This is a genomic window from Vreelandella subterranea, assembly GCF_900111305.1.
GTDB lineage: Bacteria > Pseudomonadota > Gammaproteobacteria > Pseudomonadales > Halomonadaceae > Vreelandella > Vreelandella subterranea.
Map to the genome: position 1 here is coordinate 170,049 of NZ_FOGS01000004.1, position 115,343 is coordinate 285,391.

The window sequence follows — 115,343 nt, forward strand, 5'->3', positions numbered from 1 at the left end:
CTGTTAAGGCCGCTTGACGAGACCAGTGGCATGCCGTCGCTGCCGATGATTGAACTGGCCCTCCATCGCGCACCGCATCGCCCCTCGGAACCCGCACGTCGGCTGGGCGAACTGATTCGGGAGCAATTGGCCGCACCGGTTGATGCCTGGGCGCCCTGACGGCAAGCGTTGACGGTGACAAGTCGGCTTTATCAGCGAAGTTGCCCAGAACTCGCTAAACTAAGCGCAACTAAGCGAATTCTGGGCGGTTGTAGAGGAGTACAGCATGCACGAGTTAGACCACTATATTTACCCGCACCGGGTACTCCACTGGCTGGTTGCGGTGGCGGCGCTACTCTCGCTGGCGAGCGGTTTGACGCTCGGCTTTTTAGGCTTTGAACGGACGGTAGAGCTGGTCGGTACGGGGGTTACAAACCTGCTTTACACCAGTCATAAAACGCTGGGCGTGACCATACTGCTGCTGATGACATTGCGTATCGTCACCCGGATCGCATTCGTGGTGCCCGATCACGACCCGCCCTTGAACGGCTTCGAACGTATTGTCAGCACCAGCGTGCATCATCTGCTCTACGCGGCCTTGATCGTGATGCCGCTATTGGGCTGGGCGGCAACGGCCAGCGGCGGTTTCCCGGTAGAGTTCTTTCATTGGCATCTGCCAGGGCTGATTGGCGAACGTCCGGCGCTTTCCGAGCGGCTCTTTGCCTGGCATGGTTGGCTCGGCTGGGCCATTGTGGTGCTGGTAACCCTGCATGTGTTGGGCGCGCTTTACCACTGGCGCATCAAACGCGACAACGTGATGACGCGGATGAGCCTGTTTGACTAACGCCTTACGGCTTTGCTGAATAATAGCGTATAGCACGGTCGGCTCGGCTGGCTTTGACGTCGTACATTTTTTCATCGGCTTCGCAGACCAGGTTCTTCAAACAATCGTGATCACCTTGGCTGATGCTCAGGCCAATGCTGACGTCAATGCTGACCAGCTCACCACAAGGGAGTTTGATGGGCTCGCGTATGGCGGCATTGAGGCGTTGGCGAATGTCGTTGAGGACGGTGACGTCGTCAACGCCTTCAATCAATAAAATGAACTCGTCCCCGCCAAAACGGGCGCAGCGGTCATGCGCACGGGCCAGGTGTTCGATACGCCTGGCGACCTGCTGAAGCACAAAATCCCCGGCTTCATGCCCATATTGATCGTTAATGGGCTTGAAACGATCCAGGTCGAGCATGAATAGCGCCACGGGTTGCCCGATATGCTGAGCGCGTTGGAGGGCTTTTTCGGCGCAGTCGGTGAGGCCTTTACGGTTCAATAGCCCGGTCAGCATGTCGCGAGTGGCGAGACGTTCGAGCGCTTTTGTGCGGTCGGCCACTTTTTGTTCCAGTACTGCTTCCTGGCGTTTCAGCGTCATCAGCATTTCGTTCTGAGCGCGTTCTTTTTGTCGCTTCAGCTTGTTGAAGCGGGCGGCCAGGGCAAACGATAACAAGAGCATTTCCATTGCCGAGCCAATCTGAATGCCGTGCAAGGTAATAAAATTGGCCGGCAAAATACCGAGATTGCGCAGCGCAAACACGCAGGCGCCAACCAGAAACAATGACCATGCCAAGACAAATATCCGCGCGCTGGGTACGCGCTGCGTGATGCAGTAAATCCCGCATATCAGGATCGTCAGCGCGGCCATGAACCCGGTCACGTCCATCAGGCGCAGGGCCGGTTGAATAGGTAGCAACACCGTCGCCACGAGCGCGAGCAGGCAGTAGACGCGGAAATAACTCAACAGTCGGTGCCAGCGGGGCGTGAATTTTTCTGTTTCAAGAAAGCTTTGGGCAAAAAACGTACCCATGGTCGAGGCGAAGATGAAACCAATAGCGACCAAGCGTGAGGTGTTTTCGCCCAGGGCGCTCCAGAACATCAGGGTGCCGATGCCATTGAAGGTTAAAATCGCGACGGTAAAGCCCAGCGTAAATAGCGAATAATATAAAAATACGCGCTCCTTGAGACCGAAAAATAACAACAGGTTATAAAGACCAAGGCCCAGCAATATGCCGAAATAGGTCGCGAGCCAGAAGTTATGCCGGTCATTCTGCTGGTAAAACGCCTGCTCGGAGAGCAGGTTATAGTTCAGCATCTTGCTGCCCGCCGCATTGACCCTGGCGTACAGGGTGACCGTTTCGCCCGGCGCCAGACTTAACGGAAATACCGCCTGGCGATGGGCAAGCTCGCGCTGCTCCTTGGGCACGGCGCTACCGCTTACTTTCTGTTCATTATAATGCTCGCGCATCACATAAAGCGTCACGCGGTCCAGAAAGGGATATTCAAATTCAACGATCCAGCGCTGGGAACGTGCCGTCGGGTTCTCGACCTGGGTGCGCAGCCATACCTCGTCGGAGGTATAGCCAAAATTCAGGTCGCTTTTGTGCTGAGCCTGGATGAACGATGGGTCGCGCTCAAGCAGCTCGTTAAGTGTGAGAGGCGCATCGCTATGCCAGAACTGGGTGTGGTCGGTAAGCGAATAGCGAGACTGATCGACCGAGGTGGTCAGCGAGGCGGCAGCTGGCTGCCAGCAGGCTATCCAGCCTAGCAGCAGCAAAAGTAAGCCCAAACAAACCTGGCGGTGTAACAAACATGCATGCATAGGAGGTCGCTTTGGTTATGTTTTTCTGACCCCGTGCTGTTGTCCCTTAGCGCGGCTACCGATATCGGGGCATTGGCTTGGTTATCACAAAGGAAGCTTAAGATACTCTGGCAGCTGCGTCGTTTTGATGACACGTATTGCGTCAACGATAATTCAGCCTTTCACCCTGGGACTGCCGACCTTTGATGGGCTAGTGCCATTGTAGAAGGGTTATGCCACCGCGTAGGAAAAATGGATGATCTAGGTCAAGGTGACTTGCGAAAGTCGTTCGGTGAGCCGCTGAACCAAGGTGCCGCTATGTCGCCAGTAATGCCAATAGAGCGGGACGCTGAGTGCTTGTCCTGGCGCAATGCTGACCAGTTGGCCGCTGTCGATCAGCGCATGGGTCTGTAATTGGGGCATCATGCCATAGCCAATGCCAGCCGCAGCCAGGCGAATAAACCCCTCCGACGAGGGGCATAGGTGGTAGGGAAAGCGGCCATGGTAGCCGCACTGGGCGAGAAACTGGTGCTGCAACTGATCATGGGGGCCGAAGACGATGGCCGGGGCCTTTTGAAAAGCGTCATCGCTGGGTCCTTCCGGGAAGTGCCGCGCCGCATAGTCAGGTGAGGCGAGCGGATGGTAGTGCATTTCGCCCAGCGCCAGACTGCGTGCCCCGGCAATCGGCTGCGGTGTGGCGCACAGGCAGGCCGCGACATCGCCATCGCGCAAACGTTTGAGGCCGACGTCCTGATCCTCGATAACAAGATCCAGCAAAAGCCCCTCAGCCTGGCAGATGTCGGCAATCGCCTCGGCCCACCAGGTCACGACGCTATCCGCGTTAATCGCAATGCGCAGACGAGGAGCGGGATCATCCAGCGTGGGCAATGAGCCGCGCAGGTCGCGTTCTAACAGCTGGACCTGCTGGTAATGGGTTAACAGCCGCTGGCCTGCCGGGGTCGGCGCCAGGTGTGGGTGGCGGATCAACACGGGCTGCCCTAACCGCACTTCCAGGGCTTTCAAACGTTGGGAGACGGCCGACTGCGATAGCCCCAGCACGTCCCCTGCGCGCTCAAAACCGCCGCATTCCACCACGGTTGCCAGGGCATGGAGCAGTTTGTAATCGAGCATAGTGGCGTCCAGATTGAGCACAATGCTTGAAATTAACCAATAAACCGTGGCAAAACAAATGCGGTGTAAAGCTAATTTAGGGCGCTAACGTAAATAGCGCACGCCTTGCATGGCGATCGTCGATAGCAGGAAAAATCCAGCGGCCAGGGTGACAATGGTCGGGCCGGTCGGGGTATCGAAGAGGTAAGCCGCTTTAAGCCCCGAGGTGACTGCCAATGCCGCAATGCCCGCCGCCACCAGCGCCATCATTTCAGGGGTTCGGCAGAAGGGCCGCGCCGTTGCGGCGGGAATGATCAACAACGCGGCAATCAGCAACACGCCGACGACCTTGAGGGCGACCGCTACCACCACCGCCAGGGACAGCGTGAGCACCAGCTGCTCCCGGCGGGGCTGAATGCCGCTGGCATGGGCGAGCTCATCGCTGAGCGTGGCGGTCAGCAGTGCCGACCAGCGCCAGCCGAGTAACGTCAGCACCATCAGCGTGCCGCCCCCGATAACCCATAGATCGTCTTTGCCAACGGCCAGAATATCGCCGAACAAGTAGGCGCTGAGGTCGATACGCACACCTGAGATAAACGAAACGGCAACCAATCCAATCGCCAGGGCCGAATGGGCCATGACCCCCAACAGGGTATCCATGGCGTAGCCCCGCCCGCTCAGCAAGGTGACGCAGCTCGCCATGGTGAGGGCGACCATTAATACCCCGGCAAACATGGATAGGTTGAACACCAACGCCAGCGCAACGCCAAGAATGGCAGCGTGAGCCGTCGCATCGCCGAAGTACGCCATCCGCCGCCAGACCACGAAGCAACCGAGGGGCGCGGCGGCCAACGCAACGAAAAGGCCCGCCAGGGTCGCGCGCCACATGAAATCATCCAGCATCGGCCACCTCCTCGTGGTGGTGGCGATACAGGGCTAACATTTGGGCTGTCTGCTCGCCGAATAACGCCTGATAGTCTGGGGAGGAGGCAACCCGCTCAGGTTTGCCCTCGCAGCAGATCCGGCCGTTCAGGCACAGCACATGATCGGCGGTACGCATCACCACATGAAGGTCATGGCTAACCATCAAGATCGCGCAGCGATAGGACTGGCGTACCTCTTCTATCTTTTGGTAGAAGTCAGCGATGCCCCGATGGTCAAGCCCCTGCGTGGCTTCGTCGAGAATCAGGATATCGGGCCTGTTGATGAGCGCACGGGCCAGCAACACGCGTTGCAACTGCCCGCCGGACAGCTGGCTCATCGCCGCATTGTGTAACGTCTCGACGCCCGCGTTCGATAACGCTTGATGCACATCCTCACGGCGATGGCGGCGGGGCAGGTTCATGAAGCGCGAGACGGTGATGGGTAGCGTTGGGTCCAGATGCAGCCGCTGGGGCACGTAGCCGATGCGCAGGTCCGCGTCGATTTCCACACGGCCTGACGTTGGCTTGATGGCGCCCACCAACGCTTTGACCAGCGTGGATTTTCCCGACCCGTTGGGGCCGATCAGCGTGACGATCTCTTCACGGTGCAGCGCCAGGTGGATATCTTCAAGGATCGGTTTTCCCCCGATGCGCACGTTGAGCTGGCAGGCACGCAAAAGGGGAGCGCTAGGGGTAATAGGTTGAGGCATCGGCAGGCAAACTCTGGCTTACGCATTTATTGTTATGTTATAACATATTTGGCAAGGAGCGCCTAGCGTTAAGCGTGGACGAAAGCGCCTGCCCAGAGGACGACGCTTATTTACCTGCTGTAGATCATTAGGAGAGAGCAATGAAGCATCGCTGTGCACATTACGCCTTACCGCTATTGGTGGGCCTTCCCTTGACGGCCTTGGCCGATGTTCCCCGTGTGGCGGTGGACATCCCGCCGGTGCATTCGTTGGTCGCCAAGGTGATGGGTGATCGTGGATCGCCCGAGCTTTTCATTCAGCCCGGTGCATCGCCCCACGGCTATTCGTTGCGGCCCTCGGAAGCAGACGCCCTGGATAAGGCCGATCTGGTCGTATGGGTAAGCAATGATCTCACGCCATGGTTATCAGGCCCGGTGGAGAATCTGGCCAGCGATGCCAGGCACCTGGAGCTGATGCGCGTACCCGACATCAACACCTTTGCCTATCGCGAAGGCGCGACGTTCGATGTCGCTGACCACGACCACGACCACGACCACGACCACGACCACGACCATGGTCATGACCACCATCACGACGGACAAGACCCGCATGGCTGGATGGACCCCGATAACGCGCGGCGCTGGCTCGACGTCATTGCCCGGCAGCTTGGTGAACTGGATCCGGAAAACGCCGATTACTACCGTAAAAACGCGGCAAGCAGTCAACAACAACTCGAAGCGCTCGAGCAAGCCATCGCCGAGCGCCTGGCCAACAGCGATAGCACGCGCTTTATCGTGTTTCACGACGCCTATCAGTATTTTGAGAAGGCCTTTAATCTGTCGGCAGCGGGGGCTATTTCCATCGGCGATGCCTCCTCACCCAGCCCCGCCCGCATTGAGGCCATTCAAACGCTGGTCAACGACGAGGGCATTCAGTGCGTCTTCAGCGAGCCGCAGTTTAACCCGCAAATTGTCGAGTCGGTCTTTGGCGATACCGATGCCTATATCGGCGTCATGGACCCCCTTGGCGTTGATCTAACGCCTGGCCCCGAGCTTTACGACGCGCTGCTCAACCAGATGGCGGATGAAATTCAGCATTGCACAAACGCCATGTGACTGACTGGAAAGGTTGGCGCGTCACTGCGCCACGGCGATATTGTGCTCCCCGTTCGGGTGCTTCATGACCTGCATGGGGAGCCCGTAAATCGCTTCCAGGGTGCTGTCGCACATCATGTCATTGGGGGAACCGCAGGCCAGCAGGCGGCCGCTGTGCAGCGCCATCAGCTCATCGCAGTAGCGCGAGGCCATGTTGATATCGTGCAGCACGATAATCACCCCGAGGTTTAGCTCGTCGCACAGCTTGCGAATCAGCGCCAGGACTTCGATCTGGTGGGCGATATCCAGCGCCGCGAGCGGTTCATCCAGCAGCAGAAAACGGCTGCCTTGCGCCAGTAGCATCGCCAGCCAGACCCGCTGGCGCTCGCCGCCAGAGAGTGTGTCGACCAGGCGGTCGGCGAAGTCCTCGGTGTGGGTGAGGGCAATGGCGCGATCAATGGCGTCCTTGTCTTTCTGGGTGTGGCGCCCCAGCAGGCCGTGCCATGGGTAGCGGCCAAAAGCCACCAGCTCGCGCCCGGTCAGGCTCTCGGCGCTGGGCAGGTGTTGAGGCAGGTAGGCGACTTGGCGCGCGAACTCGCGGTTGCCCCAATCACTCAGCGGGCGCTGATCAAAGTAGATCTCTCCCTGGCTGGTGGGCTGCTGCTGGGCCATGAGCTTTATCAAGGTCGACTTGCCCGAGCCATTGTGGCCAATCAGGCCGTAAATCTTGCCTTCCCGAAACGAATGCTCAATGGGCGTTAAGATCTGCTTGCCATTGATTTCGAAGGTGGCACCTTTGACCTCGAACATGAATCGCTCCTAGCATTGAATTGAGAGTCATGATCCTATTCTAGTGCTAATGGTTCTCATTTTTAAACAAAAAATGAAAAGAATCCACATCCAGCATTAAGAGCACACTTATCAAGCGACTCGCTACCCGCTCTAGGTGAGTTAGCTGTCTGGCAGGAGAGTATCGCCAGTACCGTCATGGTTATCGTCTTCGATGAGATGGCTGACAAGATTGTCGGCAAAACGCCGGGCGGCAGGCAGTCCTCCCCAGGACCAATAGTTGACGGGAATAATCGTATAGTTTCCTTGTTTCACACTTGGCAAATGTCGCCACTGGCCATCCGAGAGGAGTTGTCTCACACCGCCGTCCGGACCGTAGGGGCTGTCGAGGAATACCAGCTTGGCATCGATATCAAACAGAGGCGTTGCGCTGACGGTTGTCATTCCCCACTGGCCTAAATCACCTTGCCAAGCGTTCTCGAGGCCAAGGCGATTTAACATCATGCCTTCAACGCTTCCTTCGCCGTACACGCGGGCATGGCGCTCATCCATCAGGCGCACGAGTAAAATAGGTGATTCGGTATGATTAAGCGTTTGCTTTAGCGCAGCGAAGTGCTCGCTGGATTGCTGGATATAATGTTCTGCCGCGTCAGGATCTTCCACCAAATCGCCAAGCTGACGCGTCAGTTCCTCGATTGTTTCCCAGTCGTTATGGTTGCCGTTGCTATCGGCATACCTATAAAGCCGGTACTCCTTAACCTCCGCAATTTTTCTGAGCCTGGGGAGTAAACTGACATGAGCAGGCGGTGAAATCAGAATATGCTGTGGTGGGTCGCTTGCAAGCAACTCAAGGTTAGGGAGGTGGCGATAGCCGAGGTTGGTGGCATGGGGTAGAACCCCCTCTTGCCGTGAGTACGTTTCGTATCCTTCAAGGCCCGACAGGAACTTAGGCGGGTGGCCAATCGCATTGAGGGTCTCTGCGATGGCGAAATCAAACGTTGCCAATGGCGCTACGCTGTTTTTCTCGCTGGCCATGGATGCGTTGCTCATCCATAGGATGAGCAACGCGATCGATAAGGCCATGCTTTTATGACGTACAGAGCGATCTAACGTCTTTTTTTGATATGCCAAAATCATGCCTGTGTTTTGCGGATAAAGAAGTGCCATCGTCACCACTGATAAGAGGCCGTGCCGACTAAACTGCGTGGTTCGCCGTAGAAACACGCATAGGTGCAGGACTCGATATAGGTTTCATCGGTCAGGTTGGTCGCATTTAACGAGAGCAACCACGGGCCCGTCTCGTAGCTGACCATGGCATCAACCAGAGTAAAATCAGGTACCTCTCCCTCTAGGTAGGCGTTAGGACGCGTTGTGCCCACATAGCGTACACCGGCACCCAGTTTCAGCCCCGGCAGGCCGAAATCGCTGAAGCGATAGTCACCCCATAGCGAGAATTGGTTGTAGGGAGCTTGACCGGTTCGTTCCCCGACTTTTTCGGGCGTCGCTGGGCTGCTTTTGGTGGTGCGGGCATCGGTGTAGGCATACGCTGCAACCAGGTTGGCGTTGTGGCCGACCTCCGTCTTAGCCTCCAACTCGACGCCTCTAGAGCGCACCTCGCCTATTTGTGTCTGGTAAGTGGTGTCGACTGGGTCTGCGACCAGCATGTTTTCCTGGGTCAGTTCGTAAGCGGTAGCGGTTAACATGGTGTCCCAGCCTTCTGGCTGAAAACGAAGCCCCAGCTCATACTGCTCGCCGCGGGTGGGTTCAAACTGATTGCCGTTGCGATCGGTGCCAGTTTCGACCTCGAAGGATTGACTGAAGCTGGCGAAGGGCGCCAAGCCGTTATCGGCCAGATACACGAATCCAACACGACCAGTGAAGGCTTCATCGTCCTGTTGCTGCTCTTGGGAAGGGTCGAAATACCGAGAAGACTCGGTATCCGTCCAATCCTGACGCCCGCCCAGCATGACCACCCATTTATCAGCGATCTTCATCTGGTTCTGAAGGTACAGGCCCACCTGCTCCTTACGGCTCACATTGGAATAGTCATTGGGGACGCTTTCACCCCATTGGCCGCTGCCATAGGCGGGGTCATAAAGATCCAGGGCAGGGATGCTCTGCTGGTAACGTTCTGTTTCGTGGCGCTGGCGGACGTAGTCAAGGCCGACCAGGGAGGTGTGGGTCGTTGCGCCGGCCTCCCAGTCATACTGCAAGGAGGTGTCAGAGGAGAGTGCCCTGGAAGCATCGCGCCGGTCATGGGCGGTTCTGGAAAAAAGTTGCCCAGCAGAGCTCTGAGATTGCTGAACAATACCGACGTTGTCGAAGTTTCTATCGGAGTAGAAACGGCGAAAGTTATGACGAAGCTTCAATTGATTGGAAAAATCGTGCTCGAACAAATAGCCAAGGGAGTAGCTTTCGTTATCGTAGTCATCGAAGCCGGGTTCGCCAACGAACCGCTCCTGAGGAATCTTGCCGTTCGGATTGGGGAGAATGGTGCCGCTGGCCGGTAGCCCGTAGATATACGTCGTCTCGTCCCGCTGATACTCGCTGAGCAGGGTCAGCGAGGTAGCTTCGTTCGGCTGCCATTTAAAGGCTGGCGCGATGTAGGTGCGATCATCCGGCACATGGTCGACAAAGGTGTTGCTTTCGCGGCGGAGCATGGTTAAGCGGTAGGAAAACTCACCGTCTTCATCCAGGGCGTCTGAAAAGTCCGCAGAGACCTGGCGCCGATCAAAACTGCCTACCTGAAGATTAACCTCGCGTAGGGGCTCGCTGGTGGGGCGCTTACTGATCGCATTGATCAAGCCCCCGGGAGACGCCACACCATAGAGAATTGATGAGGGCCCTTTGAGCACCTCCAGCCGCTCCAGGCCATAGAGCTCCTGCTGGGCATCGAAGACATTGGCTTGATATTTGCTGCCATCCCGGTAGCTGTTATACACACTGAAGCCGCGGATCATCATGCTGTCGTGGGTTGTATCAGCCCCGCCTCCGCCATAAGCACTCGACACGCCCGCTGTATAGCCCAGCGCTTGACTCACGTTACGCGCGCCATAGTTGCGAAACTCCTGGCTGCCAACGACGGAGATGGATTGCGGTGTTTCAATGATTGGCGTATCGGTTTTGGTGCCCGTTGCGCTGCGGGTGGCGGCAATGCCTAGAACAGGCCCTGTGGCTTCTTCATAAAGACGACTTTCCGTGACCTGCAGTGTCGGTAATGAGGTTGAAGATTCGCTGCCTGACGATGCGCTCTGGTCAGCATTTTGGGCAAGTAACGCTGTTGAAGCGCTGCAGGCCGCCATAGCAATAGCCGCCATTAGCCACCGCTTGCGGAAAGTGGGTTGGTTCATGAATGATCTCCAAGCATTAATTTTTTAATTTATACGAATGTTAATTATTATTGTTTGTATTATGTTTATATAAGCCGCGAAGTCAATGGCGTGCGAGCCTGAAGAGGGAAAATCGGTGGCGCGGTGACTTCTTGGTTACTGAGAGAAGTGGAAAACGTCGGCTGTCGTCGTCCTATCCATTAAAAAGCCCCGCATATGAGAGCGGGGCGAAAGCGAACATCGTTACATTGAGTCAGTAAGACATCGACCAGTTCAGCGTGTAAGTGCGTCCACGTCCCTGGTAGTCGTAGAGGTATTCGGGGCCGTAGTAGGGGGAGTAGAAGCCGCTGGCACGTTGCCCCCACGGCGTCGAATACTGCTCATCGGTCAGGTTCTCGATACCCAGGCTGACCTTGCCGAAGTCGGTCTGGTGGCTACCGATGAGATCCAGGGTGGTATTCCCCTCGATTTCGTCGCCCTGATAGTCTTCATAGTCCCATGAGCGGTTGGCTTGCAGGCGTAGTGTGCGGTCGAGATCCGACCATTGTGCATGCAATGTGGCGGTATGCTGCGAGGGGTAAGGCGATACGGTGATGCCTCGTTTTTTCCATTTGCCGTCGATTTTCTGTTCGGATTTCAGGGCATGGAGGGTACCGCCCACTTGCCAGTGATCGCCCAGGTAGCGCGTGGCGGAAGCCTCTAGCCCGTAGTCGCGGCGTTTGTCATCTCTTTGGACGGTATTGAGTTGATCGTCCAGTTCGATGGTGGAGTTAGACCATGAATAATAAGCCGCTGCCTGGGTCTGCCACTGGTTACCCTGATAGCGCCATCCCAGCTCGACTTGGCGAGTCTTTATACCATCAAGTGTCTGATCGCTGGCATCCTGTCCAGGCCTTCCGTAATACTTGGACGGGTCAGGCAGGTCGAATCCTTCGCTGTAGCTGGTCCAGGTTTGATGGCCGTTTTGGAAATCGTAAAGCGCACTGGCATTGAAGAGCGTGACGTCATAATCGCTTTCTCCTCCCTTGGCCAAGGCTTGTCCGGATGGCTGAAAGTCATCGACATCGACATTCATGTGCTGCTGACGAATGCCGGCTCCCAATGTCCAGTGCTCGGTCGCCTGCCAGTCACCTTGAGCAAATGCCGACAACCCATCGATCTGGAAACTTGGATAGCGAGGCTCTACCCGGCTCTCTTTATGGACGAGACCGCCTGTTGCATCCGTGGTCGAGTCGTCAAAATACATCTGGCTGGCATCGAATTCCTCACGGTCGACATCCAGACCATAATCCAGGCTGACGGTATCGCTGATGTCCGATGACATCAGCGTCTTGAGCCCGCTGAGGGTGGTGTTCTGCTTGGAGGTGGTGAAGTAATAGCTGCCATCATCATCCGGGTAGGGGAATGGATGGAAGCTTGATTCCTCTTCACGATGATAGGCTTGAAGGTACAAATCCTGCCCAAAGAAATCCGCATGATGGTAGTTGGCGTTGAGCATGCGGCGGTCGGTTTTCGGCTCTCGGTCGGCCGAGAAACCATCGCGGATTTCAGCCTCTCTCAAGTTGGGCGTCGATGAGGTCAGATTAGGAAAATAGACCCCTTTATCGTCTTCATAGCCGGATTCATACAACTGGGCCTTGAGGTCCAGCGTCTGGTTTTCGGTCAGTTGGAAACTCAGGTTACCGAGAATATCGAGGGAGCGGTTACCCTGAAGATCCGACTGGGCCAGGTCAGGGAAGATTTCATCGCCATTGGCGTCATAGTGTCGGCCGTTGTCCTCATAGGCCACGCCAATGCGACCAGTGACGAATTCGTTACCCCCACTGGCGGATTGGGCGACACGATAATCGAGATCATCGCTGTTGTTGAAGCCCGTCGTCGTGCCGACCTCGCTCTCCCAATTCGGCCCGCCTTCGTCACCCGTCTTGGTGATGATATTGATGATACCGCCGGTCGCGCCGCCGCCATAGAGGCTGCTGGCGCCGGAAAGGACCTCGACGCGCTCGATGTTGAACGGATCGATGGAATCAAATTGCCGTGACAGGCTACGCGAATTGTTCATCGAGACACCATCGATGAGCACTTGGACGGTACGCCCGCGCATGTTCTGACCGGCGTTGGTACGTCCCTGCGGGCCGAAGTCGAGACCGGGCACCAGTTTGCCCAGGGCGGTCTTGAGGTCGGCGCCGGTACTGGTTTGTTCTCGCAGCTGCTCGCCCTCGACCACTTGGGCAGCACTGGGTACCTGATCGATCTGGGTCGGGGTGCGGGAGCCAACCACCACCATGGTGTCCTGGTTTTCCTGGGCGTATAGCCCGGTTGCCATCGATCCAGCAGTTACCATCAGGCCGAATGTCAGCGGTTTTTTCACTGCGGTTCCCCTTGCTGAGGCTGCTTGGTATTGGGATGCGCGGCACAGGATAGTGAAGATGATGGTTAAACTCAATAAGAGTGATTTGCATTTCTTTGGGTGGGTTGCCGTCCGCTTTGGGTGGGCATTCTGTTGAGCGTTCCATGAGATGCTTAGGGCTTTCTGGCGATTCTCAAGGCGGGAGGCGCCTATGTGCCGCTGGATCCGGAGTATCCTACGGAGCGGCTGGCCTTCATCGCCGAAGATAGTGGCATCGAGCTGCTGCTGACTCAGCAACACTTGCGCGCGTCATTGCCGGTAGCGGATGGTCTCAGCGTTGTCGAGTTGGATCGGCTGGACATTGCCCATCACGCTTCTACCAATCCAGCGGTGGCGATCCACGGCGAGCACCTCGCTTATGTGATTTACACCTCAGGCTCCACCGGGTGGCCTAAGGGCGCTGCCATCCGCCAGGATGCCTTGACCAACTGCATGGTCTGGATGCAGGAGACCTACCAGCTCACCGATACCGATGCCGTACTGCATAAGGCCCCGTTCGGTTTTGACGTCTCGGTGTGGGAGATTTTCTGGCCGCTAAGTGTCGGGGCCCGTTTGGTGATTGCCCAACCGGGCGACCATCGGGATCCAGAACGCATCATCGAGTTGATCCAGCGGCACGGCGTTACCACGCTCAATTTTGTGCCCTCAATGCTCAAGGCCTTCCTGGCCTATCCCGATGTGAAGACCAAGACGCGGCTCAAGCATATTATGTGTGGTGGTGAGGCCGTTCCAGCCACGCTGCAGCAGGACGTGGCTGAGTGTCTCGAAGGTGCCAATCTGCATGATCTTTATGGTCCTACTGAAACCACTATTCATGTCACTCACTGGTGGTGCCGTGATGACGCGCACCGTCAGATCCCCATTGGGCGACCCATTAGCGGGACCCGTACCTACGTCTTGGATGGCGAACTCAACCTGGTACCCCAGGGCGTCGCGGGAGAGCTCTATATCGGAGGGGTAAGCCTGGCCCGTGGCTATCTCAATCGCAGTGATTTAACGTCGGAGCGTTTTATCGCTGATCCGTTCAGAGAGGGAGAACGCCTCTACCGCACCGGCGATCTGGTGCGCTGGCGGGAGGATGGCCAGCTTGAGTACCTAGGCCGCATTGATCACCAAGTGAAGGTCCGCGGCCTGCGTATCGAACTTGGCGAGATCGAGGCCGAACTACTCACTCTGCCAGAGATTCGCGAAGCGGTAGTGGTTGCCCAAGAAGCTCCCGTTGGTTCTAGGTTAGTCGCTTATGTGGTTCCCCAAGCCGATAGTGAACTCGACACTAGTTCACTACATGAAGCGCTGGGTCAAAAGCTACCGGAGTATATGGTGCCGGGCGTCGTGGTCACCCTCGAGGCACTGCCGCTAAATGCCAATGGCAAGGTAGACCGCAAGGCGCTGCCTGAGCCGTATCTAGAGGAAGTTCGCGAATATGTAACACCCTCGACACCGGAAGCTCGACAGCTCGCCGAGATATGGCAAGAAGTGCTGGGTGTTGAACGGGTCGGCGAGACCGACAACTTCTTCGAACTGGGTGGAGACTCCCTGCTCAGCCTGAAAGTATTGAGCCGAGTGCGCGCCCTAAAAGAGACTACGCTTGATTTCAAATTGCGTGACCTGATGCAGAAGCCGACCATTTCAGGCTTGTTGGGGCTGGGAGAATCATCGGATGCCTTGCTGGATGGTGTGGTTATGCTCAATGGTGAGAGTCAGGGTCAGTCACCACTGTTCTGCGTGCATGCTGGTATGGGCACTCTTTACGACTATCAGCCGCTGGCACGGCGTCTACAGGGAGTATGCTCGGTATATGGGCTGCCGTGTCGGATGCTAACCGATCCTCAGCATTGTGATACGTCGTTGGAAGCGATGGCTCATGACTATGCAGCCACTATCCGTAGCTTGCAGCCTCACGGGCCTTACCGGATATTGGGCTGGTCTCTAGGTGGTACCTTGGCAGCAATGGTTGCGGCACGGCTTGAAAAGCAAGGCCAGGAGGTAAGCCTGTTGGCGCTGGTGGATCCCTATATCCCTGGTAGAGGCCAGAAGAGCGAAGATGATTGGTGGCAGGACTTCGCCGCTTTTGTGTCAGTGATCTTACCGGGCATCTCGTCTGAGGCAGTAGCTAGCAGTAATAGGGACGCATCCCATGAGGAGCCGAGTGAAACTAAGCTCGCCGACAGGTTGGAAAGGCTACTGGCGTCGGATGAGGCACACGGACGGGAAGGTTATGCCGCTCTGGGTGGCGAGGAGCTGGCACGGATCTTCTGTGTGGCACGCCATCTGAAGAGGCTCTCATTGCAGACCGATGCCTTGCCGAGATTGAGCTGTGAAGTGGATTGCTGGTGGTCAGAAGGGCGTCCGCAAAAGGAGCGGCAAGCGCTAACGCATCAAGTGGGGCAAGCGCCACGTCGGGCTATTGAGACGTCTGAGGGTCACTTCTCGATTATTTCCAGTGATTCGCTGTTGCTACAGGTGGTGGGAAAACTGCAGGAGGAGACTCACCCAACGAAGTTTGTAGAGGAAAATTTGCCGGCCTAAGGGCCGGTTTTGAAAAGTATACTTAAACTCTTTTCGGCTGCCTGGTGAAGGCGGTCGGGAAGTTAAGTATTGTCCAGCGCTTCTTTGAGTGATTCAGCGAAGCCGAGCATAGATGGGGTACCTCGGAAAGACTGCAAGAGGTAGCTCACCAGTAGGCAATATTAGACGAACACGAACTTGTTTTATTTCCGGTACTAGAGGCTGTACACTTTCTACTCGATCGTCTGGTTGGGGCGAACGGGTAACATTTACGTATCTTCAAGCGTCTCTACCAAGGTCTCGGCAAAACGCATGGCAGAGGGTAAGCCTCCCAGAGTCCAGTAATTAACAGGCAGGTAGACGGTATTGCCACTGCGTAGACGTAACAACGCCTGCCATAGCCCGCCACGGTTGAGGCGATCACCAATGCTGGCAGTATAATGAGGGCTCTTCAAAACAACCAACCTACCTTCAATGGCCGGTAGTTCATCGATGCTCACAGTGGAAACCCCTGCATAGTTTGTCGGTTGATCCCATGCATTGGTAAGGCCGAGTTGGTCCAAAGCGCCCTGAAGTAGACTGTTTTCACCATATATCCAGACATGTCGATCATCCCTAAACTGGATGATAATGAGGGGCTCTTCATCTCCAGAAAGTCTATATCTTAGTTTGGTAAACTGCTGCTCGTATTCGTGGATGAGGCGTTTTGCTTCTTCGTTATGCCCTATCCGTTCTGCTAAAGCCAGAGTGAAATCTTGCATCGCCTGCCAAGGGTCTCCAGTAATCGGAAATAGGGAGATATTTTCTGTGGGGGCGATGCGTGTTAATTTTTCATCAAGACTTTTGTTATCTCCCAATATTAGTGAAGGGGTTAGATGTGACAATAGCTCAAGATTTGGCATAGAGCCTAAACCCAGCTCTATAGCATCACGTGAGATGATTTTGTTATCTGTCCATTCGTTATAAGTGTTTAGTTGCATTACGCCTAGGGGAGAAATATCAAGCACGCTCAGTGTCTCTGCAACAGCCCAGTCAAAAGTGGCAATGGGATGCCTCTCACCAGCATATGAAATATTTATGAATGTAAGGAATACTAGTGCTTTCGTTAATAACTTCATATATCGTACCTTGGAGAGAAGTATTATGGTTGCCATGGGTTCGGGTTTTAAATTAAAAAATGTATTGAAAAATATATTCAGACCGAAAGACCTAAGTGGCAAAAAGGCCAGCGCTTAATTTTAATGCTCAAGGAGAAGCTGAGAATAAACTGACAGTGCCTGGACGTGAAGTTAGAAAATTCTATTTCTGGCAGCAATTTTTTTATTAAAATACCCAGCCCTAAATAGATGGGCTGGGTCAACACCTGATAAGGAAGTTATAAATATTGCTATGCCGATGTTTTAGAAGTCATATTTTAATGTCAAGTTTGCGCTGCGTGGAGCACCGTACGCCAACTGGCCGAACCAAGTGCCACTATTAGTGTAATACTTCTCATCGAATAGATTATTGATGTTCAACTGAGCGCTTAATTCCGGTGTCATCTGATATCTGGCCATCAGACGAGCAAGCGAATAACTATCCTGTTTTACTTCTTCGCTATTTCCCAAAGGGTTGGTGACCATGCTGTAATTGGAGCTTTGCCAATCGAAACCGCCACCTAGGGTTAAATCATTTATTTTATAGGTAGTGAACAAGGTTGCGGTACGGCGAGGTTGAGCGGTATTTACTGCTGATCCATCGGCATCTTTGGCCTGGAACTGTGACCAACCGAACATAAGATTCCAATCATCGGTAATAGCACCTGAGACTTCAATCTCATAGCCGATACTGGAGGTGCCCTCCGCCGCATATGAGGCCTGGTCGGTGGTGCCAGGAACCAAATATCCTGTATCGGGCTGCGCTAGGTTATCCTGATCAATACGAAATACTGATAGCATGGCGTTCAGACGGCCTTCAAAATACTCCGCTTTGATACCGGTTTCATAGTTTTTACCTTCCACTGGGTCAAGATAGTTGCCATTTCTATCTTGCTCATCCTGAGGGTTGAAAATATCTGTATAGCTGACATAAGCTGAGTAGACATCATTTATGTCGTAGATTAAGCCTGCATAGGGTGTGACTATCTGATGATGGCTAAAATCATATAAATCACCATTTGATTTCATACCTTCAACGTCCCAATTAGTAATGCGACTACCCAGAATCAGCGTCAGTGGGTCAGTCAGCGATAAGCGTAAAGCTCCATAACCACCAAGCTGTTCAGTTTCTTTTCTCATATGGGTTGTTTGCTGTCCCCAATCAGGCTCTGGATATGAGCCATCCCATTCATAGAAATTTCCAACAGGGGGAACATTCAGTGCATTACGAAGTTCGGAGGTGAAGTCCTGTTTGTTGTGCATCAGGCCTACAGTAACCTCATGGTCTCGACCAGAAAGTCCAAAGGGCAAATTACCATAGATATCGATATTTTCTTGCTCTCTTTCAAATTCATACCAAGCTGGAAATGCACCCATTCCAAGGCCAGTTTGCTTGTCTGGATAACCGGACAAATAGACTAATGGCAAATCAGCATGATTTATATTTTTGCTATAAGCTGCGTAAAATGATGCGCCTGAATCAAAATTATGTTCGAGATTGACGAAGTGATTGGTAACTTCAGAATCCCACCTTGTCCAGTCTGCGCCGACCGTTTTAGAACGAGACCAATCTGTTCTTTCTCCATTACTAAACCAAACCGGTAAACCTCCCCAGGTCGAACTGGTAGGCCTATTTTTTTGTTGGCTTATACCAATATTCATCAATGTATTATCAGTGATATCGGCAGCTAAAGTGCCATAATAAACAGATTTTTCATTTTCCAGCGAATCAACAAAAGAACCTTCTTCGAGATGGCTGCCAACGATGCGGCCACGCACGGTTCCTGCTTCATTTAATGGCGTCGAAATATCCACAGTACCCTGATAGCGATCCCAATTGCCAGCACTGATAGTAGCATGTCCAGTAAATTCCTCACTATCCGCTTTCTTCCGCACAAGGTTAATCGCAGCCGAAGGATCTCCCGCACCGGAAGTCAAACCGCTAGCACCACGAACTACTTCAACACGGTCATAAAGTATGGTGTCCATTTGTGATTCACCAGCGGAATAACCACTTTCCCAAGCTGTTGGTATGCCATCAATTTGATAATTATTAATCTCAAATCCACGTGCTGAAAAAACATGTCGTTGGCTATCTTGCTGGGTTGAAGTGAGGCCTGTCACTGTATTGACCACATCTGTCAGTGATTCCAACTGCATATCATCAATCAGCTGTCGGCTGATAACTGATACTGATTGGGGTGTTTCACGAATAGATAAGTCTAGACGTGTAGAGGTATTCATTGAGTCTGTGGTGTATGAGTCTGTCCCTTCAGTCGTGGCATCACGCAAGTACTCGCCGGTTACCTGGACGGTGGGCAATGCATTGATCGTTTCGTCGTTTTCTGCCTCTTGCGTCATGGTATCTTGGGCGAAAGCAACAGGTGCCGCGAATAGCGTTGCTGCGCAGGCATTGGCAATGGCAACTGTGAGCAGTTGTCTGCGCAGGCAGGTATTGAATTGATGCATAGTAATCCCCTTGAATGATATCTATGTGTTAATGGTAATTGTTATTATTAGTATTATGTTATGAGTTTGCGCTTATATGCAACCATCTGTTGCTTGAAATGTCTCGCGTGGCAAGAAGCGCCACATGTACAGATCCATACCCCATGGGGCGGCAACTAAGCCCCTACCGGGGTTTGGTGGTTACTGAGATGCTGCTGTAGCGCCTTGGCGATATCCCCGCGTACCTGACCGTTGGCGTCGGGCGTGATGCTCCCCAGGCGTGCGAAGTCGTGCACCATGCCGGGATAAAAGGCCAACTGGGTATCCACATTGACTTCCTGTAAGCGGTTCATGTAGGCGATGCCTTCGTCGACCAGAGGGTCATGTTCGGCCAGGGCGATAAACGCAGGCGGTAGGTTGTTGAGTTCCGCAGCCTCCAACGGCGCAAATCGCCAGTCGTGGCGTTCCTCATCGCTATTTAGATAGTGGCTAAACATCCACTGCAGGGTATCTGCTTCCAGCAGGTAGCCTTGCGCGTATCGGCTGTGAGACTCGCTGTCCTGCCAGGCGCTGGTGCAGGGGTAGAGCAGGATCTGGCAGCGTGGCGGGGGCCAACCATTATCACGTGCTGACATACAAAGAGCTGTAGCGAGGGTTCCCCCTACACTGTCACCACCCACGGCGATACGTGAGGTATCGAGACCCATCGCTTCGCCATGCTTCAGCAGCCAGCAATAGGCGTCTTCAGCGTCGTAAAAAGCCGTCGGAAACTTGTGCTCGGGGGCCAGGCGGTAGTCGACAGCCAACACTGTGTAGCCAGTTGCTTGAGCGATGCTTTGGCAGAGCGAATCGTGAGAATCCAGGCTGCCCAGTAGGTAGCCGCCACCATGGAAGTAAAGCAGGGTGGGCGATAAAGACTCCTCGCCTTGGTAGCGACGTAGTTCTATACGGTGTCCGTCCCGACAGGTGATGCTCATTGACGTTGCATCGTTAGCTATTGGCTCATCAAGCATCTGGGATGATGCCTCGTAGGCAGCGCGTGCTTGTTGTGGTGAGAGCGAGTGAAAAGGCGGATTGCCGCTATCGGCAATCAGGTCTAAGAAAGCGGCGACATCAGGATGTAAGGACATAATGGGCGTAAGTCTCGGTATTAGGGGCCGCTCTGAGAGAGCGGCCATGCGTTGATAGTGCTTGGTTAGTCCGCGCCTACCAGTGAGGGAGTTGATACACCTGAATGGGCTGCAGGTAGCTCCTCATTAAGCACTTCACAAATCTCACTTGTCCTTGCTGCCAAAATCGACAGCAGGGTGTCGCTCAAGCCATGGGTGGGTTCGCAACTTCCCTGCAGGAAAATAGCCGGTTTGAACTCAGGGTTGGTGTAGAGCTGATAATGACGATTGACGGCAAAGTCAGATAGATAGTCTTCAACCGGGGCCAGTAGCTGTTTATAGGTGTCGCGTACATAGCCGGTGGCGAGCACCACGGCGTCGTAACGAGTGATATCCGTATGGCCTGTCTCCAGGTCACGCACGTTGAGCTCGACGCCTTCGTGAGTTGCTTCGCTGCCAATGACCTCATGGCGGCGGCGGAAGCGGTGGCGGGCCTGGCCGGTCACTTTTTGCTGGTAGAACACATCGTAAATTTCCTGAATCAGCGCCAAGTCAGGGGCTGAGTAGTTGGTGCTTTTGTACTCCTGTAGTAGCGCTTCCCGTTGGCCGGTGGGATTGTTGAACACGTAGTCGGTGTATTCGGGGTTGAATATCTCATTGACGAAAGGGCTGTCGTCCGAGGGTTTAAAGGCCCACGCCCGGCTAATAAGATCTGCCTGAATGCCTTCGCGGCCGTGCAGATCCAGGAATATCTCAGCGGCGCTCTGGCCCGCACCAATTACGGCGATGCGTTTGGGGGCGTCTTGCTTGGCCAGCTCACGAAGGTAGTGGCTGGAGTGGAAGACCCGCGGGTCGTCTTTTAGGCCGGCGAAGCATTCAGGCACATTGGGCGCGCCTCCCACGCTGATCACCAGTGACCGGGTCAGCCTTTCCTGCACCGCACCGCTCGCATCCCGTGAACGCACGCGGAGGTAAGCGACTTCGTCGTTGTCAGTTTCGGGCAGTACGTCAAACACATCCTCTCCATAGGCGCACTGGTGTTCAAAGTGGCTGGCCGTCCAGCTTAGGTAGTCATTGAACTCGTGGCGGCTGGGGAAGAATGTCTGCAGGTTGATAAAGTCCTGTAGGCGGCCTTTGCTGTGGAGGTAATTGAGAAAGCTGAAACGGCTTCCAGGATTGCGGGGCGTGACCAAGTCTTTGAGGAAAGAAATCTGCATATGGGCATTGTCCAGCAGCATGTGCGGGTGCCAGGCAAAGCAGGGCTGGCGCTCAATAAAGAAGGCATCTCTTGCTTGCCCTGACTGTCGTTGCTCGTCGAGCGCAATGGCCAGGGCAATGTTGGAGGGGCCGAAGCCGATGCCGATCAAGTCGTGAATATGCATAAGAGTCCTCGTGGCTGACGTGTTTATAAGGTGAAGCGTGGGTCGGGTCGTGGCGCAGACCCAGGGTGCGGAGGCAGCGGAATCCAGCTGCGCTCGTTAAAGAAGTGTTCGCGTAGCTGCATGCCGAGCATGGCCCGCTTATGGGGGAAATCGAATGCCTTGACGTGGGCATAACCGCACTGGGCAAGGTTGTGCAGCATCTTGGCGTTATCTACGCGGGGTTCGATCACCAGGCGCTGGGTGCGGCAGTCATCCAGAAACAGGTAGTGCGAGATAGAGGGCATCCAGGCCGCCACATAGGGCCGCCCGCGAAAAGCAGCTTCGCCGATCAACACGTGCCAGCCGCGATCAAAGTCACCGGCATCGTAGTAAGCGCCGATGCGATCCTCCTTGGCCCAGTAAGTCTCGAAATAGCCGAAGGGCTCGCCATCGATACACCCGATCAGCGGTACCACGCTGGGATTTTGCAACGTGCTTTCCAGCCGCTCGCGGTGCTGTTGCAAATCACCTTGCTCTTCCCAGAAGTGGGCGACGACCGGGTCGTTCATCCAGCGGTTGAAGCGTTCAAGGTCGAGCTCCAGGTCAAGGACGCGAAAGCTCAAGGTGGCACCCAGCCAGGGAATATGGCGCTGATAGACCGTGCCACTGGGGCGCGGTGGGCGGCGTGGGTGTCGCTTGCCATTCGCCAGGATGGGTTGCCGTGGGTAGGGGCGCATGGCGGGAGCAGTCAGCCAAAGGGTTGGCAGCTGCCAAAATAGCTCCGCGTAGGCCCAGAGATCTCCATGGGGATCTTTAACCGCAATGCCAGTTGCGCACAGATTGGCATGCAAAACAGTGGGTAGCTGTAGACGAAGCGCTACAGCCCCAGGGTGAAAGGCAAAAGCCCCTTCGATAGCCGCCAGTAACGCCGGGAGAGGAGGTGCTGAACGCTGTGACCACTGCAGCGTCAAGGTGCTGTTGTCATCTACTAACAACCACTCAAGACGTTCTTGATGTCCTTCCACATAAAGTGTCTGCGTGGTTATCTCATAGGTAACTTGATAGGTGCACCCCTCTGGGCGTGAGAGCAGCGAGGCTACCGTGGGGCTTTCATAAGGTACCTGTACCTTTGTTTGTGCCTGGACAGAACTGGACACCGCTAAGCTCCTATCAATAAGAACGAATCAAAGAAACGAAAAAAGCGAAAAAATCATCCCACCGGAAGCGGCGTTACTGACTTCCTTATCTAAGGACGAATGAGAATGAGGCTTGTTTACATAAATATTGATTAACTTTCTGTGTGGGCGGTTCGTCTTTAGAAGTAGCTGTCGATTTTCAATCGCTTTCCAACGAGGTGAATGTGCTTTCCTATCTGATTCGTCGAACCCGCGGGTTGATGACCGCTGCTGCGCTGGCCAGTATTCTCTCGGGGCTTTTCAGCGTGCTGCTAATTGCCCAAATCAATGTGGCGTTAACCTGGGATGCCGCCTCCCATACCAACACTGCCTGGGCCTTCGCGGGGATTGCCGTGGCGTTAATGGTCTGCCGGATGGTGTCGACAGCGCTTTTTGAGCGGTTAGGACAGCGTGCCCTGGCGGAGTTACGCAGTTTTGTCGCCCAGTGCGTGGCTGAGACCCCCTTTGCTCATTTCGAGCGTGTAGGCAGTGCGCGGATCCAGTCAGCGCTCACCGAGCACAGCAACAACGTGGCGGTACTGTTCGTTAGCTTGCCGGTGATTTTGACCAATACGGTCATCGTGGTGGGGTGTTTGGGCTACCTGGCAATGCTGTCATGGCAGGTGTTCTTGTTTGCTTTAGGGGTGATTGGGCTGGGGGCTGTCGGCTACCACCTGGTGCACTTACGCGCTATTCGTTACCTCCAAAGTGCGTCGTCAGAGCAGGATCGACTGTTTGGTCATTTCCGCGCGCTGACCGATGGGGCGAAAGAGCTACGCCTGCACCGGCGCAAGAGCCGGGTCTTTATGGATCAGATACTGGGGGAGTCGGTTGAAAGCGTGCGGCGGCTGCGCACCTATGGCATGTCGCTGTTCGTTATCTCGACCAGTTGGGGGCAGTTCCTTATGTACGCCTTCATTGGCCTGGTGCTGTTTGTGTTGGCGGGCGATGGGCCTAATCAAACCCAGATCATGACCGGTTTTGCACTGGTGTTTGTGTATATGGTGACCCCCCTTGAAGGCTTGCTGATCAATATTCCGCGGATCAATATGGCGCGGGTGGCCGCTAGCCGAATTGACGACATCACCCGTGAGATGCCCCATGGGCAGGAGCGGCAGGCGTCACCTCAGGCGCCTGATTTTCAACGTCTAGAATTGCGCGACGTCACCCATCAGTACTACCACGAGCAGAGCGATGACTTCTTTGAGCTAGGGCCGATTAATCTGAGCTTTACGCCGGGGGAAGTGGTGTTTCTGGTAGGGGGCAACGGTAGCGGAAAAACCACGCTGGCCAAAGTGGTGGTGGGGCTTTACCCGCCGGAAGGTGGCGAGGTGTTGCTCAATGGCGAACGTGTCGAGGCGGATGGCTGGGATGCTTACCGGCAGCTCTTCTCGGTGGTGTTCTCGGACTTCCATCTTTTCGAGCGTCTGTTGGAAGCGCCGCGGGAAGATCTCGATGAAGAGGGCAACCGTCTGCTGGCCAAGTTGCATTTGCAGCACAAGGTGCGCGTTGAGAACGGTGCGTTCACTACCCAGGCACTCTCCCAGGGTCAGCGTAAGCGCTTGGCGCTGGTAGTGGCCTACCTGGAAGATCGCCCGTTTTTGGTGTTTGACGAGTGGGCGGCGGATCAGGATCCGTTATTCAAGGAGGTGTTCTACTGCGAGGTATTGCCCGAGCTAAAACGCATGGGCAAAGCGGTGCTGGTGATTACCCACGATGACCGCTATTTCCACCTCGCGGATCGATTGGTGCGGCTGGAGAGCGGCAAGCTGTTGGCGCCAGAGAAGTTGACTAGTAGTGAGAAGGTAGTGTCTTCGGTGGTCAATTGAATCGGACATGGTGCCTTGGTATTGGTGCCTCGGTATCAGGGGGGGGGGGGAGAACTGCTAGGGAGGGTGTCAAAATAGAGAGTATCGTTTAAGCTGTACAGGTAATCGAGGAGAGATGATCATGAATACCCAGCTAGATCCCATCGTTTCTGAATTCGAGACGCAGGAACAAGCCGATAGCTATGATCGTTGGCTCAAGGCCAAGGTTCAGCACAGCATCGACAACCCGGGCCAAGGAATGCCTCATGATCAAGTTATGACCAAGGTTGATGCGATCATCGCCGACGCGGAGCAACGCCAAAGCGGCGGAGTTTCGTGAGCCTGCCTATCCACTGGCATGACGAGGCGATTAACGACTTGTTTGAGCTTGTCGTATACATCGCCGAGCGCGATCCTCAAGCCGCCCGGCGGCTGCGTATTCGTATTGAAGCAGCTATCTCCTCAGTGGCTGAACACCCCTACTTACACCAAGTGGGCCGTTTGCCGGGTACACGAGAAATTGTTGCTCACCCAAACTTTATCGTGGTCTACCAAGTGACGGATCGCATTGAGGTCATATCAGTGGTTCACTCTCGCCAAAATTATCCCTGACGCCTACTCGCCGCTCATACGAACTGCTAACCCAGAGTCTCCACCTCAAAGGCCACCATTTGGCGCTGGACGCTGGAAAATTCGAGCCGGTCAGATAAATGGGGTTGCCGGAGGCGTCATGTCTGTCAGTGCTTAAACATGTCGTTCAGGCTAGTGGCGAAGAGCACCTCTCCTTAGCACTATGACGCTGAGCGAGTTCCTCATCAGAGTATGCGCCTTCATCTAATGACTTCTTAAGCTCTTACCTGCCACTTCCCCTCACCATACGCGCCAGTACCCGGTCTTTAAGCCAGAAGCGGTGAATCAGCGCCATCGCGATATGGCCGATGACCAACGCACATAGCAGCCACGAGAGTGGGCCGTGAAGCAGATCGGCGGGGGCGGTCATCCAGGTGATGTCGCGCTCGACTTCGGGCACTAGCTCCATACCGTAAAAGCGCAGCGCCCCGCCACGCCCGTACTGACGCAGAATGGCAAAAGCGGGTAGCCAAATCAGCAGCCCATAAAAGGTGATATGTACAAGGCGCGCCATGCGACCACCCCATCCAGGCGCCTGCGGAGGACGCTGCTTGCGGTTGACCCATGCCCAGCCAAGTCGCGTCAGGGTTACGATCAGGAGCATAAAACCCAACGAGCCATGAGGCCCGATGCTCGCCAAAAAGAGCGTGATGGCGTTTTCGCCCATTCCCCGCCAGGCCAGCAACACGGTAAATTGCAGCGTGACGAGCGCGGCGGTCAGCCAGTGCAGCGCACGGCTTATGCGACCGTAGTGGCTGGGGCTGTCTTGCCAGCCAATGGTCGCTTGAATTGGCTTGCTTGTGTGATCACTGTTGAACGCTGTGGCGTTTGCTGCGCCTTTATCCATTGGCCTTGTCCTTGCGCCAGTAGCCCATGCTGGTGACGTACTGTTTAGGGAGCCCGCACTCGTTGACCAGATAGCGGCGCAGCTTCATGGCGACCTTGGTTTCAGCGGCGATCCAGGCGTAGAAGGGCGCGCTGTCGTCCAGGGTGGCGGGTTCCCAGAGTGGGCCGTCCTCATCGTCGTTTTCGTCGTTGGCAGTGGCGCTGGTAGTAGCGTTAGCAGGCGTGCCGCCCAGCGCTTGAATTTCCCTATGTAAATCGATATCGCGCAGCGCTCTCATCAATAGCTCCCCGTGCTGGCAATTGGGTTCGGCATCGCGGGCCAACCAGTGCAGTTTGGCGGCCTGGGGCAGCGGCTGAACGTCGTCATTGCGGGGCACTTCGAACAGCGCTTCCACCATGGGCTTGAGCGGCAGGTCATCGAGGGTTTCCAGAATGCCAGCCGCCGCGGGTAGGGCGGTTTCGTCGGCGATGATCAGGATCCGGCGTACGCCCTGGGGCGGCTTCCACTCGTAACCCAGCTTTGGGCCTTCCGCATTGGCGTCGGGAGCTGTCATGGCCAGGCGGTCGCCGGGACGGGCGCGCATTGCCCAGCGCGACGCGGGGCCATTATCGCCGTGGAGAACGAACTCCACATCCACTTCAGCCTGTTCCGGACGCAGGGCGCGGATGGTGTAAGTGCGGGCAGAGGGCCGCTGAGCATCTGGTAGTGCGCGGTAGGCACCGTACCAGTCATGCTCTTCCAGCTTGGCGATCTCAAACAGCGGGTCGAGGCTGCCACCGCCTTCGGGAAAGAACAGTTTGACGCGCTGATCTGGGGCGTAGGTCGCCATGTGCCCAACGTCTGGGCCGGTAAAGGTGAACCTGACGAGGGAGGCGCTGACCTGGGTGCGCCTCGCCAGGGTGATATCGAACAGCTGATAGCTCGGTTTGGCTGCCATGGTGGTGTCTCCATTTATATAAGGAGTCAATTGTAGTGTTAATTATTATCATTTAGAATCGTTGTCAATAATTTAATCATTAACCTCTAGAAAACAGTAAGGCTAAGACAATGATTCTGCTGCCTATCACATCCTGCTTGGCGAATGGCACGGCCACCAAAAGGGGCTTGCTATGCTAGGCGCCTCGCAAGTTGCCCAACGGGTGGGAGGCATGTCGCCCGCGAAAGCCTGCCTGTTGCTTAGCCTGCCGATGGCAGTGCTCTTTTGGCTGGGCCTACAGGGCCAAGGGGGAATTACGCTAGGGCTACAGGCATTAGTGGCGCCTTCCTTTGAGAATGTTGACGAGCTGTTGCTCTACTACGCCTGGTGGCCGCGCCTCTCGATCGCGCTGCTGGCCGGGGGCGGCTTGGGGCTGGCGGGGGTGCTCATGCAGCAGGTGCTGCGCAACCCCTTGGCGTCGCCCACTACGCTGGGGGTGGCGTCGGGCGCTAATCTGGCGTTGATGGCCGCCACCTTGCTGGCGCCGGGCCTGCTGGTGGCTGGCCGCGAATGGGTGGCTTTGCTGGGCGGCGCGCTGGCGGTGGGGCTGGTTTTCCTGCTTTCCTGGCGGCGCGGTTTGGCACCGATTGTGGTGGTGCTGGCGGGCTTGGTCGTCAATTTGTACCTGGGGGCGCTCTCCACCGCGTTGCTGCTGTTTAACCACGAAGCGCTCTCGGGGCTGCTGATTTGGGGGGCGGGGTCGCTGGCGCAAAACGGCTGGGACGGCGTAGCGACTCTCTGGCCGCGGCTGGCGATTAGCTGTGTCGCCGCCTGGTTCCTGCTGCGCCCTCTGGCGGTGCTGGAACTTGACGACGCCAGCGCGAAGAGCCTGGGGGTCTCGCTTACCTATCTGCGCTTTGCAGGCATGGGGCTGGCCGTATTTATTACTGGCAGCATTGTCAGCGTAGTGGGCATCATCGGTTTTATTGGTTTGGCCGCGCCCAACATTGTGCGTATGGCCGGGGCGCGCCGCTTAGGCCCACGGCTGTTATGGTCGACCCTGTTGGGAGCGGTACTGCTGGCGACGACGGACCTGATGCTGCAGCAGTTCGGCGGCATGGTGGCGGCCTTTATTCCCACCGGGGCGATTACCGGAGCCCTGGGGGCGCCGCTGTTAATGTGGCTGATTCCACGCCTGAAACTCCAGGGCGACCAGCCGCCGAAAGGGGCGGGGGTTTTCGCTCATCGCCACCCGGCGCCTTACCGCCTGGCCACCGGTTTGATCCTCGCGCTACTGGGCGCCACCCTGCTTGGCCTGTTGGTCGGCCAGGGGGTTGATGGCTGGTACTTGCTGTCGCCGGATAACTGGAACGTGATGCAGTGGCGAATGCCGCGAGTGATGGCGGCCGCCGCCAGCGGGTTAATGCTGGCGATTGCCGGCACGATTCTCCAGCGCCTTTCTGCTAACCCCATGGCCAGCCCCGAAGTGCTGGGTATTAGCGGTGGCTGTGCCATTGCGCTGATTTTGGGGATTTTCCTGCTGCCCGCGCCGACCAACGCGATGCTAATCGGGGTCGGTACCCTGGGGGCTTTCGCGACGTTAGTGGTGCTAGTGGGCATCAACCGCAAGAGCGGTTATCTCCCCGAGCGTTTACTGCTCACCGGGGTGGCGGTCAGTGCGCTGTTTGATGCCGTGCGCAGCGTGATGCTGGCGGGCGGTGACCCGCGTGGGCAGCAGGTAATCGCCTGGTTGGCGGGTTCTACCTATTACGTGGATCTTACCAATGCGGTGGTGGTCGGGGGTATCGCTGCGGTGTTGGCACTGGTCACGCTGCCCTTTACCCGCTGGCTGGATATCTTGCCCTTAGGCGCACCGACGGCCAAGGCGCTTGGGGTGACCCTTAACCGTGCCCGTTTAGCGCTGCTACTGCTCGTTGCACTGCTCACCGCCTGTGCCACCCTGGTGGTGGGGCCGCTGTCGTTTATTGGCCTGCTGGCGCCGCATATGGCGCGTTTGGTGGGCTTCTCCCGGGCAGGGCAGCACCTGCTTGGGGCGGCATTGATCGGCATGCTGCTGATGGTGCTGGCGGATTGGGTCGGCCGTCAGATTATCTTTCCGTATGAGATACCGGCCGGCTTGGTCGCCTCCCTGATTGGCGGCGCTTACTTTATGTGGGGGCTGCGGCGGCTATGAATAACATGGCGATCAAACCGGGTGAGCTTTTGGCAGCGGTAGATCCTGCGGAGGCGCTGTTAGCGCTTTACCGCCAGCCACCGCTGGATAACATGAAGGCCCCGGCGTTTGGTCCGCCTGATGAGCCGACGCTGGCGGCCTCTGCGTTGCTGGATCGAAACTTCTTGAGTGAGCAACTGGCGCGCTATGGCCGCAGCTACGGTGACAATGCTGACCGCAAAGCCGTTGCGTCGATCTGGTCGAAATTTCATTTCAGCAGTGTCTCGATCCCGACGCTGGTGGCCAATCTGTTATTGGGTTACGACTTACCGTTGGGTGGGGATGAGTTGCGACTGGCGCTTGGCGATAAGGGCCAGACCAGGCGTATCTGGCTGCCCCACGGGGGCGTGCCATTGGCGTCCAAAGCGCCCCAGGCGCGATTCAGTCGCCTATTCGATGACCACTGTGCACCGCTTATCGAGACGCTGGCTGTGGTCTCCGGGCTTTCTGAAAAGGTGTTCTGGAGCAACCTTGGTCACTATGTGGAGTTTGTGGGGAAGACCTGCGCGCGGCACCCCGATTTCAGCGGAGCCGGTGAGCCGCTGTTGGATTATCTCGACACCAAGACGCTTCCCGGTGGGCGGCGCAACCCGCTCTACCAGCCGGTGCGTTATCTGGAACTGGGCGGTGAGACACCGTCCAGGGTGCGGCGGCTGTGCTGCATCAAATATCGGCTACCCGGCGAGCCCCTGTGCGGCGGCTGCCCGCTGAAACCTGAAAACAAGCCGGCTAAGCGTCGGCGCTAACCCCGAATCGCCAAGGAGCCCAGTTCATGGAGTTGTTGAGGATTGTCTGGCGTGATTACCGCTGGCCCTTCGTGGCCGTGGTGGTGCTCAGTCTGGTCAGCGCTGGTCTTGGCATCGGGGTCATTGCCTATATCAATGAACGGATGCTGGGCACCTTCGCTGATCCCTGGCGAATCCTGCCGGAATTTCTGGCGCTGGTGGCGCTGTTGCTGGCGATCACCCTGGCCTCACAATTAGCCTTGACCACCCTGGGGCACCACTTTGTCTACCGGCTGCGGGGGCAGTTGATCAAGCGCATTCTGGATACCGATATCGAGCGTATCGAGCAGATCGGCAGCGCACGCTTGCTGGCCAGCCTATCCAGTGACGTGCGTTATATCACCGTGGCCTTTGTACGCCTGCCGGAGCTGGTGCAGGGCGGGGTGCTGACGGCGGGCGTGACCCTTTACCTGGCCTGGCTCGCCCCTGCCATGCTGGCCGTGACGGCGCTTTGGGTAATCTTTACGATCCTGGTGGGCATGCGCCTGGTAGCGAAGGTCTATCGGCACATGGCCAAGCTGCGCGATGCTGAAGACCGCCTCTATGAGGACTACCAGTCGGTGATCGAGGGGCGCAAAGAACTCGCGCTCAATCGCGACCGCGCCGAGTGGCTGTACCGAGACGTTTACACCCCCAACGCCGAAGCGTATCGACACCATATCATTCGCGGCGATACCTACCATCTCAGCGCCGTGAACTGGTTCAATATCATGATGCTGGGCGCCATCGGCGTGGTGTTTTTCCTGGCTAATGGCCTGGGCTGGTCGTCGGCCCAGGTAGCCACCACCTTTTCGCTCACGCTGCTGTTCTTGCGTGCGCCGCTGATTCAGGCCATTGGCGCTTTTCCGCCGTTGATCAATGCGCGAGTGGCGTTTGAAAAAATCAGCGCGTTAGAGCTCGCTGAACATCATGAATCATTCGAGCACGCTTCCCATCGCCATGAGTGGCAAACGCTGGCGCTGGATCAGGTCACTTATCGTTACCCCGCTGAAGAGGCGCGGCCGGGGTTTGCCATTGGCCCCATCGACTTTACTTTGAAGCGCGGGGAAGTAGTGTTCCTGATTGGTGGTAACGGCAGCGGCAAATCGACCCTGGCAAGACTCTTGACCGGGCTTTATCAGCCTCAGAGCGGCGACATTCGCGTCGATGGCAGGCCCCTGCAAGAGGAAGACTGGACAACCTATCGCCAACATATCTCGGCGATCTACACCGACCTTCACCTGTTTGATCGCTTGATCGGCCCGGCGGGTGAATCACCCGACCCAGCGCTGATGGAAGAGTGGCTGGCAGCCCTTGGCATGCACAGCAAGCTCGATTTTGACGGCGACCGGGTCACCAACGCCAACCTCTCCCAGGGCCAGCGCAAGCGTCTGGCGATGCTGCTGGCCGTTGCCGAGCAGCGCGACCTGTTGCTGTTGGACGAATGGGCCGCTGACCAGGATCCCCAGTTCCGGCGGGTGTTCTACCGCGAGCTGCTGCCCCAGTTAAGGGCGCTGGGCAAGACGCTGGTAGTCATCAGCCACGACGACCACTACTTCGACCAGGCCGACCGCCTGCTGGAAATGCGTGGCGGGAAGCTGGTGGAGCTCACCGGCGAGCAGCGGGAAGCCGCCAGCCGCGATGCGGTGGCGAGGGTGAATGGGTGAACTGCCAGCCTTGACGCTTTTATCGCAGAGACATATATTTCAACATATACTTGCTGGCAAGGGGTGTGTCATGGGCCAAGTGACGATTTATATCGATGATGATACCGAGAAGAAAATGGCGGCGGCGGCCAAGTCGATGAATGTCTCCAAGAGCAAATGGATTACCAATCTGATCAAAGAGGAGGTTGCCAATGAGTGGCCACAGGCGGTGGTCGAACTGGCTGGGGCTTGGGATGCGTTTCCGTCGCTGGAGGAGATTCGGGCAGAAACCGGCACCGATCATCAGCGAGAACCACTCTGATGTATGTGCTTGACACCAATACACTCATCTACTTTTTCAAAGGCATGGGCAATGTCGCCGATAACCTCTTGTCAAAAAAGCCCGGCGATATCGGCATACCTGCGATTGTGTTGTACGAGCTGGAGCTGGGTATTGCAAAATCGGCTGCTCCCAAAAAGAGAGCGATGCAGCTCGACAAACTGATCGACACTGTACAGGTTCTTGGGTTTTCCACCCCCGAAGCCAAAGCCTCAGCGCAAATTCGCGCGACCCTGGAAAAGCAGGGAACCCCCATCGGCCCCTACGATACGCTGATAGCCGGTACCGCGCTCGCCAACCGAGGTACATTGGTTACCCACAATACTGGGGAATTTAAACGCATTAAGAAACTGGCGGTTGAAGATTGGTACTAGCTGGGTGCACGGTACCGCTCGGCTAAGCCGCGCCCTGGCTATGGCGAAGCTGAAAGAGGTCATAATTGGCCTGCATGGATAGCCAGAATTCGGCGCTTCCAGCGTTCAATTTTTCCAGAGCCAATGCCATTTCAGGTGTGACGGAGGCGCTGCCATTAATTACCCGGTTCAGGGTGTTGCGGTGGCAGCCAATCTGTTCAGCGACCGATGCCACACTGCTAATCTTGTGGCCGTCTTCATCCTCAATCAGACGCTGCCGGATAATGCGGCCCGGATGTGAGGGGTTATACATCGCCATGGTTTGTTCTCCCATCAGTGATAATCGTCATAGTCCAGCAGGTAAACATTACCGTCTCGGAACTCGAAGAAAAGTCGCCAGTTACCCGACACCTTGATGGCATGCTGGCCGTCCAGTTTTCCAGATAGAGGGTGAAGGCCCCAGTTACCAGCCGCTATATCGTCAAGACTGGTGGCTGCGTCCAGTACGGTCAGGCGATCACGGAGACGGTCGACATGATCGGCACGGACGCCCTTGGTGCTTCCTTTCTCGAAAAACAACTTTAGTCCCTTATGCTTGATGCTTTTAATCATCCACCGTACCGACGTATGTCCAATTGGTTTTTAGTTATTGTAGCTTGTCGCGCGACAGTGTGCAATACGGGGCTAAGTGCGTCTATCTTCACTTCCGCTTGCCTGCCATAGCCTCTGAAGTGAGTGGGGGCATTGACACTGCCTTTAAATTGAAAAAGAATAAGAATCATTTTCGAAAATGGCGTTGGACACTTTCTTATGGCGGCGGCACCTCCATCAGCCGAAACCACGGCGTACCAAACCGGCTGCCGGGACTCGCTCGGCCAGCTCTATCATCACCACCAACCCTGGTTGCAGCAGTTGCTGAGCCGGCGGTTGGGCTGTGGCGAGTCGGCGGCTGATCTGGCCCAGGACGCCTTTGTGCGCCTGCTGCAAGCGCCGCGCAATCTGGATAGTTTCGACGGCGCCAGGGCCTACCTCAGCCGCATGGCCAAGGGGCTGTGTGTGGATCATTGGCGCCGTCAGGATATCGAAAAAGCCTGGCAAGACGCCCTGGCCGCCCGCGCTGAAGCACCCCTGCCTTCCGTCGAGCACCAGCAGATCGTGATCGAAACGCTGTGCGAGATCGACCGTATGTTGGCGCGGCTGCCAGAAAAGGTGGCAACGGCTTTTCTGGCGTCGCAACTGCAGGGTAAACCCTATCGGCAGATTGCCGAGGAGCTAGGCGTTTCCGAACGCATGGTCAAGAAGTACATGGCCCAGGCCATGCTGCAGTGTGCGTTGATCGAAGCCGGTTTCGAGGCCAGCCTTTAAATGACCTCGGCCACTCGCCCCGATGACGCCGACAAGCGCCGCGCCTTAGCCGAGGCTTCCGAGTGGTTTGCGGAGTGGCAAGCGGGGGAGATGTCGGCAACTGAGCATCAACGCTGGCAGGCTTGGCATGATGCCAGCGATACCCACCGTTGGGCCTGGCAACAGGTGGAAGGCATCAGCCGTCGTTTTACCGCCAACCTGGATGAAACCGAGCGCCACACTGCCGACCGGGTTATCAGCTCGGCGCGGCATCGGCGGCGGGGGCGGTGGCACCTGCTGAGTGGGCTCTCTAGCCTGGCAATCGTGGCTGTGCTGGTAGGGCTCTCCTGGCAGTGGACACCCTTGCCCCAGTGGATGGCCTACTGGGGCGCCGACTATCGCGCCGCCACCGGCGAAATCTCCCGCATAGAATTGGAGGATGGCACCCAGGTATGGCTAAGCAGCGCCTCGGCGTTAGATGTGGACTACGACCAGGAGCAGCGCCGACTGCAACTGGTGTCGGGTGAAGTGCTGATTAAGACCGGCAAAGACCCCGAACGCCCCTTTTACCTGGATACCCGAAGTGCCCGACTGACCCCCTTGGGCACCCGCTTCAGCGTGCGCCAACGCCAGGCCGACGAACTGCTGGCGGTGTTCGAAGGCGCGGTGGCTATCCAGACCCTTGGCGATGCCGACCATGCTAGCCAACGCCAGGTGGTCGACGCCGGACAGCAGGCCAGCTACGCCGCTGACGGCATTGGCGAACTCAGCCCCGCCGACGGCAGCCGGGCCGCCTGGGCTAATGGTGTTTTGCTGGCAGACAATATGTCGCTGAAGACCTTCGCGGCGGAGCTGAGCCAGCATCACCACGGCCGCCTTGAGGTCGACTCCGCGGTGGCTGACCTCACGCTGCTCGGCGCTTTCCCGCTTGTCGACCTGGAGCGCACCCTGAACATGGTCGAGACCACGCTGCCGGTGAAGGTGCGCAAAGTCATGCCCTGGTGGATCAAGATTGAGGCGGCTGGGGCAGAGCGCGAATAAAACCAGCCAAGAATAAAAAACGCTTTTCCTGTTCCCTTTTTTCGCGCTGGTTCGATTCCCCTATATAAGCAGCCAAAAACCATCTGCAAGGGGAATCGAAATGCCGCAACAACGCACTGCGTTACATCCATCGCCTACCGCCACCCGTCCGTTTCCACGGCGTCGCCGCGCCCTCGCGCTGGCGGTACACCTCGCCGCCGCTGGTTTGCTAGCCACGCCGCTGTTGTCGTTGCCCGCCATGGCGCAAACCGCCCAGCAGCAAACTCGCCAGTACGATATCCCCGCGGGCCCGGTCAGCACGGTGCTCAACCGCTTCGCCGCTGAAGCGGGTGTTTTTATCAGCGGCGCTGGCGAATTGGGGCAAGGGCGCCAAAGTCAAGGGGTACAGGGCCAGTACAGCGTTGGTGAAGGGCTGGAACGGCTGCTGAATGGCACCAGCCTTAGGGCCGTAAGGGAGGGGGATGGTACTTATCGGTTGGAAGAGCGGCCAAATGGTGTGGCGCTGTCGACGGTTGAGGTGACAGGAGCGCGTCTGCCCTACGGCATGACCGAGAACAGTAATTCCTATACAAGTGAAAGCGCTACTATCGGCTTGGGTTCACAGTCAGTTAAGGAAACGCCGCAGTCCGTCAGCGTCGTAACGCGGGAACGTCTGGATGATCAAGGGACTACCTCACTGGCCGAGGCCATGCGTAACGTTACGGGCGTCACGGTGAACGAATACGGGGGAAACCAGTACACAATCAAGGCTCGTGGCTATAATATTGATTCTTTTCTCATGGATGGCAGTCCAGTTCAGGATGTGGGCAGCGCCTGGGAAAGCGCTGGAGTATTCGATACGGCTTTGCTAGATCGTATTGAAGTGTTGCGCGGCCCTGCGGGAATTCTCCATGGATCCGGTGAACCTAGCGGCACCATCAACTTGGTACGTAAACGCGCGCTAGCTGAAAGCCAAGCCTCTGTTTCCCATTCTGCCGGTACAGATAATGCTTACCGGGGTGTTGCCGATGTTACCGGTTCGCTTGATAACAAGGGACGAGTGCGGGGACGTTTCGTTGGTGTCTACGACGACAGAGACTCTTTTATTGATCGCGTTTACTCAGAGAACCAAATCGGCTATGGCACGCTTGAGTTTGACTTATCCTCCGAAACGACACTTTCAATGGGTGTTACTGTACAAGAAGAAGAGTTTCGTCCTCATTCTGGATTACCGGCATACAGTGATGGCACTCTGCCCAACGTAGACCGCTCGACCTATCTTGGATCCGACTGGGATAAGCAGACAGGAGATGCGCAACGCTATTTTATAGAACTTGAGCATCGCCTAGCTAACGGTGGCGAAATAACCTTTAAGGCTAATCGCCTGAACCGTGATGCAAATTTGAGAAAAAGTAGTGAAGGAGTTCTCACTGCTGATAAAGGTACAGGTGATTTTGGAATTCGTCAGATCGCATGGGATCTAGAGAAGAAAGACGATTATATAGAGACACAGGTTAGCTCTCCTTTTCAATTGGCTGGGGCGAGCCATGAAGCTGTCTTTGGTGCCAGCTATCAAAACAGTGAAGTAAGCAATGAGTGGGTCTACGGTGCTCCTCAATATCTTCCCCAGAATCTTTACGACCCAATCCATAACCGCACAGAACCAGATTTTGACGGCACCCCTGGGAGAACAGAACTTAATATCGAACAACATGCTTCCTACGGTCAGCTTCGGTCCAATATGTTAGATGATTTTACACTTGCGCTTGGTGGCCGTATCAATTGGTGGGAAACCAATAACTTTCTTGGTGGTGAAACGTCCGGGGATGATGGCATCGAATTTATACCCTATGCAGGATTGATCTATCGCCTCAACGAAGAGCTCAACTTATATACAAGCTATACTGGTATTTTTGCGCCGCAAACGGCTGTAGGAACTGATGGCGAACCTATTAAGCCAAGAGAGGGTGAGCAATACGAGGCCGGTATTAAGGGGTCACACGCTGAGGGTAACTTGAACTGGCACGCTGCGGTTTTCCGTATTGAAGACACTAACCGCGCCTATACAGATCCAAATAACCCAGGCTTTTCAATTCCCATCGGCGAGGCCAAGAGCGAAGGTTTCGAGCTCGAAGTCAGCGGCCAACTGCTACCCCGCTGGGATATCAGCGCAGGGTATGCCTATACCCAAACTGAGTTCGTAAGGGATGCTAGTTCAGAAGGGCTCACACTCTCGCCTGACACACCTGAGCATAATTTCAACCTATGGTCACGTTATCGATTTAGCGACGTGCCTGATCAAGGCTGGCGTATTGGCGCTGGCGTAAATACTGTAAGCAGTATTTAAGCTGAAAGTGGTGATACACGTATTGAACAGGGGGGGGTATACCACTGTTTCTGCCATGCTCGGCTATCGCGTCAATGAGAATTTGGATGTTTCATTGAATGGCAATAACCTAACAGACAAAGAGTATTACTCTACCGTTAGGGGGGCTACAAAGCATAATTATTACGGCGCACCTCGAAACTTCATGATGACAGTGGAGTATGATTTCTAAAAGATCATCTGAATACTCTTTGTCATCAAAAATTAAAGTCTATAGACAGCCAATAAAGGCATGGCATTTCTATAAAAGCATCAGACTATAGTTTAAGAAGGGGCCTGAAGTGAACCCATTCTGCTTCATCACCAGGAACTGGCGCTTGACCGCTTATGTCATATGCTTTTCGCTAATAGCCAACTCATCAATGGCAGCTAAAGCGGCCTCGCCCATCTCAGTATTTGATTGGTCGATTGCAGAAACAGTTCTCTCGCTTGAACCTGGTTCCGCATCGCTGGGTAATATTACTGCTTTCCACACATGGACTGGAGGTGAATATAAAGATGCTAATATCACCGATATTGGGACACAGACTTTCCCAAATATGGAACTGCTCCATCACCTTTCACCTGAGAGAATACTTCTTTCGCCTAGTCAGACTCGCCTAGGCCAAAGACTAAATGGCATTGCACCTATCACTATTCTCGAATCCTACCCTTATGTTAGTGACAGAAGTGACGGTTTTTGGGAAACCCTTGAGGATTTTACCCTTGAAGTTGGTACGTCAGTCAATCAACGAACAAACGCCGAACAGCTAGTGTCAGACACTCGATCCCATCTCGACACCTTGAAAAGCAACGTAGGCCCTCAGCCCCCACTGCTTATTGTCCAACTAGTCACTGAGCAATATGCCCGCGTGTATGGCAGCAACAGTATGTTTCAGGGTGTGCTTCATAAATTGGATTTAAGCAATGCATGGACAGAAAAAACCAATCAGTGGGGGTATTCTATGGTAAGCATCAGGGAGCTTTTTAATGTGGAAGAAGCGAGACTGGTTGTCCTCGAAAGTGCATTCCCAATAGGTATAGAAAACAATATCGAAACTAGTGGTATGTGGCGTTATCTTCCCAGTGTGCAGCGAAGCGATTATGTCGTTTTACCATCTACTTTTTGGATAGCCGGCGTTCACCCGTCCGCCCTCCGTTTCGCCGAGGCTCTGGTTGAGGCATTGGAAGGCCCTGATCCTTACCCCGCCACTATTCATTGATTCGCTATGCTTTTCCAGCCTTGATAAACGGCTATAATATAAGAAAAATTAATGACCTATTAGCAGGATGATTTTTAGTTATCAGTGCTGCCCGTTATCTTAGTGCCAGATCAATCAACACGACGCTAATTCTGACGCTGGGAGCGGGGCAATGATGGAAAGTTATATCACCGGACTGGTGGTGTGCGGCGGGATTATCATGGCGATTGGGGCGCAGAACGCCTACATTCTGGGGCTGGCGATTCGCCGGGAGTATCACTGGTGGTCGGCGGGACTTTGCATAAGCGCGGATATCATCCTGCTCACGGCGGGGATGTTTGGGGTGAGCGCCTTCTTGCTGACGATGCCCAGCGCTATGGAGGTCATGCGCTGGGTGGGTGTGGTGTTCTTAAGCTGGCTGGCGGCGCAGGCGTTGTTTAGAGCCGTTAGCGGGCGGCAGGGGCTGAACGCGGAAGCGGGCAAGGCGCGCAGTTTAACCAAAGTGATTTTCGCGACCCTTGCCGTGACCGTGCTCAATCCTCAGGTCTACCTGGACACGCTGCTGCTGATACCCACCATCGGTGCCCAGCAGGAGAGCGCCGGTGTGTTTGTGGCGGGGGCCTCTACCGCCTCCATACTCTGGTTTAGCCTGCTGGCCTGGGGCGGTGCCGCGCTTTCGCCTTGGCTTTCAAAGCCCATCGCGTGGCGCACTATCGATGGCCTGATTGGTTTGATGATGGCCGGGATTGCCGTGCATCTCGCACTTAATGCCAGCTAGTCATCAATGGCGACTAAAATACGCCTCCATCACCGCGATAACCTTGTCGATATCTTCATCGCTGATATCGCGATGCGCGACGAACCGCGTGGCGTAGAGTAGTTCAATCAAAATGCCGTGCTCTTTGAGCCAGGCGGAGAGCGGCTGAACGTGTTCGTCGGGAAAGTGCGCGAATACCATGTTAGTTGCCTGGGAGGTAATCTCGACGCCCGGCAACCTCGCCAAACCTTCTGCCAGGCGCGCTGCACGGCGGTGGTCGTCGGCCAGGTCAGTCACATGATGATCCAACGCATACTGGCAGGCGGCAGCGATAATGCCTGACTGGCGCATGCCGCCACCAACGACTTTCCGCCAGCGACGGGCGCGGTCGATCAGGGCTTGCGAGCCCACCAAGGCCGAGCCAACAGGGGTGCCCATGCCTTTTGAAAAGCATAGCGACACGCTATCAAACGGCAGGCACAGCTGCTTGAGTGAGGTGTTGGTCGCGACAGCAGCATTGAAGAGCCGGGCGCCGTCCAGGTGCGTTGCCAGCCCGCGCTCCCGAGCCAGTTCGGTGGCTTTCAATACGTAGTCTGCGGGCAGCACTTTGCCGCCAATGGTGTTCTCCAGCGCCAGTAACTTTGTGCGCGCAAAGTGAAAATCGTCGGCTTTAATAGCGGCGCTTATTTTTTCCAGCGGCAGCGAACCATCGGCTGCGTTCTCGATGGGCTGTGGCTGGATGCTGCCCAAAACCGCTGCGCCGCCGCCTTCATAGCGGTAGGTGTGGGCCGATTGCCCCACAATGTATTCATCGCCGCGCTCGCAGTGGGCCATCAAGGCTACCAGGTTGCTTTGCGTGCCGCTGGGGAACAGTAGTGCCGCCTCTTTGCCAGTTTGCTCGGCCAGATTTTCCTGAAAGGCATTCACGGTCGGGTCATCACCCCACACATCATCGCCGACTGGCGCGGTCATCATGGCGTCACGCATAGCGGGCGTGGGGCGGGTCACCGTGTCACTGCGTAAATCAATCATGAGCATCTCCTGAGCGGCGGGATTAATGACGACAACATTTTCTTGAGCATACTGCATGCCGTACAAGCGCGAAAAGCGCTACGCTAGCGTAAAGACCCGGAGAAGACGTTAATCATGGCAGCACCTGACCTTAAACTCCGCGCCCTGGAGCGTAACGACCTACGTTTTGTTCATCAGCTCAATAACAACCAGAGCATCATGTCGTACTGGTTTGAAGAGCCTTATGAGTCTTTTGACGAACTGGAGGAACTGTACAACAAGCATATCCATGACAATGCCGAGCGGCGTTTCGTGGCCGAAGATAATAGCGGTCATGCCATCGGTCTGGTCGAGTTAATTGAAATTAACTACATCCACCGTAGCGCGGAGTTTCAGATCATTATTGCGCCGGACTATCAAGGCAAAGGCTTTGCTCGCACCTTGATTCACCAGGCGCTGCATTATTCCTTTACCATCTTGAATTTACACAAGATATTTCTGATCGTGGCGGTGGAGAACATCAAAGCGATCCACCTGTATCAGCAGAGCGGCTTTGTGGAGGAGGGCCATCTGGTGCAGGAGTTTTTCATCAATGGCAAATACCGCGACGTAAAGCGGATGTATATCCTGCAGGAAGCTTTCCTGGCCCAATTGACCGATACCGACAGCTCAGATCTTTTGGGGCTGTAAAAAACGCCTCATCAAGAGGCGTTGGTCACTAGCGTAGATAAGCCGCGATGGCATCAAACGCAGCGCGCTGTTTCTCGGCGCGCGAGGCCCATACGTCGAGAACATCAACGTTGGACCCGTTAAGTGATAACGTCATGGCGTTGACTCCTGAGTGGCGAGTAGAAACGTGTTGTTATAGAGATAACCGCTTGCTGCTGCGCAACATTGTTAGCGGAAAAACGATATTAAGAGCTTTTTAACCCGCAATCTAGTACTTAATACGTAGTCTTTGGCTTACATTTGTAAGCATATTCTTACAATTATGACGTCAACAGCCTATGTCATTGGGTGAAAACGCTTTTCACAAAATGAAAAAAGCCGAGCAAAGGCTCGGCTTCGGTTATTCTCTTTTGGTCTAACGGGGTAAGGAATAAGTCAATGACTCGCAATAATCCGCGAGGGCATCGCTAGCCGCGCGTTGCCAGTAAGCGCGCTGTGTCCAGAAATTGAGTACTTCACTGTCCCGCGTCGAGAATACATTGGATATAGACATGTGTGGCCCTCCTAGTCGGACTACAGGAACAGTATAGCGATTTGTTGCACCGCAGCAAAGCATTTTCAAACGTTCGTATTGACAATACCCTAAGGGTTACGGCGGTGTTGGGTTTGCCTTGATTTAACAAAGGAGTAAGTGCATGCGGTTGCGAATTTTATCGGACCTGCATCTGGAGTTTTTTGACGGTAACCGAGAACTGCCTGATGTGGATGCCGATGTCGTGGTGCTGGCCGGTGACATTCACCGCCAATGCGAAGGCTTGGCCTGGGCCCGGCAGCACTTTCCTGACACGCCGATTATCTATGTACCTGGCAACCATGAGTTTTACGGCACTTGCCTGCCGTTGTTGCGTGAGGAATTGGCCCTTGAAGCCGAACGACTGGATATTGAGCTTCTGGACAACCGTGCCGTCACCCTCAATGGCGTGCGCTTTTACGGCACGACGCTATGGACAGACTTTGCCCTGTATGCAGACAACCCGACGCGCAATCCAGAAGACACGGTCGCAAAAGCGAAGCGCTATATGCCTGATTTCCGTATTGTCGAATCAGCACCCGGTACCATCATGACCCCCGAGGCAAGCAAAGCGCTGCACCAAGAGGCCTTGAGCTGGCTGACAGCAGCACTCGACGATCAGTTTGACGGGCCCAAGGTCGTGGTTAGCCACCATGCCCCAATGCGTGAATGCATTCCTGCCCAGTACACAGGCGATGTGCTTTCGCCTGCATTTGCGTCTCACCTTCCACAGCTTATGGGCCAAATGCATCTATGGGTGCACGGTCATGTCCATGAACCAGTCGATATGTGGCGCAAGGGGACAAGAGTCGTCGCTAACCCCGGTGGCTATCCTGAAGAGTTCAGCCCGCCACTGTTTAAGCCAGATTGGGTGGTGGGCCTGTAAGGCTCGGCAATGACCACGATGCGACAAGGATAAAAACTGGCTAGACTCGAATAAGAGCGCGAATTTAGACTACCGCCCGTTGCGGGGTAAGGCACTTCCCGCTGTTATTCAGCAATCTGGAGAGCATGGCCATGGAAATCCTCGAATCGATATTAGGCCCGCTGCGTGATGGACTTTATGCCGTCATGATGCCGGTCAGTGACTTTATCTGGAGCTATATCCTGGTGTATCTGCTGCTGGGCGCGGGGGTGTGGTTCACGATTATCACCCGTGGCATGCAGTTTCGCCTGTTCGGTCACATGGCCCGGGTCACGGTAACGGCCCGCGGTGCTGGCGAAGGTGTTAGCGGCTTCCAGGCATTTGCGACATCGATGGCTGCCCGTGTCGGCACGGGTAACCTGGCGGGGGTGGCGCTGGCGCTTTGGATCGGCGGCCCGGGAGCAATTTTCTGGATGTGGGTGACGGCGCTGGTGGGCTTTGCGACCGCTTTTATCGAATCCACGCTGGCCCAGGTCTACAAGCATCGCAATGAAGACGGTGTGTTTCGTGGCGGACCTGCCTACTACATTGAACGTTGCCTGGGATGGCGCTGGCTGGGCTCGTTGTTCGCGGTATTTCTGATTATTGCTTATGGCCTGGCCTTTAACGCTGCGCAATCCAACACCATTGCCCAAGGGATGAACGGTGCCTTTGGTATTCCCAATTGGCTATCCGGTGTGGTGATTGCCATCCTGGCGGGCCTGGTGATTTATGGCGGGCTCAAGTCGGTGGCGCGTACCGCCGAAAAAATCGTGCCGGTGATGGCCATTGCCTATCTGCTGGTGGCGCTGTGGATTCTGATCGCCAACATCTCCGCTGTACCGGATATGCTTTCGCTGATTGTGATGAGCGCCTTCGGGTTGGGGCCAGCCGTGGGTGGTGCCGCGGGCTATGCCATCAAGGCAGCGATGGAAAACGGCATCAAGCGCGGGCTGTTTTCCAACGAGGCCGGTATGGGGTCGACACCCAACGCCGCCGCCCAGGCGACGGTTAAACACCCGGCCGCTCAGGGACTGGTTCAGTCATTCGGGGTGTTTGTCGATACCATCGTGATCTGTAGCTGTACGGCGGTCGTGATATTGCTTTCCGGGGTATACGAGCGGCTGCTGTCTGAGTCAGCGGGGGATAGCATCGAAGGCATTCAGCTGACCCAGGATGCCATGGTCGATCACCTGGGCGGCTTTGGGGAAATCTTTATCGCCCTGGCGATCTTTTTCTTCGCCTTCACCTCGATTCTGGCCAACTTCTCGTTTTCGTCGGTGAATATCGAGTATCTATTCCGTCGCCATGCAAAAAAAGCGGTCAATGTCTTTAAAGTCATTATTATCGCCATGGTCCTGATTGGCTCGGTGGCTGAACTTAGCGTGGTATGGGACTTTGCCGACCTGGCGATGGGACTGATGGCCACCACCAACCTCTTCGCGATCCTGATCATGGGGCCCATCGCCGTATCAGTGCTCAAGGACTATGAGCGCCAGCACCGGGATGGCATCAAGGAACCACGCTTTGACCCAGCAGTTCTCAAACGCCCTGAGCTGGTCGATGACGATGTATGGCCGGTGAAAGACGCCAAAGAAGGGTAGGGGGTTAATTCGCTGCTGCAATAAACGCCTTCGCCCTGGGATCCTGCATATAGGCAACGTTGAGCCGCAGCCAGGGCGTCGGTTGTTGATCTGCAAAGAATAAGTGTCCCGGTGATAGGGTGATTTCCCAGCGGTTGGCCAGCTCGCTCAGTGTCTCAGGTGTGGTGGCCGCCGGTGGTTTTGCCCACACAAACATTCCGCCTGCCGGTTGGGTATACACCTCCCAGTCGGCATTTTTAAGCATTGTGAGGGCCATCGCCATTTGATTGGCCAGCTTGATGCGCAGCCGCTCGGTAAGCTTCCGATAGCTGCCGTTTTGCAGCAGGGTGATGACCACCTGCTCCGCAAAGCGCGAAGCGGAAATGCTCGTTAACATCTTGATATCCACCAACCGCTGAACCAACGGTGGTGGTGCGGCGATAAAGCCGACTCGCAGTGAAGAGGATAGACTTTTCGAGAAGCTGCCCAGATAGACCACCCGGTTCAATCCATCGAGCGCTGCCAGGCGCGTGGTGGGGGCGTGCTGAAAATCCGCGTAGATATCGTCTTCAATAATCTGAAAATCGTGCTGCTCGGCGAGCTGTAACACTCGGTGCGCAATCGCCGCGGTGAGCGTGCTGCCCGTAGGGTTATGAAACACGCTGTTGATATAGAATAGCTTAGGGCGGTGCTGGGCTAACAACGCCTCCAGGCGTTCAATATCCGGCCCGTCCGCCAGGCGCGGCACGCCAATGACGCGAATACGCTGTATGTGCAGCAGACCAAACAGATTGTAATAGCCTGGCGACTCTACAAAGACCACATCGCCGGGTTCAAGCAGCATCCTTACCAGCAAATCCAGCGAATGGCTGCCGCCGCCGGTCATCACAATCTGCTGGGCGTCAGCGGTAATCGCCAGTGGGCGCAGGCGTTCCTGGATCAAACCGCGTAAATCCTGGGGCCCTTGAGGCGTGCTGTACTCGAAGATTCCTGAACGGCTTTTACGTGCCACCTGGCGAATGGCGTGGGTGAGGTCGTCGCCTTCGCGCCAGTCGCTGGGCAGCCAGCCGCAGCCGAGTTTTAGCGTGTGCTCATTCGCACTAAAAAGTCCCCATAGCCCGTTGGTGACCTCTTCCAAACCGCTCTTTGTTGTCGATGGCGACACCAGCGCTGCTGCGTTATCCGCGACGTAAAACCCTGAGCCGGGTTGTGAGCGCACAAGTCCAGAAGCGACAAGTCGCTCGTAGGCTTCAATCACCGCATTGCGGCTGATGTTATGGGTGGCCGCAAGGCGGCGAATAGAGGGTAAACGACGGCCACCACCGGCACCGTGAGCTTCAATCCAGGCGCGCATACTCGCTTCGAGTTGTTGCGCGATGGGCGTGGAAGAGTGCCGATTAACCTCTAGTTTCATAGCGTGTCCTATGGCTTACAACTGTTCGCTAAAAGGGGGGAACAGTGTCAGAAAAGTGATGGTGAAGTGTACCTTACCGCTTTGCGGTAAGCGTGCGAGCTTAGCGGTTCAACAACTCGCTTATTTAGGACTTGGCTATGAACTGCGCTGCTACCCCAACGATTAATAGAAAAAGTGCCGCCTGCCTGGCGTTTGCGCTATGCACGATTACCACGGCGGTTAACTTACAGGCCCCGCTTTACGATGCCCTGGCAGCGCGGGATGGCTTGGGCGTTGGGGCCACCACCATCGCTTTTGCCTGCTATGTGTTGGGTATTGTGCCAGTGCTGCTGGGGTTAAATGGTCTGGCTGACCGCGTGGGGTGCAAGCCCCTGATCGTTACTGCGCTCCTGTTATGTCTCTTGGCCACGGCGATGACTCTGATAGCGCCCGGTTTGCTGGCGCTGGGGGTTGCCCGCTTGTTGCTGGGTATCAGCACGGGGCTAACATCTGCGGTGGCGCCTGCTTATATGCAGGTGCTGTTGAATGGGCAGGATAACCGCATGGCGACCAACTATGTCACTGCCAGTACCGCGCTTGGGTTTGGCCTGGGGGCAGCGGTGACTAGCCTGTTTGTTTTCCAAACGCCGAGCGTATCACCTCCCAGCCTGTGGCTTTATCTTGCTATTGCTGCGTTGGCACTCGTAGTGGTCACCACCCTTAAAGATCGCGCACCGAGCCCCACTAAACGTTCTATGCTGCGTCTTCCTGGCTATCCTAGAGGAGCTTTCGCCTTTGGGCTGGCGATTATGTTGGCATGGGCCACGGTGGGGCTAGTCATCGCGATTCTCCCTTCGGCGTTGAATCAGCACAGCTTATCCGCCTGGAGTGGCTTCGCTACCTTCGGTATCTGCAGCTGTGGGGTGCTTTTTCAGCCTTGGGCGAGAAGGCTGGCGCCGCGAAGCGCTACTCAACTGGGGCTGGTGATTCTACCGATGGCCTACGGGCTGATCGCCTGGGGCGCCGTTCAAGGATATCTCCCAGCAGTACTGCTGGGCACGGTGGCCGCCAGTAGCGCCTGTTATGGGTTTATCTACCTGGGGGGATTAAGCGGTGTGTTGGCGATTGCGGGCACGTCGACTAGCCAACAAGCCAGTGCAGGCTACTTTCTCATGGCCTATTTGGGCTTCAGTATCCCGGTGATCACCACCGGGGTGCTGATTGATGCTGTGGGGCATACCTTGGCGTTAACGCTATTTGGCCTAGCGCTGTTAGGCGGTGTGATCATCACGCTAGTTATGCTGCGAAAAGCGCCATCGCCTGGATAGATTGCCTAAGTGTGCTTCTCGACCAACAGCCCGCAGGAGGGCGCCGCCCAGCGGGTGTCGGCGGTGAATACCACATCGCAGACCACGGGCGAATAGTAACGCCTTACCTCTTCATCGACTTGTGCCCGCAGCTTGTCCTGGTCGGCAATGGAAACGTCAGGGGTGGCGGGCAATACCACATGTACGATGACATACAGCAGGCGGCCGGGGCGCACCATGCGAACGCGTACTTCGTGAGTGTCGATGTCTGCCAGTGCACGCCCCACGGCCTGATGGACCGGCTCCGCAAGGGCTTCTTCTGGCGTTTTGTTGAGCAACTCCCTCAATGCCTGGGAGGCCATGCGGACGGGTACACCCAGGCACAAGACGACAACGGCAATGACCAGCAGCGGGTCGATATAGGTGAGCACGCTTTGCCACTGCAGTTTTTCAAAAACAAGCACCAGGCAAAAGGCAGCCAGAACCGCCGCTGAAATCACGCTGTTGACGACCCAGTTCGCCTTGTCGGCTTCTACCAGTGGGCTTTTGACCGAGCGCAGACTGCGGTGCATGACCCAGGCCGTCAGCGAGCACGCGGCGGTGGCGAACAGGGCGTAGGCGATGGCGATACCAGCCGCAATGGCGCGTCCGCCCGTCAGCAATGCCGCAATGGCATCCACCAGGGCGAATATCGACACACCGAAAATCAGCAGTCCCTTGCACAGGTTCACCAGCGATTCGAAGTAACTGTAGCCGAACGGGTACGATTCGCTATCCGGGCGGCTGGCAAGGCGACTGACCTTGATGGTGACCAGCGCAACACCGAAATAGATCAGGTTGAAGAGTCCATCCAGCAGAATCGCCTGGGAATTGGATGCCAGCGTGGCGGCAATGCCCGCACAGCCGATCAGCAACGCCATGAAGGCGGAAAAGGTTAAGGTATGAGACTCGGTTTTCATGGCGCCACTGCCCTGTGAGCTTGATAAAAGCGACAGTATAACAGCAGCGCATGTTAGCGAGGGGTGGCGCTACCCCTCAATCCACACCTCATCGCCTTTAAATTCGACCTTCCAGGTCCGCAGTTTGACGTCTTCATCTTCCAAACACTGGCCATCTTCCAGGCGGAAGTGCTGTTTGTAGATGGGCGAGGCGACCACCGGGGCGCCTTTTAGATCGCCGACAATGCCCCGGGCGATGACGTTGGCGTTGGAGAACGGGTCGTGGTGGTCGAGGGCGTAAAGCTCGTTGCCATGGCCGGGTAAGTAGAAGATGGCCACCTGGGCCGGGGGCTCCACATTATCCAGCCAGGCGGCCACCCCGGAAAATTCCACCAGGTCGGCCTTGTTGCAGACTTTTTGCCAGGTCTTGCTGTTTTCAACACTCACTGTATCCATCTCTTTTTTCATTGCCGTTGCGGTCATGGGATGCCTCGTCGTTTGATCATTGTTTATTCAGTGAAAAGCGTCGCTTAAGCAGGCCGTAGCTGGCCGCGCTCGCTGGTCATGATGATCGACGGATCCGGGCGCTCGTCGTTGACGAAGCTTCTGAAGCGCTTGAGCTTTTCCGGATCGCTGATGGCATCCGCCCATTCGCACTGGTAGTTGTCGATGACGGTTTGCATCTGACGTTCGAGTTCATCGCCAATGCCCAGGCTGTCTTCAAGCACCACCTCTTTGAGGTAATCCAGGCCGCCTTCGAGGTTTTCCCGCCATACCGAGGTGCGCTGCAGGCGGTCGGCGGTGCGCACATAGAACATCAGGAAGCGGTCGATGGTCCGGTACAGCTGCTCGTCGTCCAGGTCGGTGGCGAACAGTTCAGCGTGGCGCGGGCGCATGCCGCCGTTGCCGCACACATAGAGGTTCCAGCCGTTTTCGGTGGCAATGATGCCGATGTCTTTGCTTTGGGCCTCGGCGCACTCGCGGGTGCAGCCGGACACGCCAAACTTGATCTTGTGGGGCGAGCGTAGACCCTTGTAGCGGTTCTCCAGTTGGATGGCCATGCCGACGCTGTCCTGCACGCCGTAACGGCACCAGGTGCTGCCGACGCAGGATTTCACCGTACGCAGCGACTTGCCATAGGCGTGGCCGGTTTCAAAGCCGGCTTCGATCAGCTCGCCCCAGATATCCGGCAGGTCTTCCAGGCGCGCACCGAACAGGTCGATACGTTGCCCGCCGGTAACTTTGGAGTAGAGGCCGTATTTCTTGGCGACTTCGCCAAGCACGATCAGTTTATCCGGGGTGATTTCGCCACCGGCAACCCGCGGCACCACCGAGTAGGTGCCGTTTTTCTGCATATTGGCCATGAAGGTGTCGTTGGTGTCCTGCAGTGGCACATGGGCGGCGTCGGTGATCGGCTCGTTGAAGCAGGAGGCGAGAATCGAGGCCACGGCGGGTTTGCAGATATCGCAGCCCAGACGGTGGGTCTCGGGGTTGCCGTGCTTGTCGATCAGCTCGCTGAAGGTCTTGATGCCTTCCACGCGCACAATGTCGTAAAGCCCCTGGCGGGTATGGGCGAAGTGCTCGCAGATCGATTTGTCGACCTCCACGCCGCGGGCTTCAAGCTCGTGATCCACGACACTTTTGAGCAGTGCCGTGCAGCCACCACAGCCGGTGCTGGCCTTGGTTGCGCCTTTCACGCCCGCCAAATCGACCGCGCCGTCGTCAATGGTGGCGCAAATATCGCCCTTGGAAACGTTATGACAGGAGCAGATGGTGGCGGTTTCCGGCAGCGCACCAGGGCCCAGCGCCGGGGCGGCGCCACTGCTTTGCGGCAGAATTAGCGAGGCGGGTTCTTCAGGCAGCTCGATGCCGTTTGAATAGTACTGCAGCAGGGTGTCGTAGGCGCTGTTATCGCCCACCAGCATGGCGCCCAGCAGCTTCTTGCCGTCGCTGGAGACGACCATCTTGCGGTACACCTGAGTCAGCGGGTCGAGGTAGCGGAACATCCGTGCCCCCGGGTTCTGGTTGCCGTGGGCGTCGCCAATCGACCCCACATCCACGCCGAGCAGTTTGAGCTTGGTACTCATGTCTGCGCCGCTAAAGCGGGTATCGCCGTCGGTCAGCGTGGCGAGCGCCGCCTTGGCCATCTGGTAGCCGGGGGCGACCAGGCCGAAAATGCTCTGGTTCCATAGGGCGACTTCACCGATCGCCAGGATGGCGGGGTCGCTGGTGCGGCACTGGTCGTCGACTACCACGCCGCCGCGCTCGCCGATCTCCAGGTCGCAGTCCCGGGCCAGCTGGTCGCGGGGGCGAATGCCCGCCGAGAACACGATCAGGTCGGTTTCCAGCACCTTGTCGTCCTGGAAGACCATGCGGTGACGGCTCGCGTCGCCGTCCTCGATGCGCTGGGTGGCGCGCTCGGTAAGGACCTGAACGCCCAGCGCTTCGATTTTTTCGCGCAGCAATTCGCCGCCCTCATTGTCAACCTGCATGGGCATTAGCCGCCCGGCAAACTCCACCACGGCAGTATCCAGGTTCAAGCCGCGCAGCGCGTTGGCGGCCTCCAGGCCCAGCAGACCGCCGCCGACCACCACGCCGTTGGTGGCGTTTTCCGCCGCCGCGCGAATGTCGTCCAGATCATCCAGGGTGCGGTAGACAAGGCAGCCATCACGGTCGTTGCCGGGAATCGGCGGCACGAAGGGGTAGGAGCCGGTGGCCAGCACCAGCTTGTCGTAGGGGTAGCGGCCCTGATCGGTCACCACTTCCTGCTGGTCGCGGTCGATCTCGATCACGGCTTCGCCGGTGCGCAGCGTGACGCCGCTGGTGGTGTAGTAGTCGGCGTCGCACAGGGCGAGCGACTCGGCATCGCGGCCGCTGAAATATTCCGACAGGTGGACGCGATCATAGGCCCGGTGACGCTCTTCGCCAAACACGGTGACCTGGTAGCGCTCAAGAGCGCCGTTATCGACCAGTTGCTCGACCAGGTGGTGGCCGACCATGCCGTTACCAATAATAATGAGCTGCTGTTGGGTAGACATGCTTAAGCCGCCTCCGACGTTGAATGAGAAGAGTGTTTAGAAGAATGTTGAGAAGAGGGCTGAGAAGAATCAGGGGGCAGTTGGGCTGCCGCTTCACGCAGCACCTCGACATCCGCGGCACCAAACAGCAGCGCCTGACGGAAGCCGCTGAGGTCGTGCCCCGCCACCGCCTGCTCGAAATACCAGGGGCCCTGTTGGGTGTCGCCGTACAGCACGGCGCCTTCAATGCGGCCGTCGCGCAGTAACACGCGCCGATAATCGCCCCGGTGTGGGTCGTGGTAGCACAAGACGTCGTGCTCGGGCGCTGCCTCGGTAGGGCCAAACGCGAAAAGCGAGACGCCGCTGACTTTCAGCTTGGTAGCGGTGGGCACCTCGCGATAACCGTCGCCCGCGTCGCCACAAAGCACCGCCGCCAGCACCTCGACCTGATGCCAGATAGGCTCGACCAGCCCATAGGTATGCTGCTCGAACTGGCAGCATTCGCCCAAGGCAAAAATATGCGGGTCGGAGGTGGTGAGATGGCGGTCTACCTTGACGGCACGGTCGGTGGTAAGCCCGGCCTGCTGGCCCAATTCGGCGTTGGGGGTAATGCCGGCGGCGATAATCACGCTGTCGGCGGGCAGTCGACGGCCGTCATTCAGGATGGCAGCGCAGACTCGGCCGGTCGGGTCGCCTTCGAGTTTTGCCAGCTGTGCCTGGGTGACGATGTTAAGCCCGCGCTCAACCAGCGAGGCTTTCAGCAAATTGGCGGCGGTAGCGTCCAACTGGCGGTTCATCAGCCGGTCGCTGCGTTGTAAAACGCTTACCTGCAGTCCCTGGCCGCGCTTGCGTAGCCCTTCAGCGGCTTCCAGGCCCAGCAGGCCGCCACCGATCACCAGCGCATGGCCGCCTTGTTGGGCAATGGCCTCCAGCGTTGCGGCGTCGTCCAGGACCCGAAAGCCATGGACGCCATCCAGCGCTATACCTTGCACCTTGGGAAGCGTCGGGCGTGAGCCGGTGGCCAGCACGAGGCGATCATAGTAGAGGGTTTCGCCTGCGTCGGTTGCCAGTGTGCGGCTGTCACGGTCGATGTGCTCGACGCGTTCGCCCAGCTTGAGCGTTACGCCGTTGTCCTTATACCAGTCAGCGTCGCGCAGCGTTAGTGCCTCTGGCTGCATGTCACCGGCAAGCAAAGGCGAAAGCAGAATGCGGTTGTAAGCGGGCACCGGCTCTTCCCCAATCACGGTAATGGTTCTGGGGCGTTGAGGATGATTGACCAGCGCTTCCACCAACCGGTGGCTGGCCATGCCGTTGCCGATGATGACCAGGTGGTCATCGGGTGAGCACCGGGAAAAAGTTTCCATGGGTGGCTCCTCATCTTGCATGATGGTGATTCGCTCCAAACAAAAACGCCCCTGACACATGCGCTTCCTGCGAGCAGGATGAACAATGCCAGGGGCGTCGTTGCCCGGTAACGTTGATTAACGCGTGGCCGCCGCCATTGGCTGCCAACAAGTTATATATCTAACTAGTAGCAAGTCAGCGGCCAACTCCGGGGTATTCTTTTTTTTTGGTTTATTTTCATCATGTTGAGTAAGCGCATCAGAAATGTAGAGGGGCCGCTCCTTATGGCTTTGTGCACGCTGTTGGTGCGCCATGGAGGTGAGCTGCACTTTCAGTACGCAAGTTTAAGGTGCCAGAGGGGTAAGCTGACGATAGGAAGAAGGCTGGTTTTTCTATTTAGGTGTCTGTTTTTGAATAAAAATTTAGGCGATTCCGAATAATGGCTTAGGGTTTGCAACCCTACGAGTACAAGCAACAAACGCGCATTGCAGTGCGTTCACCAAAAAAACAGTGGCAGCGAATAAGCCCAATAACGTTGTTAGACAAATAAGTTTCTTTACACAATACGTTTGGCACCTTTAGCGGTGCCCGCTGCGGCAACGACGTCCAGCCAGCTGATCGCCTCGCGCTTTGCGCAACAGGGTCAGCGGCCTGGGCGTTTTTTTATGGGCGGCGTTTGCAATTTGCCGAGGAGTCATCATGCACCAGGTCAAAACGACTTGCCCCTACTGTGGCGTTGGTTGCGGCGTTAACGCGACCGTGGCGGAGAATGGCACGCTGAGTGCTGTCGAGGGCGACCGCGAACACCCCGCCAATTTCGGGCGGCTGTGCGTCAAAGGTTCAGCGCTGCACGAAACGCTGGGCGAGCAGGGGCGTCTGATCAAGCCGCGTGTAGATGGCGAAGAGGTCTCGTGGGAGCAAGCCTTAAGTGTCACCGCCGAACGCTTAAACACCCTGCGGGCCGAGCATGGCAACCAAAGTGTGGCGGCGTACCTTTCGGGCCAGCTGCTGACGGAAGATTATTACGTTGCCAACAAGCTGTTTAAAGGTTTCTTGGGCACGCCGCATCTGGATACCAACTCGCGGCTGTGCATGGCCTCGGCGGTGGCAGGGTACAAGCGCGCCTTCGGTGCCGATGCGGTGCCCTGTAACTATGAAGACCTGGAAGAGGCCGAACTGGTCGTGCTGGTAGGGTCTAACCTGGCCTGGAATCACCCGGTGCTTTATCAGCGCATCAAGGTCGCCAAAGAGCGTAACCCGTTGATGCGCGTGGTGGTGATTGACCCCCGCGTGACCGACAGCTGCGAAATCGCCGACCTTTACCTGGGGATTAAACCCGGCAGCGACGCAGTGTTGTTCAACGGCCTGCTGGCCTGGATGGCGGCCAAGAACAAGCTGGACACGGTGTATCTGGAGCGCCATACCCAAGGCGTTGACGATGCGCTAAGCGCCGCCCGGCAGTCGGCTGGTTCCATCGCTGAGGTGGCGGCTGCCTGCGAGGTCGATGCCGAGCGTCTGGAAACCCTCTACTACTGGTTTGCCAGCCAGCTGCACGTGGTAACGCTTTACTCCCAGGGGGTCAATCAGTCGTCCAGCGGCACCGACAAGTGCAATGCGATCATCAACTGCCACCTGGCGGGGGGCAAAATCGGTCTGCCGGGGGCAGGGCCTTTCTCGATTACCGGCCAGCCCAATGCCATGGGCGGACGCGAGGTGGGCGGCCTGGCCAACCAACTGGCTGCGCACATGGATTACGACACCCCGGGCGCGCGAGATCTGGTCAGCCGCTTTTGGGCCACTGACAATCTGGTGCCCAGGTTGCCGAATGGCCCTGGCTACAAAGCGGTTGAGCTGTTTGACGCCATCGCGCGTGGCGAGATAAAAGCGCTCTGGGTGATGGCCACCAACCCGGCAATTAGCCTGCCCGATGCCGCCCACGTGAGGGCCGCACTGGAAAAGTGCCCGCTGGTGATCGTCTCGGAGTGCGCGGCGAATACCGACCTGCTGCCCTACGCCGACATTGTGCTGCCCGCGTCGGGGTGGTCTGAAAAAGACGGCACGGTGACCAACTCCGAGCGCTGTATTTCGCGCCAGCGGGGCATGCTGCCGCCGCCCGGCGAGGCCCGCCACGACTGGCAGATCATCTGCGATGTTGCCAAGCAGATGGGTTTTGCGGAGGCGTTTGATTACACCCACCCCAGCGAAATATTCGACGAGCACGCACGGTTGTCAGGCTTCGAAAATGCCACTACTACCCAACGGCTGTTCGATATTTCAGGCCTCGCGGGCCTGGGTCGCGACGGCTATGACGCGCTTACGCCGATCCAGTGGCCGGTAAATGCCCAGGCCCCCAATGGGACAGCCCGCTTGTTTGTAGATGGGCAGTTTGCCACGCCTGACGGCCGCGCCAGGTTGCTGCCGATTACCCCGCGGGGGCCCGAACAGAGGCTCAGCCAAGCGTATCCTTTGCGTCTCAACACCGGGCGGATACGCGATCAGTGGCATACCATGACGCGCACCGCCCGCTCGCCGCGGCTGATGAATCACCGCGCTGAGCCCTTTATCGATGTCCACCCTGACGATGCCGCCGAAGCGGGCATAAAGGATCAGTCGCTCGCCGTCTTGTCCGCCGCCACGGGGCAATACCGGGCCCGCGCCAGGGTATCCAAGGCCCAGCGTCGCGGCGAGGTGTTCGTGCCTATTCACTGGACGGATTGTTTCAGCCAGAATGCACGCAGCAGCGCCTTGATTCAGCGTATCATGGACCCGGTCTCCGGCCAGCCCGAAGCCAAGCATGGCGCCGTGGCGCTGGCACCCCTGGCACCTGCCTGGGAGGCAACGCTGCTCGTTGCCGATCACGGCGTCATGCCTGAGGGACGCCCCGCCTGGTGCGAAAGCGACTATTGGGCGCGTATTCCCATGCGCGGCTGCCAACGCTGGCAACTGGCAGGGGCGACGGCCGTTAACGATTGGTTTGCCACGCTGGCGGCGTGGCTGCCCGCACCACCAGCGCTTTGGTGCGAAGATGTCGCGACGGGCGGCCTGCGCGCGGCCGGTGTGGAAAATGACCAGCTCAAGTGGTGGTTGATGGTAGGGCCGCCCGATGAGCTACCTGGCCTCGCCTGGCTGGAGGCGCGCTTTAACGATGACCGTATCGACGATACCCATCGTCGGCGCCTGTTGGCTGGCTGTGATGACGGCGCGGCGGATACTGGCCCGGTGATCTGTAGCTGCCATCAGGTGGGCCAAACCGCGATTGTTGACGCCATCCGGCATGGCGACACCAGCGTGGAGGCGCTGGGCGCACGGCTTGCCTGCGGGACCCAGTGCGGCAGTTGCATTCCTGAATTGAAATCGCTATTGGAAGAGGAGCGCCCCAATGCGCGCGCTAAGCAAAGTTCCGCTCATGAAGTGGTGTAATTCCCTGGCGCGGCTGGTGAGTCGTTTCAATCCTGGCTGGGTAGGGGGTGAGAAACTCGACCGTTATACGTCGAATCGCCTGCCGCTCAAGGGCGATTGTCAGCCTGGGCATGTATATCTGGTCGGGGCCGGTAGTGGCGATGTCGAGCTGCTGACGCTCAAGGCGGCTCGCCTGTTGGGCCAGGCAGACGCCGTGGTGTACGACCGGCTAGTGGGCGACGACGTGCTGGCGCTGATTCCACGTGGCACCGAGCGACATTATGTGGGCAAGGCCAGCGGGCACCACAGCATGCCACAGGCCGAGATTGGCGCCTTGATGGTCACGCTTGCCAGGTCGGGCAAGTCGGTGGTGCGCCTTAAAGGTGGCGACCCGGCCATTTTTGGTCGTATGGGCGAAGAGCTGGATGCGCTGGCTGCCGCTCATGTACCCGCCACGATCGTCCCGGGAATTACGGCGGCGTCTTCGGCGGCGGCGTGCATGGGCATTCCGCTCACCGACCGGGGACACGCCCAGCAGCTTCGGTTTGTCACCGCCCAGCTGTGCCGCGAAGACGGCACCCCGGACTGGTCGGCGCTTGCCCGGCGTGACGAAACCCTGGTGTTCTACATGGGGCTTTCCAAGGTCGAGGCGATCTGCGCTGGCCTGCGCGATGCGGGGCTGCCCGATGACTGGCCGATCATGCTGGTGGCCAACGCCAGCCAGCCGGACCAGCAGTCGTTAGTGGGCACGCTTGCGGATATGCCCTTACAGCTCGCCGCCTCACCGCTACCGTCACCCTGTGTGATAATGGTGGGCAGCGTGGTGACGCGTGTGGCGACGAGCCCGGCGGCTCTCGATATCCATAACGCCGCTTACTGAGTATGGCAACGCTGCGCATTTCCCTGGGCCAGTATTCCGATAAAGGCCGTAAGCCGAGCAATCAGGATTTTTATGGCGCCTATTTGCCCGACGGTGCCCAGCAGCGTCATAAGGGCATCGCCATTGCGTTGGCCGATGGCATCAGCAGCAGCACGGTGAGTCGTGAGGCCAGCGAAGCCGCGGTGGGTGGCTTTCTTGGCGATTACTACGCCACGCCTTCCTCCTGGAGTGTCAAGAATGCGGCCCAGCGCGTGCTTCAGGCCACCAATGCGTGGCTGTATGCGCAAACCCGGCAGAGCCAATACCGTTACGACATGGACCGCGGCTATGTCTGTACGCTGAGCGCCATGGTGATTAAATCGGCCACCGCGCACCTTTTTCATGTCGGTGATAGCCGTATTTACCAGTTGGCGGGCAATTCGCTGGAGCCACTGACCGAAGACCATCGCTTCTGGGCCTCCCGTGAGGTGAGCCATCTAAGCCGCGCCATGGGGGCAAGCCAGCACCTGGAGCTCGATTATCGTGCGGTGTCGCTCAGCGAAGGCGATGTGTTTTTGCTGGCCACCGACGGCGTGTACGAGTGGCTGTCTCCCCAAGTCATGGCTTTGAAGATTCAGGATAATGCCGCCGACCTGGACGCGGCTGCCCAGGCACTGGTGCACGCGGCGCTGGCCAATGGCAGCGACGATAACCTGACGGTCCAACTGGTGCGCATCGAAACGCTGCCCGACCGGGACGCCGATGAACTCTACGATGCGCTGGGCGGGTTGCCATCGCCACCCGAGCTTCGTCCCAACAGCGAGCTGGACGGCCTGCGCATCATACGCTCCCTGCACGCCAGCGCCCGTAGCCATGTGTATCTGGCGCACGACCCGGAAAGCGGGCAGCACGTCGTGGTGAAAACGTTATCCACCGAACTTGCCGAAGACCCCGCCAGCGTCGAGCGTTTCGTGCGTGAGGAGTGGATCGCCCGGCGTATCGACAACCCCCATGTGCTCTCGGCGCCCGAGCAGCGAAAGCCCCGGCGTTACCTGTACAGCGTATGGGCGTATATCGATGGGCAGACCCTGACCCAGTGGATGCGTGACCACCCTGAGCCCGATCTGGTCGAGGTCCGCGGTATTATCGAACAAGTGGCCAAAGGCTTGCGTGCCTTCCACCGCCTGGAAATGCTCCACCAGGATGTACGTCCGGACAACATCATGATCGATCGCCATGCAACAGTGCGCTTGATTGATTTTGGAGCCGTCCGGGTGGCGGGCATTGCTGAAGCCGACGAGGCCGGTGGTGAGGATATTCTCGGCACGGCGCAGTACACGGCGCCGGAATATTTTCTGGGCGAAGGTGGAACCCCAAGGTCGGACCTTTACTCCCTTGCGGTGATTGCCTACCAGATGCTGACCGGTACGCTGCCCTACGGCACCGCGGTGGCCAAAACCCGCACCCGGGCTGCCCAGCGCAAGCTTGCTTACCAATCGGCGCTGAGTGAAAACCGTGAGCTGCCCGCCTGGGTGGATGAGGTGCTCAAAAAAGCCTTGCATCCGAATCCTCAATACCGCTACCCGGCGCTTTCGGAGTTTATTTTCGAACTGCGCTCGCCAAGCCCAGGCACCCTGAAGCAATCGCGCCCGCCGCTCCTGGAGCGCGACCCGGTGCGTTTTTGGCAGTGGCTGTGTGCCTTGCTGGGTGTCATTATCGTGGTGCTTTTGGTCAATATGCCTCAATAAACGTAAACGCCCCGGCCACTGCTGGTGACCGGGGCGATCGCTATGTCAGCCGACTCCCGCAGTATGGACATGTTTCGTGGGCGTCACGGGTTTCAGCCTGATGGCGCTGGTTGCGCTGGTCTGTTTCCTCTACCCCGTGAATGGATACCAGTTGGCCCTGCTCCCAGCGTAAGCCGATATCTTTTAGCAGGTGGGGGTCATGAAAACGCAGATCTTGGTAAAGACGGCGCTGCGTGCGCGAGTGCTTTAGAGCGTTGAGTAGTTTGCGGGTAATGGTTGCGATTGCCATTGTCGGTCTCCTGGGTTGGGAGGCCGGGCAACATCGCGATCAGGAAATATCAAAGGTAACGATAATACACATGGCCGCGACACTTGCCGCGGCCAATTTCCTCACTACATCCCTGGCGCGCGACAGCAACAAGCTGATACCGCATTATTGATAATGCGATGTAGCTTGTTCATTCGTGTCGCGGAGATTTGCCAGCGCATGGTGAGGTCTCTGAGAAAGTCTCGTTAATAAGAGCTGCCTTTAAAAGGCAGCTCTTACCTTATAACCGATGCTCATGAGAGCGTCAAGTTTAGTTAGCTATCTGTAACCCGCCGCCTGAAGTCGAAACAGCTTGGCATAGCGGCCGTCTGCGGCGAGCAATTCCTCGTGGGTGCCGCGCTCGATGATACGGCCCTGGTCGATGACCAGAATAAGGTCAGCGCTGCGTACGGTGGAGAAGCGGTGGGAGATCAGAATCGCCATCTTGTCGCGGCTATGCGCACGGAAGCGGGCAAACACTTCTGCTTCGGCAGCGGCGTCCATCGCGGCGGTGGGTTCGTCGAGCACGATAATATCGGCGTTTTCACGCATGTAAGCACGTGAAAGGGCGATTTTCTGCCACTGGCCGCCGGACAACTCCTGGCCGCTCTTGAACCAGCGGCCCAGTTGGGTCTGGTAACCGTTGGCCATATTGGCGATGAAGTCATCTGCCATCCCGTGGCGGGCAGCCTCCTGCCAACGCTGCTCGTTGTGATAGGCATGGGTATCGCCCACGCCCAGGTTTTCGCCTACCTGCAATTGATAGCGCACGAAATCCTGAAAAATCACCCCGGTACGCTCGCGCAGCGCTTTTGCCTGCCAATTGCGTAAATCGCTGCCGTCCAGCAGGATGCGCCCCGCGGTTGGTTGGTAAAGCCGCGTCAACAGCTTGATCAAGGTCGTTTTACCCGAGCCGTTTTCACCTACCAGGGCCAGGCTCTGCCCGGGAGACAAGTGCAGGGAAATATCGTGCAATACCGGTGCGCTGCCCGGATAGGCAAAGCTGACGTTTTCAAAGCGCAGGCCGTCGCCGGGCAATTCGCCCCGGGTCAGGGTGCCTGTGTCCGCTTCGACCGGCTGTTCCAGGTACTCGTAGAGGTTGGACAGGTAGAGGTTATCTTCGTACATGCCGCTAATCGCGGTCAGGCTGGCGGAAAGCGCGGCCTGTCCTTGCTTGAAGACCATCAGGTACATGGTCATCTGGCCGAGGGTCAGTGCGCCGGTAATCGTTTCAATGACCACCCAGGCGTAGGCCGCGTAGAAGGTGAGGGTGCCCAGCAATCCCAGCACAAACCCCCAGCTTTCCCGGCGCAGCGTCAGGCGCCGGTCCTCGGCGAACAGTTGGGTAAAGATATCGCGGTAGCGCTTGAGAAAAAGCCCTTCAAGGCCGAACAGCTTCACCTCTTTGATGCTGTCTTCTCGGGCGAGTACGGTCTCCAGATAAATCTGCATGCGGGTCTGCGAGGAGCGTCGGCGAAACAGCCGAAAGCCATCCCCCGAAAACTTGGCCTCCGATATAAACACCGGCAGGGCACCGGCGACCAGAATCAGCAGTGCCCAGGGCGAGAACTGCACCAGCAGGACCCCGAAGCTGCCCAGCGAAATGGCATTCTGTAACAGCCCAAAGGTTTTATTCACCAGGGCGAGAGGGCGGGTTGAGGCCTCGCGACGCGCCCGGGTCAGCTGGTCGTAGAGCTCTGAGTCCTCGAACTGGCTAAGCGAGAGCTGGCCGGCTTTCTCCAGGATCATCACGTTGACCTTCTGGCCCAGCAGTGCGCGCAGTAATGACTGCTGGGCGGCAAGCCCGCGCTGGGCCAGCGCAATCAGGGCAATAATGAGTGCCTCGAAAGCAACCAGCTTGAGTACCGGGGTAATCGATACCAGCAGGTTGGGATCAGTGGCTGCTTGATGGGCATCCATGGCACTCACCACGCCATCCACAATCAACTGGCCGACCCAGGCAGCAACGGCAGGCAGCACGCCGGCGACCAGCGTACACAGTGCTAAACCCAGCATCATCCAGCGCGAGGTTTCCCATACCAGGCCCAGCGCTCGGCGGCTGTAGCCAAACACGCTAAGAAAGCTGCTGAGTGGCGCGGTGGAGGCGTCAGAAGAGGATGGCGGCATATGACAACAAGCAGATACCTGGCAGAAAGGACTGCCATGATGCGATGATTAAGCGTGGATAGCCAGGTCAGCCCAGGAAAAGCCCGCCATAAATCAGCGCCCCCACGACCACAAAGGCGGGATGCGTTTTAAAGCGAATCAGCGCAATGCCAGCAACGACGCCGATAATCAGGGTGTGAATCGTGCCGCTTGAACTCAGGCTTTCGAGCAAAAAGCCCAGGGTCAGCCAGCCCATCATCATGGCGATAACCGGTCGCACCCATTGGCTCATGCGTTTGACGCGGGGAGAGTTGCGATGGCGATACAGAAGACCCAGCGCACCCAGCATGAGCAATAGTGTCGGGATGACCGTGGCGGCCACTGCCACGAAGGCACCGCCAATACCGGCGACTTCATAGCCGATGTAACCGGCCATCTTGGTGGCGATAGGGCTGGGAAGGGCATTACCCAGCGCCAGGGTTTCCGCGAAGGTTTGCGCGGTCATCCAGCCGTAGCGGCCGACGACTTCGGTCTCGATCAGCGGAATAATCGCCGGGCCGCCGCCGTAACCGATAATATTGGGGATAAAAAAAGCGAGGAACAGCTCCCAGTAGATCATGCCGACCCCTCAGCTTTTTTATTGCCTTTAGGGCGCAGCAGGGCCGCCAGCAGAATGGCGCCAATCACCCAGCCTGGATGAACACCGAGCCAGTAGATAAGCCCGCCAGCGACAATGGCCATTATGGTACTGGTAAGCCAGCCCAGCGCCGCTTTCGATTTATCAAAAAAGTCCCATGTCAACTGTGCCATCATGACCATGACAACGGGCACCACGGCCTGGCCCATGCCGCGAATCCAGCCAACATCGCGATAACGGCTGAAAATGCTTAACATGGCTATCATGGCAATGATCATGGGTAGAATGATGGCAATAACCGCCGCCGTACAGCCGCTGACGCCGCCCACCCGATAGCCGATGTAGCCCGGCATCTTGGTGGCGATAGGGCCGGGTAGCGTGTTGCCGATCGCCAGTACATCGGCGAATTCTTCATCGGTCAGCCAGTGATGGCGGGTGACGACTTCGGCACGCACCAGGGGAATCATGGCGGGACCGCCACCGAACCCTAACAGGCCAACGCGCAGGAATGCCCAGAACAGTTGCCATGTTGTCGACGACGTCATGGACGATGACCCCGCAAGGTCAATGATGAGAAACAGCGCATGGCCGACCCTTGTTTATCGTTTGTCAGTTAAAAAATCGATTATTATGTATAAAATAGAATATAAGCGAGGGCTTCCCAGGGCGTCAACTCCAGCGTTTAGCGGCATGGGCGTCAGGATGAAAAAGGATCTTATATGAACCAGCATCTTCAACCGGTTATCAGCACGGCATCCAGCCGTATTTACGAGACGCTACGCCGGGATTTAGTCGGCGGACGCTTTGCTGCGGGCGAGAAATTGGCGATCAACGCGCTCAAGGAGCATTATCACGTTGGCTTGAGCCCGCTGCGTGAGGCGCTCAACAAGCTGGCCGCCTATGGCCTGTTGATTCAGGAGAATCAGCGTGGCTTTAGAGTTCCGACGCTATCGCGCAGCGAGTTGGATGACATTGCCAATATGCGACTCGAGCTCGAGGGCATGGCGTTTGAACGCGCGATCCAGCACGGCGACGACATATGGGAGGCCGAACTGCTGGCCGCCGCCCATCGCCTGAAACGCGCAGATCTATCGCTGGAGAAAGGCGAGGAGTGGGAGGTGTTACACAGCCAGTTTCACCGCACCCTTGTGGCGCCCTGCGGTTCGGTTTGGCTGCTGCGTTTCATCGAGCAGCTGCATGACCAGTTTGATCGCTACCGTCGTCTGGGCCCCAAAATGCCGACGGTAAGACAAACCCTCGATGGACAGCACCACGAACTGGTAGAGCTTGCCCTGCAGCGTGATAGCAAAGCCGCCCGTGCGCTCATGGACGATCATATCCATAAATCCTATCAGGTGGCCCTCAAGCGTTATCAGGAACACGCCTAGTGCATATGGCGTGTAGACTGTTGCGCTGTTGACGATGGAAGGCATCGGCGAGACTACCGAAGGGGACGGGGAGCAGGCATGCAAGACGTAGATAGCACGGTCATCACACAGACCTTGAACTGGTTGAACCGCTTTGTTGTGGCCCACGATATCTGCCCGTTTGCCAGCCGCGAGCTGGCGCGGGAGGCGGTTCGCGTTGAAGTGGTACGCTCGAAAAAACTGGAAGTGGCGCTGGAAGAACTGATGGTGGAGGTGCACTGGCTAGACGAGCACCCGGAGACAGAAACCACGCTGCTGGTGTTTCCCACGCTGTTTAAGAGCTTTAACCATTATCTGGATTTTGTTGAGCTCGCCGAAAGCATCCTGATTGACCAGGGATATGAAGGCATCTATCAGCTCGCATCGTTTCATCCGGATTACTGTTTTGACGATGCGGATGCCGACGATGCCGCCAACTATACCAATCGCTCCCCCTATCCGATGGTGCATCTGCTGCGTGAAGAGAGCGTCGAAAAGGCGATCGAGTTTTATGGCGATACCGACGCGATCCCTGAGCGTAATGTGGCTCTGCTGAACGGCATGGGCCTTGAGGCCGTGGAGCAGTTGTGGCAACGCAGCTGCCGCCTTGATGATCAGGGTTGATGAATCACCAGCCGATGTCTGCCCTCCTGCTTGGCAACATACAACGCCGCATCGGCAAACTGCATGACGTCTTCGATGTCATGGCTGTGCTCTGGCCACCACGCGGCTCCCAGGCTGCAGCTGACGGTCACCGCTGGATGCTCGGGCAACGATATGGGTTGGGAAATGGAGGCAAGCAGGCGCTCGCTTATCGCCTGGGTCAACGTCGGTAATTGGTCTGCGGGGGCTTTCAAGGCCATGACGAATTCATCACCCCCCCATCGAGCGACGACATCGCTGGCCCGGAGCACTTCCTGCAAGCGCTTGGCAATGTCGATTAACAGCAGATCACCCGCATGATGACCCAGCTCGTCATTCACTTCCTTAAAGCCGTCCAGGTCAATATACACCAGCGCAATACTTTGCTGTTGGCGCTCGGCCTCGGGCAGGGCGTGCGCAAGATATCGATCTAGGAAGGCGCGATTCGGCAAGCCGGTCAGCGGGTCGCTAGTGGCGATGTCTTCAAGGCGGCGAATGGTGCGGTTTTGGTCGAGCAGGCGTCCGACCATGTTGCGCATTGACGTGGAGAGGCGCATCAATTCCGGCGAACCTGTTTCCAGAGGAATCTCGTTGGTGGGTTGGCTGGCATCGTGGATAGTGTCTGCGGCGTGAGAAAGACGGGTTAAAGGTGTCGTCAGCCGCGACGCGACAACCCAGCCAACCACGGCAAACACCATGGCCAGCAGCACGCCGATGCCCATGATCACACGTGTGAGTCGCTCCACGGGAGCAAACGCCTGCTCAACCGGCTGACGGCTAACCGCCACCCAGCCCAGACCGGGAAAATCCTCGAAGCCTTGGCTGCGGGCCATGCCCGTCACATAGCGCTGGTCATCTGGCCATGTCTCAATTGCCCATGAGGGCTTGGCGCTGGCCTGTAAATGCAGGTTGGATAGGCCCGGAACAGACTGTCCCAGCATATCGTCGGGCCCGAGCAAGACCGTGCCATCGGCTGCCAGCAACAGCATTTCAGTGCCCTGGCGCTGTTGCGCAGGCGAAAACATCGCACGCTGAATGTATTCCGCCCATTCCCAGCTAAGGTGAACGGCAAGCACACCCAGGAAAGCGCCGTTCTGGCCGGAGACCGGGGTCGCAATATCCACAAACTTTATCGCTTCGCCATAAGGGTTGGGCAATAGCTGCGATAGCAGCACCGCGTCGTGAACATCCCCTATCCACATGCCGTCTTGGCCGTTTTGAAAGACCGGGCGCTGGGCAATGGAAGTACCTTCCAGGATGCCACCGGTGGCGGCTTGAACCACACCGTTGGGGTCGATAAAGCCAATCCATGACACGACGTTGTAATTATCCTGAAGCGTTTCTAACTGAGCGCGAAGGGTCTCGTTATCGGTGCCGTCGGTCAGGGCTTCAATGCCCAATAACAATTTCACCTCTTTAATACGCGCGTCCATGCTGCGGTCCAGCTTATCGGCCATCTGATAGGCCGATTCTGCCGTAGAAGCGCCGATATTGGCTTCCAACTGATCAGCTGACTGTCGAGCAGCGACCCAGCCAAGCAGGACGGTCGTTCCAAATACCAGGGCAACAGCGAGTAGCGTAAAGCGTGTACGCAGGGATATCTGGCTTAGTCGCATGGCGTTGTCTGGCATTCAGGTGTCTCGTGGGGCGTAAAAATCGTTAAGAAATGCGAGGTGGTATCCAATCACGAAGGATACCGGTGAGCAACCTGCACCAATGCCATTGACGTGGTGGATTTTAACGCTGGTGTTCAAGGGTTTTATGCATGACGTAGGTATCGACCTCGCCAAGGCGGGCGTGACGGTAAGCGTTAGGCACCGTCCCCACAATGGCAAACCCCAGGCGCTGCCAGAGTGCGACCGCCACCTCGTTGGTGGAGACAACCGCGTTGAACTGCATGGCGCTGAAACCAAGCTCGCAAGCCAACTGCTGTGAATGCTCGCACATGGCACGGGCGACCCCTTTGCCACGCGCGGCGGGGGCCACCATATAACCGCAGTTGCAGACATGGTCACCGGGCCCCGCCGCATTGGCTTTTAAATAGTAGGTACCGAGGAGTGTGCCGGTTTCATCCTTGACCGCAAAGGTGGCTTGTGGGGCGTTACACCAAAGCTGGTAGGCATCTTCGGCGGTGATATCCGGGTCGATGGCATAGGTTTCCTGGGCCGCCACAATGTGTTGAAAGGTTGGCCAGAACGCCATGAAATCAGCATGAGACATTGGAGCGTAAGTGAACGCAGACATGGTGCGGTGTACCTGATCGGGTTGGCTCGGCTGCCATTGGCAGCCGCTATGCAAGACTGACGGCCATTATAGGCGCTTATCGAGCTGCCTCGGCAACAATCTGGTAACTTCTTAGCCGGTCCTGATGGTCGTAGAAGTCACTGTTGATCATCAACTCGTTGGCCCCTGTGCGTTCCTGGAAGTCGGCAAGCCGGGCTTTGACCGTGTCAGGCCCACCAATGATGGCTGCGCCCAGAAACTGCTCGACCTGGGCGCGTTCCATGGGGGACCAGTCCAGCTGTTCCACCGGGGGCAGCGAGACCGTTGGCTTGCCGCGGATCAGGTTGAGAAATTTCTGCTGGGCGGTGGTCGCCAGGTATTCCGCCATGGCGTCGCTTTCCGCGGCAATGACGGGCAACCCGACCGTGGCATAGGGGGCATCCAGATGCGCCGAGGGCTGGAAGTTCTCACGATACAGCCGCAAGGCTTCAAACAGATAGCCTGGCGCAAACTGCGCGGCGAAGGCAAAGGGCAGGCCAAGTTTGGCGGCCAGCTGCGCGCTAAAGCCGCTGGAACCAAGCAGCCAGATGGGCACATGCGTACCCTGGCCGGGCACGGCCCTGACGCGTTGCTGGGGCGAGGCATCGCCAAGATAGCCGCGTAGCTCGTCGAGCTGCGCGGGGAAGTCATCAACCCCGGCCCGTGCATGGCGACGCATCGCCTGCATGGTCGCGCCGTCCGAGCCCGGCGCACGACCAAGGCCCAGGTCGATGCGCCCGGGGTAGAGGGTTTCCAGGGTGCCAAACTGCTCGGCGACCACCAGTGGCGGGTGATTGGGCAACATGATGCCCCCACTGCCCACCCGAATACGCGAGGTCTGCCCCGCAATATGGCCAATCAGCACCGCCGTCGCGGCGCTGGCGATGCCCTCGATGTTGTGATGTTCCGCCAGCCAGTAGCGCTTATACCCCAGTTGTTCGGTGTGTTGGGCAAGGGAAACGCTGTCTTGAAAGGTTTCGGCAGCGCTGCCGCCCTGACGAATCGGGGCGAGGTCCAGTACGGATAGTGCGGTAGACGCGAGTGCGCTCATGCATCACCTATAAGGCCGGAAGATGGAGCGTGCCAATGAAATGACGACGTATGGGCGTCAAGTAAATCATTAGCACGCTTGTTAATTAATGGTTATGCGGCCAGGCTCGATGAATTACAAGGCAGGGTGTCGGCAAACCACGTTATTCCATTGGCGGGGTAGGGCGAATCAGAATTTCGTTGACGTCGACATGGGCAGGCTGCGATAGGGCGTAAATGACCGCATTGGCTATATCGCGGTCTGCCAGCGCATGCTCGGGCGGTTCGTCAAAGAACGGCGTATCGACCATGCCGGGCTCAATCAGCGTTACCCGCATGCCGGTACCGCGTAGCTCTTCGCGCAGGTTGTAACCGATGCCGGTAACGGCCCACTTGGTCGCGCTGTACATTGAGCCTGGAATGGTTGCACGGCCTGCGGCTGAGCCGGTTAACAGCACATGGCCTTTACTGCGTTTGAGCGCCGGTATGCATGCCTGGAGGGTCAAACCCACACCGTAGACGTTGGTCAAGATCATTTCCTGCCAACGTTCATGGTCGGCGCCGCTGAAGCCGCCCGGTGAACCACCGCAACCGGCGTTGGCAAAGACGGCATCGATTCGGCCAAAGGTTTCCAGCGCTTCGTCTACCATGGCGCGCTGTTCGTCCATCCGGGTGACATCCAGCTCGCAGGTCAGCACATTTTCCGGGCCTAGCTCCTGGGCAAGGGCGGTGAGCTTGTCGGTCGAGCGGGCGGCCAACACCAGCTTGTAGCCCTCACGGGCAGCGGCTCTTGCGGTAGCCGCCCCAATGCCACTGGAGGCCCCGGTAATCAGTAATACGTTTCTTTGCATCCTATGCGCTCCATACGATTAGCCATAACATCCTATTTAGCATGGCTAATTGAGCGCGGTTGTGCAAATTGTAAGCCTGCGAATGAAAAAACGGGGGCGTTAGTACCCGGCTTCTTTGCGCTTGAGGATGGTGGATAGGTCGAGAATCGACTGCGCCATGTCCGCCATGCTTTTGCTCTGATTCATTGAGGTGGTGCGCAAAAACCGGTACGCCTCTTCTTCTGTCATGTCCTGGTGGGCCATGATCAGGCCTTTCGCCCGTTCGATCAGCTTGCGTTCACGCAGGGCTTTGCGGGTATTTTCCAATTCGTCGCTCAGCCCCTGCAATCGGCTTGATTGCGCCTGGGTCAATTCGATCAATGACCGGCCCAGGGGCGAATTAAGCGCATTGGCAGTCAAGTCGCCCAGAGGTTCACCGTTGCTCAAGGCCAGCAATTGCTCGCAAGGCGCCGGGGAATTACGGCAAGGCTCTGTTTTGGCTTTTTCCAGCGCAACCTTGGCTTGCTGAATCTTGCTATGGCACAGGGCGGTCAGCTGAGCGTTGAAGGCATCTTCCACGTTTTTAATGCTGTCGATGCGCAGCGTGGTGAGTTCATACCAGGTTTCACCCAGTGAATCCGATGTGTCTGGATGCGCGGCTCGCTGGCGGGCAATATCGCGCAATTGATGGATGCCCGAGAGCGTGCGCGGCGAGAGTTCCTCCTGCCAATGTTGCTGTGCTTCGGGAGAAGCGAATTCCTCAAAGGTATCAAAGCAGCGCTGCTGGTCGTTGATCAGTTGGCCAAGCAATGCGCTATGGGCGTCGTCAAAATACCCCTGGGTAAAGCCAAAGGCGCCGCATGCGCGTTCCTGCCCCGCCAGTTCTTTGCCCTGCATCAAATGGAAAATGGCGACCAGGGCGCGGGTGATATCAGGGTCGATAGCCGTATCGGCCGCTTCAAAGACAATCGCCAGCAGCCCGCTGGTCAGTTGGTTGAAGGCCTGAGTTGCCGCGTCCGGTGTAATGGCAAAGGTGTCGATGGCGTGGCGCAGCGTACTGAGTTCGTCCAGCGCTGCCCATACCGTTGCAATCCGACGCAGTAGACGCGCAGCAGCCTGGGGGCGAGCTTCCTGGCTTAATGCCTCGAGGCGACGACGCATCAGTGCTTCGGCATCCTGGCTATGCTGGCGGTAAGTCGCGCGGCGTTCTTTAAAGCGGGTGCCCTGTGAAACCAGAAAAATCGTCGACGCGCCCCGCTCACGCTGCAGCATATGAATGAAGTGGCTGATATCGCCCACAATGTCACACGTTGTCGCCAGATGGGTCAGGTTATCGATATCGCAGCGTTTGGCGGTTAACAGTAGCTGTTGAGCTGAAGACATAAGACGTTTCCTTTGTGCTCACCGCCATTGATTGCGCACTTCCAGGAAAGTGCGCAATCGGCGTCGTTTAGCGTAGCGATAGGGCGCCCGCCCCGGTATCGTCGCCTACCGCTTCTCGGTAGGCGGTTGCCTCTTCGGCTTCTTGCGCATCGCTGAAGCGTACCAGCAGGACGCATGAGGCCAAGGCAAGGACGGCTAGCCCCAGGTAGAAGAGACCTTGCTGGTAGGTCAGGCTTTCACTGCGGAACAGGAAGGCGGCGGAGACGGCGCCTACGTTGCCGCCCGCGCCCACAATACCGGCTACCGCGCCCAGGGCTTTTTTATTGATGAAGGGGACCACCCCGTAGGTAGCGCCTTCGGCCATCTGCACAAAGAGGCTGAACACCAGCATGATGCCAATCGCCAGGCTCAGTATATGCATCTGTGAGAAAGCGATCAGGGCAATGCCTTCACAAATGAGGGCGACCAGTAACCAGCGTACGCGTCCCTTCAAGCCGCCATGCTTGGCAAACAGGTCAGAAAATATTCCCCCCAGTGTACGCGCAAAGATATTCATCAACCCAAACAGACCCGCAATCAGGCCAGCGGTGGCAAGCGTCAGGTCAAAATTGTCGAAAAAGTAGATGGCGGCAATGTTGTTGATCGTCAACTCCACCCCAAAACAAATTCCATACACGACGAACAGCGCCCAAACACGAATATCCTTTGCCGCGACGGTAAAGCTTTGTAGCGCGCCGTTTTCGCCGCTGGCGGGCGGTAGCTCGCCGCGAGCGCGCAGTTCGTCAAAGTTGCCGTCGGGGGCGTCCTGGGTAAACAGCCAATAGGCAATGCCGGTGAAGAACAGCACAACGCCCGGCACGACCATGGCTAGCCGCCAGCCCAGCGCCTCGTTGACCCCCAGCATCAGCATGCCGGCAAAGATCAGTGGCATGACGATCTGGGTCGTGCCACCGCCCAGGTTCCCCCAGCCTGCACTGGTGGCGTTGGCGGTACCCACGACGTTGGGCGCAAACATGATGGACGTATGGTACTGGGTGATAACAAATGACGCGCCGATGGCGCCGATAGCCAGGCGCGCAAGAAGGAAGGTTTCAAAGCTGTCGGCCAGGCCAATGCCCATTACCGGGATGGAGCCGAACAGCAACAAGCCGGAATAGGTCTTGCGCGGCCCCAGGCGGTCGCACAATACACCGATCACCAGGCGGACAATGACGGTGATGGCAACCGAGGCGATGATGGTGTTGCCGATCTGGGTCTGGGTAAGGGCGAGGTCTTCACGTACCACCGCCATGAGTGGCGCAATGCCAAACCAGCCAAAAAAACAGAGATGGAAGGCAAACCACGAAAAATGGAAGGCGCGCATTTGCGGCGTAGAGAAATTGAGCAACCGAATACGGTTGGCTTTGTTGCGAATATCCATGGGATGGCCTCACGGGTTCTTTTACGAGTTCAATACCCTGCGCGTGAAGCACGCAGCGTCATCGGTTTACGAGAACATGCCTTCTTCATTGAAGGTCAGGTTCGACGCACTCGTACCCGATTGGGCCTGGTCCACGCCTACCACCACTGCCTGGAATTATGCAAAGTGGTTGCCATGGCTGTGTTTTTTTATATTAATCAGTGAATTATCGTTTTTGGAGTAACGACTGAGGGACAGGCTTGGAAGATAACGGTCGCGCTAATGCTGCATTATTGGGCATCAGTGCACCGGATTTGGCCTAGTTTGGTGCTGCTGAAGGCACGGCGTTTTCATCCAGATAGACGTCGTCGATATCCAGCGTGGAGCGTTCGCCGAGCGCGTCGATGTTGTCTTCCAGCCAGCGGTCGGCAGCGGCATGGCCCTGTTCGAACAGATGGCAAAGAAAGGCCCACTCGGCATTCAGCTTGCTGGATACCGACAGGGGTAGTAACGCGCCTTCACCACTGATGCGATGGAACAACGCCTGCTGGTAGCAGTTCTCGATCCCCTGGGCGTCAAGCACCTGTTTAAGCATGGCGATCATGCGTACTTCTTTGATCAGCGCTGAATTGAAGGTGATTTCGTTAAGCCGGTTCATGATGGCCGACGCCGTGGTGGGTAAGGTGTCGCGTCGAATGGGGTTGATCTGAACGAGCAGAATATCGCGTGCGCTACATTCTTCCATCAGCGGGAATAGCGCCGGATTACCCATGTAGCCGCCATCCCAGTAGGCTTCCCCATCAATCTCGACGGCCTGGAACACAAACGGCAGGCAAGCGGAGGCCATGACCGCATCCAGGCTCATCTCATGGCGACGAAAGACCCGCTGCTTGCCTGTACGGACGTTTGTGGCAGTCACGAACAGCTTGAGCTGTTCACAGCGGCGGACCCGATCAAAGTCGATCCGTTCGGCCACAATTTCACGCAATGGATTCACGTTGAGGGGGTTGAACTGATAGGGCGAGACCAGTCGGCTCATCAGGTCCATGGCGATATAGCCGGGCGAGTGTTCAAGACTCCAGTTGCCGGTCAGCTTGTCCAGCGGTGAGCGACGGATCGGGCTTGCCATGCCCGCTCGGCTAACGGCCTGCCAGAAGTCGCGCAGTGCCTCGCGGGCGGTTTCTTTATCACCGCGGGTGAGCGCGTCGGCCATGACCACGCCGTTCATCGCACCCGCACTGGTGCCGCTGATGCCCTCGATCTCGACCCGGGAGTCTGCCAGCAAACGGTCAATGACCCCCCAGGTGTAGGCGCCGTGAGAACCACCGCCCTGTAATGCCAGGTCTAAGGATTTAGGTTGAGCCATTGGTTTGCCTCCTGGGCATAGGGGCTTCAAAAACGCTGGGCAAGTGACGGCACGTTGGGGCAGTTGATCACCTGGGAGGTTGCGACCCATTCCTGGTCAGGGTAGTAGGCGAACACATAGTGGTCGCCCTTTAAGCTATCAATCAAGGGATAGGTGATTTCTTCGCGAACCGCCGGGCAGCCGTGGCTGCGCCCCAGCCGTCCCGTCTGATCAATAAAGGCTTCGCTGACGTAGTCGGCACCGTGGATCACGATGGCGCGCTCAAAGGCGTTGTCATTAACGTTCGCCTCCAGGCCCTCCAGACGCAGTGAATAGCCATTGCGGCCGTAGTAACTGTTCATCGTCTTAAACAGCCCGATGCTGGATTGATGGCTGTCCGGGATGTTGGAAAATGTCTCTGCCATGGCATCCCCTGAGCCTTGACCGTGGGAGACCAGCTCTTGGAACATCAGTTCATGCCGGGCCAGATCGAACACCCAGAGCCGTGGCTCAGTTGACGGCAGCGAGTAATCAATCACCGCCAAGCGCTCGGCGTGAGGGTCGCGGCAACTGAGCGCCTGCGCGGCGAGGCGAAGCGCATCCGGGCTGGCGCCTGGTGCGAGCTGAAGCAGTTGATGATTTAACGGCAGAACGCCATTCGGCGGTTCACTATCGAGTTGACTAAAAAAACTGGAAGCATGGACGGGAAGTGACACTAACGTGGCGGGCAGCCAAATAAGCCAGGTACGAAGCGAAAAAAATGGCACCATGTAAGTCCATCCTGGAAGTGGAAAGCGATTAGGTAGTCACCAACACGCTATGATGACAACCACGCTATGATAATAGCTAAGTACGACACACTATTGGGAACGCCATAGTAACGCAAGGAGAGGGCAATGAACGAGCGGCAGCCATTAAGGCGGTGGGTGGTAGGCATGGCGCTTTGCCTGAGCGTGGGTGTGGCGGGTAGCGCGGCGGGTGCAGACAACGCGACACCAATAAGCGAGGCGCTGGAAGTGCGTTTGGCGGCGAGCGAGCAGCGTTTGCCTATCGACAGCTTCTATCAATACCGCAATTACCAGCCAGTATGGACGACCGCCGACAGTGTGGCAGCGCTTGTGGCAGGGCTCAATGAGCTTGAGCAGGACGGCATCAACCCCGAGAACTATGCAGTAGCATCGCTCATGGCGGCGTTTGAGCGCAGCCAGGCAGGCGGGGAGTCCGCCCAGGTAGCGTTTGAGTTGCAGGCGAGCCAGGCGCTGTTGCAAGCCCTTGATCATTTGAATCGTGGCCAGGTCAACCCTCGCCAGTTGAGTGCTCAATGGGATGCTGAGCGGCCGTCGCGAGGCTACTCGATGAGGGCAGTGGCCGAGGCCGTTGATCGATTGGATATTGTGGCGGCGCTTGACCAGGCACGCCCGGACTCCTCGGCGTACCGTCGATTAAGGGCGGCGTTTATTGATTTCCAAACGCGGTCATTGCAGGCGAATGCGCCTTACCTCGACCGTCGTGAAGAATCGTTGCGACCTGGCGACCAACATGATGATGTGCTGACTCTGCGGCATCGATTGACCCGCTGGGGGGAGCCGCACCTGCTGGCGGCTAACCCGCAGGCTTATCCGCAGGTAGACGCCGATGCCCCTGATCAAAGACAGTTCGACGCTCAGCTTGCGGCGGCCGTCAAACGCTTCCAACGGCGCCACCTGCTTCAGGAAGATGGCGTGGTGGGCGAGCAAACCCGCCGAGCGCTTAATGTTCCCCTGTCCTCGCGGGTCGAACAGCTCAGGGTGAATCTTGAGCGTGCGCGGTGGATGGGATCTCAGCCGGATGATGGGCCGAGTGTATGGGTTGACCTGGCCGGCTATCGGTTGCATTACACGCGGCCAGGCGGTGCGCATTGGCAGACCCGTATTGTCGTGGGCTCGCCCCAACGTGCAACGCCGGTGATTCAATCGGCGATTACCCATCTAACGTTGAATCCAAGCTGGACCATCCCGCCGACTATCATGCGTGAGGATGTACTGCCGCGTGTTCGTGAGGATGTGGGCTATCTAGCCGAGGAGAATATTCAGGTGGTTGATTTTGACGGTAACCCGGTAAATGCCGAGGAGGTTGACTGGCAACGACCCGGCAGTGTCATGTTGCGCCAGGTGGCAGGTAGCGCGAATCCACTGGGCAGTATCGTCGTGCGCTTTCCCAATGACCATATGATCTATCTGCACGACACGCCGGCTCAGGGACTGTTTCAGCGGCACCAGCGCGCACTGAGCTCAGGCTGCGTAAGAGTGGAAGGTGTCACCCAGTTTGCCCAGTTGCTGTTAGAGGATACCGGCAGTACGGCACAGGTGGCGAGCTTGGTGGCCAGTAGTCAAAGTGATCGGCAGCTCAGCTTGCCGCGTCGCGTGCCCATTGCGCTGCATTATTTGACGGCCTGGCCGAATGCTGAGGGTGAGGTCGAGTTTCGGCCGGACATATACGGTCACGACGCAGCCGTGGAGTCGGCTCTCAGTCAAGCCGCGCGACTCTCTGGGTAATCGACATAGGCCTTCAGTTTTTCAATTGCTTGGGCAGCAAAAAAAAAGCGCCACGGGTGTGGCGCTTTTTTTTGCTGAAGCCGTGGATTATTCGTCATCTTCCGATGTGTTGCCGACCAAGCTGATTGTGCCGGTCTCACCGCTATCAAGCGCCGCCAGCATGGGTTCGGCCTGGCGCTGAAACGCGATGAGGGTATCGCCATCCAGGCTGGTGTTTTCGGGCAGATCAACGGTCATCGCGTTGACCGGTGAATTGTTGACGATGACTTCATAATGCAGATGCGGGCCAGTGCTGCGGCCAGTGTTGCCCGATAGCGCAATGCGCTCGCCCATTTCAATCCGCTCACCCTGGCTGACCAGCGGTTTTGATAAATGCAAATAACGGGTGCGGTAGCCGTTGTCGTGACGAACGACGATATAGCGTCCGGCGGCGTAATGGTTGGCAACCTTCTCGACGCGCCCATCGGCGGGTGCCGTGATGGGTGTACCAATCGGCATGGCAAAATCGGTACCGTTATGCGGACTGATGCGCCCGGTGACGGGGTGCTTGCGCTGCGGGTTGAAGCCTGAACTCAGGCGGTAGTTGCCTTCAAAGGGACGGCGTGCAAAGGCAGGATCCAGGCTCGCACCTTCCGGCGTATAAAATTTATCGTCGGTCGCATTGCGCACGACGGTCAAGTTCATGCGTTCGCCCTGGTATTTAACCGCCAGCACGCGCGAGTCGAGCGTTTCGCCCTCAATCATGTCGGATTCGACGAGCACCTGAAAACGATCGCCACGACGGCTGTCGCGGCGGAAGTCGAGTTTTTTCTGAAGCAATTGGGTCAATTCGGTGACGTCGCCACTATTAAGGCCTGTCGACTGGGCCGAGCGGGCAAAGCTACCGCTGACGGTACCGGCATAAAGGCGCTGAACCGGCTCACCTTTGCGCTCAATGCCGGTGATGGCGTACTGATCTTCCTGGCGCTCGACCAGAACCCCTTCACGGGTATTTTTCATCATGCGCAGCGACAGCAGGCGACCCTCTTCATCTAGCTGATAGTCGAAACTGTGGCCTGCACGCCAGTGGGTCAGCATTTTGGGGTCGGGTACATCGTCGAGTAGCGTGAGAACTTCGCTGTATCCCAGCCCCAACTGGTTTTGGGCCAGAACGGCAAAGGTTTCACCCGGTTCAACGATATGAGTTTCCCACTGGGGTACAAACGACTCTTCTGCAGCAAGCTCCAGATCAAGGAAAGACACATCTCCGAACAACTCGGCGCCGTAGTCTTCATAAGAGGTGGCATCGTCCTCGTAGGAGGTGGCGTCGGCAATCTGGGTGGATGACATGTCATCAACATCCAGCATGCCGCTGGTCAATGTGCCGACCACAATGGCCATGTGCAATGCGCCATCGTTTAGGGTGGATGCATTTGCCGGGCTCATGTCACTGAGCACGGTGGATGTAGGCGTTAGTTCACTTGCCGTTTGAAGGTCGATATTGGCTTCCGCGTCTTCAATAACGCCCAGGTCGACAATTTCGGTTGCTTTCAGGTCGCTCAGCGGAATGTTCTCGCGAGTCGCATCAAGCGCACGGGAGGCGCGGTCAATGGCATCGGCCACAGGGGTGCGTTCGTTATGCAGAGTGGGAACACCCGGGGTGGAATCGCTTGGAAGAGGGACCAGGACGCTCTCCATTGGAGCGTCGGGTTGATTCAGTTCGTTGTAGGTCGTTAACAATTTTTGTGTGCCCAGCACCGTAACCATGGTGGCTACCGGTAACAATAACAATTTATGCGTGCGGGGCAGCGAATGAAGGATTCGCAACATGGGTAAATGGACCGCCGAGTTCGTGATTTTAAAGTAACAAAAGTGAATAAACCCACGAACCTTAACCCATGATAGCAAGGGTTCCTAGACTGTATATGCATACATAAAATGGACTTACGCTCAAATGCGCAAGAATATCGCATAACCAGCTATTTTCGAACGCCGTTTGCTAAAAAATGTAATGGTTGGCACCAAACATCCTTGTCATAGGCTGTACAGGTTGAAAAAGTTTCGAACTTCCATGCGCTTAGCTAAAGAAGCATAGGCCTATTTCTGTTCATGGAAAACATCAATGTAAGTAGTGTCTAATAAATTAGTACGAAAACGCTTCTCATAAGTGGCCCTGATAACGACTCGAGGTCGCCGTCAGGGCACGTCCTTCAGATAAACGTCTTGCAGAATAGTTAGTTCAGGTTACGGTAATCCGGGCCATAAGCTGGCACTATGGTTTTATCGAAAGCTTGGCGATTGTTTCGCTGTTTTGCGTCGGGGAAATCGAAATGTCTCGGGTAACACTTGCACAGTGGCAGATGTTAGCCGCCGTGGTTGACCATGGGGGGTTTGCTCGGGCCGCCGAGGCCGTGCATAAAAGTCCCTCAACGCTAAACCACGCGGTACACAAACTGGAAGAACAGCTAGGGGTTCAGGTGCTTGAGCCGATAGGGCGCCAGGTTCGCCTGACAGAGGCTGGCGAGTTACTTCTGAGGCGGGCGCGTCAGCTGATTGAAAGCTCCGAGTCGCTGGAAGACGTAGCCTCCCGGTTGGCCGCCGGACTGGAGGCAGAGGTCGTGCTCGCCATCGATCAGGTGTTTCCCGCGGCAGCCCAGGCGAAAGCGCTGGAGCGTTTTTCTGAAGCCTATCCCCAGGTGCGGGTACAGCTGTTTGAAAGCGTCTTAAATGGCGGCATTGAAATGCTATACGATGGCCGCGCGGACCTGGTGATATCGGGTATCGAGGCGCAAGGGTTTCTAGGGGAGCCGCTGGTCATGGTGAAGTTTGTCGCCGTTGCCCACCCCACCCATGCGCTGCATCGGTTGGGGAGGTCGCTGGATCTGCGCGACCTTGCCCAGCACCGTCAGCTGGTAGTGCGGGATTCCGCACTTCGCCAATCGACTAACGCGGGCTGGTTGAAAGCCGAGCAGCGCTGGACGGTGAGCCATCTGAACACCTCGCTGGATATGCTCAAGCGTGGTCTCGGCTTTGCCTGGATGCCGGAAACGCGCATTGAACAAGAGCTCCGTGATGGACAGCTCAAACCATTGCCACTGGCAGCGGGCAGTATTAGAGAAGTTCCTATCCAATTGATTTTTCGCGATCAGGACAGGGCAGGGCCGGCGGCTCATGCGATGGCTGCAGCGCTGCGTCAGGCGGTGAGTGAGTGTGCTCCCGAGGATTCGATTGCATCGAATGAATAGCGCTAAAACATCCGCTTGAGTCGAGTGTTCCCAGGCGTATGCTGAATCAACGCTAATCGCTTTGAGGAGATACACCATGGGGCTGCTGATTGACGGCAAATGGCACGACCAGTGGTACGACACCAAGAAACACGGGGGCGAGTTCGTCCGAGAATCGGCCCAGCTACGCGACTGGGTAGGGGATCATCCTGGAGTCGAGGGTAGCAGCTACCCGGCTGAAACGAACCGTTACCATCTATATGTATCGCTGGCCTGCCCCTGGGCGCACCGCACGCTGATCATGCGAGCCCTCAAGGGGCTCGAGTCGGTTATCGGGACGTCCCACGTCAGCCCGTTAATGCTTGACCAGGGATGGACGTACCATCAAGACGAAGGTGCCAGCGGCGATCCTGTCAATGGGGTCGAGTTTCATCGCCAGCTTTATACAATGACTGATCCCCACTATACAGGGCGTGTCACCGTTCCCGTGCTGTGGGACAAGCAGCGTAACGCGATCGTCAATAATGAATCGGCTGATCTGGTGCGTATACTCAATGACGCCTTTGATGAGCTGACCGGCAACGATCTGGATTTCTACCCCGATGACTTGCGCGACGTGATTGACGAGGTCAATGCCGACGTTTATGACCACATCAATAATGGCGTTTACAAGTCAGGTTTTGCCACCGAGCAGCACGTTTACGAAAAACACGTCAAGGCACTGTTCGATGCCCTGGAACGTATGGAAAAGCGCTTGGGGCAACATCGTTACCTGGCAGGTGAGTGGTTGACCGAGGCGGATATTCGCCTGTTTACCACCTTGATTCGCTTCGATGCGGTGTATTATGGCCATTTCAAGTGCAACGTGAAGCGTATTGAGGACTTCCCCAATCTCTCCAACTACGTGCGCGAGATTTATCAGTGGCCGGGAGTGGCGGAGACGGTCAACATGGACCACATCAAACGCCACTATTATTACAGTCACGACACCATCAATCCCACGCGCATCGTTCCGGTGGGGCCGGCGCTGGACTTTGATCGTCCGCATGATCGCGAACGCTTGTCCGGGAAGGGAATACGCCGCAAGGCCTGATCAGGCGCCCGGAAACCAGAAAGCCACCTGGCGGTGGCTTTCTGGACTGTTTCGCAAAGGGAATTCGCTCCGCGAAAGGAACCTGCGCGATCAGTCTGACATTTATTCTTCGTTGATTTCTTCGTCAGGATCAATGGCCTCGCGGGTTGTTTGCCAGGCGCTTTGGACACCCTCTTCGGTGCTTTGCCAGGCATCGCGTGCATTTGCCTTGGTCTGCTCCCACCAGTCGCGGTCATAGGTGGGGAAAGATTTTACTTCCTCTTCCGAGGCGCTGATGAGAACGCGATGCTCAGTATCGTCACCGTCAGTATCGGTTTCCAGGCTGAAGTAGTCGGTGTCGACGACGATTTCTCGACCGCCCAGACCAAGGACAGAGCCGCTTTCGACGACCAGAGCACTGACCTGCATCTCTTCGTTCAGCAGAATGTCGTCCACATCGCCGATTTCTTCGTTGATATCGCCCTCGAGATAAACATCGGCCCCCATGATCTCGTCGGCGGAATACATGCCTTGAGGCGCGTCTGTCGCAGCGTTGGCATTGAAAGCGGCTCCGCTAAGTAGGACTGCACTTACGGCAGTGGTAATCATTGACTTACGCATAGCATCTTTCCCTGTGGCTAAAATATGGATATCCAATTAATGCACCCATCAGGCTAGACGAAATGTGACATGGTGCAAGGAGGAGGCGAACGAAAAAAACGCTGAAATGGCTGGTCAGGTACTCGCGGCGGTGTTAGGATGCGCACTCCTCGCATGTGCTGACCCCACCATCAAGACGATAAGCGTTTGCCTGTGTAGCCATGAGCCGTTTTCGATACGCTCCCTACAAAGCAACGTTTGCTGGAACATCTCGCTCAGGCCAGATGTTGACTGCTGTGAAGATGGCGCGCCTCCAGTATTTCACCAAACGGGTGAAATCGGCGCAACAAGGTCGCCACGGCGGATTGAGCCGCTATCAAGCTGTCAATCCGGATGCTGGGTGCGACCGGCGTCTCCGACTCCACCGATGACGATATCCGCTATGCGGAGCCATGTTCTTTGATGCTGCCTTGACGTGCGCATCATTAACGAGTCAGAGACGCTTACGATGTTTTTTGCCGGAACAACCGGCCTACCAAGGTGTGATTAATGACCTCGACTTCTGTCGCTTCGCCGAGCTTCGGCGATCTTGCTTTATTGCCTGCCGTTCTGACTGCTGTTGAATCTCAGGGCTATGAAACCCCCTCTCCCATTCAGGCGCAGACCATCCCTGCGTTGCTCGAAGGCCGGGATATGCTGGGCCAGGCGCAAACCGGTACCGGTAAAACCGCGGCGTTCGCATTGCCATTGTTATCGCGTCTGGAACTGACGCGTCGTGAGCCTCAGGTGCTGGTCATGGCACCAACTCGCGAGCTTGCTCAGCAGGTGGCGGTCTCGTTCAGTAAATACGGTCAAAACCTTAAAGGTCTTGAAGTGGCTACCCTGTGTGGTGGTCAAGAGTACCGTGAACAACTCGGCGCGCTGAAGCGCGGCGCCCAGGTCATTGTCGGCACCCCTGGCCGGATTATCGACCATCTCGACCGCGGCAGTCTGAAACTCGACGGCCTGACTTCGCTCGTGCTGGACGAGGCGGACGAAATGCTGCGAATGGGCTTTATCGACGACGTAAAGCGCGTGGTTGCCGATACCCCGAAAGATGCGCAGCGTGTGTTCTTCTCGGCAACACTGCCCACTGAAATCGAGCGCATCGTTAACCGTTACCTGGTTAACCCGGTTAAAGTCGCGATCGAGTCGGGCACCACGACCGGCGAAAACATCGAACAGCGCATCGTGCGTGTTGATGGCGGCGCCAAGCTTGAAGCGCTGTCGCGCATTCTTGAAGTCGAGCCGGTCGATGGCGCCATTGTCTTCGTGCGTACCCGTGCCGCTTGTACCACGCTGGTTGAGCAGTTGACGGCGCGTGGCGTTAACGCCGCTGGCCTGTCAGGTGACCTAGACCAGAGTCTGCGTGAGCGCACCATCACCCGTTTGAAGCGTGGCAAGGTCGACGTCCTGATCGCCACCGATGTGGCTGCCCGTGGTCTTGACGTATCGCGGATCACCCACGTCATCAACTACGATCTGCCCCAGGATGCAGAAGCTTATACGCACCGTATCGGTCGTACTGGCCGTGCCGGGCGTAGCGGTATCGCGATTACCTTTGCCGGTTTCCGCGAAGGTCGCAAAGTGGGCTGGATGGAGCAGGCAACCGGTCAGAAAATGACCGAAATGCCGCTACCTGACGAATCTGCTATCCGTGCTCACCGGGATGAAGTATTCCACCAGCGCGTCATTGCCTCGTTGACCAAAGGGGCAGAAGAACAGCGTGCGCTGATCGAGCGTCTGGTCGAAGAAGGTCATGACCCGATCGAGCTGGCCTGTGCATTCTCTGCCATGGCCCGCGCTGATGAAGCGCCGATTGGTCGTTTGCAGGCACCGCGCAAAGAGAAGCCCTCGCGTGATGGCGCGTCTGGCGGCAAACCGGGTGCTCGCCGTGAGCGTTCAAGCACGCCCAGCGAAGGCATGACCCGCTACCGCGTTTCTGTCGGCCATAAAGACGGCGTCAAGCCCGGTCAACTGGTCGGTGCGCTGGCGAACGAAGGCGGTATCGAAGGCGCACGCATCGGGCGTATCGATATCCGCAATGCCTTCTCGGTGGTTGAACTGCCCAGCGGTCTGCCGTCCACCATCCTGACGAAAATGGCCCGTGCCCGTGTCTCCGGCCGTCCGCTGGAAATCAGCGAAGACAGCGCCCCAGAGCGTGCCCCGCGCCGCCGCCGTGATGAAGGCGATGCGCCGGTCCGTCGCCGCGAACGCGCCTAAGGTGCCATCAGTTGCCGCTTAGCGGTCACTGGTGATATCCCGACGCCCCCGTGCCTTCCCAGGTGCGGGGGCGTTTTTTTTGCTACCGTGTTCATCATTTAACCGCTCAAGGATGAAGCCATGTCAACACCGCTACACGAATGGAACCTTGCGCCCAGGGACGCGATGGCGCTGCAGACGGAGTTGGCAAAGCGGCTCGAGCTGAGTGACCGACTCGACCCGGTGCGCCACCTTGCCGGGGTGGATATCGGCTTTGAGGATGGCGGCGCAACAACCCGGGCAGCGGTGGTGGTGCTCAAATGGGACCCTGATACTGCGCCTGACTTAAGCGTGATAGAGCAAGTGGTTCACCGCGAGCCCACGCGCATGCCCTATATCCCCGGGCTGCTGTCGTTTCGAGAAATTCCTGCTGCGCTGGGCGCCTTCGCAAAGCTGACTGTTCAACCCGAACTGGTGATGGTGGACGGACAGGGCGTCGCCCATCCACGGAGACTGGGGGTGGCTGCTCACCTGGGGTTGTGGCTGGACACACCCACCATTGGCATTGCCAAATCCCGGCTGACGGGCCGCCATGCCGAGGTGGGCGAGCAGCGTGGCGATTGGGTGCCGCTCACTGCCCGCGGCGGCGAGGTGATTGGCGCCGTGTTGCGCTCCAGAACCAGGGTGAAACCGGTGTTTGTATCGCCTGGCCACCGCCTGTCACTGGACACGTCGTTGCAATGGGTGCTGCGCTGCCTGGGGGCGACCAAACTGCCAGAGCCCACCCGTCTGGCAGACCGGCTAGCCTCGCGGCGGGATCAAAGACGTGGTTGATTACACAAACGCCAGGAAGCGGCGCAGCAGACCGGATGCCTCTGGCGTGTCGTGAACCCCACTGATCAGGGCGTCGGGGTCTTCGCCCTGATCGCGCAGCGCTGCCCGCTGACGCTCAAGATACGCCCGCATCACCGGTGCAGTGAATTCGGGGTGAAACTGCACGCTCCATTGGCGTGGTCCATAGCGCAGTGCCTGATGGGCATCGTGGCTGTTATGCGCAAGCACCGTGGCTTTGTGGGGTAGTTGCATGACCGATTGCGCATGGGTGAGATGCGCCGGGAAGGACACGGGCAACTGGCTGAAGAGGGGGTCCTGCTGGCCGGCCTGGGTAAGCCGTACCCGATGCGTGCCCGATTCCCGACCGGCGGGGTGGTAATCGCTGACGCCGTCAAAGGCCGCGGCCATGAGCTGGTGCCCGTAACATACGCCGAGCATTGGCACGTCGTCGGCCAGCGCCTGCTTGAGCCAGGGCTTGAGCGCCTCACTCCATGGCGGCGCTTCACTCACCATGCTGTGCGAACCGGTGATAACCACGCCAGCCAATGAGGCGGGTGAGGCCGTTGGTGTGCTCTCCCGCGCATCCCACACGCTTAACGTCATGCCGTCAGGTAGCGCCTCGCGCAGCTGCTGGATAAAAAGCTGCTCGAAATCACCGTGCTGTTCGACCACTTCCGGGAAGGCATCACCGGTTTTGATAATCACTAAAGAAGGCATGATGGCTCTCGTCTTGACGCGGTGTATGACAAACCCAGCTAGGATAATTCCCTTTTAGGATGCAGTATAGGCATCCCATACTATGTTCAGGAGCCTGATATGCAACAGATTACCCGTGCCGGTGAACCGATGGATGTCGCCGGTCGTTTGCCAGCCCCAGGAGAAGTGGCGCCTGCCATGACGCTCACCAACAGTGAGCTTCAGGATGTCACCCTTGATACGTATCAAGGCAAACGCAAAGTGCTCAATATTATTCCCAGCGTCGATACGCCGACTTGCGCGATGTCGACCCGGCAGTTTAACGAGCTGGCGTCCCAACTGGACAATACCGTGGTGTTGGTGGTGTCGGCCGATTTACCCTTCGCGGCCAAGCGGTTTTGTGGCGCGGAGGGGCTGGACGATGTCGAAACACTGTCCACCTTCCGCCATCGCGAATTTCAGGAAGCCTGGGGCGTGGCGTTGTGCAACAGTGCCATGGAAGGGCTATGCGCCCGCGCCGTCGTGGTGCTGGACGCCGATAATCGGGTGCTGCACAGCGAGCTGGTCAGTGAGTTGAAAAACCAGCCGGACTACGACGCGGCACTCGCCGCCCTTAACCCCTGATGGCGGTTCGATGACGCTCTGCCGCCGCCACCAGTGCGCGAATCAAGCGCTGTTGGGGGCGGTTGAATACCAGCCATTCGGGATGCCATTGCACGCCCAGCAGAAAATCGTGGTCCCGGGACTCAATGCCCTGGACCAGACCGTCGCGGTCGCGGGCGACAATGTCGATTCCCTTGCCAGCCCGGTTGACGGCTTGATGGTGCAGGCTATTAACGCGGCACCAGGTCACGCCGAGCAGGCGGTGGAGCTTGCTGGCCCCGACGATATCGACGGTCTTGCGCGGGAGCACCGTGCGGCGCCGCTTGATGCCCTCATGGGTGGTATAAATATCCGGGTCCAGGGTACCGCCCAGGTGGACGTTGATCAGTTGGGCACCCCGGCAGATTCCCAGTACGGGGGTATCCCGCGGGATAAAATGTTCCAGCAGCTTGAGCTCCAGCTCATCCCGGGCCGGGTCCAGGCGCACGCCTAACTGCACCTCCCCGCCATACAGGGACGTCTGAATATCATCGCCACCGCCGATGATGAGCCCATCCAGATCGTCGGGCATAGGTCTTGCCGGTGATAAACGCAGCGGTCGGCCGCCGTGGCGCCAGACCGCAAACCAGTCGAAACACCAGGCAAGCTGGCTTTTTGCATCGGAAGTGGTAATGCCAATTAACGGGCGGGCCATGCAAGGGCACTCTTGGTCAAAATGTGAATGAATAGACGGTAACGGGCATATCGCAACGATGAGGCGATCAACGCCTCGTCAGAAGCGCTCACCCCACCAGCGCTTGGCGCGGCTTGCCAGGCGAGTGATCAATGGCCGGTTATGCTGGGCGATATAGTGATCACAGCGTGCGGCAAGGGTCTCCTTGGAGGCTGCCAAGCGTTCCACGGCGACCCAGCGGTTCCATTCGGTGACGCCTCCCCAATGGGGCTCCGAAAGCTGCGCATTAGGTAGGCGGTAATGAAACGTAGGCCGTGGTTGGGTCAACTCACCATGCAACAGCTTGTGCGGGTGGTCAGGGCGAAGATAAGCAAACAGGGGCAGTAAATCCAGTTCCCGGTTGCGGGTGGGGTTGTAGGTCAGGTAGTCATCAATCAGGGTGTCGATATCCGGCGTGTACTGACGGTTTAATACCTTGAGCGCATACTCTTTGGGGAAGGGGTTGGCGTGAGGCAGCACTTCGCGGGTGATGTCCACCTTGATCTCGCTGCGCAACCAGCTTGCCAGGAGCAGGTAGGCGCGTAGCATCGACAGCAGGTAATCCACATCTTCGCGCTCCACTTCAGGGTTGAGGTGTAACCCGAAACCGTAAAGTAAGCTGGCATCCGTGCCTTTTGCCCCATGGGTCCGCAACGCTTCGAACAGCGTATCGAGCTCGTCGAGTTCGTTCCAGGGCACCGGCGGGCACACGATCTCTGTAGGTACCAGACCCGTGACCATATCGCCAATCAGCTCGCGGGTCTTGCGGTGGAACTCCAGGCGGTGTTGGTGGTGCTGGCGCGACCACTCGCTGTCCAGCTCGTGGTGTTCCTCCAATAGCGCCCGGTCAGGATGCGCATATTGGGTATCCAGTTCAATACCAAACTCGCCCCAGCGGGTGCCCTCGACCAGTAGTCGGTGGGGGCTGACCACGTTAAGCTCACCACCAAACAGTTCGCACACAATCAGGGCTGTGTCACGTGGGGGCAAGCCGGCGAACTCGATTTCGACACCGACCTTGCGGGTTTCGCCCTTTGCGTTCCAGCCATTAGGTGGCGCTTCTAACGTCATCTCGGCATCCTGTGAGGTGAACGATTTGTGGGCTCAGCCTATCATAGTCACGCACGTGGGCTGAGAATATTCGCTCAGCGAGCCCTTTACGGGGATAATCATGCGGCATCGCCTTTTGATGCCTTGGTTCAGGAGTAACATGTGCGACCGCACTGGCTAATCAATACCGTTGTTCGTTTTATTTTCATCATGCTGATGGGCGTCATGGCGTCCCACGCTCATGCACAGGCGATCTCGCTGCCAAGCCTTGGCGGTGGTGAATCGGAAGAGCAGAACGACGTCAGCAGCGCAGACTTTCAGGGGTCGCTGAATGACGTGATTTCAGTGCTCGAAGATGAAGAGCGGCGCAGTGAATTGATCAACTCGCTGCGTGAACTGCAAACGACCACGCAAGAAGCCAGTGAGGATGAAGGGGTCGTTCGCCAGGGGGTGCTGGGGGCGCTTGCAGATACGCTCACCGACATCGGCGAGCAGGCTCAGGCGGGGGGGTCGCCAGTAGAGGAGTGGCAGCGTCAACTGGTCAACGGCGGCGAAGAATTGCGAGATGTGGCCAGTAACGCCAGTCGAGGCGAGATGATTCGTGCGGTGGCCGAAGGCGCTGTGCTTGCAGTGGTCTGGGTTGTGCTGCTGGTGTCCATGATCGGTGCGGGAAGGGTGATCGCCAAGCGTCGCAAGTGGCCGCTGGACTTGCCCCGCGACCCTAAAGGCTGGCTGATGGTCGTGCACTTCTTTCGGCGCATCCTGCCCTGGATACTGGCGTTTGCGATTACGCTGGGGGTCGGCCAGTTGATGGCTTACAGCCCGGGCCGGACCATGGTGCTGGTTGTGGCCTATATTTGCGTTTGTGGTCGACTGCTATCGGTGGTGTTTGAAACCGTCGTGGCCTTTTTCAGCCGTGGGCATCGGTTTACGGCCGTGCAACTGCTGCATCAGCGTGCTCTGCGCAGCCTGTTTGTCATTGGTGCGCTGATCGCACTGGGCGACGCGGTGAATTCGAGCCGTATTGTCGAAATGCTGGGCGACGAGCTTTCCAGCCTGGTTTCCGTGCTGGCCAATATGCTGGCCGCACTGATCTCGGCGCGTTTCGTGATCAAATTCAAGCGTCCAGTGCGTCACCTGATCTGTAACCGCCCCTACAAGCAACGCCGGGATGCCAACACTGCTGTGGAGATGATTCGCGCGCTTGGTGGGCTGTGGCACATCCCCGCGCTGTTGTTGGTAGGTGGCTCGCTGCTGGCGATCTTTATTACCGTTGGCGATGTGGGCACGGCACTTGCCCGGTCGATCATTTCGGCGAGCCTGCTGGTGCTGACGTTGGTGGTGACTGGGCTGCTGCGTCGCCAAGCCGAGCGCTTGGGTAAGCGCCGCCACCGCCGCCGTCGGCAGAGTCAGTATCGCAAGCGCCTGAAACGCTTCGGGTTCGTGCTGGCACACATTTGTGCCTGGGTGGTCTTTGCCGAGTTGTCGGTGCAGGTATGGGGCAGCTCGATGTTTGGCCTCGGCCAGCGCGGCCTGGCCGGTGCACAGCTGGGTCCCGCCCTGGTGAGCCTTGGGGGAACCGTGCTGCTGGCGTGGCTGGTATGGATTTTTGCCGATACGGCCATTCAGCGGGCGTTGATCTCATCGACACGCTCCCGCGGCAAGCGGGTCAACCAGGCGCGTGCGCAAACCATCACGCCGATGATCCGCAATGTTATTTTTATCACGATTCTGATCATTGCCTTTATTGCCGGACTCGCCAATCTGGGCGTTAACGTGACGCCGTTGCTGGCGGGTGCCGGTGTGATTGGTCTGGCGATCGGCTTCGGGGCGCAAACGCTGGTACAGGATCTGATCACGGGTATTTTTATCCTTATCGAAGACTCCCTGGCCGTGGACGATTTCGTCGAAATCAACGGCCACATGGGCACGGTAGAAGGCCTGACTCTGCGTACGGTCAGGCTGCGCGACCTCGACGGCATCGTGCACATCATCACCTTCAGCCGCATCGAATCGATCCACAACATGTCCCGGCAGTTCGGTATTGCGCTGATGCGTATCCGCATTCCCCACGACATGAAAATAGACGATGCCATCCATTTGATGCAGGAAACCGCCCAGGAACTGCGCAAGGATCCGATGATGCGCCACCACATCTGGTCGCCGCTGGAGATGCAGGGAATCGACAGTTTCGACGATGGTGGGGCGATTTTGCGCATGCGGTTCCGTACCGCACCCGAAATGCAATGGGACGTGGCTCGCGCCTTTAACCTGATGCTGAAACAACGCATGGAAGCCGACGGTGTCGACCTGGGCGTGCCGCGTTTGAGTGTCAGCATGGAAGGTAAGGCAGGCGGCCTGATGGCGCCCGACAGCAGCGTGGAGATGAACCTGGAGGATGGCAGTGGGGCTGACCAAGGCCAGTCCAGCCAGAATGCCAGCGATCCTGAAGAGGCAGCAGAAGGGAGGGAAAGGCCAACGCCCCCCAAAGCTGCCCCCATGCCGACCAAAGCCGAAATCAGGAAAGATGAGCGGCAGCGTAAGGGAAGTGAAGAAGACCGTCGCCTATCCCGCGGCAAGCCCCAGGCAGAGGGCAAATCCCATTACGACGCCGATACCGGCCCCGGTGGCGAACACGGCGACGAGTAGCCAGGGGCCTCGCCAGCGACGCCAGCGGTTGTACAGCGAGACCGCGTTGCTGACGCGGTCGACCAGTTCATCGTGGCGCGAAATGGCATGATCCGGGGGCAGTGAAAAATCGTTGGCCACATCACCTTGCCAGTGGGCCCCGTGGGTCAAGCCGAGTCGCGCACGCAGGCAGCCAATATCGTTGAGCGTCTGATGTAGCGTATCGTAGGCCTCACGGTGCTCGTTGACCGCGAGAACACTCTCAGCGTCCTGGCGTAGGGCACTATTGGGGCAGCGCATCACGGCATCCTGGATGTCGTGCTCACTGGCCTCGGGTGAAAGCGATAGGCGTTGATACAAATCGCGCATAAGGATGGTCTTGTTCCGTCGGTCGCTGCTGCATCTTTTTAGTAGGTTTGCATCAGGTAATCATACGCGTTTTTGATGCGCTGAAAACGTGCGGATGCCAGTGCCACCTGGTGTTCGCTTTCGGTGAAAAAGCGGTCCGGGTGATGAAGCTGCGCCATGCGCCGATAGGCGAGGCGTACGTCGCTACGACTGGCCCCCGGCGGCAGCCCGAGTACCGCCAGGGCACGCGTGGTGCGGTCCGGAGGAGGTGCGGTGCGCTGCCACTGGCGGCGTTCTCCCTGGGCGCGTTCGTAACGGGACCGGTCTTGCCGCGCCTGCTCACGTTGAGCCTGTTCGCGGCGGCTCTGGTCATCGCGTTGCCGTTGGCGTTCACGCTCCTGTCGGGCATGCGCCTGACGCGCCTGGGCCTCTTCCTGTTGGCGCTGCTTTTCCTGCTGTTTACGCTGTTTTTTCTGTTTGCGTTGCTGGTGTTTCTCGTCAGCCTGTTGTGCGGCTTCATCTCGAGCCTGCTGTTCAGCGGCGGCCTCGCGTGCCTTTTGGTTAAAGTAGTCCGGATTGTGACGTTGCCAATAGGCATGACGGCTGGGGTCCTCGGGGGACGTTAATGGCCTGCCGGTTAACTCATAAAACAGGGTGCTCAGCGTTGTGGGTGTCACATTGAGCAAGTCCGCCAGAAAGCGCAGGATATAATGGTTGGCCAGCGACAGGTCGCCGTCATCGGTTGCCACCGTGATCGACTGATGCAGGACACTCAGGCTGCGCTCTTGCGAGCACTCTTTACGTAGAATTTCGGCGGCCAGCTGAATGGCTTGAAGATCCTGATGATGGGCAATGCTCATGACCGGCCCCAATTCATGCCCATGACGAAACTGCGCCGTGACCTGGGCCAGGCGACGGCGTCGCTGGCCTTCCGACACGTGCTGGCGGTTAACAAGTACCCAAGCCAGCAATAGTAGCGTTGCCGTATCCACTTGGCTGCGGCTATTTAACAGCACCAGCTCAAAGGGTGAAAAACGGGCCATGGACATCCAAAGGCTCCCAAAGTGAAAAGAACAGCGGGCAATAGTGGCGTCAGGCGTGCTTTAAGGCAAGGCCTTCACCGATTAGCGATGATGCCATGTTATCGCATTGACGTATCCAGGGAAGCAGGAGATTGGTGAGTTGATTAATGTAGAGCGCAAAAACAGCTTTCAACTGCGTATTTCACGGCGCTTGAAGGAGGAAACCTCTCACAATCTGGATATTTATCTGTTTGTACCGGGGGATCTTGGCCTTTCGACCCAGTTGATTTCGGAGGAAGCGTTTTACCACGCGGCGATTCAAGTGTCGCGTACCTACTACAGCGACGAATATCATCTGCCCCTGGTGCAAAGCCGTCTGGCGAGCCGCAATCAGCTGGGCAGTGACTCCTATCGCCTGAGCCTCAGCCTTTATGCTTATCAATACGTGGGCGCGATGGAGCGCAATACCCAAGCCATGCTGACAAGTGCGCGGGAGATACGCCGAAGCGAAGATAAGCATCAGGTCGACCAGGAAAGTGTCCATTGGCTGCGTGACCAGCTGCAGCAAACCAGTGACTTGAGTGAAAGTATTCTGAGGCGCCTGCGCCGCCATCCGCCCCGGGATGAACGACTGACCAAGTATTTCACCAATATCGATAATTACCTGTCGTGGTTTACCGAACAGCAGTTATTGGCGCTGGTGGCTCACATGCCCAGGGGCGGTGAGTTTACCCCCATCCGTCACCGGTTCGTGGCGATTTGCCAGCGAGAAGAAGCGTACCGGCGCGAGCAGGAATACAACGCCGAACGGGTGATGGCTGACCCTACCCGGATGTCGAATAAAATGCGGTTGCTGCGTCGCTTGATCGAGTATCCCATTACCCTTAAGCAGCGGCCCCAGGAGTTGGGTGGCGGTGAGCAAAAAGCCGTCAAAGCCCTGGCGACGGCCGTGGTCATGGCCTTTGTTTCGTTTGGCGTACTTCGCCTGCGCGATACCCTCGGTGATATCACCTCGTTGTTCGTGATTGCCATGGCCGTACTTTATGCCATGCGCGAAGTGTTCAAAGACGATTTACGTAACACCCTATGGCGCTGGTTGCGCCGTGGGCGGCCTAAGTGGCGGCGGCAGTACGTCGACCCCAACCGCAATGTATCGGTGGGGCATCAGCTCGAATGGTTCGACTATAAGCGCTATTCGTCTCTGGACCCAGAAATTCAGCGGTTGCGTCGCCGGACCGTGGCCCAGCGTGAGGAGGTGGTGCTGCATTACCGTTCGCGCTCCCGGATGTCACCCACCCGCTTCCTGAGTGGTTACGAACATACCCAGGAAAGTTTGACGCTGGATATCTCCATGCTGACCCGGCTGATGAGCAAGGGCAAGTATGACATCTACCGGCTTAAAGAAGGCCAGGCCGTGCGCGAAAGTGTCGAGCGTCGTCACCTGTTCAATCTGGTCATTCGCGAAACCGGCAGCGAAGACCAGCCTTACCTGGCTCGCTGGAAGGTCGTGGTCAGCCGGTCTGGGATTGTCGATGTAGAAAAAGTCGGGGAGAGCGGCACAGTAAAGGCCAACGATTAGACTGCGCCAGATCCAACGAGGCCAACAGGCTTTAACAATACACGGGCAGTCGAGAGGCAGGTTGGCAGGTCCCGGGATCCTGAGACCTGCTGCTAGCTGGTTATGTGAGATTTAACCTGTTGAATTAATCGCTTGCTCAAGGTTTTCCACGCTGCGCTGGGTGTGGTGCAGCTTATCGAGACCAAACAGGCCAATGCGGAAAGTCTGGAAGTGGTCGCCCTCATCGCACATCAGTGGCACCCCGCCCGCCACCTGTACGCCTGCCTGGGCAAGCTTGCCGACCAGGCCGCTGTCATCGGTGTAGCACACCACCACACCCGGCGCGTCAAAGCCATCTGCTGCGACGCTTTTAAAACCGTGGCGCTTGAGCATGGCGCGAACTTCTCGGCCGATCACCTGCTGCTCCTCTTTGACCTTGCCAAAGCCGTAGTCACGCGTTTCCTGCATGATGTCGCGCAGCTGGCGCAGGGCATCGGTGGGCATGGTCGCGTGATAGGCGTGCCCGCCGTTCTCGTAGGCCTGCATGATGCTGTGCCACTTGCCTAAATCGCAGGCAAAGCTATTGCTCTGGGTCTCGCTCAAACGCTGGGTGGCACGCTCTGAGAGCATCACCATGGCGCAGCAGGGCGAGCCACTCCATCCCTTTTGCGGCGCGCTGACGACCACATCCACCCCCAGCGCCTGCATGTCCACCCACAATGTACCCGCGGCAATGGCGTCGAGCACGAGCAGGCCGCCCACGTCACGGGTTGCCTGGGCAACGGTGCGGATGTAGTGATCCGGCAAGAGCATCCCGGCGGATGTTTCCACCTGAGGGGCAAAAACGACCGCAGGCTTTTCAGCGCGAATGCGCTCGGCAACCTCGTCGGCGGGGACCGGCGCAAAGGGCGACTGCGGGTCGCTGGGGTCTTCACGCCGCGCTTTCAGCACGGTGTGCTGGTCGGTCAGTCGGCCCATCTCGATAATCTGCGTCCAACGGTAGCTGAACCAGCCGTTACGGATCACCAGCGTCGGTTGGTCGACGGCAAACTGGCGGGCCACCGCTTCCATGCCGAAGGTGCCGCTACCCGGCACGATCACTGCAGCATGGGCGTTGTAGACCTCTTTCAGCGTGGCGGAAATATCCCGCATTACGCCCTGAAACTGTTGCGACATATGGTTCAGCGAGCGGTCGGTGTAGACCACCGAATATTCCAGCAAGCCGTCGGGGTCGACGTTGGGCAGTAGGCCAGCCATGGCGTTCTCCAAAGAAGTGGTGTGCTCTTGACGGCACACTTTGCATCAACAAAAGCGTGAGCTTAAGAGTACGAGCAAAAAACGCACAAAACCAGCCCGCGAGGGGCTGGTTGTCAGTGCTAGGCAGGTGGGGTCAACGCGGCGGCAGTTGCTCGGGGCCGAAGGCGTCGGGCAGCAGCGTTTCCATGGTGTAGGTTTTCAGTACTTCGCCCTGGCGAGAGAGGACCATGATCTGCGTGTCGGGCGTGGCAAACTCGCGGATACGCTGGCGACAGTCGCCGCAGGGCGTACACAGGTGCTCGCCGGGCCCCATGACATAGACCTTGGCAAGCTCACGCTGCCCGGCGGTGGCCATGGCTGAAATGGCCGAGGCTTCGGCACAGAGCCCCTTGTAGTGGGCCACTTCGACGTTGCCGCCGACGAACTTCTGGCCATCCGGACACTCCATCACGGCGGCCACCGGGTGGTTGGAGTAGGGCGCATAGGCATTGCCAAGCGCTGTCAGTAGTGTCTCAACCAGTGCCGTATCGACTTGGCTCATGGCGATTTCCTTGGTGTTGGCCTTCAGGTGCGCGCTGCGTCGTCGCGTAATACCGTGTCGAGCGCAATCGTCATCATGTCGTTGAAGGTGGTTTGACGGTCTTTGCTTGAGAGCGAGTCGCCTTTCAGAATATGGTCGGATACCGTGCAGATGGTCAGCGCCCGGGCGCCGAATTCCGCGGCCACGCCGTAGAGACCCGCGGCTTCCATCTCGACACCGACAATGCCGTAGCGTTTGAGCAGCTCGGCCATCTCGGTTTGCGGGTTGTAGAACAGATCCGCCGAGAAGATGTTGCCGACTTTCACCGGCACGTTTTGCGCGTTGGCGGCGGCGACCGCGTGCTGGGTCAGGTCGAAGTCGGCAATCGCGGCAAAGTCGTGGTCGTTGAAACGCATGCGATTGACCTTGGAGTCGGTGCAGGCGCCCATGCCGATGACCACATCGCGAACGTTGACGTCGTCGCGAACCGCGCCGCAGGAGCCCACGCGAATGACGGATTTAACACCGTAGTCGGTGATCAGCTCTTTGGCGTAGATCGAGACCGAGGGAATGCCCATGCCGTGGCCCATGACGGAAATCTCGCGGCCTTTATAGGTGCCGGTGTAGCCCAGCATGCTGCGCACGTCGTTGACCTGGCGGACATCGTCCAGGTAGGTCTCGGCGATGAACTTGGCACGTAGCGGGTCGCCGGGCATCAGCACGGTATCGGCAAAATCGCCTTTCTCAGCGTTAATATGTGGTGTCGCCATTGTAGGTTTCTCCTTTAAGCGGCGCTGGGTAAAAAGCTTTCGCCGTCGGCCATGGCCTCGAGCTCGAAGTAGTCGGCCAGTGTCTGGCCGATATCGGCGAAGGTGCCGCGTTCGCCCATGGGGCCGGGGGTAAAGCCTGCGCCGCGCACCATCACCGGGACGTATTCGCGGGTATGCTCGGTGCCTTCCCAACTGGGGTCGCAGCCGTGGTCGGCGGTGAGCAGCAGCAGGTCGTCGTCGTTTAGGGCGGCGAACAGCTCGGGCAGGCGGGCATCGAAGTGCTCGAGCGCTGCGGCATAGCCCGGCACGTCGCGGCGGTGACCGTAGACCGAATCAAAATCGACGAAGTTGGTCATGATCATGGTCGTGCGGTCGCTGGTTTCCCGGGCGGTGCGCTCGACCTCAGACAGCGTGGCCTCCATCAGCGCATCGTGACCGCTGGCCTTGACCTTGTGGGTGATCCCGCAGTGGGCGTAGATATCGGCAATCTTGCCGATTGAGACCACTTCGCCACCCGCCTCGGCGAGCTTTTGCAGCACCGTGGGGGTGGGCGGCTCGACGCTGTAGTCGCGGCGGTTGCCGGTGCGTGCAAAGTCGTCGCGGTGATTGCCGACAAAGGGGCGCGCAATCACGCGGCCAATATTGTAGGGCTCGAGCAACCCGCGCACGGTTTCGCACAGTTCATAGAGCCGCTCGAGGCCGAAGTGCTCCTCGTGGGCGGCAATCTGGAAGACGGAATCCGCCGAGGTGTAGACGATCGGCTTGTCCGTGGCGACGTGCTCTTCGCCCAGGCGGGCGATGATCTCGGTGCCCGAGGCGTGGCAGTTGCCGATCACGCCGGGCAGGTTGGCGGCATCGACAATCCTGTCGAGCAGCTCCGACGGGAAGCTATCGGTCTTGTCGAGAAAGTAGCCCCAGTCGAAGCGCACGGGGACACCGGCAATTTCCCAGTGGCCCGAGGGGGTGTCCTTGCCGCTGGAAATTTCCTTGGCGTGGGCGTAAGCGCCTGTCAGCGTGTCCGGCAGGTTAACGCCTTCCGCTACAGTGCCGGTGGCATCGCGGTGGGCGTGAAACAAACCGAGTTTTGCCATGTTGGGTAGTTGCAAAGGGCCTGAGCGCTCGGCCGTATCGGCGTCGCCACGGGCGCAGGCGGCGGCAATATGGCCCAGGGTGTCAGATCCCTGGTCGCCGAAGGTGTCGGCATCCGGCGCGCTGCCGATGCCAAATGAATCGAGGACAACAACAATCGCGCGGCGCATCAGGCTTCTCCTCTGAAGGTGTCTTGAAGTAGCGTGTCCGCGGTCGCGGGGGCGTCACCCAAGGTGACCGCGGCGCGAAGCTGGGCGGCGGCAAGGGCGGCGGCGTCTTCGCTTTTGGCGTGAACCATGGCGATAGGACGCTGACCATCGACACGCTCGCCGATTTCGGCAATGTCGCTGAAGCCAACGCTGTGGTCGACGCTGGCATCGTTGCGCAGGCGGCCCCCGCCGAGTTCCACCACGCTCATGCCCACGGCCCGGGTGTCAATGCGCTGGATGATGCCCGACTGTTCGGCATATACAGGCTTGATCACATCGGCTGTGGCCAGGTAGTGATCCGAACGCTCCATGAAGTCGGCAGGGCCGCCCAGCTCGCTTACCATGCGGGCAAAGACCTCGGCGGCCGCACCCGATGTCAGGGCTTTTTCAAGCTTGGTCAGCGCTTCCTCACGGCTGTCGACCAGCTTGCCCGCCATCAGCATTTCCACCGCCAGTTCGCGGGTCACCTGCATGACCCGGCTGTTGGCGCGTTCACCGCGCAGCAGTGCCAGGGTTTCGACGATCTCGACCGCGTTACCGGCGCAGGGAGCCAGCGGCTGGCTCATGTCGGTGAGCAAGGCCGTGGTCGGCGTGCCCGCCTGGGTCGCGACATTGGCAATGCTCTTGGCCAGTTCGCGGGATTTTTCCGGCGTGGGCATGAAGGCGCCGCTGCCGACTTTGACATCCATGACCAGGGCATCCAGGCCGGAGGCCAGCTTTTTGCCCAGGATCGAGGCGGTGATCAGCGGGATGGATTCCACCGTGGCGGTCACGTCGCGCACGCCGTAGATGCGCTTGTCTGCCGGGGCCAAGTTGCCGGTCTGGCCGATAATCGCCACGCCGGTGGATTTCACCACGTCGCCGAAGCGTTCCGGGGCGGGGTAGGGGTCATAGCCGGGAATGGACTCCAGCTTGTCCAGCGTGCCGCCGGTGTGGCCCAGGCCGCGGCCGGAAATCATCGGCACGAAGGCACCACAGGCGGCGACCCAGGGGCCCAGCACCAGCGAGACCAGATCACCCACACCGCCGGTGGAGTGTTTGTCGACGATCGGGCCGGGCAGGTTGAGTGAATCCCACTGCATGACGTGACCGGAGTCGCGGGTGGCGCTGGTCAGGGCGACAACTTCCTCTCGGCTCATGCCGTTCAGATACACCGCCATGGTAAAGGCGCCAATTTGTGCATCGCTGATACGGTCATCGGCAATGCTCTGTACAAACGCCTTGATTTCATCTGCTGGTAGCGGCTGGTGATCGCGCTTTAGGCGAATCAGTTCTTGCGGGAGCATCTTAATAGCCTCCGTCATTACGCGAGAGCGACGCGGTCTGGGGGTTGCCACTCAGGGTGTTGAGCAAGTCACCCAGCAGGCTGGAGGCACCAAACCTGAAGTGGCGCGGCGAGACCCACTGGTCACCCATGATCTTGGCGGCGAGCGCCAGGTATTCGGCGGCCTCTTCGGCTGTCTTGACGCCACCTGCCGCCTTGAACCCGACATCCTTGCCGCTGTCTTGGATCGCCTGAAGCATGATTTCGGCGGATTCCAGCGTTGCGTTGACCGCCACCTTGCCGGTTGAGGTCTTGATAAAGTCGGCGCCGGCTTCAATGGCCAGCTCGCTTGCCCGCTTGATAAGCGCAGGCTCTTTAAGCTCGCCGGCCTCAATGATGACTTTCAAAAGCGCCTGACCGCCGCAGGCTGCATGGCACATTTCCACCAGCTCACGGCCAGTTTCTTCGTCGCCCGCCATAAGGGCGCGATAGGGAAAGACGACGTCGACTTCGTCTGCCCCGGAGGCGACGGCTTCACGGGTCTCGCGGGCGGCGCCCATGATGTCGTCACCGCCGTGGGGAAAGTTGGTGACGGTGGCGATTTTGACGTCACCGTTAAGCTCGTGGGCGGTGAGGGCGCGACGCGCGGTCACGACGAACTGGGGGTAGACGCATACCGCTGCCGGGTAGCCGAAGGGCGTTTTTGCCTTTTTGCACAGCGATTCGGTGGACGCATCGGTATCGGTATCGTTGAGACTGGTCAGGTCCATCAGTGAAAGCGCCTGGCGCGCGGCAAGGGTCATGTTAATCGAAGCGGTCATGGACATCTCGCACAGTATTAGGGTTTAAGAATGACTGAAAAAAACGGGCACTACTGTATATGACAGCAGCGCCCGCGTAATCGTTGAAGGTTACGTTAAGAAGCAACGCTGCCCAGGGCGATGAAGAAACCTGCAATAGAGGCCGACATCAGGTTAGACAAAGTACCGGCCAATACCGCCTTGACGCCAAAGCGGGCGATTTCCTTACGGCGAGAGGGGGCAATGCTACCTAGGCCGCCGAGCAAAATCGCAATAGAGGATAAATTGGCAAAGCCACACAGGGCAAAGGAAAGAATCGCCATGGTGTGTGCGGTCATCGCTTGGCCAGTGGCCGCGACCATCTGCTCACCTTCAATATAGGGCGCGAGGTTGATATAGGCGACAAACTCATTAACGACCAATTTTTGGCCAATGAATGAACCCGCCAGTGTAGCTTCTTCCCAGGGCACACCCAGTAAAAAGGCCAGCGGGGCAAATAGCCAGCCCAGAATCCACTCAAGGCTCAACGATTCAAAACCGACCCAGCCGCCAATGCCGCCAAGAATACCGTTGATCAAAGCAATCAGCCCAATGAAGGCGAGGAGCATGGCCCCTACGTTGGCGGCCAGCATCAAACCGGATGTCGCGCCAGAGGCGGCCGCGTCCAGCACGTTGCTTGGCTTGTCCTCCTGCTCCTGCAATTCTTCTTCAACCTTGGAAACGCTATCGCTCTCTTGCGCATCCTGGGTTTCGGGCATTATCAGTTTAGCAAACAGCAGGCCACCGGGAGCTGCCATGAAGGAGGCAGCGACCAGGTACTCCATGGGAATGCCCAGAGCGGCGTAACCTGCCAGTACGGAGCCCGCCACCGACGCCAAGCCGCCACACATCACGGCAAACAGCTGAGAAGGTGTCATCCGGGCGATAAACGGACGCACCACGAGCGGCGCCTCGGTCTGGCCGACGAAGATGTTTGCTGTGGCAGAAAGCGACTCGGTACGCGAAGTGCCCAGCGCCTTCTGCAGGGCGCCACCCAGGATGCGGATTACCCACTGCATGATGCCAAGGTAATACAGCACCGCGATAAGCGAGGAGAAAAAGATGATGACTGGCAATACCTTAATGGCAAAGACAAAACCGACTTCGTCGGCATCGGCCAGGCCGCCAAACAGGAAACTGATACCGTCGTCGGCATATACGAGAATCTGGCTGACGCCCGCTGAAATGGTTTGCAGCACCGTCTGGCCAAAAGGAACGTATAGCACAAAGGCGCCAATACCCGCTTGAATGCCGAAGGCACCCAGCACCGTACGTAAGCGAATCGACTTGCGATCGTAAGAAAAGATCAGGGCGATGGTCACCAGAGTTACCATGCCGACCAAACTCATCAGGAGTGTCATAAAAAGATCCTTCGCGTGCGCTAGGTGCGTGTTACAGCAGGTTGAGCTTCACAGTGTAAATCATCGCGTTCTGATAATTGTTAGGCGTGCCTAGTTTTTCATCAGAATAACGGTACTGAACGCCGGTGGTGATCATGTCCGACGGATGCCACCAGAGGCTGACGGCTCCGTTGGTGCCGACGCTGTCCGCCTTGCCGTTGACGTAGTTCTCATTCAGGTACTCATCGTCGCGGCCGAAGGTCTGTTCGTGCCAGTTGGTCACCCCAAAATCCTGCCCGAACGCATTGAAATCATAGCCTGCTACCCAGCCGGCCATGAAACCGTTCGAACCGGTGTAGCCATTGCTCTGAACTCGTGCGGCGCCGATAAACGGTTTGAACCACAGACCATTATCAAAGGTTTTGCGGTAGCCAAGGCCAAGGATCTGGTCCTGCTCACGGCTGTCAAACCCATAATCACGGAAATCGTATAGGTGGGCATAAATAGATAGCGGGCTATCGCCCAGATAGATGTGCGATGTCAGCTTGCCCGCCGTGCGGAAGTTGTCGGCACCGCCGCTGGCTTCGTCGAACTGGTCGTTGGTAGGGTTCTCGAAATCAAAAAAACCGTAGAACTCGCCCCATTCGTAGCCCAGCCCACCTTCGAGCTCGAGGAACATGAAGTCGCTTTTCGGCGCATTGGTCGAGGTGCGGTCTTCGGTGCCGTCGGACCAGTCGAGGTAGTTGACCGACACATTGGCGAATGACCAGACAGGATCAAAGGTATCCGCGTTAGCGGTGTTGGCGGCGCCAGCCATTAATACACCAGCGCTGAGCGCTGCGAGCGACGCACGTGAAGGAAAAGTGGCAGTAAAATATGTAAGAGCAGTCATGAGAGCCTCAACAGGTTGTTAGTTGCAGTTTTGATCCGCCTCGACGACGGACGTGAGGGCTGGCGTTTTGTTGTGATGTTAAAATTATAACATTTAGTGTTATTTTTCTAACGTTGATTTGCAACTTTTATCACGTCAACGGTGGTTAAATGAAAAACTGCTGACATGCGTTTCAAAAGCCGTTGGTTTAATGGTAATTCCCTGAGTGGTCGCTCAGCATAGGGGATAGCTATCAGCGGTAAGCGTGAAAGCGCTCAGCGATAACCTAGGCCCACCCAATCACAACAGGCCGTTACCAGGAGAAGCTGCCAATGAAAGACCGGAGCGCGTTGCGCTTGGCAACATTGCAGGAAGCACTAGCAACTGGCGGGACGCTACATTTGCGCGATGCGGCGGCGCTTTGCGGCGTGTCGGAAATGACCATTCGCCGAGATCTTAACGCCCACCCTCACGTGATCAGCTTGCTAGGGGGGCGCCTGGTCATGGCGCATACGCCGGGTGTGACGCCGGTGTACGACTTGAGCGAGCAACAGGCCAGCCATTATCAGGCGAAAAGCCGTCTGTGCCAGCGGGCGCAGCGCTTTATCGAAGACGGGGATACGCTGTTTGTTGATTGCGGCTCGACACTGATGCCGCTGATGAATCAGCTTAGCGAATATCGCGAGCTGACCGTCATTACCTACGCGCTTAACGTAGCCAATGCCGTGGCGCCGCTGCCCAACGTGCGGCTAGTGCTGCTGGGCGGTCTGTTTTATGCCGCCTCGCAGTCCTTTGCCAGCGACAGCATGGCTGAATCCATTGAGCGGTTGGGCATCAACAAGGCGTTTATTTCAGCGGCGGGTGTGGATATGCAACGCGGAGTGAGTTGCTTTCATTTCCATGAGGTGCTGCCCAAGCAGGCGGCGATGGCGGCGGCTATGCAGCGTCTATTGGTAGTAGATGCCAGCAAGTTTGGTGTGGTACGCCCAGCCTATTTTGCTTCGGTAAGCGAGTTTGATGTAGTGGTCACCGACGAGGAGGGCGCGCCCGCCTTGCTCCGCGATGACCACCATGCGGTGCCGACCATCACCGCGCCTTAGCTTGTTTTTGATTAAATTAGCCAAGTGTTCTTTAAGCCGCCGGTCATTCGTGGCAAAATCCGCCGCGTTTACCTGCGGCAAATCGTCTCTTCTCTTCTGCGTCATTGATGCGAGAATAGCCACCGTCTGCGGTAATTGTGTTTGGCGTTAGCTTGCCAAACGATCCTCTCTCGCGATCATACGTCGACGTTAAGCGACTGCTTATCGGCTGCGTTTGCTCAAGAGACTTTGTTAGCTTGCTATTTAGCAGCTTGTTCACAATGTTTGCCTCCCAGCCCTGACGAGGTCGTAACATGAGAAAAAACCTCTACGCCAAAGCGGCAGGTCTTCTACTGTTGCTTTCTTTATTTTTATTGCTGGGTGGTTGTAGCTCGGCGTTGATGGACCCGAAGGGTCAGATTGGCGCCGAGCAACGCACCCTGATATTGACAGCCTTTGGCATCATGCAGATCGTCGTGATTCCCGTTATCGGGATGACGCTGTTCTTTGCATGGCGTTACCGTCGTGGTAACCACAATGCCGCCTACACGCCTGATTGGGCACACAACACCTGGGTTGAAGTGGTGGTGTGGCTGATTCCTTGCGTTATCGTGCTCTTCCTTGCGGGGTTGACCTGGTATACATCGCATAGCCTGGACCCGCATAGGTCCATCGCTGAAGAGGGTGAGGAAACGTTTGAAATCCAGGCTGTGGCAATGGACTGGAAATGGCTGTTTATCTACCCCGAGCAAGGTATCGCCACGGTGAATGAAGTGGCTTTCCCAGCGGATACGCCGGTGCGTTTCCGGGTGAGCTCCTCGTCGGTAATGAACTCATTCTTCATCCCTGACTTGGGCAGCCAGATCTATGCCATGGCGGGAATGGATAATGACGTCCACTTGATCGCCGATGAGGAAGGTACCTATCCAGGCCGTTCTACCAACTACAGTGGTTTTGGTTTTTCAGGCATGACCTTTGACGCTCATGCAACATCGGAAGAAGGCTTTGACGAGTGGGTAGAGGAAGTAAGGCAGTCCTCTGATTCACTGAGCCTTGAAGATGGTTATCGCGAGCTGTTAAAGCCAAGCCGTAATCATCCGGTCGAGTACTTCTCTGAAGTATCGCCGACCCTTTACGACGACATTCTCAACATTTACCACAATGGTGAGCCCGTTGAGGTGCTTCCTGACGAGACCGGATATAAACATGCCAGTAGCGATCATCAAGAGCAGCACGGCGATATGGCGATGAGCGCGGAGGCAGCGGAGTAAACTATGTTTGGAAAACTCGGTTTTGACGCTATCCCAACCGACCCGATTGTTCTGGTCGTAGCGGCAGCCATCGCAATTGGTGGTGCGGTGCTGGTAGCAGGGATTACCTACTTTCGTAAGTGGGGCTACTTGTGGAGTGAGTGGTTCACCTCGGTTGACCACAAGAAACTCGGCATCATGTACTTCATCGTTGCCCTGGTGATGTTGATCCGTGGCTTTGCCGATGCGTTGATGATGCGTACTCAGCAAGCGCTTGCGGTCGCCGGCTCTGAGGGGTATCTACCACCGGAACACTACGACCAGATATTCACCGCCCACGGCGTGATCATGATCTTCTTCGTGGCCATGCCCATGGTCATCGGCTTGATGAACCTGGTGGTGCCGTTGCAGATTGGTGCGCGCGATGTTGCCTACCCATTCCTTAACAACCTGAGTTTCTGGCTGTTTGTAGCGGGTGCTATTCTGGTCAACGTATCACTGGTAGTTGGTGAGTTCGCCGCGACCGGCTGGTTGGCCTACGCGCCGCTATCGGGGATCGAATACAGTCCCGGCGTCGGGGTCGACTACTGGATATGGGCGTTGCAGATATCCGGTATCGGGACAACGCTAACGGGGATCAACTTCTTCGTGACGATCCTGAAAATGCGTGCGCCGGGCATGAAGATGTTCCGCATGCCGATCTTCACCTGGACCTCGCTGTGCGCCAACGTACTGATTATTGCGTCGTTCCCGATTCTGACCGCGACGATTGCAATGCTGACCCTTGACCGTTACCTGGGGATGAACTTCTTCACCAACGATCTTGGCGGCAACGTCATGATGTACGTCAACCTCATCTGGGCCTGGGGCCATCCTGAGGTGTACATCTTGATTTTGCCGGCCTTCGGCGTGTTCTCTGAAGTTGTGGCAACCTTCAGTCGTAAGCGACTGTTCGGCTATACCACTATGGTCTGGGCCACCGTCGCGATTACGATTCTGTCGTTCGTCGTCTGGTTGCACCACTTCTTCACCATGGGGGCCGGCGCTAACGTCAACGCCTTCTTCGGCATCATGACGATGATCATCGCCATCCCCACGGGCGTGAAGGTATTCAACTGGCTGTTCACCATGTACCGCGGCAGCATCGAGTTGTCAGTGCCCATGCTGTGGACCATCGGTTTTATCATTACCTTCACTATCGGTGGTATGACCGGTGTGATGCTTTCGGTACCGGCGGCCAACTTCGTGCTGCACAACAGCCTGTTCGTTATTGCCCACTTCCATAACGTGATTATCGGTGGTGTGGTGTTTGGCATGATGGCGGGTCTGGTGTACTGGTTCCCGAAAGCCTTTGGCTTCAAGCTCGACGAAAAATGGGGCAAGCGCAGCTTCTGGTGCTGGTTGATTGGTTTCTACATGGCCTTCATGCCGCTGTATGTACTGAGTTTCTTCGGTGCCGTACGTCGCATGCAGTCTTACGAGCCCTCCGAGTGGTGGCCGATGATGATGGTCGCCTGGGTAGGCGCATTGATCATCCTGTTGGGTATTGTATGTACGGCGATTCAGCTGTTCGTCAGCATCAAGAACCGCAACAGCATGAAGTACCGCGATGTTAGCGGTGATCCATGGGATGGCCGTACGCTCGAATGGTCAACCTCGTCGCCCGCGCCGTTCTACAACTTCGCGCATCTGCCGACCATCAGTGGTATCGATGATTTCTGGCAGCAGAAGCAGGAAGGCCGCGATGCGATCGGTAATGGGCCGTATCAGGATATCCACATGCCGCGTAACACAGTGGCAGGGCCGGTGATGAGCCTGTTCGCGACTGTCTTTGGCTTCGCCATGGTGTGGCACATCTGGTGGCTGGCGATTGTCGGTGGTATCGGTGTCTTTGTCGCCTTCATATTGCGTGTCGCCAATGACGACATTGACTACTACGTGCCGGCGGCAGAAGTTGAACGTATTGAGGTTGAGCATAAGCAGCGCCTCGAAGAGTATCGGGAGTGGGTGAAGCAGCATCCCGAAGAAGCGTCTCATCTACAGGTCCGGATGCAGGGGTAACCATGGCGAGCGAAGCAGTAACTAACCACGACGATCACGCGCATCCAGAAGCGCATGATCACCACGATACCAGCAGCATCAAGGTTTTCGGTTTCTGGGTTTACCTAATGAGCGACTTGGTAATCTTCGGAATACTATTCGCGACCTTCGCCGTGCTCCTTCGGGGCACGGCCGGTGGACCCGACGGCTCAGAGATCTTTGATCTACCACTGATTTTGGCCGGTACATTTGCACTGTTGATCAGTAGTTTTACCTACGGCATGGCGGTACTTGCAATGACCGCCGAGAAGGTCGACAAAGTCAAAAAATGGCTGTGGATCACCTTCGTGCTGGGGGCAGGCTTTATCGCCATGGAGATTTATGAGTTCCAACATCTCATTCATCTCGGCTACGGCCCTGATCGCAGCGGCTTTTTATCTGCCTTCTTTACCTTGGTTGGCACACACGGTCTGCACGTAACCTTCGGGCTGGTCTGGATCCTGGTAGTGCTCTATCAATTGCGTACCAAGGGGCTGAACGATATGACACGCCCGCGTATTTTGTGTCTAAGCTTGTTTTGGCACTTTCTGGATATCGTGTGGATTTGTGTATTCTCATTCGTCTACCTGATGGGGGCTCTGTAATATGAAGGACTCACCCACTGCACACGGCAGCGTTAAGTCCTATGTGACGGGGCTGGTTCTGTCCATCGTGCTGACCATTATCCCGTTCGCTGCGGTAATGAGCGGCGCGCTGAGCATGAATGCCACCGTCTGGACGATCGTGATCACCGCCGTTGCCCAGATATTGGTGCAGCTCGTGATGTTCATGCACATGGACACCAAGCAGGAGGAAGGCTGGAATTTCATGTCTTTCGTCTTCACCTTGGTTATTCTCGGCCTGGTTGTTGGAGGTTCGTTGTGGATCATGCAACATCTACACCTCAATCTACAAATGGGATAACGTTTATGGTCAAGGTGGGCGATTATTTCGCCCTCACCAAACCGGGCATCATTGGTGGCAATACCATTTCAGTCATGGGCGGCTATTTCTTAGCCGCCCGCGGCGATTTTGACTTGCTGCTGTTTATGAGCGCGGTGGTGGGCCTGGCGCTGGTGATTGCGTCGGGCTGTGCCTTCAATAACGTGATTGATCGTGATATCGATGCGGTGATGAGCCGCACGCGAACACGGGCTCTGGTTCAGGGCCGCATCACGCCGTTTGCGGCACTTTGCTTTGCGACGCTGCTGGGTATTGCGGGTTTTGCTGTGTTGGCACTGGGCACCAATGGTTTGACCGTTGCCCTGGCAGGCTTTGGCTATGCCATCTATGTAGGGGCCTACAGCCTTTACATGAAGCGCCACTCAGAGTTTGGCACCTTGGTTGGCAGTCTTTCGGGCGCAATACCGCCGGTGGTGGGTTACTGCGCCGTGACGAACCAACTGGACGCAGGCGCGCTGACGCTGCTGTTGATTTTCTGTCTTTGGCAAATGCCGCATTCCTATGCGATTGCTATTTTCCGGATGGACGATTATCGCGCCGCTTCAATTCCGGTTCTACCGGTTGTGCGCGGTATTGCCTCGGCGCGTCGCTACATCCTGGGCTATATCGTGGCGTTCATTGCCGCGTCCTTGGCATTAGCCCTGGCTGGCTATGCGGGCGTTGGCTACCTGATCGTGGCACTGGTCATGGGAAGCTACTGGCTCTACCAAGCCGTGCAGGGCTACAACGGAAGCGATGACATCCGCTGGGCCAGGCGCGTGTTCGGCGTATCGATTCTGGCCATTACGGCGCTTAGTGTTGCCATGTCACTGGATGCCAGCCTGCTTTCGTTACCTCCGTTGTTAGACCGTTGGCTATGAAGTACGTCAGAAATTAGGCAGGAGTGCAATGCTCCTGTCTATACTGTCTGTAAGCCCGATTCGGGTTTGATCGACTATTTCGTCGGTTAGAATAAAAAGGACAGTAGGAGACGTACCATGCTGACACACGTCTGGGGCTTGATGGCCCATCCTCAGCGCGAATGGAAACAGATGCACGACGAGCACGAAACGGTGTTTCACCTTTATGCTCATCACGTGTTGATTCTAAGCGCCGTACCGGTTGTTTGTTCCTTCATTGGCACCACGCAGTTTGGCTGGGGGCTCGGCGCTGAGCGCACCATTCAGTTGAATTTGCTGGACGCCTTTTATGCGGGCATCGTGTTCTACCTGGTCATTCTGGCGGCCGTGTTCTTCATGGGTAACGTTATCCACTGGATGGCCCAACGCTTTGTTGACCCCCCGAATCGTCGCCGCTGCGTGAAGTTTGCGGGTTATGTCGCGACCCCCATGCTGCTCAGCGGCGTCGTGGCGCTTTATCCCATCGTATGGCTCTGCCTGCTGGCTGGTGTGATAGGACTTTGCTGGTCGGGTTATCTGCTCTACGTGGGGATCCCCAACTTCCTGGATATCTCTGATGAGCAGGGGTTTATCGTCTCCAGTGCGACGCTGGCCATTGGGGTGCTGGTGCTGGAGATGCTGCTGGCCGCGACGGTACTGCTGTGGGGCTACGGTGAGCGGATAATCTTGGGCCTCCTGCAATAGCCAGTGCCGGTTTGTCTTCTTTATGTCTTTAGCCATCAAACGCCTGCCCCCTTATCGTCAACGGTAAGGGGGCAGGTTGCCTTGCGGAGTCAGGTGAGTTGCTGACTGGCCTGAATGGCGGTGAGGGCAATGGTGTATACGATATCATCGACCAGCGCGCCGCGTGACAGGTCGTTCACCGGTTTGTTCAGGCCCTGCAGCATGGGGCCAACGCTGACCACCCGTGCGCTACGTTGAACGGCTTTGTAAGTCGTGTTGCCGGTATTGAGATCCGGGAATACGAACACCGTGGCCCTGCCCGCCACTGGTGAGTCGGGCGCTTTCTGTTTGCCGACGCTTTCGATCGCGGCCGCATCGTATTGTAGCGGGCCATCAATGAGCAAGTGCGGTGCGCGCTGTTGGGCAATGCGCGTCGCTTCGCGTACCTTGTCGACATCGGCGCCGGTACCGGAGTCGCCGGTTGAGTAGCTGATCATCGCGACGCGTGGATCGATGCCGAAGGCCTCGGCAGAACGGGCGCTTTGCAGGGCGATCTCGGCCAGGGTTTTAGCGTCGGGGTCCGGGTTCACGGCACAATCTCCATAGACCACGACCTGCTCGGGCAGCAGCATGAAGAAGATCGATGAGACCTGGTGATATTCTGGCGCGGTTTTAATCAGTTGAAACGCGGGTCGTACGGTGTTGGCCGTGGTGTGTACCGCCCCTGATACCAAGCCATCGACTTCACCCAGTTGCAGCATCATGGTGCCGAGCACGACATTGTCCTGCAACTGAGCCTCGGCGGTTAACTCGTTGAGCTTGCCGCGTCGGCGGTCCACCATGGGCGCGATGTAATGCGCCCGGGTACTTTCCGGGTCGATGATGGTCAGCTCGTCGGGCAGCGTCAGGCCGCGGTTGCGGGCGATGTTATCAATGTCATCGCGCTTGCCCAGCAGCACACAGTTGGCGATGCCGCGGCGCTGACAGATTATCGCCGCTTCGATGGTGCGTGGCTCGTCGCCTTCCGGCAGCACGATACGTTTCTTGGCGTGTTGGGCGAGCTTGACCAGCTGGTGGCGAAACGCCGAGGGTGACAGACGATGGGTGTAGCCGCGGCTGAGGTGGGTCTTGAGCCATTCCAGGTCGATATGGGCTGCAACATAACGGGCCACCTGCTCGGCGCGCTCGAAATCATCCATGGGGATTTCGCTGCTCAACTGGCTCAAGTTCTGGGCGGTGGTCAGGCTGTCGGTATCGACGGCGAGCACCGGCAGGCCAGTTTTCAGCGCTGGCCGACACATTTCAATCATGTTGTCGTTGGGCATAAAGCCATTGGTCAGCAGTACGCCGGCCAACCGGGTGCCGTTCATGGTGGCAAGAGCCGAGGCCAGTATCACGTCGTCGCGGTCGCCAGAGGTCACCACCAGGCTGCCCGGCGTGAAAATATGCAATGCATTGGCGGCACTTCGGGCGCAAAGGCTGGTGGAAAGCACCCTGCGGCTCAGGGCCTCGCCTTCGTTCAGCAGCGTTGCATTCAATGCCCGTGCGACATCCAGGGTGCGTGGTGCGCTGAGGGCGTTGCTGAAAGGCACAACGCCGATCAGATGAAACTTGTCAGTCGCCAGGGCAGGCGAATACTGCCGGAGTTCAGCAAGCACCGATTCTTCCAGCTGAGGCTTAAAGGTACCGGGCGCTGCAGAAAGATCGTCGTCCTGGGCATAGGGTAAGTTTTTCATACGCATCAAAATGCCGCCCAGGGTGCGGCTTGAGCTGACACCGCCGAAGCTCCTGGCGTGCATGTCCAACTCTTCGGCGAGCCGCTGCGGGTCATCCAGGTCGCCGGTGCCGACGAGAATGATCCGTGCGTTGAGTGCGTGAGCGAGCTGAGCATTGGTTTGGGTGGCGTAGGTGGTGTGCTGAGTCGGCACCACGCCTTCGACCACCACCAGGTCCAGTGCGCTGCCGTCGCGATAAGCCTGCTGGGTGACCTGGTCGTAGAGCTCGATGACGTTTTCCATCAGCTCGTCGGTTTGATCGTCGCGCAACAAACGCTCCAGGCGGGCTTGGGAAATAGGCGAGGGCGGACGCTGGTTCAGCGCCCGTGACACCAGCGCCGTCGAGCGATCAAGGCCTGGGCCGTTTCGCTCGTTCTGCATGAACGGTTTTAGGAAGCCCGCTTTTAGGCCAATGGTATCCAGCGCCTGAATCAGGCCGAGACAGGCGGAGGTTAACCCCGCCCCTTCGCTGGTGGGTACCAGCAAAATGGCCTGGGGAGTGTCGGCGGGCGTATTCATGCACAGGCCTCCAAACAGTGTCGGGTTTCCATGGCGATGCGGCCTTCTTCGTCGGTGGGGATGACCCAGACTTGCGGCCCATTCGGGGCGGCGTTATCCAGCCTGCCTTCTTTACCTCGAATCGTGACTTCGTTGGCCGCGTCGTCCAGGGAGAACCCAAAGTGGGGAAGCAGGCCGATGACATGGCGGCGAATGAGCGGTGAATTTTCGCCGATGCCGCCGGTAAAGACCACGCCATCGAGCCTGGGCAACGCGCAAGACAGCGCGGCCAGTGACTTGGCGATGCGGTAACCGAATACCTCCAGCGCCAGCGAGGCGCCTGTGTGGCCTTTTTCGGCCGCCGCTTCAATTTCGCGCATGTCGTTGGTCAGGCCCGAGAGCCCCAGTAGCCCGCTTTGTTTATTCAATACCTGGTCAATCTCATCCAGCGACCAGCCAAGCTGGCGGTGCAGGTGGGCGTGAAGGCCAGGGTCAACGTCGCCGCTGCGGGTCCCCATTACCAGGCCTTCCAGTGGCGTTAACCCCATGCTGGTGTCCAGGCTTTGATTTTGCCACACGGCGCTGGTCGAGCAGCCGTTGCCCAGGTGCGCTGTCAGCCAGCCGCCAGTCCCCCGATCGCTCAACTCTCCGGCGCGCTGACTCACGAAGGCATGGCTGGTGCCGTGAAAGCCGTAGCGCCGAATGCCGTGATCGTGGTACAGCGTTTCAGGGAGCGCATAGCGATAGGCGCGCGGCGGCAGGGTCTGATGAAAGGCGGTGTCAAACACGGCGACCTGGGGAAGCGATGGAAAGACTTTCTGAGTTGCGGCAACGCCGACCAGGTTAGCCGGATTATGCAGGGGCGCCAGGGCGGCAGTGGTTTCAATGGCGGCGATGACGTGCTCGTCGATCAGCGCCGCTTCTGTGAAATGCTCCCCGCCATGGACGATGCGGTGGCCCACGGCTGATGGGCGTCGGCCCTCCAGGCTATCCAGAATCGCGCTGATGGCTTCGGCATGGTCGGCGCCAGGCAGTGATTTGATGAACCGCTCACCGGCACTATCGTTACCCTTTAGCTGTGCCTCAGCACTGCCCAAGCGCTCGGCAATGCCATCAAGACGTGGCGCCTTGGGGTCCGCCTCAATCAATGCATATTTAACGGAAGAGGAACCGCAATTAATGACCAGTACCGACGCGTTCATAGGGGCCTTCTGTCAAAAGAGAGACAACGGAGTTGATTAGACGTTAGTATAACATTATGGGAGGTTGACGGTCAGTGTATCTATGTCGTTAGCCTTCTAGCTAAAATCCCGGCATGCTGGGTATTACCATCACTGCCTTTATCAACACAAGAAGAGCCCGCTTCGAACATGCAATCCCCCTCGCTTCCGTCCGTTTTACCCCGTCACTTGGCCATCCTGCTGTTAATGACGGTGGCGACGATGTTCGCAGCCAACCACGTCTCAGCCAGGCTGGCATTCGATAATGGCACCGGGCTTTTGCTGGCGGTGCTGACCCGCTCAGGTGTGGCCTGTTTGATTCTGGTTTGCCTGGTCATTGCGCAAAGAAAGCGCCTCTGGCTGCCGCCGGGTACCTGGCCGTGGCAGCTTGCGGTCGGGCTCTGTATCACGGTGCAGAGCGTCTGCTTGTACTCCGCCGTGGCGCGCTTGCCGGTGGTAATTGCATTGCTGCTGGTGAATACCTTCCCGATCCAACTGGCACTGCTGAGTTGGGCGTTAGGCGGGCCGCGCCCCACGCTGCGCAGCTGTCTGATCATGGGCACGATTCTGATCGGCCTGCTGGTGGTGCTCGATATTCCCGCCTGGTATGCCAACGTGGACGATATGGGGCCGGGTTGGCTGGCGGGCATCGGTTTTGGTCTGACGGCGGCGTTTGCCTTCGCCTGCGCGCTCTGGACCACTGAACACCGGCTTGCGAGGGTGGGCAGTACCCTGCGCAGCCTGTTGACCATGCAGACCGTGTTTATCGCCATGATCATCGGTGGGCTTTCCGGCATCGTGCCCGGGGGGATGAGTCTACCGGAAACCCACCAGGGCTGGCTTGGGTTAGCGCTCTTGGGCCTGTTGTACGGCTCAGCGTTCTCGACACTGTTTATCTTCGTGCCACGGCTGGATATGGCGCGCAACGCGCCGGTGATGAATATCGAACCCGTCGCCTCGTTAGTGATCGGTTACTTCGTCCTGGGTCAAATGCTCAGCCCCAGTCAGTTGGTCGGTGGGGCCGTGGTTGTGGGCGGGATTGTGGTGTTGAGCCTGTCCAGAGGACGCTAAATCTTTGCGTTTTTCACGATCGTCGACCATAATGAGGGATGTAAGGAAACACTGTTTTTTAACTGAGGTACAAGCGATGAAGACATCTATATTATCACTTACATCAGCGGTACTCCTGGTTGGCGCGGGCACGTTTGCCGCCTCTGCTCAAGCACAGCAATCTTTCACCTACCCACAAGGATACGTAGGCGGTGACGCGATGTTCTGGAGCCTGGATCCAGACGGTGGCTCTTCTCGCGATGACGTTGGCTTGCGTCTACGGGGTGGCGCTCAATTCAACGACTACTTTGCGCTTGAAGGGCATCTAGGCACCGGCGGCTCAGACGGGGGCGCAGAGCTTGACCATCTCGCCGGTGCTTATGCCAAGGGTATCATCCCGGTGGCGCCTGAAGTCCGGCTATACGGTTTAGCGGGCTTCACGGAAGTTGATTTCGACAGCGACCGTGAAAGCGACTTCTCCTACGGCGCTGGCGCTGAAATGGATGTGGCCCCGAACGTATCGCTAGGCGCGGACTACATGCGCTATCTGGATAAATCTTCCTACACTTTCGATGCGGCCAGCGTAGGCCTGCGCTATCGGTTCTAACCCCGCTTCCTTAAACACTGCCTGTCATATCAATTCAGGCACTCAAAACCCCTGTGGCTCACAAGCCATGGGGGTTTTTTATGTCAATACGGTAGAAGCTGATGATGTTTCATGTACGGCTGCGCTGGCGTTAACAGATTTTAAGCACGCCACTTTACGGCCGTCGCATTGCTGAGGATGAGCACACTTTTTCTGAGTTTGAGCCAAATTCCGCGCTCGACAAACTGATAGTGTGTAATTCAATAATGATTATAGGCAGCCAGCGAACAACCAGAAAACCTTCTTGAAAAGGGGAATTATCATGTACAGGAAAAGCAAAATTGCATTAGCCATCGGGCTGAGCGCGGGGTTGGCGACTACCGCTGCTACTGCTGAAACTAACTGGCGCATGGCGACACCATGGAGCGGTGGGCCTTGGCTTGAGCGCGATGCCCAGATGTTTGCCGACCATGTTAACGATCTTTCAGGCGGGGAAATCGAAATTGAAATTTTTCCTGGGGGAACGCTCGGCAGTGCTCTGAAAGTCACCAATTCCGTCAAATCGGGTGTTGCCGATATTAGCCATAATTATATCAACTACGATTATGGCATTGACCCGACTACAGCGCTTCTGGCGGGACATTCCAGTGGCTTAACACCCGAAGAGTTCATGATGTGGATGTACCAAGGGGGTGGCGTTGAACTCTACGAAGAGTATCGCCGGGACATGTTCGATGTGGTGGCCTTCCCTTGTGCCATTCTTGGCACCGAAATTTTCCTCCATTCCAACAAGCGGGTTGAAACGCTGGAGGATTTCCAGGGACTGCGGTTGCGTACGTCAGGGGCCTGGTCGGAAATTGCTTCACGCCTCGGTGCTTCGACAGTGGTGATGTCGGGTGGTGATATTTACAGCGCCCTTGAACGTGGGGTGATTGATGCGGCCGAGTGGGGGAGCCCTGAGATGAACCGTCCCACTGGTTTTCAAGAAGTTGCTCAATACGTGATCGTTCCGGGGGTTCACCAGTCAGGAGGCTTTTTAGAGTGCCAGGTGAATGAAGAGGTTTGGACCAGCCTTAATGAAGATCAACAGGATAACCTTCGCTTAGCGGGTAAGCTGAGTGTCTTTGAGTCTTGGCTTGCGAGTTCATACGATGACCTGGATGCCTACGAAGAGCTTGTTAGTGGAGAAAATGAAATCGTACATCTTGATCAAGACTTTATTGATACGATTTATGAAGAAACGGCTAAATGGGAAGACGAGTACGCCGAAGATAATGAATGGTTTGCTCGTGTACTGGAATCCCAGCGTGGCTTTAAAGAAACAATGAGTGCTTGGCCGGAGTATCGCCTGCCGATTGGTACCATGGGACGATAAACACTCCGCTAAGTAAAAGAGAGGCCTGAGGCCTCTCTTTCATGTGGTTATGCTTTCTGTTTTTCGGATCAATGGATACCCATCATGAAGCTTATAAACGCGATTGAATCAGTAACCCGATGGTCGGGGCGACTAGGCGCTGTTTTGGTATTTCCCTTGATAGGGGCTTTGGTGTTTGAAGTTTTCAGTCGCTATCTGATGGGGCGTCCAACCTTATGGGCATTTGAAATTAGTTATATGGTAATGGGGGCAATCTTTATGCTGGGCATGTCGAATGCCTTGCGAGTGCGCCAGCATGTCAGCGTAGATATTGTTTCCATGCAACTCAATGAACGCGTAAAAGCTATTATCAACGCGGTCGGTTATTTTCTGTTTCTTCCGTTACTTATCTGGCTGGTATGGGAGCTTTCTACCTACGCCCTCCAAGCGTTCGAGACAAATGAACGGTCAGGGCGCTCCGCCTGGAACCCGGTCGTCTGGCCTATCTACACAGTGTGGTTTGTTGGTTTCTTGTTTCTGGCACTACAGGTACTCGCTGAGTTAATCAGGTCTGTGAAGACGGCGCTTGGCCACAAGCAGGTTGAGGAGGGTGGCTCATGAGCAGTTATCTTGCCTTGCTGATGTTTCCCGCGTTAATGGTATTTATCATTGCCGGATTCCCTATTGCGTTCTCAATGATCCTGGTAGCCAGCGGGTTTGGTATTATCCAGTTCGGTGATGTGGCAGCTTATCAGCTACTCACCAAAATTGAAGATACGGCATCTAACTCTATTCTGGCCGCTGTCCCATTATTTATCTTTATGGGGTCAATGCTAGAGCGTTCAGGTATTGCTGAACGCCTATTTGAAGCCATCCATATATGGACGCGGCGCTTACCCGGTGGTTTGGGGGTTGGTGCGATCATCATGGGGACTCTGTTTGCAGCCTCTAGTGGTGTTGTTGGTGCCACAGAAGCCGTTATCGGTATGCTCGCGATTCCTGTGATGCTCAAGCATCACTACAGTAAAAGCCTCATGTCAGGAACCATTTGCGCAAGCGGTTCGTTAGGTACCGCTATTCCTCCTTCTATTACAGTTGTGGTGCTGGGGCCTGTGGCCGGCGTATCGGTTGGGTCGCTTTTCAGTGGTTTGTTGATACCAGGCTTTTTAATGGCCGTGATGTTTTTGGTTTATATCGTCGGCGTTTCCTATTTCAGGCCGGAAATGGCGCCTCGCGTTGAGCAAAACGAGCCAGAAATCAGTTGGCAAGAAAAAATGCGCATAACGTTGGTCGCTTTGCTGCCAACCATGCTGCTGATTTTTACCGTCCTGGGGACTATTTTGATGGGGCTTGCCACACCGACTGAAGCCGCCGCCTGTGGTGCGCTAGGCTCGGTGATTTTAGCGATTGCCTACCGCAATTTGACCCGAGATGTTTTATGGCAGTCCGCCATTAAAACGATGAACATCTCGGCGATGATATTATTGATCGTCATGGGCGGTAGTATGTTCGCTGGCGTGTTTTTCGCCTCTGGCGGCATGGCAACCGTGCAATCATTGCTGATGGACACCGGTTTAAACCCATGGATGATCTTGGGGCTTATTCTACTGATTGCGTTTATTGCTGGTTTTGTCCTCGACTTGATTTCAGTCGTGCTTATCATCATTCCAGTGGCGATGCCCATTGTGAGAATGTTGGGCTTTGACGAAATCTGGTTTTGTGTTGCCTTCCTGGTGGTATTGCAAACCAGCTATTTGACGCCGCCTTTGGCACCCGCGATTTTCTATTTGCGAGCCATTACACCGCCGGAGGTCACGCTCAAGCATATGTACAAAGGGGTTGTGCCTTTTATCATCGCGCAACTGGTTGTTCTGGCGTTAGTACTTGCTTTCCCGGCAATTGCGCTCTGGCTTCCTGAGGCGATGAGCGGTCCTTCCTGGTAAGTCAGTTATGTTCACCATCATGCCGCCCTGGGGCGGCGTTTTTGTTGGCTGCTATATTATCAACATTTTTAGCGAGCTAATTAAATGATAAGCTAATGCTGTCATTAATACGCTAATGAGTCCTGCATGTCCCCCGAACAACGTTTTGCCCGTTGGGTAAAGGGAGCGGTTGCTGCCTTTATTCTTTTGTTTGTGTATTTTCTCATCGCCGATAGTTTTATGCCCATCACCCCGGAAGCGCGGGTGATGCGTCCGGTGACGCGTATTGCGCCTGAATTGAGCGCGCCTGTTAAGGAAGTGATGGTAGACGACCATCAGCAGGTGGCTAAAGGTGATGGGCTGTTCCGCCTGGACCCAGCGTCGTTTCAGCTAGATTTTGTACGAAAAAGTCGGCACGCAGGCAACGATCTATGCAAGCCCCTGCCTGCATGTTGCACTGAATTCCTGGTCGCCCACGCGCTTACCCGATGCGGTAGGCTAAAAGAAATTGCGGTGATATTTCAGATACCGACTATGCTGATGACAGCGCCTCGAACGAAGTAAGTATTTACTTTTTAGGTGCTGTTTCCAGATCTATCTCCAGAACTATCTCCAGAACTATCTCCAGCGCTGTCTCCAGCACTATTCTCCACTAACGGACTAGAGGTGTTCATCATGGCAAGTGGCAAAAAAGACAAGGCGAAAGGGGCTTCCAATCAGACCGTCGGTAAACTGAAAGAAGCGGCGGGCAAGGTGACCGGAAGCGGCAAAACCGAAGCCAAAGGCAAAGCCCAACAGGCAAAGGGCGGCATGCAGAAAGGCGTAGGTCATTTGAGGGAGAATCAGAAAAAACAACGCTAGCCACATGATACTGACGACCAACAGGGGGCTTCGGCTCCCTGTTGGCGTTTAAGCGCGGTAAGTTTGATCCAGCGCAATATGGCGCGTCGTCTTGTGTGCCGTAATGGTCAGGTGATTCGACTTTCCGACCGAGGAGACGTCCCATGCCGACCATGATGAAAGCGGCCATTTTTGTTGAACCTGGCCGTATTGAAATTGACGACAAACCGATCCCCGATATTGGCCCCAACGATGCCTTGATGCGCGTGACCACCACGACCATCTGCGGCACCGATGTGCATATCCTGAAAGGCGAGTACCCGGTGGAGCGTGGCCTGACGATTGGTCACGAGCCCGTGGGTGTCATCGAGAAACTGGGTGCCAACGTCCAGGGGTACCAGGAAGGCCAGCGAGTGATCGCTGGGGCGATCTGCCCGAGCTTTACCTCTTACGGCTGCCAGGATGGCTGCTCTTCCCAGGATGGCGGCCACCACAGCCACGGCTACAAACCCATGGGCGGCTGGCGTTTCGGTAACACCATCGACGGCGCCCAGGCGGAGTACCTGTTGGTACCGGATGCCCAGGCCAATCTCTCGCCGGTGCCGGATGGCCTGACCGATGAGCAGGTACTGATGTGCCCCGACATCATGTCCACCGGGTTTGCCGGTGCCGAAGCCGGAGGGATCAAGATTGGCGACACCGTGGTGGTGTTTGCTCAGGGGCCGATCGGCCTTTGCGCGACGGCCGGTGCAAGGCTGCGCGGGGCGGGCATGATCATCGCCGTTGACGGCGTGGATGAGCGTTTGACCATGGCCAAGCAGATGGGCGCCGACGTGACGCTGGACTTTCGCAAGGTCGACGTGGTGGATGAAATCCTCAAGCTCACCGGTGGGCGTGGGGT

102 protein-coding genes (2 of these 102 cut by a window edge) are annotated in these 115,343 nt (G+C 57.2%); 49 read left to right on the forward strand and 53 right to left on the reverse strand.

Going from position 1 to position 115,343, the window contains the following annotated elements; genetic code table 11:
- Positions 1-159 carry the 3' portion of a LysR substrate-binding domain-containing protein gene (locus BMX75_RS07770; RefSeq protein WP_092826820.1) on the forward strand. Its footprint begins 720 nt before the window's first position, so the window shows 159 of its 879 coding nt (coding positions 721-879); its start codon lies beyond the left edge, outside the window; it ends in the stop codon at positions 157-159.
- A gap of 106 nt (positions 160-265) precedes the next feature.
- Positions 266-823: a cytochrome b gene (locus BMX75_RS07775; protein ID WP_092826822.1), complete on the forward strand. Its 558-nt coding sequence runs from the start codon at positions 266-268 to the stop codon at positions 821-823.
- A 4-nt stretch (positions 824-827) separates the two neighbouring features.
- Here the strand turns inward: BMX75_RS07775 and BMX75_RS07780 are convergent, their stop codons facing one another.
- From BMX75_RS07780 to BMX75_RS07795, 4 genes are all read right to left on the reverse strand, one after another.
- On the reverse strand, positions 828-2,597 hold the full coding sequence (locus BMX75_RS07780) for a sensor domain-containing diguanylate cyclase (RefSeq protein WP_245748435.1): 1,770 nt from the start codon (positions 2,595-2,597) through the stop codon (positions 828-830).
- A gap of 273 nt (positions 2,598-2,870) precedes the next feature.
- Positions 2,871-3,740 carry a LysR family transcriptional regulator ArgP gene (locus BMX75_RS07785; protein ID WP_092826826.1) on the reverse strand — a complete coding sequence of 290 codons (870 nt, stop codon included), beginning with the start codon at positions 3,738-3,740 and terminating at the stop codon, positions 2,871-2,873.
- Positions 3,741-3,824: 84 nt separating this feature from the next.
- Positions 3,825-4,622, reverse strand: a complete 798-nt coding sequence (locus BMX75_RS07790) for a metal ABC transporter permease (protein WP_092826828.1) — start codon at positions 4,620-4,622, stop codon at positions 3,825-3,827.
- Positions 4,612-5,352, reverse strand: coding sequence for a metal ABC transporter ATP-binding protein (locus tag BMX75_RS07795; protein WP_092826830.1), 741 nt, complete (start codon positions 5,350-5,352; stop codon positions 4,612-4,614). Before BMX75_RS07795 ends, BMX75_RS07790 begins: the two co-directional genes overlap by 11 nt.
- A gap of 140 nt (positions 5,353-5,492) precedes the next feature.
- Here BMX75_RS07795 and BMX75_RS07800 point away from each other — a divergent pair, with 140 nt between their 5' ends.
- Entirely contained in the window at positions 5,493-6,446 is a 954-nt protein-coding gene (locus BMX75_RS07800) for a zinc ABC transporter substrate-binding protein (RefSeq protein WP_092826832.1), read from the forward strand.
- Positions 6,447-6,467: 21 nt separating this feature from the next.
- Here the strand turns inward: BMX75_RS07800 and BMX75_RS07805 are convergent, their stop codons facing one another.
- From BMX75_RS07805 to BMX75_RS07820, 4 genes are all read right to left on the reverse strand, one after another.
- Positions 6,468-7,235: an ABC transporter ATP-binding protein gene (locus tag BMX75_RS07805; RefSeq protein WP_092826834.1), complete on the reverse strand. Its 768-nt coding sequence runs from the start codon at positions 7,233-7,235 to the stop codon at positions 6,468-6,470.
- Between the two features lie 141 nt (positions 7,236-7,376).
- Positions 7,377-8,381 (reverse strand): ABC transporter substrate-binding protein, encoded by a 1,005-nt coding sequence (locus BMX75_RS07810; RefSeq protein ID WP_092826836.1) that lies wholly within the window; start codon positions 8,379-8,381, stop codon positions 7,377-7,379.
- A gap of 2 nt (positions 8,382-8,383) precedes the next feature.
- Complete coding sequence (locus tag BMX75_RS07815) at positions 8,384-10,564, reverse strand: TonB-dependent siderophore receptor (protein ID WP_092826838.1); 2,181 nt, start codon at positions 10,562-10,564, stop codon at positions 8,384-8,386.
- 232 nt (positions 10,565-10,796) lie between these two features.
- Positions 10,797-12,914 carry a TonB-dependent receptor gene (locus BMX75_RS07820; RefSeq protein WP_340148046.1) on the reverse strand — a complete coding sequence of 706 codons (2,118 nt, stop codon included), beginning with the start codon at positions 12,912-12,914 and terminating at the stop codon, positions 10,797-10,799.
- A 192-nt stretch (positions 12,915-13,106) separates the two neighbouring features.
- On the opposite strand from BMX75_RS07820, the gene BMX75_RS18140 reads away from it, so the two are divergent.
- On the forward strand, positions 13,107-15,482 hold the full coding sequence (locus BMX75_RS18140; protein WP_217639867.1) for an amino acid adenylation domain-containing protein: 2,376 nt from the start codon (positions 13,107-13,109) through the stop codon (positions 15,480-15,482).
- Between the two features lie 248 nt (positions 15,483-15,730).
- Here the strand turns inward: BMX75_RS18140 and BMX75_RS07830 are convergent, their stop codons facing one another.
- The 5 genes from BMX75_RS07830 to BMX75_RS07850 form a co-directional block, all read right to left on the reverse strand.
- Complete coding sequence (locus BMX75_RS07830) at positions 15,731-16,579, reverse strand: ABC transporter substrate-binding protein (protein ID WP_092826840.1); 849 nt, start codon at positions 16,577-16,579, stop codon at positions 15,731-15,733.
- Between the two features lie 282 nt (positions 16,580-16,861).
- Positions 16,862-19,066 (reverse strand): TonB-dependent siderophore receptor, encoded by a 2,205-nt coding sequence (locus tag BMX75_RS07835; protein WP_092826842.1) that lies wholly within the window; start codon positions 19,064-19,066, stop codon positions 16,862-16,864.
- A gap of 155 nt (positions 19,067-19,221) precedes the next feature.
- On the reverse strand, positions 19,222-20,175 hold the full coding sequence (locus BMX75_RS07840; protein ID WP_092826844.1) for an alpha/beta hydrolase: 954 nt from the start codon (positions 20,173-20,175) through the stop codon (positions 19,222-19,224).
- Between the two features lie 65 nt (positions 20,176-20,240).
- Positions 20,241-21,536, reverse strand: a complete 1,296-nt coding sequence (locus BMX75_RS07845; RefSeq protein ID WP_092826846.1) for a lysine N(6)-hydroxylase/L-ornithine N(5)-oxygenase family protein — start codon at positions 21,534-21,536, stop codon at positions 20,241-20,243.
- A 23-nt stretch (positions 21,537-21,559) separates the two neighbouring features.
- A complete protein-coding gene (locus tag BMX75_RS07850; RefSeq protein ID WP_092826848.1) occupies positions 21,560-22,672 on the reverse strand; it encodes a GNAT family N-acetyltransferase in 1,113 nt (370 codons plus the stop codon).
- A 203-nt stretch (positions 22,673-22,875) separates the two neighbouring features.
- Between BMX75_RS07850 and BMX75_RS07855 the strand changes: the two genes are divergently transcribed.
- The 3 genes from BMX75_RS07855 (at position 22,876) to BMX75_RS07865 (ending at position 25,110) form a co-directional block, all read left to right on the forward strand.
- A complete protein-coding gene (locus BMX75_RS07855; RefSeq protein ID WP_092827044.1) occupies positions 22,876-24,519 on the forward strand; it encodes a cyclic peptide export ABC transporter in 1,644 nt (547 codons plus the stop codon).
- 121 nt (positions 24,520-24,640) lie between these two features.
- Positions 24,641-24,838, forward strand: a complete 198-nt coding sequence (relB, locus tag BMX75_RS07860; protein ID WP_092826850.1) for a type II toxin-antitoxin system RelB family antitoxin — start codon at positions 24,641-24,643, stop codon at positions 24,836-24,838.
- On the forward strand, positions 24,835-25,110 hold the full coding sequence (locus BMX75_RS07865) for a type II toxin-antitoxin system RelE/ParE family toxin (protein ID WP_092826852.1): 276 nt from the start codon (positions 24,835-24,837) through the stop codon (positions 25,108-25,110). The genes relB and BMX75_RS07865 overlap by 4 nt, the downstream gene beginning before the upstream one ends.
- A gap of 241 nt (positions 25,111-25,351) precedes the next feature.
- Here BMX75_RS07865 and BMX75_RS07870 read toward each other — a convergent pair whose 3' ends face one another.
- Both BMX75_RS07870 and BMX75_RS07875 read right to left on the reverse strand, forming a co-directional pair.
- The gene (locus tag BMX75_RS07870; RefSeq protein WP_092826854.1) at positions 25,352-25,975 is read right to left on the reverse strand and encodes a cytochrome b; all 624 of its coding nucleotides are present in this window, start codon (positions 25,973-25,975) and stop codon (positions 25,352-25,354) included.
- On the reverse strand, positions 25,968-26,912 hold the full coding sequence (locus tag BMX75_RS07875; protein ID WP_092826856.1) for a siderophore-interacting protein: 945 nt from the start codon (positions 26,910-26,912) through the stop codon (positions 25,968-25,970). Before BMX75_RS07875 ends, BMX75_RS07870 begins: the two co-directional genes overlap by 8 nt.
- A 172-nt stretch (positions 26,913-27,084) precedes the next feature.
- Here BMX75_RS07875 and fhuB point away from each other — a divergent pair, with 172 nt between their 5' ends.
- The 5 genes from fhuB (at position 27,085) to BMX75_RS07900 (ending at position 32,248) form a co-directional block, all read left to right on the forward strand.
- A complete protein-coding gene (gene fhuB / locus BMX75_RS07880; RefSeq protein WP_092826858.1) occupies positions 27,085-29,085 on the forward strand; it encodes a Fe(3+)-hydroxamate ABC transporter permease FhuB in 2,001 nt (666 codons plus the stop codon).
- 5 nt (positions 29,086-29,090) lie between these two features.
- Positions 29,091-29,870, forward strand: coding sequence for a siderophore-iron reductase FhuF (gene fhuF, locus BMX75_RS07885; protein WP_245748437.1), 780 nt, complete (start codon positions 29,091-29,093; stop codon positions 29,868-29,870).
- Positions 29,871-29,896: 26 nt separating this feature from the next.
- Positions 29,897-31,555, forward strand: coding sequence for a multidrug ABC transporter permease/ATP-binding protein (locus BMX75_RS07890; RefSeq protein ID WP_092826862.1), 1,659 nt, complete (start codon positions 29,897-29,899; stop codon positions 31,553-31,555).
- A 70-nt stretch (positions 31,556-31,625) separates the two neighbouring features.
- Positions 31,626-31,856, forward strand: a complete 231-nt coding sequence (locus tag BMX75_RS07895; protein WP_092826864.1) for a CopG family transcriptional regulator — start codon at positions 31,626-31,628, stop codon at positions 31,854-31,856.
- A complete protein-coding gene (locus BMX75_RS07900) occupies positions 31,856-32,248 on the forward strand; it encodes a type II toxin-antitoxin system VapC family toxin (RefSeq protein WP_217639869.1) in 393 nt (130 codons plus the stop codon). Before BMX75_RS07895 ends, BMX75_RS07900 begins: the two co-directional genes overlap by 1 nt.
- Positions 32,249-32,270: 22 nt before the next feature.
- On the opposite strand, the gene BMX75_RS07905 is transcribed toward BMX75_RS07900, so the two are convergent.
- Both BMX75_RS07905 and BMX75_RS07910 read right to left on the reverse strand, forming a co-directional pair.
- Complete coding sequence (locus BMX75_RS07905; protein ID WP_092826866.1) at positions 32,271-32,546, reverse strand: HigA family addiction module antitoxin; 276 nt, start codon at positions 32,544-32,546, stop codon at positions 32,271-32,273.
- Positions 32,547-32,560: 14 nt separating this feature from the next.
- On the reverse strand, positions 32,561-32,839 hold the full coding sequence (locus BMX75_RS07910; RefSeq protein WP_092826868.1) for a type II toxin-antitoxin system RelE/ParE family toxin: 279 nt from the start codon (positions 32,837-32,839) through the stop codon (positions 32,561-32,563).
- Positions 32,840-33,037: 198 nt separating this feature from the next.
- Between BMX75_RS07910 and BMX75_RS07915 the strand changes: the two genes are divergently transcribed.
- From BMX75_RS07915 to BMX75_RS07935, 5 genes are all read left to right on the forward strand, one after another.
- Positions 33,038-33,592: a sigma-70 family RNA polymerase sigma factor gene (locus BMX75_RS07915; RefSeq protein WP_092826870.1), complete on the forward strand. Its 555-nt coding sequence runs from the start codon at positions 33,038-33,040 to the stop codon at positions 33,590-33,592.
- Complete coding sequence (locus BMX75_RS07920) at positions 33,593-34,612, forward strand: FecR domain-containing protein (protein WP_092826872.1); 1,020 nt, start codon at positions 33,593-33,595, stop codon at positions 34,610-34,612.
- Positions 34,613-34,712: 100 nt separating this feature from the next.
- A complete protein-coding gene (locus tag BMX75_RS07925) occupies positions 34,713-36,938 on the forward strand; it encodes a TonB-dependent siderophore receptor (RefSeq protein WP_281244529.1) in 2,226 nt (741 codons plus the stop codon).
- Between the two features lie 356 nt (positions 36,939-37,294).
- On the forward strand, positions 37,295-38,179 hold the full coding sequence (locus BMX75_RS07930; protein ID WP_139197155.1) for an ABC transporter substrate-binding protein: 885 nt from the start codon (positions 37,295-37,297) through the stop codon (positions 38,177-38,179).
- 151 nt (positions 38,180-38,330) lie between these two features.
- The gene (locus tag BMX75_RS07935) at positions 38,331-38,936 is read left to right on the forward strand and encodes a LysE/ArgO family amino acid transporter (RefSeq protein ID WP_092826876.1); all 606 of its coding nucleotides are present in this window, start codon (positions 38,331-38,333) and stop codon (positions 38,934-38,936) included.
- A gap of 3 nt (positions 38,937-38,939) precedes the next feature.
- On the opposite strand, the gene ltaE is transcribed toward BMX75_RS07935, so the two are convergent.
- On the reverse strand, positions 38,940-39,947 hold the full coding sequence (gene ltaE / locus BMX75_RS07940) for a low-specificity L-threonine aldolase (RefSeq protein WP_092826878.1): 1,008 nt from the start codon (positions 39,945-39,947) through the stop codon (positions 38,940-38,942).
- A gap of 114 nt (positions 39,948-40,061) precedes the next feature.
- Here ltaE and speG point away from each other — a divergent pair, with 114 nt between their 5' ends.
- Positions 40,062-40,616 (forward strand): spermidine N1-acetyltransferase, encoded by a 555-nt coding sequence (gene speG / locus BMX75_RS07945; protein ID WP_092826880.1) that lies wholly within the window; start codon positions 40,062-40,064, stop codon positions 40,614-40,616.
- A 394-nt stretch (positions 40,617-41,010) separates the two neighbouring features.
- Here the strand turns inward: speG and BMX75_RS18045 are convergent, their stop codons facing one another.
- A complete protein-coding gene (locus BMX75_RS18045) occupies positions 41,011-41,148 on the reverse strand; it encodes a hypothetical protein (RefSeq protein WP_156524473.1) in 138 nt (45 codons plus the stop codon).
- A gap of 142 nt (positions 41,149-41,290) precedes the next feature.
- Between BMX75_RS18045 and BMX75_RS07950 the strand changes: the two genes are divergently transcribed.
- Positions 41,291-42,052, forward strand: coding sequence for a metallophosphoesterase (locus BMX75_RS07950; RefSeq protein ID WP_092826882.1), 762 nt, complete (start codon positions 41,291-41,293; stop codon positions 42,050-42,052).
- 131 nt (positions 42,053-42,183) lie between these two features.
- Positions 42,184-43,674 (forward strand): alanine/glycine:cation symporter family protein, encoded by a 1,491-nt coding sequence (locus tag BMX75_RS07955; protein ID WP_092826884.1) that lies wholly within the window; start codon positions 42,184-42,186, stop codon positions 43,672-43,674.
- A gap of 4 nt (positions 43,675-43,678) precedes the next feature.
- On the opposite strand, the gene BMX75_RS07960 is transcribed toward BMX75_RS07955, so the two are convergent.
- Positions 43,679-45,067 carry an aminotransferase-like domain-containing protein gene (locus tag BMX75_RS07960; protein ID WP_092826886.1) on the reverse strand — a complete coding sequence of 463 codons (1,389 nt, stop codon included), beginning with the start codon at positions 45,065-45,067 and terminating at the stop codon, positions 43,679-43,681.
- 137 nt (positions 45,068-45,204) lie between these two features.
- Between BMX75_RS07960 and BMX75_RS07965 the strand changes: the two genes are divergently transcribed.
- Positions 45,205-46,374: an MFS transporter gene (locus BMX75_RS07965; RefSeq protein WP_092826888.1), complete on the forward strand. Its 1,170-nt coding sequence runs from the start codon at positions 45,205-45,207 to the stop codon at positions 46,372-46,374.
- 5 nt (positions 46,375-46,379) lie between these two features.
- Here BMX75_RS07965 and BMX75_RS07970 read toward each other — a convergent pair whose 3' ends face one another.
- The 4 genes from BMX75_RS07970 to BMX75_RS07985 all read right to left on the reverse strand — a co-directional run bounded on the left by BMX75_RS07970 (position 46,380) and on the right by BMX75_RS07985 (position 51,672).
- Positions 46,380-47,312, reverse strand: a complete 933-nt coding sequence (locus BMX75_RS07970; RefSeq protein ID WP_092826890.1) for a cation diffusion facilitator family transporter — start codon at positions 47,310-47,312, stop codon at positions 46,380-46,382.
- A gap of 69 nt (positions 47,313-47,381) precedes the next feature.
- Positions 47,382-47,774 (reverse strand): nitrite reductase small subunit NirD, encoded by a 393-nt coding sequence (gene nirD / locus BMX75_RS07975; RefSeq protein ID WP_092826892.1) that lies wholly within the window; start codon positions 47,772-47,774, stop codon positions 47,382-47,384.
- 47 nt (positions 47,775-47,821) lie between these two features.
- Positions 47,822-50,329 carry a nitrite reductase large subunit NirB gene (gene nirB / locus BMX75_RS07980; RefSeq protein WP_092826894.1) on the reverse strand — a complete coding sequence of 836 codons (2,508 nt, stop codon included), beginning with the start codon at positions 50,327-50,329 and terminating at the stop codon, positions 47,822-47,824.
- Between the two features lie 2 nt (positions 50,330-50,331).
- Entirely contained in the window at positions 50,332-51,672 is a 1,341-nt protein-coding gene (locus BMX75_RS07985) for an NAD(P)/FAD-dependent oxidoreductase (RefSeq protein WP_092826896.1), read from the reverse strand.
- A gap of 679 nt (positions 51,673-52,351) precedes the next feature.
- On the opposite strand from BMX75_RS07985, the gene BMX75_RS07990 reads away from it, so the two are divergent.
- From BMX75_RS07990 to BMX75_RS08000, 3 genes are read left to right on the forward strand one after another with little or no spacing between them, the layout of a single operon-like run.
- Positions 52,352-55,072 carry a nitrate reductase gene (locus tag BMX75_RS07990; RefSeq protein WP_092826898.1) on the forward strand — a complete coding sequence of 907 codons (2,721 nt, stop codon included), beginning with the start codon at positions 52,352-52,354 and terminating at the stop codon, positions 55,070-55,072.
- Complete coding sequence (gene cobA / locus BMX75_RS07995) at positions 55,032-55,931, forward strand: uroporphyrinogen-III C-methyltransferase (protein WP_092826900.1); 900 nt, start codon at positions 55,032-55,034, stop codon at positions 55,929-55,931. Before BMX75_RS07990 ends, cobA begins: the two co-directional genes overlap by 41 nt.
- 2 nt (positions 55,932-55,933) lie before the next feature.
- Positions 55,934-57,658: a bifunctional protein-serine/threonine kinase/phosphatase gene (locus BMX75_RS08000; protein ID WP_092826902.1), complete on the forward strand. Its 1,725-nt coding sequence runs from the start codon at positions 55,934-55,936 to the stop codon at positions 57,656-57,658.
- Between the two features lie 40 nt (positions 57,659-57,698).
- Here BMX75_RS08000 and BMX75_RS08005 read toward each other — a convergent pair whose 3' ends face one another.
- From BMX75_RS08005 to BMX75_RS08020, 4 genes are all read right to left on the reverse strand, one after another.
- Complete coding sequence (locus BMX75_RS08005; protein ID WP_092826904.1) at positions 57,699-57,947, reverse strand: hypothetical protein; 249 nt, start codon at positions 57,945-57,947, stop codon at positions 57,699-57,701.
- Positions 57,948-58,244: 297 nt separating this feature from the next.
- Positions 58,245-60,092, reverse strand: a complete 1,848-nt coding sequence (locus BMX75_RS08010) for an ABC transporter ATP-binding protein (RefSeq protein ID WP_092826906.1) — start codon at positions 60,090-60,092, stop codon at positions 58,245-58,247.
- A gap of 67 nt (positions 60,093-60,159) precedes the next feature.
- Positions 60,160-60,690 carry a chromate transporter gene (locus tag BMX75_RS08015; RefSeq protein ID WP_092826908.1) on the reverse strand — a complete coding sequence of 177 codons (531 nt, stop codon included), beginning with the start codon at positions 60,688-60,690 and terminating at the stop codon, positions 60,160-60,162.
- A complete protein-coding gene (locus tag BMX75_RS08020) occupies positions 60,687-61,253 on the reverse strand; it encodes a chromate transporter (RefSeq protein WP_092826910.1) in 567 nt (188 codons plus the stop codon). Before BMX75_RS08020 ends, BMX75_RS08015 begins: the two co-directional genes overlap by 4 nt.
- 174 nt (positions 61,254-61,427) lie before the next feature.
- On the opposite strand from BMX75_RS08020, the gene BMX75_RS08030 reads away from it, so the two are divergent.
- Together BMX75_RS08030 and BMX75_RS08035 are read left to right on the forward strand one after the other, a co-directional pair.
- Positions 61,428-62,096, forward strand: coding sequence for a GntR family transcriptional regulator (locus BMX75_RS08030; RefSeq protein ID WP_092826914.1), 669 nt, complete (start codon positions 61,428-61,430; stop codon positions 62,094-62,096).
- Positions 62,097-62,174: 78 nt separating this feature from the next.
- Positions 62,175-62,738, forward strand: coding sequence for a DUF1415 domain-containing protein (locus BMX75_RS08035; protein ID WP_092826916.1), 564 nt, complete (start codon positions 62,175-62,177; stop codon positions 62,736-62,738).
- On the opposite strand, the gene BMX75_RS08040 is transcribed toward BMX75_RS08035, so the two are convergent.
- The 8 genes from BMX75_RS08040 to BMX75_RS08075 form a co-directional block, all read right to left on the reverse strand.
- A complete protein-coding gene (locus BMX75_RS08040) occupies positions 62,729-64,387 on the reverse strand; it encodes a sensor domain-containing diguanylate cyclase (protein ID WP_092826918.1) in 1,659 nt (552 codons plus the stop codon). The genes BMX75_RS08035 and BMX75_RS08040 overlap by 10 nt on opposite strands.
- Positions 64,388-64,493: 106 nt before the next feature.
- The gene (locus tag BMX75_RS08045) at positions 64,494-65,000 is read right to left on the reverse strand and encodes a GNAT family N-acetyltransferase (protein WP_092826920.1); all 507 of its coding nucleotides are present in this window, start codon (positions 64,998-65,000) and stop codon (positions 64,494-64,496) included.
- 76 nt (positions 65,001-65,076) lie between these two features.
- Positions 65,077-66,069: an LLM class flavin-dependent oxidoreductase gene (locus tag BMX75_RS08050; RefSeq protein ID WP_092826922.1), complete on the reverse strand. Its 993-nt coding sequence runs from the start codon at positions 66,067-66,069 to the stop codon at positions 65,077-65,079.
- Positions 66,070-66,211: 142 nt separating this feature from the next.
- Entirely contained in the window at positions 66,212-66,898 is a 687-nt protein-coding gene (locus BMX75_RS08055) for an SDR family oxidoreductase (RefSeq protein WP_092826924.1), read from the reverse strand.
- Positions 66,899-66,997: 99 nt separating this feature from the next.
- Positions 66,998-68,260, reverse strand: a complete 1,263-nt coding sequence (locus BMX75_RS08060) for a nitrate regulatory protein (RefSeq protein ID WP_092826926.1) — start codon at positions 68,258-68,260, stop codon at positions 66,998-67,000.
- Between the two features lie 67 nt (positions 68,261-68,327).
- Complete coding sequence (locus BMX75_RS08065) at positions 68,328-69,680, reverse strand: NarK family nitrate/nitrite MFS transporter (protein WP_092826928.1); 1,353 nt, start codon at positions 69,678-69,680, stop codon at positions 68,328-68,330.
- A gap of 298 nt (positions 69,681-69,978) precedes the next feature.
- On the reverse strand, positions 69,979-71,025 hold the full coding sequence (locus BMX75_RS08070) for a patatin-like phospholipase family protein (protein WP_092826930.1): 1,047 nt from the start codon (positions 71,023-71,025) through the stop codon (positions 69,979-69,981).
- A 26-nt stretch (positions 71,026-71,051) separates the two neighbouring features.
- Positions 71,052-71,774, reverse strand: coding sequence for a murein L,D-transpeptidase catalytic domain family protein (locus BMX75_RS08075; RefSeq protein ID WP_092826932.1), 723 nt, complete (start codon positions 71,772-71,774; stop codon positions 71,052-71,054).
- 126 nt (positions 71,775-71,900) lie between these two features.
- Between BMX75_RS08075 and BMX75_RS08080 the strand changes: the two genes are divergently transcribed.
- Positions 71,901-73,538: a L,D-transpeptidase family protein gene (locus BMX75_RS08080; protein WP_092826934.1), complete on the forward strand. Its 1,638-nt coding sequence runs from the start codon at positions 71,901-71,903 to the stop codon at positions 73,536-73,538.
- A gap of 87 nt (positions 73,539-73,625) precedes the next feature.
- Here the strand turns inward: BMX75_RS08080 and BMX75_RS08085 are convergent, their stop codons facing one another.
- Positions 73,626-75,347, reverse strand: a complete 1,722-nt coding sequence (locus tag BMX75_RS08085) for a peptidoglycan DD-metalloendopeptidase family protein (RefSeq protein WP_092826936.1) — start codon at positions 75,345-75,347, stop codon at positions 73,626-73,628.
- Positions 75,348-75,847: 500 nt separating this feature from the next.
- On the opposite strand from BMX75_RS08085, the gene BMX75_RS08090 reads away from it, so the two are divergent.
- Positions 75,848-76,762 carry a LysR family transcriptional regulator gene (locus tag BMX75_RS08090; protein WP_066316904.1) on the forward strand — a complete coding sequence of 305 codons (915 nt, stop codon included), beginning with the start codon at positions 75,848-75,850 and terminating at the stop codon, positions 76,760-76,762.
- A gap of 76 nt (positions 76,763-76,838) precedes the next feature.
- A complete protein-coding gene (locus BMX75_RS08095) occupies positions 76,839-77,834 on the forward strand; it encodes a glutathione S-transferase family protein (RefSeq protein WP_092826938.1) in 996 nt (331 codons plus the stop codon).
- 102 nt (positions 77,835-77,936) lie between these two features.
- Here BMX75_RS08095 and BMX75_RS08100 read toward each other — a convergent pair whose 3' ends face one another.
- Entirely contained in the window at positions 77,937-78,434 is a 498-nt protein-coding gene (locus BMX75_RS08100) for a PRC-barrel domain-containing protein (RefSeq protein WP_092826940.1), read from the reverse strand.
- A gap of 528 nt (positions 78,435-78,962) precedes the next feature.
- Between BMX75_RS08100 and BMX75_RS08110 the strand changes: the two genes are divergently transcribed.
- Positions 78,963-80,675 carry a DEAD/DEAH box helicase gene (locus tag BMX75_RS08110; RefSeq protein WP_092826942.1) on the forward strand — a complete coding sequence of 571 codons (1,713 nt, stop codon included), beginning with the start codon at positions 78,963-78,965 and terminating at the stop codon, positions 80,673-80,675.
- Between the two features lie 120 nt (positions 80,676-80,795).
- On the forward strand, positions 80,796-81,488 hold the full coding sequence (gene nfi / locus BMX75_RS08115; protein WP_092826944.1) for a deoxyribonuclease V: 693 nt from the start codon (positions 80,796-80,798) through the stop codon (positions 81,486-81,488).
- Here nfi and BMX75_RS08120 read toward each other — a convergent pair whose 3' ends face one another.
- Complete coding sequence (locus tag BMX75_RS08120) at positions 81,489-82,205, reverse strand: glutamine amidotransferase (RefSeq protein ID WP_092826947.1); 717 nt, start codon at positions 82,203-82,205, stop codon at positions 81,489-81,491.
- Positions 82,206-82,304: 99 nt separating this feature from the next.
- Between BMX75_RS08120 and tpx the strand changes: the two genes are divergently transcribed.
- Entirely contained in the window at positions 82,305-82,808 is a 504-nt protein-coding gene (tpx, locus tag BMX75_RS08125; protein ID WP_092826949.1) for a thiol peroxidase, read from the forward strand.
- Here tpx and BMX75_RS08130 read toward each other — a convergent pair.
- Both BMX75_RS08130 and BMX75_RS08135 read right to left on the reverse strand, forming a co-directional pair.
- Positions 82,798-83,481: a gamma-glutamyl-gamma-aminobutyrate hydrolase family protein gene (locus tag BMX75_RS08130; RefSeq protein WP_092826950.1), complete on the reverse strand. Its 684-nt coding sequence runs from the start codon at positions 83,479-83,481 to the stop codon at positions 82,798-82,800. The two genes, tpx and BMX75_RS08130, sit on opposite strands and share 11 nt — an antisense overlap.
- Positions 83,482-83,559: 78 nt before the next feature.
- Positions 83,560-84,570, reverse strand: a complete 1,011-nt coding sequence (locus BMX75_RS08135) for an amidoligase family protein (RefSeq protein ID WP_092826952.1) — start codon at positions 84,568-84,570, stop codon at positions 83,560-83,562.
- 141 nt (positions 84,571-84,711) lie between these two features.
- On the opposite strand from BMX75_RS08135, the gene BMX75_RS08140 reads away from it, so the two are divergent.
- Entirely contained in the window at positions 84,712-87,198 is a 2,487-nt protein-coding gene (locus BMX75_RS08140) for a mechanosensitive ion channel family protein (RefSeq protein ID WP_092826954.1), read from the forward strand.
- Here BMX75_RS08140 and BMX75_RS08145 read toward each other — a convergent pair.
- Both BMX75_RS08145 and BMX75_RS08150 read right to left on the reverse strand, forming a co-directional pair.
- On the reverse strand, positions 87,115-87,546 hold the full coding sequence (locus BMX75_RS08145; protein ID WP_092826956.1) for a hypothetical protein: 432 nt from the start codon (positions 87,544-87,546) through the stop codon (positions 87,115-87,117). The two genes, BMX75_RS08140 and BMX75_RS08145, sit on opposite strands and share 84 nt — an antisense overlap.
- A gap of 38 nt (positions 87,547-87,584) precedes the next feature.
- Positions 87,585-88,568 (reverse strand): J domain-containing protein, encoded by a 984-nt coding sequence (locus BMX75_RS08150; protein ID WP_340148047.1) that lies wholly within the window; start codon positions 88,566-88,568, stop codon positions 87,585-87,587.
- 139 nt (positions 88,569-88,707) lie between these two features.
- On the opposite strand from BMX75_RS08150, the gene BMX75_RS08155 reads away from it, so the two are divergent.
- Positions 88,708-90,126, forward strand: coding sequence for a hypothetical protein (locus BMX75_RS08155; protein ID WP_092826960.1), 1,419 nt, complete (start codon positions 88,708-88,710; stop codon positions 90,124-90,126).
- Positions 90,127-90,237: 111 nt separating this feature from the next.
- Here the strand turns inward: BMX75_RS08155 and BMX75_RS08160 are convergent, their stop codons facing one another.
- The 8 genes from BMX75_RS08160 to BMX75_RS08195 form a co-directional block, all read right to left on the reverse strand.
- Positions 90,238-91,362 (reverse strand): aminotransferase class V-fold PLP-dependent enzyme, encoded by a 1,125-nt coding sequence (locus BMX75_RS08160; RefSeq protein ID WP_092826962.1) that lies wholly within the window; start codon positions 91,360-91,362, stop codon positions 90,238-90,240.
- 133 nt (positions 91,363-91,495) lie between these two features.
- Positions 91,496-91,903, reverse strand: a complete 408-nt coding sequence (gene cdd / locus BMX75_RS08165; protein ID WP_092826964.1) for a cytidine deaminase — start codon at positions 91,901-91,903, stop codon at positions 91,496-91,498.
- A gap of 23 nt (positions 91,904-91,926) precedes the next feature.
- Positions 91,927-92,652, reverse strand: a complete 726-nt coding sequence (gene deoD, locus BMX75_RS08170; RefSeq protein WP_092826966.1) for a purine-nucleoside phosphorylase — start codon at positions 92,650-92,652, stop codon at positions 91,927-91,929.
- Positions 92,653-92,666: 14 nt separating this feature from the next.
- Complete coding sequence (locus BMX75_RS08175; RefSeq protein WP_092826968.1) at positions 92,667-93,911, reverse strand: phosphopentomutase; 1,245 nt, start codon at positions 93,909-93,911, stop codon at positions 92,667-92,669.
- Positions 93,911-95,236 carry a thymidine phosphorylase gene (gene deoA, locus BMX75_RS08180; RefSeq protein ID WP_175474712.1) on the reverse strand — a complete coding sequence of 442 codons (1,326 nt, stop codon included), beginning with the start codon at positions 95,234-95,236 and terminating at the stop codon, positions 93,911-93,913. Before deoA ends, BMX75_RS08175 begins: the two co-directional genes overlap by 1 nt.
- Position 95,237: 1 nt before the next feature.
- On the reverse strand, positions 95,238-96,041 hold the full coding sequence (gene deoC / locus BMX75_RS08185; RefSeq protein WP_092826972.1) for a deoxyribose-phosphate aldolase: 804 nt from the start codon (positions 96,039-96,041) through the stop codon (positions 95,238-95,240).
- A gap of 89 nt (positions 96,042-96,130) precedes the next feature.
- Positions 96,131-97,414, reverse strand: coding sequence for a NupC/NupG family nucleoside CNT transporter (locus tag BMX75_RS08190; RefSeq protein ID WP_092826974.1), 1,284 nt, complete (start codon positions 97,412-97,414; stop codon positions 96,131-96,133).
- Between the two features lie 31 nt (positions 97,415-97,445).
- Complete coding sequence (locus BMX75_RS08195) at positions 97,446-98,210, reverse strand: outer membrane protein OmpK (protein WP_092826976.1); 765 nt, start codon at positions 98,208-98,210, stop codon at positions 97,446-97,448.
- Between the two features lie 386 nt (positions 98,211-98,596).
- On the opposite strand from BMX75_RS08195, the gene BMX75_RS08200 reads away from it, so the two are divergent.
- The 7 genes from BMX75_RS08200 (at position 98,597) to BMX75_RS08230 (ending at position 105,218) form a co-directional block, all read left to right on the forward strand.
- Positions 98,597-99,364: a DeoR family transcriptional regulator gene (locus BMX75_RS08200; RefSeq protein WP_092826978.1), complete on the forward strand. Its 768-nt coding sequence runs from the start codon at positions 98,597-98,599 to the stop codon at positions 99,362-99,364.
- 293 nt (positions 99,365-99,657) lie between these two features.
- Complete coding sequence (gene cyoA, locus BMX75_RS08205; RefSeq protein WP_092826980.1) at positions 99,658-100,614, forward strand: ubiquinol oxidase subunit II; 957 nt, start codon at positions 99,658-99,660, stop codon at positions 100,612-100,614.
- Between the two features lie 3 nt (positions 100,615-100,617).
- A complete protein-coding gene (gene cyoB / locus BMX75_RS08210; RefSeq protein ID WP_092826982.1) occupies positions 100,618-102,654 on the forward strand; it encodes a cytochrome o ubiquinol oxidase subunit I in 2,037 nt (678 codons plus the stop codon).
- A gap of 2 nt (positions 102,655-102,656) precedes the next feature.
- Positions 102,657-103,277: a cytochrome o ubiquinol oxidase subunit III gene (gene cyoC / locus BMX75_RS08215; protein WP_092826984.1), complete on the forward strand. Its 621-nt coding sequence runs from the start codon at positions 102,657-102,659 to the stop codon at positions 103,275-103,277.
- Between the two features lies 1 nt (position 103,278).
- Positions 103,279-103,596 (forward strand): cytochrome o ubiquinol oxidase subunit IV, encoded by a 318-nt coding sequence (gene cyoD / locus BMX75_RS08220; protein WP_092826986.1) that lies wholly within the window; start codon positions 103,279-103,281, stop codon positions 103,594-103,596.
- A gap of 5 nt (positions 103,597-103,601) precedes the next feature.
- Complete coding sequence (gene cyoE / locus BMX75_RS08225; RefSeq protein WP_092826988.1) at positions 103,602-104,495, forward strand: heme o synthase; 894 nt, start codon at positions 103,602-103,604, stop codon at positions 104,493-104,495.
- 117 nt (positions 104,496-104,612) lie between these two features.
- Entirely contained in the window at positions 104,613-105,218 is a 606-nt protein-coding gene (locus tag BMX75_RS08230; protein ID WP_092826990.1) for a Yip1 family protein, read from the forward strand.
- 89 nt (positions 105,219-105,307) lie between these two features.
- Here BMX75_RS08230 and pta read toward each other — a convergent pair whose 3' ends face one another.
- Both pta and BMX75_RS08240 read right to left on the reverse strand, forming a co-directional pair.
- Positions 105,308-107,491 (reverse strand): phosphate acetyltransferase, encoded by a 2,184-nt coding sequence (gene pta / locus BMX75_RS08235; RefSeq protein WP_092826992.1) that lies wholly within the window; start codon positions 107,489-107,491, stop codon positions 105,308-105,310.
- The gene (locus BMX75_RS08240; RefSeq protein WP_092826994.1) at positions 107,488-108,672 is read right to left on the reverse strand and encodes an acetate/propionate family kinase; all 1,185 of its coding nucleotides are present in this window, start codon (positions 108,670-108,672) and stop codon (positions 107,488-107,490) included. Before BMX75_RS08240 ends, pta begins: the two co-directional genes overlap by 4 nt.
- 168 nt (positions 108,673-108,840) lie before the next feature.
- Here BMX75_RS08240 and BMX75_RS08245 point away from each other — a divergent pair, with 168 nt between their 5' ends.
- From BMX75_RS08245 to BMX75_RS08280, 8 genes are all read left to right on the forward strand, one after another.
- Positions 108,841-109,761: an EamA family transporter gene (locus BMX75_RS08245; protein ID WP_092826996.1), complete on the forward strand. Its 921-nt coding sequence runs from the start codon at positions 108,841-108,843 to the stop codon at positions 109,759-109,761.
- 76 nt (positions 109,762-109,837) lie between these two features.
- The gene (locus BMX75_RS08250; protein WP_092826998.1) at positions 109,838-110,347 is read left to right on the forward strand and encodes a porin family protein; all 510 of its coding nucleotides are present in this window, start codon (positions 109,838-109,840) and stop codon (positions 110,345-110,347) included.
- A gap of 301 nt (positions 110,348-110,648) precedes the next feature.
- Complete coding sequence (locus tag BMX75_RS08255; RefSeq protein WP_092827000.1) at positions 110,649-111,701, forward strand: type 2 periplasmic-binding domain-containing protein; 1,053 nt, start codon at positions 110,649-110,651, stop codon at positions 111,699-111,701.
- Positions 111,702-111,785: 84 nt separating this feature from the next.
- The gene (locus BMX75_RS08260) at positions 111,786-112,301 is read left to right on the forward strand and encodes a TRAP transporter small permease subunit (protein ID WP_092827002.1); all 516 of its coding nucleotides are present in this window, start codon (positions 111,786-111,788) and stop codon (positions 112,299-112,301) included.
- Positions 112,298-113,623 carry a TRAP transporter large permease gene (locus BMX75_RS08265; protein ID WP_092827004.1) on the forward strand — a complete coding sequence of 442 codons (1,326 nt, stop codon included), beginning with the start codon at positions 112,298-112,300 and terminating at the stop codon, positions 113,621-113,623. The genes BMX75_RS08260 and BMX75_RS08265 overlap by 4 nt, the downstream gene beginning before the upstream one ends.
- Positions 113,624-113,749: 126 nt before the next feature.
- Positions 113,750-114,166, forward strand: coding sequence for an HlyD family secretion protein (locus tag BMX75_RS18360; protein WP_092827006.1), 417 nt, complete (start codon positions 113,750-113,752; stop codon positions 114,164-114,166).
- Positions 114,167-114,277: 111 nt separating this feature from the next.
- Entirely contained in the window at positions 114,278-114,463 is a 186-nt protein-coding gene (locus tag BMX75_RS08275) for a CsbD family protein (protein WP_092827008.1), read from the forward strand.
- Between the two features lie 143 nt (positions 114,464-114,606).
- A protein-coding gene (locus BMX75_RS08280) for an NAD(P)-dependent alcohol dehydrogenase (protein ID WP_092827010.1) crosses the window boundary here: on the forward strand, positions 114,607-115,343 show its 5' portion. 343 nt of this gene lie beyond the right edge of the window; 737 of the gene's 1,080 nt are visible here — the first part of the coding sequence; the start codon lies at positions 114,607-114,609; its stop codon lies beyond the right edge, outside the window.

Coding starts and splice junctions, on each gene's coding strand:
- BMX75_RS08130 (WP_092826950.1), bottom strand. CDS start 83,481: ATGGCCCGCCCGTTAATTGGCATTACCACTTCCGATGCAAAAAGCCAG.
- BMX75_RS08100 (WP_092826940.1), bottom strand. CDS start 78,434: ATGCGTAAGTCAATGATTACCACTGCCGTAAGTGCAGTCCTACTTAGC.
- BMX75_RS07970 (WP_092826890.1), bottom strand. CDS start 47,312: ATGAAAACCGAGTCTCATACCTTAACCTTTTCCGCCTTCATGGCGTTG.
- BMX75_RS07955 (WP_092826884.1), top strand. CDS start 42,184: ATGGAAATCCTCGAATCGATATTAGGCCCGCTGCGTGATGGACTTTAT.
- BMX75_RS07835 (WP_092826842.1), bottom strand. CDS start 19,066: ATGCATCAATTCAATACCTGCCTGCGCAGACAACTGCTCACAGTTGCC.
- BMX75_RS07895 (WP_092826864.1), top strand. CDS start 31,626: ATGGGCCAAGTGACGATTTATATCGATGATGATACCGAGAAGAAAATG.
- BMX75_RS07840 (WP_092826844.1), bottom strand. CDS start 20,175: ATGTCCTTACATCCTGATGTCGCCGCTTTCTTAGACCTGATTGCCGAT.
- BMX75_RS08090 (WP_066316904.1), top strand. CDS start 75,848: ATGTCTCGGGTAACACTTGCACAGTGGCAGATGTTAGCCGCCGTGGTT.
- BMX75_RS08005 (WP_092826904.1), bottom strand. CDS start 57,947: ATGGCAATCGCAACCATTACCCGCAAACTACTCAACGCTCTAAAGCAC.
- BMX75_RS07900 (WP_217639869.1), top strand. CDS start 31,856: ATGTATGTGCTTGACACCAATACACTCATCTACTTTTTCAAAGGCATG.
- BMX75_RS08195 (WP_092826976.1), bottom strand. CDS start 98,210: ATGGCTGGCGCCGCCAACACCGCTAACGCGGATACCTTTGATCCTGTC.
- BMX75_RS08080 (WP_092826934.1), top strand. CDS start 71,901: ATGAACGAGCGGCAGCCATTAAGGCGGTGGGTGGTAGGCATGGCGCTT.
- BMX75_RS08050 (WP_092826922.1), bottom strand. CDS start 66,069: ATGAGCGCACTCGCGTCTACCGCACTATCCGTACTGGACCTCGCCCCG.
- BMX75_RS08135 (WP_092826952.1), bottom strand. CDS start 84,570: ATGACGTTAGAAGCGCCACCTAATGGCTGGAACGCAAAGGGCGAAACC.
- BMX75_RS08250 (WP_092826998.1), top strand. CDS start 109,838: ATGAAGACATCTATATTATCACTTACATCAGCGGTACTCCTGGTTGGC.
- BMX75_RS07920 (WP_092826872.1), top strand. CDS start 33,593: ATGACCTCGGCCACTCGCCCCGATGACGCCGACAAGCGCCGCGCCTTA.
- BMX75_RS08070 (WP_092826930.1), bottom strand. CDS start 71,025: ATGGCTCAACCTAAATCCTTAGACCTGGCATTACAGGGCGGTGGTTCT.
- BMX75_RS07905 (WP_092826866.1), bottom strand. CDS start 32,546: ATGGCGATGTATAACCCCTCACATCCGGGCCGCATTATCCGGCAGCGT.
- BMX75_RS07935 (WP_092826876.1), top strand. CDS start 38,331: ATGATGGAAAGTTATATCACCGGACTGGTGGTGTGCGGCGGGATTATC.
- BMX75_RS08000 (WP_092826902.1), top strand. CDS start 55,934: ATGGCAACGCTGCGCATTTCCCTGGGCCAGTATTCCGATAAAGGCCGT.
- BMX75_RS08030 (WP_092826914.1), top strand. CDS start 61,428: ATGAACCAGCATCTTCAACCGGTTATCAGCACGGCATCCAGCCGTATT.
- deoD (WP_092826966.1), bottom strand. CDS start 92,652: ATGGCGACACCACATATTAACGCTGAGAAAGGCGATTTTGCCGATACC.
- BMX75_RS08015 (WP_092826908.1), bottom strand. CDS start 60,690: ATGATCTACTGGGAGCTGTTCCTCGCTTTTTTTATCCCCAATATTATC.
- ltaE (WP_092826878.1), bottom strand. CDS start 39,947: ATGATTGATTTACGCAGTGACACGGTGACCCGCCCCACGCCCGCTATG.
- BMX75_RS08265 (WP_092827004.1), top strand. CDS start 112,298: ATGAGCAGTTATCTTGCCTTGCTGATGTTTCCCGCGTTAATGGTATTT.
- nirB (WP_092826894.1), bottom strand. CDS start 50,329: ATGTCTACCCAACAGCAGCTCATTATTATTGGTAACGGCATGGTCGGC.
- cyoA (WP_092826980.1), top strand. CDS start 99,658: ATGAGAAAAAACCTCTACGCCAAAGCGGCAGGTCTTCTACTGTTGCTT.
- BMX75_RS07815 (WP_092826838.1), bottom strand. CDS start 10,564: ATGAACCAACCCACTTTCCGCAAGCGGTGGCTAATGGCGGCTATTGCT.
- BMX75_RS08035 (WP_092826916.1), top strand. CDS start 62,175: ATGCAAGACGTAGATAGCACGGTCATCACACAGACCTTGAACTGGTTG.
- BMX75_RS07795 (WP_092826830.1), bottom strand. CDS start 5,352: ATGCCTCAACCTATTACCCCTAGCGCTCCCCTTTTGCGTGCCTGCCAG.
- BMX75_RS07845 (WP_092826846.1), bottom strand. CDS start 21,536: ATGCATATTCACGACTTGATCGGCATCGGCTTCGGCCCCTCCAACATT.
- BMX75_RS08190 (WP_092826974.1), bottom strand. CDS start 97,414: ATGACACTCCTGATGAGTTTGGTCGGCATGGTAACTCTGGTGACCATC.
- cobA (WP_092826900.1), top strand. CDS start 55,032: ATGCGCGCGCTAAGCAAAGTTCCGCTCATGAAGTGGTGTAATTCCCTG.
- BMX75_RS08150 (WP_340148047.1), bottom strand. CDS start 88,568: ATGGCCCGTTTTTCACCCTTTGAGCTGGTGCTGTTAAATAGCCGCAGC.
- deoA (WP_175474712.1), bottom strand. CDS start 95,236: ATGCTCCCGCAAGAACTGATTCGCCTAAAGCGCGATCACCAGCCGCTA.
- BMX75_RS08075 (WP_092826932.1), bottom strand. CDS start 71,774: ATGGTGCCATTTTTTTCGCTTCGTACCTGGCTTATTTGGCTGCCCGCC.
- BMX75_RS08245 (WP_092826996.1), top strand. CDS start 108,841: ATGCAATCCCCCTCGCTTCCGTCCGTTTTACCCCGTCACTTGGCCATC.
- BMX75_RS08055 (WP_092826924.1), bottom strand. CDS start 66,898: ATGCAAAGAAACGTATTACTGATTACCGGGGCCTCCAGTGGCATTGGG.
- BMX75_RS08020 (WP_092826910.1), bottom strand. CDS start 61,253: ATGACGTCGTCGACAACATGGCAACTGTTCTGGGCATTCCTGCGCGTT.
- BMX75_RS08120 (WP_092826947.1), bottom strand. CDS start 82,205: ATGCCTTCTTTAGTGATTATCAAAACCGGTGATGCCTTCCCGGAAGTG.
- BMX75_RS08085 (WP_092826936.1), bottom strand. CDS start 75,347: ATGTTGCGAATCCTTCATTCGCTGCCCCGCACGCATAAATTGTTATTG.
- BMX75_RS07805 (WP_092826834.1), bottom strand. CDS start 7,235: ATGTTCGAGGTCAAAGGTGCCACCTTCGAAATCAATGGCAAGCAGATC.
- cyoD (WP_092826986.1), top strand. CDS start 103,279: ATGAAGGACTCACCCACTGCACACGGCAGCGTTAAGTCCTATGTGACG.
- BMX75_RS08275 (WP_092827008.1), top strand. CDS start 114,278: ATGGCAAGTGGCAAAAAAGACAAGGCGAAAGGGGCTTCCAATCAGACC.
- deoC (WP_092826972.1), bottom strand. CDS start 96,041: ATGTCCATGACCGCTTCGATTAACATGACCCTTGCCGCGCGCCAGGCG.
- BMX75_RS07965 (WP_092826888.1), top strand. CDS start 45,205: ATGAACTGCGCTGCTACCCCAACGATTAATAGAAAAAGTGCCGCCTGC.
- BMX75_RS08240 (WP_092826994.1), bottom strand. CDS start 108,672: ATGAACGCGTCGGTACTGGTCATTAATTGCGGTTCCTCTTCCGTTAAA.
- BMX75_RS08040 (WP_092826918.1), bottom strand. CDS start 64,387: ATGCCAGACAACGCCATGCGACTAAGCCAGATATCCCTGCGTACACGC.
- BMX75_RS08200 (WP_092826978.1), top strand. CDS start 98,597: ATGAAAGACCGGAGCGCGTTGCGCTTGGCAACATTGCAGGAAGCACTA.
- cdd (WP_092826964.1), bottom strand. CDS start 91,903: ATGAGCCAAGTCGATACGGCACTGGTTGAGACACTACTGACAGCGCTT.
- BMX75_RS07915 (WP_092826870.1), top strand. CDS start 33,038: ATGGCGGCGGCACCTCCATCAGCCGAAACCACGGCGTACCAAACCGGC.
- BMX75_RS18360 (WP_092827006.1), top strand. CDS start 113,750: ATGTCCCCCGAACAACGTTTTGCCCGTTGGGTAAAGGGAGCGGTTGCT.
- BMX75_RS08095 (WP_092826938.1), top strand. CDS start 76,839: ATGGGGCTGCTGATTGACGGCAAATGGCACGACCAGTGGTACGACACC.
- BMX75_RS08255 (WP_092827000.1), top strand. CDS start 110,649: ATGTACAGGAAAAGCAAAATTGCATTAGCCATCGGGCTGAGCGCGGGG.
- BMX75_RS08160 (WP_092826962.1), bottom strand. CDS start 91,362: ATGGCTGGCCTACTGCCCAACGTCGACCCCGACGGCTTGCTGGAATAT.
- BMX75_RS08060 (WP_092826926.1), bottom strand. CDS start 68,260: ATGTCTTCAGCTCAACAGCTACTGTTAACCGCCAAACGCTGCGATATC.
- BMX75_RS07790 (WP_092826828.1), bottom strand. CDS start 4,622: ATGCTGGATGATTTCATGTGGCGCGCGACCCTGGCGGGCCTTTTCGTT.
- cyoE (WP_092826988.1), top strand. CDS start 103,602: ATGGTCAAGGTGGGCGATTATTTCGCCCTCACCAAACCGGGCATCATT.
- BMX75_RS08110 (WP_092826942.1), top strand. CDS start 78,963: ATGACCTCGACTTCTGTCGCTTCGCCGAGCTTCGGCGATCTTGCTTTA.
- BMX75_RS07800 (WP_092826832.1), top strand. CDS start 5,493: ATGAAGCATCGCTGTGCACATTACGCCTTACCGCTATTGGTGGGCCTT.
- BMX75_RS07950 (WP_092826882.1), top strand. CDS start 41,291: ATGCGGTTGCGAATTTTATCGGACCTGCATCTGGAGTTTTTTGACGGT.
- BMX75_RS08230 (WP_092826990.1), top strand. CDS start 104,613: ATGCTGACACACGTCTGGGGCTTGATGGCCCATCCTCAGCGCGAATGG.
- BMX75_RS07990 (WP_092826898.1), top strand. CDS start 52,352: ATGCACCAGGTCAAAACGACTTGCCCCTACTGTGGCGTTGGTTGCGGC.
- BMX75_RS08010 (WP_092826906.1), bottom strand. CDS start 60,092: ATGCCGCCATCCTCTTCTGACGCCTCCACCGCGCCACTCAGCAGCTTT.
- BMX75_RS07985 (WP_092826896.1), bottom strand. CDS start 51,672: ATGGAAACTTTTTCCCGGTGCTCACCCGATGACCACCTGGTCATCATC.
- nfi (WP_092826944.1), top strand. CDS start 80,796: ATGTCAACACCGCTACACGAATGGAACCTTGCGCCCAGGGACGCGATG.
- fhuF (WP_245748437.1), top strand. CDS start 29,091: ATGGCGATCAAACCGGGTGAGCTTTTGGCAGCGGTAGATCCTGCGGAG.
- BMX75_RS18045 (WP_156524473.1), bottom strand. CDS start 41,148: ATGTCTATATCCAATGTATTCTCGACGCGGGACAGTGAAGTACTCAAT.
- BMX75_RS07775 (WP_092826822.1), top strand. CDS start 266: ATGCACGAGTTAGACCACTATATTTACCCGCACCGGGTACTCCACTGG.
- BMX75_RS07785 (WP_092826826.1), bottom strand. CDS start 3,740: ATGCTCGATTACAAACTGCTCCATGCCCTGGCAACCGTGGTGGAATGC.
- BMX75_RS07925 (WP_281244529.1), top strand. CDS start 34,713: ATGCCGCAACAACGCACTGCGTTACATCCATCGCCTACCGCCACCCGT.
- BMX75_RS08045 (WP_092826920.1), bottom strand. CDS start 65,000: ATGTCTGCGTTCACTTACGCTCCAATGTCTCATGCTGATTTCATGGCG.
- BMX75_RS08065 (WP_092826928.1), bottom strand. CDS start 69,680: ATGGATATTCGCAACAAAGCCAACCGTATTCGGTTGCTCAATTTCTCT.
- speG (WP_092826880.1), top strand. CDS start 40,062: ATGGCAGCACCTGACCTTAAACTCCGCGCCCTGGAGCGTAACGACCTA.
- relB (WP_092826850.1), top strand. CDS start 24,641: ATGAATACCCAGCTAGATCCCATCGTTTCTGAATTCGAGACGCAGGAA.
- BMX75_RS08145 (WP_092826956.1), bottom strand. CDS start 87,546: ATGCGCGATTTGTATCAACGCCTATCGCTTTCACCCGAGGCCAGTGAG.
- pta (WP_092826992.1), bottom strand. CDS start 107,491: ATGAATACGCCCGCCGACACTCCCCAGGCCATTTTGCTGGTACCCACC.
- nirD (WP_092826892.1), bottom strand. CDS start 47,774: ATGACCGCAACGGCAATGAAAAAAGAGATGGATACAGTGAGTGTTGAA.
- cyoB (WP_092826982.1), top strand. CDS start 100,618: ATGTTTGGAAAACTCGGTTTTGACGCTATCCCAACCGACCCGATTGTT.
- BMX75_RS08260 (WP_092827002.1), top strand. CDS start 111,786: ATGAAGCTTATAAACGCGATTGAATCAGTAACCCGATGGTCGGGGCGA.
- fhuB (WP_092826858.1), top strand. CDS start 27,085: ATGCTAGGCGCCTCGCAAGTTGCCCAACGGGTGGGAGGCATGTCGCCC.
- BMX75_RS07960 (WP_092826886.1), bottom strand. CDS start 45,067: ATGAAACTAGAGGTTAATCGGCACTCTTCCACGCCCATCGCGCAACAA.
- cyoC (WP_092826984.1), top strand. CDS start 102,657: ATGGCGAGCGAAGCAGTAACTAACCACGACGATCACGCGCATCCAGAA.
- BMX75_RS07830 (WP_092826840.1), bottom strand. CDS start 16,579: ATGAAGTTATTAACGAAAGCACTAGTATTCCTTACATTCATAAATATT.
- BMX75_RS07875 (WP_092826856.1), bottom strand. CDS start 26,912: ATGGCAGCCAAACCGAGCTATCAGCTGTTCGATATCACCCTGGCGAGG.
- BMX75_RS08175 (WP_092826968.1), bottom strand. CDS start 93,911: ATGCGCCGCGCGATTGTTGTTGTCCTCGATTCATTTGGCATCGGCAGC.
- BMX75_RS07870 (WP_092826854.1), bottom strand. CDS start 25,975: ATGGATAAAGGCGCAGCAAACGCCACAGCGTTCAACAGTGATCACACA.
- BMX75_RS07910 (WP_092826868.1), bottom strand. CDS start 32,839: ATGATTAAAAGCATCAAGCATAAGGGACTAAAGTTGTTTTTCGAGAAA.
- BMX75_RS07890 (WP_092826862.1), top strand. CDS start 29,897: ATGGAGTTGTTGAGGATTGTCTGGCGTGATTACCGCTGGCCCTTCGTG.
- tpx (WP_092826949.1), top strand. CDS start 82,305: ATGCAACAGATTACCCGTGCCGGTGAACCGATGGATGTCGCCGGTCGT.
- BMX75_RS07810 (WP_092826836.1), bottom strand. CDS start 8,381: ATGGCACTTCTTTATCCGCAAAACACAGGCATGATTTTGGCATATCAA.